The organism is Pseudomonas sp. BIGb0164 (assembly GCF_024810135.1).
Lineage (GTDB): Bacteria > Pseudomonadota > Gammaproteobacteria > Pseudomonadales > Pseudomonadaceae > Aquipseudomonas.
Genome location: NZ_JANUEA010000006.1, coordinates 278,803 through 393,611, shown reverse-complemented (window position 1 = coordinate 393,611; position 114,809 = coordinate 278,803). Strand labels below are relative to the sequence as shown.

The window sequence follows — 114,809 nt, the reverse complement described above, 5'->3', positions numbered from 1 at the left end:
TTCCCAACGTGAAAGGCGCGATGTTCGCGCTGTTGCCGGGTGGCAGCCACCTCAACCCGCACCGTGACCCGTTCGCCGGTTCCCTGCGGTATCACCTGGGGCTGTCCACGCCAAACTCCGACGACTGCCGCATCTTCGTTGATGGCCAGGTCTACGCCTGGCGCGACGGTGAAGACGTGATGTTCGACGAAACCTACGTGCACTGGGTGAAAAACGAAACCGAACAGACCCGTGTGATCCTGTTCTGCGACATCGAACGCCCCCTGAGCAACCGCCTGATGACCCGCGTCAACCGTTGGGTCAGCCAGCAACTGGGCCGCGCCACCGCGCCGCAGAACCTGGACGACGAACGTGTCGGCGGGATCAACCAGGCCTATGCCTGGAGCAAGACCTTCAGCGACAAGTTCAGTGGTGGGGTCAAGCAGTGGAAGCGCAAACACCCCAAGGCCTACCGCATTGCGCGGCCGGTGCTGGCGGTGGTGGTGCTGGTGCTGCTGTGGAAGTGGCTGTTCGGCTAATTTGAAACACAATCAAAAAATGTGGGAGCGGGCTTGCTCGCGAAAGCGGAGTGTCAGTTGATACATACTTGACTGATCCACCGCATTCGCGAGCAAGCCCGCTCCCACATTTGGTTTTGCAGTGTTGCTTAGGAGGCGATTAGCTGGCGCAGCACATAGTGCAAGATCCCGCCCGACTTGAAGTACTCCACTTCATTGAGCGTATCGATCCGGCACAAGACCTCGACCTTCTCGCGGCTGCCATCCTCCCGCGTAATCACCAGCGTCAGGTTCATCCGCGGCGCGATCTCCACGTCGGTCAGCCCAAGGATGTCGATCTTCTCCTTGCCCGTCAGCTTGAGCGTTTTGCGGTTCTGATCCAGCTTGAACTGCAACGGCAACACGCCCATGCCCACCAGGTTGGAGCGGTGGATACGCTCGAAGCTCTCGGCGATCACCGCCTTGACCCCGAGCAGGTTGGTGCCCTTGGCCGCCCAGTCACGGCTGGAACCGGTGCCGTACTCTTGCCCTGCAACCACCACCAGCGGCGTGCCCGAGGCCTGGTATTTCATTGAGGCATCGTAGATCGCCATCTTCTCGCCGGTCGGGATGTACAGCGTATTGCCGCCTTCCTCACCGCCGAGCATTTCGTTGCGGATACGGATGTTGGCAAAGGTGCCGCGCATCATCACTTCATGGTTGCCCCGGCGTGAGCCGTAGGAGTTGAAGTCACGCGGTTCCACGCCTTGCTCGCGCAGGTAGCGCCCGGCCGGGCTGTCGGTCTTGATGTTGCCGGCGGGGGAGATGTGATCGGTGGTCACCGAGTCCCCCAGCAGGGCCAGTACATGGGCACCTTTGACGTCTTTGATTTCCGGCAGCGGCCCGGCAATGTCATCAAAGAACGGCGGATGCTGGATATAGGTGGAATCCTTCTGCCACACGTAAGTCGCCGCCTGCGGCACTTCAATGGCCTGCCATTGCTCGTCACCAGCAAACACCTCGGCGTATTCCTTGTGGAACATGCCGGTGCTGACCTGGGCCACGGCGTCGGCAATTTCCTTACTGCTTGGCCAGATGTCCTTGAGGTACACCGGCTTGCCGTCCTTGCCTTCGCCCAGCGGTTCGCTGCTGATGTCGATGCGCACCGTGCCGGCCAGCGCGTAGGCGACCACCAGCGGTGGCGAAGCCAGCCAGTTGGTTTTCACCAGCGGGTGCACGCGGCCTTCGAAGTTGCGGTTGCCGGAGAGTACCGAGGCCACCGCGAGGTCGGCCTTCTGGATGGCTTTTTCAATCGGTTCGGGCAACGGCCCGGAGTTGCCGATGCAGGTGGTGCAGCCATAGCCCACCAGGTCGAAACCGAGTTGATCGAGGTAGGGGGTCAGGCCTGCGGCCTTGTAGTAGTCGGTGACCACTTTGGAGCCGGGCGCCAACGAGGTTTTCACCCACGGCTTGCGGGTCAGGCCTTTTTCCACGGCCTTCTTCGCCACCAGCCCGGCCGCCATCATCACGCTGGGGTTCGACGTGTTGGTGCACGAGGTAATCGCCGCGATCACCACCGCGCCGTTTTTCAGGCGATAGGTGTGGCCGTCGTATTCATAGTCGGTTTCGCCCACCAGGTCGGCATTGCCGACGGCAACACCGCCACCGCCTTCACTTTCCAGGCGGCCTTCTTCCTTGCTGGCGGGTTTGAATTGCAGGTCGAGAAAGTCACTGAACGCCTGGCCCACATTCGGCAGCGCCACGCGGTCTTGCGGGCGCTTCGGCCCGGCCAGGCTGGCTTCGACGCTGCCCATGTCCAGGGCCAGGGTGTCGGTGAACACCGGTTCCTGGCCCGCGTTGCGCCACAGGCCCTGGGCCTTGGTGTAGGCCTCTACCAGTTGGACGGTTTCGGCAGGGCGGCCGGACAAGCGCAAGTAGTCCAGCGTCACTTCATCCACCGGGAAAAAGCCGCAGGTGGCGCCATATTCCGGGGCCATGTTGGCGATGGTGGCGCGGTCGGCCAACGGCAAATCGGCTAGGCCGTCGCCATAGAACTCGACGAATTTACCCACCACGCCTTTCTTGCGCAGCATCTGGGTGACGGTCAGCACCAGGTCGGTGGCGGTGATGCCTTCTTTCAGTTTGCCGGTGAGCTTGAAGCCGATCACTTCCGGGATCAGCATCGACACCGGCTGGCCGAGCATGGCCGCTTCCGCTTCGATACCGCCCACGCCCCAGCCCAGCACTCCCAGGCCGTTGATCATGGTGGTGTGGGAGTCGGTGCCTACCAAGGTGTCGGGGAAGGCGTAGGTGCGACCGTCTTCGTCCTTGGTCCACACGGTGCGGCCCAGGTATTCGAGGTTGACCTGGTGGCAGATGCCGGTGCCCGGTGGCACTACGCTGAAGTTGTCGAAGGCGCTCTGGCCCCAGCGCAGGAAGGCGTAGCGTTCACCGTTGCGCTGCATCTCGATGTCGACGTTCTGCTCGAAGGCGCTGGTACTGCCGAACTTGTCGACCATCACCGAGTGGTCGATCACCAGGTCCACGGGTGACAGCGGGTTGATGCGCTGCGGGTCGCCCCCGGCCTTGGCCACGGCGGCGCGCATGGCGGCCAGGTCGACCACGGCGGGCACGCCAGTAAAGTCTTGCATCAGCACGCGGGCAGGGCGGTATTGGATCTCGCGGTCGGACTGGCGCTCTTTGAGCCAGGCGGCGATGGCCTTGAGGTCGGCGCCGGTGACGGTTTTGTTGTCTTCCCAGCGCAGCAGGTTTTCCAGCAGAACCTTGAGGGACATCGGCAGCTTGTCCAGGTCACCCAGGCTCTTTGCGGCTTCGGGCAGGCTGAAGTAGTGGTAGGTTTTACTGTCTATTTGCAGGGTCTTAAGGGTTCTCAGGCTATCAAGCGATGACATGACACGACTCCTTATGGTCCGCACGGCTACGGACCTGACGGGACGAACAGAGCTATCAACTTAGCCCTGTTTTCATTAGCAGGCTAATAACTGGACTCTATCGTTGAGTCCAAGGTTCCGAAGTCCGTTATCATGCGCGGGTTTTCATGACAGGCATTGCGACAGCGCAAGGTCGGTTGATTCACTTGGAGAGTTGATGAACACCCTTTTTATGCACTGCCGCCCGGGTTTTGAAGGCGAAGTCTGTTCCGAAATCGCGGAGCACGCCGCGCGCCTGAACGTTTCCGGCTACGCCAAGGCCAAGACCGGCAGCGCCTGCGCCGAATTCGTCTGCACCGAAGAAGACGGCGCCCAGCGCCTGATGCACGGCCAGCGTTTTGCCGAGCTGATCTTTCCACGGCAATGGGCGCGCGGGGTGTTCATCGACCTGCCGGAAACCGACCGCATCAGCGTGATTCTTGCCCACCTGCGCGAATTCCCGGTGTGCGGCAGCCTGTGGCTGGAAATGGTCGACACCAACGACGGCAAAGAGCTGTCGAACTTCTGCAAGAAGTTCGAAGTGCACCTGCGCAAAGCCCTGCTCAACGCCGGCAAGCTGGTGGACGACCCGAGCAAGCCACGCCTGCTGCTGACCTTCAAGAGCGGCCGCGAAGTGTTCATGGGCCTGGCCGAGTCGAACAACTCGGCGATGTGGCCGATGGGCATCCCGCGCCTCAAATTCCCCCGTGAAGCGCCGAGCCGCTCGACCCTCAAGCTGGAAGAGGCCTGGCACCACTTCATCCCTCGCGACCAATGGGATGAGCGCTTGCACGGCGACATGACCGGCGTCGACCTAGGCGCCGCGCCGGGCGGTTGGACCTGGCAGCTGGTCAATCGCGGCATGCTGGTGACCGCCATCGACAACGGCCCCATGGCCGAAAGCCTGATGGACACCGGCCTGGTGCAGCACCTGATGGCCGACGGCTTCACCTTCGTGCCCAAGCAGCCAGTGGACTGGATGGTCTGCGATATCGTAGAGAAGCCGGCCCGTAACGCCGCGCTGCTGGAAACCTGGATCGGGGAAGGGCATTGCCGCGAAGCCGTGGTGAACCTGAAATTGCCGATGAAGCAGCGTTATGCCGAAGTGAAGCGCTTGTTGGAACGCATCGAAGAAGGCTTCAAGGCCCGCGGCATTCGTGTGGAGATTGGCTGCAAGCAGCTGTACCACGACCGTGAGGAAGTGACCTGCCATCTGCGTCGGCTTGAAAGTGCGAAGAAACCCAAAAAGCACTGATATCAAATGTGGGAGCGGGCTTGCCCGCGATAGCGGTATATAACAGTCGAAATTTATGTTGAATGTGCCCCTATCGCGGGCAAGCCCGCTCCCACAGAAGAGCGGGACTGTTTCAGGAGTGACTATGAGTATTGACCTACCCGTCGACGCCACCCTCGACGCCACCGGCCTCAACTGTCCGGAACCGGTGATGATGCTGCACCAGCACATCCGTGACCTGCCGCCAGGCGGCTTGCTCAAGGTGATCGCCACCGACCCGTCGACCCGCCGCGATATTCCCAAGTTTTGCGTGTTCCTGGACCACGAGCTGGTGGATCAGCAGGAGCAGGCGGGTACGTACCTGTACTGGATTCGCAAGAAGCTCGCCTGAACCTTGTAGGAGCCCGGCTTGCCGACGATGGCGATTTCAAAGACGCCATCGCCGGCAAGCCGGGCTCCTACAGGGAGCGGTAAGCGCTGATGAGGCGTCAGGCGTGCGCTGGCTCCAGGCGAATCCGCCGACGCGCGCTGCGTGCCAGGCGAATCACCAGCATCGCCGCTGCGCAGCTCAGGCCCACGATCAACCCCTGCCACAGGCCGCTCGGCCCGCTGGCGGCGCCCAGCCAATCGGTTAGGCCCAGGGCGTAACCCACCGGCAATCCCACGCCCCAGTACGCGAACAGCGTCAGCACCATGGTCACCCGTGTGTCCTGGTAGCCCCGCAGGGCGCCGGCAGCGGTCACCTGGATCGCGTCAGAGAACTGGAACAGCGCCGCAAACACAATCAGCATCGACGCCACGTGGATCACCAGCGGGTCCGGGGTGTAGATCGCCGCGATCTGCTCGCGAAACAGCAGCATCAGGCTGCATGACAGGCAGGCGTAGGTGAGCGCCGTGCCCATGCCGACCCCGGCTGCGAAGCGCGCTTGGCGCGGTTCGCCACGCCCGAGTGCCTGCCCGACGCGCACCGTGACGGCCATGCTCAGGGAGTAAGGGATCATGAACACCAGCGAGCTGAAGTTCAGTGCGATCTGGTGCCCGGCCACCACGTTGGCGCCCAGGCTGCCGATCAACAGTGCGATGACCGCAAAGATGCTCGACTCGGCAAAGACCGCAATGCCGATGGGCAGGCCAATGCTCAGCACACGCTTGATCACTGCCCATTGCGGCCAGTCGAAACGCTTGAACAGTTCACTGCTCTGGTAGGCCGGGGCCCAGCGGGTCCAGGCGGCCAGGCCGAGCATCATCACCCACATCACAATCGCCGTGGCCCAGCCACAGCCCACGCCACCCATGGCTGGCACGCCGAAGTGGCCGTAGATGAACACGTAGTTGAGCGGGATGTTCAGCGCCAACCCGCACAGGCCCATGACCATGCTTGGTCGCGTGCGGCCCAGGCCATCGCTGAAGCAGCGCAACACGTAATACAGGGCGATGGCCGGCATGCCGGACGCGATGCCATGCAGGTAAGCCATGCACGGCTTTATCAGCTCGGGGTCGACGTTCATGGCGTGCAGGATCGGTTCGGCGCTGATCAGCATCAACAACGCGGTCACCCCCACGACCAACGCCAGCCACAAGGATTGGCGCACCAACGGCCCGATCTCGTTGAACGTGCCCGCGCCGAAGCGCTGGGCGACCTTGGGCGTGGTGGCCAGCAAGGTGCCGGTCATCAGCAGGTAGACCGGAATCCAGATCGAGTTGCCCAGGGCCACCGCCGCCAGGTCACGCGGGCTCACGCGCCCGGCCATCACCGCATCCACAAAACCCATGGCCGTGGTCGCCAATTGGCCGATCATGATCGGCAGGGCCAGGGTCAGCAGGCTGCGCACCTCGCGGCTGACGCGGGCGGGGCGGGAGAGGGCGGTGGTGGCGATGTTCACGTACAGATGTCCAGTCAGAAGGAGCGCAAGGACCGCGAAGTCTACGCTTTGACGCACCGGTCAGGAAAAAACCTGTGTTAGGGATTTGTAAGCAAGCCCGCTTCCACACAAAGCTTCATGCGCCTGGCATCTGCGGTGTTACGCAGGTCGCATCCCTGTACACTGCGAGTCCGCGAAAGGAGCCTGCCATGTTGATTGTTGCCGACGAAAATATCCCGCTGCTCGATGCATTCTTCGAAGGGTTTGGCGAGATTCGCCGAGTGCCCGGCCGGTCCATCGACCGCGCCACGGTCGAGCAGGCCGACGTGCTGCTGGTGCGCTCGGTGACCAACGTCAACCGCGCCTTGCTGGACGGGACCCGCGTGCGTTTTGTCGGCACCTGCACCATCGGCACCGATCACCTGGACCTCGACTACTTCCAACAGGCTGGCATCCAGTGGTCCAGCGCCCCCGGCTGCAACGCGCGGGGTGTGGTGGACTATGTGCTGGGCAGCTTGCAGACCCTGGCAGAAATCGAGGGGGCCGACCTCAACACACGGACTTACGGGGTGGTCGGTGCCGGTGAAGTCGGCGGGCGTCTGGTCAAGGTGCTCAAGGGCCTGGGCTGGAACGTGCTCGTGTGTGACCCGCCGCGCCAGATCGCCGAAGACGGCGATTATGTGAGCCTGCAGCAGATCATCGAACAGTGCGACGTGATCAGCCTGCACACGCCTCTGACCAAGTCCGGCAACGGCTCCACCTGGCACCTGTTCGACCGCCAGCGCCTCAACGCACTCAAGCCCGGCACCTGGCTGATCAATGCCAGCCGGGGCCCGGTGGTGGATAACGCCGCCCTGCGAGAGGTGTTGCTGGAGCGCGAGGACCTGCAAGCGGTGCTGGACGTGTGGGAAGGCGAGCCTGAAGTGGACGTCGACCTGGCTGACCTGTGTGTGCTGGCCACGCCGCACATCGCCGGTTACAGCCTGGACGGCAAACAGCGCGGCACTGCACAGATTTATCAGGCGTTCTGTGCGCACCTGGGCCAGGAACCCAGCCTCCAACTGAGCGACTTGCTGCCGCCACCTTGGCTGGCCGAAGTGCACTTGAATGCCGCCACCGACCCAGCCTGGGCATTGGCCACCTTGTGCCGCAGCGTGTATGACCCGCGCCGGGATGATGCGGATTTCCGCCGCAGCCTTGTGGGTACCGTGGAAGAACAGCGCAAGGCGTTTGACCTGCTGCGCAAGCACTATCCGGAGCGCCGCGAGATCGACGGCTTGAAGGTGCGCATCAATGGGGAGTCCGCTGTGCTGTCGTCGATCGTCTCTGCCCTTGGCGCTGAATTGCTCTGACCAGCGCGCAATGCGCTCACTGTAGGAGCCGGCTTGCCGGCGATGGCGCGCTTACGGTTGCCATCGCCGACAAGCCGGCTCCTACAGGGGGCATAAAAAAACCGGCCACCAGGGCCGGTCTTGAAAGAGCTTGGGCACGTTAGCCTTGCTGGGCAGGCTTGACCAGTCGCTGTTCCAGCTCGCGGCATGCTTGCTGGATCATCTCTTCGGTAATCTGCACTTCCCGGCCTTGGGCGTCGATCACGGAGCAAGGCAACTGCTGCGGCTGGCGGATCACTTCAATCTTGGCATCGCTGCTATTTTGCAAGGTCATGGCCTGTCTCCTCATCAGGTTGTGTACCTACCTTAAAACCCCCGCGTGACCGAGCTGTTACAACTCCATACACAATCAGCGGTTCGAACACCCAGTCCACCAGAAACCGATACAAATTTCCAGACGGGCATTAGACCGATAGCCTCTAGGGGTCAGCATCGGCGGGCATAATTAACCTGACTCATTGTTATTTACTCAAGTTCCCCCAATGTAGGCTTACAGGTTCCTCATTGGTGATGCCCTCCATGTTCTCAGTCCGTCAACGTCGTGCGATTCGCCTGGCCAGCCGCTTCATTGCACCCTACCGCTGGCACGCCCTCGGTGCCCTGTTGGCGCTCATCGTGACGGCGGGTATTACCTTGTCCATGGGGCAGGGTATCCGTTTGTTGGTGGACCAGGGGTTCATGACCCAGTCGCCGCACTTGCTCAACCAGTCCATCGGGCTGTTCATGATCCTGGTGTTCGGCCTGGCCGTGGGCACGTTTGCGCGGTTCTATCTGGTGTCGTGGATCGGCGAGCGGGTGGTGGCGGATATCCGGCGGCAGGTGTTCAACCACCTCATCTACCTGCACCCGGGTTTCTATGAGAACAACCGCAGCTCGGAGATCCAGTCGCGATTGACCACCGACACCACCTTGCTGCAGTCGGTGATCGGGTCGTCGCTGTCGTTGTTCCTGCGCAATGGCTTGATGGTGCTGGGGGGCATCGTGCTGCTGTTCGTCACCAACCCCAAGCTCACCAGCATTGTGGTGGTGGCGCTACCGCTGGTGCTGGCGCCGATCCTGATCTTCGGCCGCCGTGTGCGCAGCCTGTCACGCCTGAGCCAGGACCGTATCGCCGATGTAGGCAGCTATGTGTCCGAGACCCTTGGCCAGATCAAGACCGTGCAGGCCTACAACCATCAGGTGCAGGACGAGCAACGTTTCGCCGTGACGGTGGAAGATGCGTTCAGCACCGCGCGCCAGCGCATCTTCCAGCGCGCCTGGTTGATCACCCTGGTGATCATGCTGGTGCTGGGGGCTGTGGGCGTGATGCTGTGGGTGGGCGGCATGGATGTCATCGGTGGGCGCATTTCTGCTGGCGAACTGGCCGCGTTCGTGTTCTACAGCTTGATCGTGGGGGCCTCCGTGGGCACTTTGAGTGAAGTACTCGGCGAGTTGCAGCGCGCAGCAGGCGCGGCGGAGCGAATCGGCGAGCTGTTGCAATCGAGCAACGAGATCACAGCCCCCGCCACCGGTACCGTGCCGCTGCCGGAGCGCGTCAGCGGCCGTATGGAACTGCAGGACCTGCGCTTTTCCTACCCGTCACGGCCGGACAGCTACGCGATCGACGGCTTGAACCTGACCATCAACCCAGGCGAAACCCTGGCGCTGGTAGGGCCGTCCGGGGCGGGTAAATCGACGATCTTCGACCTGCTGCTGCGTTTCTACGACCCCCAGCAGGGCCGTATCTTGCTGGAAGGCCAGCCGTTGACCGAGCTTGATCCGATGGACCTGCGCCGCCACTTTGCCCTGGTGTCCCAGAGCCCGGCGCTGTTTTATGGCAGCGTCGAGGAGAACATCCGCTACGGCAACCCGACGGCCACCCTGGAACAGGTGCAGGCAGCGGCGCGCATCGCCCACGCCCATGATTTCATCCTGCAAATGCCTGACGGCTACCAGACCCATCTGGGCGATGGCGGCATGGGCCTGTCCGGTGGTCAGCGCCAACGCCTGGCCATCGCCCGTGCGTTGCTGGTGGATGCGCCGATCCTGCTGCTGGATGAGGCGACCAGCGCCTTGGACGCTCAGAGTGAACACCTGATCCAGCAAGCGTTGCCGCAACTGATGCAAGGGCGCACCACGTTGGTGATTGCCCATCGCCTGGCGACGGTGAAGCACGCCGACCGGATTGCAGTGATGGACCAGGGCAAGCTGGTAGCGGTGGGCACGCATCAACAGTTGATTGCGAGCAACCCGTTGTATGCGCGGTTGGCGGCGTTGCAGTTCAGTGATGGAGTGGAAGAACACATCTCTCACTGATTGATCACCCATAAAAAATGCCCGCATCGTTCAATGCGGGCATTTTTGTGTCGGGGCTACGCCTTACTGATCGTCAAAATACCGCTCATGCCAATCCACCAACGGCTGCGGCGAATTGAGCTTCTGCCCGTAGATCACCGAATAAGACAGCACGTTCTGCACGTATTGGCGGGTTTCGTCGAACGGAATGCTCTCCACCCATACGTCGAAACTCAGGTGGTCGGCACCGCGCAGCCATTGGCGCACGCGGCCGGGGCCGGCGTTGTAGGCGGCGGAGGCGAGCACGCGGTTGCCGTTGAACTGGCTGTGCACCTGGCTGAGGTAGGCGGCGCCGAGCTGGATGTTCTTGTCCGGGTCGAGTACCTGAGCCGGGGAGGCCAGGGGGATGCTGAACTTGCGTGCGGTTTCCTTGGCGGTGCCGGGCATCAGTTGCATCAGGCCGCTGGCGCCTACGCCGGAGCGGGCGTCGTCCATGAAGGCGCTTTCCTGGCGGGTGATGGCAAATACCCAGCTGGAATGCAGGCCACGCACCTTGGCTTCACGCACCAGTGTGTCGCGGTGGGCCATCGGGAAACGAATGTCCAGGTCATCCCAGTACTGCGCCTGGCTGATGGTGCGGATCGCCGGGAAGTACCACTTCATGTCGTAGGCCAGCTTGGCCTGGGCGACCATCTCATCGCGGTTGAAGTGACGGCTGACGTGGTACCACTCACGGCGGCCATCCACTACTTGGCCACGGGCGTAGAACTCCAGGGCGCGACGTACGCCAGGGGTGTTGCGCACCTTGTTCATCAAGGCCTGGCTCATGACCAGCGGCTTGTTGGTCAGCTGGTACGGCGATTTGGAACGGTCGGCGGCGAGGAAGCCATAGAAGTCCCGTTCCTTGGCCACGTTTTTGTACAGCACCAGGGCCTGTGGGTTTTTCGGTTCGGCCAGTTCCAGGCTGCGGGCCTGCCAGTATCGCCAGCGGTTGGTGGTGGCCAGGTCCTGTGGGAGCTTGCGGGTCAACTGGTAGGCATCTTCCCAACGGGCCAGGCGCAAGAGCAGGCGCAGGCGCCATTCGGACACGGTGTTGTCACGCAGTTCCGGGTCGTACTGGGTCATCACGTCCAAGGCGCGGGGGTCATAGCGACGGGCCAGGGTCAGGCCGATTTCCCGGGCGATCGACACTTTTTCGTCACGGGAGAAGTGCATGCTGCTGGCGTAGCCGTCGAGCAGGGCCATGGCCTTGTCCGGGTCCTGGCGCGCCAGGCGGCGCAGGCCCAGGCCCACGGCGTCGGACATGGCCTCGTTGGCCGGCAGGAAACGCGACGGGTCGCCGAGCAGGTTGGGATTCTGCGCCACGTCCACCATCAGGCGGCCTTGGGCGCCGAGGGTCGGCAGGGTTTTCACCAGGCTGTTGGCCAGTGCGTAGTTGCGCGCTTCGGCAGCGAGCTTGGCGCGGTCCCAGATTTTCTGTTCGGTGAGCTGGCCATCAGCGGCCCATTGACCGAAGGTGGCGTCGCAGGCGGCCGGTTGGGATTTGCCGGTGAGCCAGAGTTTTTCGGTGTTTTTGTAGCCTTCGGCTTTCAAGTTGTGGGTGAGCTGGTACTGAGCGTGAAGGCAGTCCAGCTCGACGAAATTGAGCTTGGCGTCGTAGTACTTTTCAAAGGTCTGCCAATCGCCACGGTCGGATAACCAACGCAGCCAGCGCAGCTTCATCCAGTTGGCCTGGGGCAGGTCGCCGTTCTTGGCAAGGAATTGTTCGATTTCCTCGTTGCTCGCGGTTTTCAGGCGGGCAGTCAGCTCGTCGTAGGCCAGGTACGGCGTGAGCGGGTAGTCGGCCAAGGCGGCGCTGTATTGCATGTAGGGGCCGCTGTCGCCTTTGGCCAAAGCGCGTTTGGCTTCATCGTAATATTGACGTTGGGTGGTGAGGTCCACGGCCTGGGCGGATTGAACGGCGGTGGCGGAAAGAATCAGACAAGACAAAAAATTGAAAAGGCGACTGCGCATGAGACGTCCGTGCAGAGAAATCACGACTAGCACCGGCACCGCCGACACTGATTGCCCCTAGCTTAGCCTTTTGCCCGACGCGTGCGAAAGCTTTGCCGGCCGGTTCGTTCAGCTTGATGGGAAATGTCCTACAGAACATGTCGCCCATGAAAATGCTGGCCGCATCCCACCCTCAACTCAGGTAGAATGCGCGCCCAGTTTTTGGAGAAGCGTATGACCCTGCTCAAATTCAGCGATGTGTCCCTTGCTTTCGGCGCTATGCCGTTGTTGGACAAGGTGTCCTGGCAGATCGCCCGTGGTGAGCGGGTGTGCATCATCGGCCGCAACGGCACCGGCAAGTCCAGCATGATGAAGCTGGTCAAAGGCGACCAGAAGCCCGATGACGGCTCTGTGTGGCGCGCGCCGGGCCTCAAGATCGGCGAGTTGCCGCAAGAATTGCCGGTGGCCGACGGACGGACCGTGTTCGACGTGGTTGCCGAAGGCCTCGACGGTGTCGGCGCCTTGCTCGCCGAATACCATCACCTGGCGCAGCACTGCGTCACCGAGGAAGACCTGGACAAGCTGATGCACGTCCAGCAGGACCTCGAAGCCCGCGACGGCTGGCGCCTGCAGCAACTGGTGGACAGCACCCTGAGCCGCCTGCAACTGCCGGCCGACAAGACCCTCGCCGAGTTGTCCGGTGGCTGGCGCCGCCGTGTGCTGCTGGCCCAGGCCCTGGTGTCCGAGCCGGACCTGCTGCTGCTCGACGAACCGACCAACCACCTGGACATCGGCGCGATCGCCTGGTTGGAAGAAGCCCTCAAGGACTTCCAGGGCGCCGTGCTGTTCATCACGCATGACCGTTCCTTCCTGCAGAACCTGGCCACGCGCATCCTCGAACTGGATCGCGGCGGCTTGATCGACTGGAACGGCGACTACGCCAGCTTCCTGGTGCACAAAGAGGCCGCGCTGGCCGCTGAAGAAACCGCCAACGCGCTGTTCGACAAGAAACTGGCCCAGGAAGAAGTCTGGATCCGCCAGGGCATCAAGGCCCGTCGCACCCGTAACGAGGGCCGTGTACGTGCCTTGAAAGCCCTGCGGGTTGAGCGCAGCGAGCGCCGCGAGCGTACCGGCAAGGCGAATATCCAGCTGGATACCGCCGAGAAGTCGGGCAAGCAAGTGATGGTGCTGGAAAACGTCAGCTTCCATCACCCGGATGGCCCGTTCCTGATCAAGGACTTCTCCATGGTCCTGCAGCGCGGCGACCGCATCGGCTTGCTGGGCGCCAACGGCACCGGCAAGACCACCCTGCTCAAGCTGATGCTCAGTGGCCTGCAACCGACCAGCGGCAAGGTTGAGGAGGGCACCAAGATCGATGTGGCCTACTTCGACCAGTTGCGCCATCAACTGGACCTGGAAAAGACCGTGATCGACAACGTCGCCGAAGGCCGCGACTTCATCGACATCGACGGCCAGAGCCGCCACGTGCTCAGCTACCTAGGCGACTTCCTGTTCAGCCCGCAGCGTGCGCGCACGCCAGTGAAAGCCTTGTCCGGTGGCGAGCGTGCGCGCCTGTTGCTGGCCAAGTTGTTCAGCAAGCCGGCCAACCTGCTGGTCCTCGACGAACCGACCAACGACCTCGACGTGGAAACCCTTGAATTGCTGGAGGAGGTGCTGCTGACCTTCAACGGTACCGTGTTGATGGTGAGCCACGACCGGGCATTCCTCGACAACGTGGTGACCAGCACCCTGGTCTTCGAAGGTGAAGGCAAGGTGCGTGAATACGTGGGCGGTTATCAGGACTGGCTGCGCCAGGGTGGTTCGCCGCGCCTGTTGGGCGTCACCGAAAGCAAATCCGGCAAGGCCGATTTGAACTCGGCAGTGGTGGCTCCGGTGGCTGCTGCGCCGGCTCCGGTTGCAGAAGCCGCGCCGGCGGGCAAGAAAAAGCTCAGCTACAAGCTGCAGCGCGAGCTGGAAGCCTTGCCGGGTGATATCGACGCCAAGGAGCAGCAGATTGCTGCGGTAGAAGCCGAAATGGCTGACGCGGGTTTCTACCTGCGTCCTGCGGCGGAAACTGCCAAGGTGATTGCTTCCCTGGAGACGCTGAACCAGGAGTTGGAAGCGCTGGTGGAGCGTTGGGCTGAGCTGGATGCCTGATTGATTCCAGTGCATTAAAAAAGCCCGGCGTTCATTCGTATGAACGCCGGGCTTTTTATATGAAACGCGATCAAAAAATGTGGGAGCTTGGTAGGGCTTAAGGGGCCTTGACCAGCTTGACGGCCAGCACATCACACGGTGCGCCGTGCAGTACGTCATTGGCGGTAGAGCCCAGCAGCAGCGCCAGACCATGGCGGCCGTGGCTGCCGACCACGATCAGGTCGCAAGCTTTTTCCTTGGCCAGGTGGTGGATTTCCTGACGCGGTTGGCCGTAAGTCAGGTGGCAATCATCCTTTTTCAGGTGCGGGTATTTGAGAATCAAACGGTCAAGGCGCTCTTTGGCCTGGTCGAATTGTTGTTGCTGCAACTGGGAAAGGTCCATCGGCACGTCACCCCCAAAGGCCATGGCCATGGGCTCGACGATATGCACCAGCGACAGTATGGCGCCATTGGCGATTGCGGATTCCTGCGCGCGCTTGATCACTGGGTCGCACTCTTCGGTCAGGTCGACAGCGACCAGAATATGTTGGTAGGGCATGAGGCGTTCCTCCAGAGGGACTGCAATAAGTTCAGTATGGCTGCTTTCAAGCGGATGGGGTTGCGTCAGATCAAATCCGCTCATCTAGAAATTCGGGAGTACACATATGACGGTCTGGATAGTGGTGTCAATCCTTGTGGTGGTTCTGAGCCCCTTGGCATGGCTGCGCCCGTCGCGCCATCAGAGCGGGCGCATGGCCTTGCGCATGGAAGCCCGCCGCATCGGCCTGGCCATGCAATTGGCGCCCCAGGAGTGGCCGCACTGGCTCAAACAGGAGCCGCCCAGCCCGTGTGCGCAGTACTGCCGGCCACGACGGGGCAGCACGCCGGCGACCTGGAGTTACTGGCAGCTGGAGCCAGGGGTGTGGGTCAACCAATGGCGCGAAGTCTGCGTGGATGAGAAGTTGTTGCCGCATTTTGCAACGCTGCCCGCCAACGTCTACAAGATCGAGGCCGATAAGCAGATGATCGCCCTGTATTGGGGCGAGAAGGGCGAAGCGAGCGTGTTGAAGGACATCGATACCTTGCTCAGGGCCCTGGCCTGATACGGACACTGGCGGCCTGGAATAACTCCCTGTAGGAGCCCGCCAATCCTGGGGAAACCGCGGGCAATAAAAAGCCCGACATCATCATCGGGCTGGAGTTGGCCAGGCAGGCCGGTAAATCTGTGTTTCACGCGTCGGATGTTCATCACGGCGCGCTACGGTTGCGGCTAGCCTAGCCGGATATCCCGTTCTGTACAGCCTTTTCCCACATCTTTTCCATTATTGATTTCGTGAATATTTGAATATTGACGAGGCGCGGGCCTATGGTTGGGGTTCTGAAATGACTGGAAAGTCGCGTTTTTCCTAGCCTTTGGAGCGATTGACAATTGCCCGGAATTGGATGAAGGTGGCGTACCCAAATCAAACGGGCGTATGAATTGAGCGTTTGTCTGTCAGACTGCTCATACAGAACCCCGACTATCGCATTGGCGGGTGTGCCTGGCGGATTGGCGTGAACATTGACCAAATCATCAATGTCCAACCAGAGGCCAGCGTCCAGTGTGTACTGTTCAGCTTCCATATCGTGGAGATCAGTTGATGATTTACGAAGGTAAAGCCATCACGGTTAAGGCTCTTGAAAGTGGCATCGTCGAATTGAAATTCGACCTCAAGGGTGAGTCCGTCAACAAGTTCAACCGTCTAACCCTGAACGAACTGCGTCAGGCCGTAGACACCATCAAAGCAGATGCTTCGGTCAAGGGCGTGATCGTCTCCAGCGGCAAGGACGTGTTCATCGTCGGCGCTGACATCACCGAATTCGTCGACAACTTCAAGCTGCCCGATGCCGAGCTGGTGGCTGGCAACCTCGAAGCCAACAAGATTTTCAGCGATTTCGAAGACCTCAACGTACCCACCGTCGCCGCGATCAACGGCATCGCGTTGGGTGGCGGCCTGGAAATGTGCCTGGCAGCCGACTTCCGCGTGATGTCGGCCACGGCCAAGATCGGCCTGCCTGAAGTCAAGCTGGGCATCTACCCAGGTTTCGGCGGCACCGTGCGCCTGCCGCGCCTGATCGGTGCCGACAACGCCATCGAGTGGATTGCCGCCGGCAAGGAAAACAAGGCTGAAGACGCACTGAAAGTCGGTGCTGTCGACGCTGTGGTTGCTCCGGACAAGCTGGCCGAAGCCGCACTGAACCTGATCAAGGGCGCCATCAGCGGCGAATTTGACTACAAGGCCAAGCGCCAGCCGAAGCTGGAAAAGCTCAAGCTCAACGCCATCGAACAAATGATGTCGTTCGAAACCGCCAAAGGTTTCGTGGCAGGTCAGGCCGGCCCGAACTACCCGGCGCCGGTTGAAGCGATCAAGACCATCCAGAAAGCCGCGAACTTCGGTCGCGACAAAGCCCTGGAAGTGGAAGCCGCTGGTTTCGTCAAACTGGCGAAAACCTCCGCTGCCCAGAGCCTGATTGGCCTGTTCCTGAACGATCAGGAACTGAAGAAAAAGGCCAAGGCCTACGACGAAATCGCCCGCGACGTGAAACAGGCTGCCGTACTCGGCGCCGGTATCATGGGCGGCGGTATCGCCTACCAGTCGGCGTCCAAAGGCACGCCGATCCTGATGAAAGACATCAACGAGCACGGCATCGAGCAAGGCCTGGCGGAAGCCGCCAAGCTGCTGGTCGGCCGCGTGGACAAAGGTCGCATGACCGCCGCGAAGATGGCTGAAGTGCTTAACGGTATTCGTCCTACGCTGTCCTACGGCGATTTCGGCCACGTCGACCTGGTGGTCGAAGCGGTTGTCGAGAATCCGAAGGTCAAACAGGCCGTACTGGCTGAAGTGGAAGCCCAGGTCAAAGATGACACCATCCTGGCCTCCAACACCTCGACCATTTCCATCTCGCTGCTGGCCAAGGCCCTCAAGCGTCCGGAAAACTTCGTCGGCATGCACTTCTTCAACCCGGTGCACATGATGCCGCTGGTGGAAGTGATCCGTGGCGAGAAGTCCAGCGAGCTGGCTGTTGCCACCACCGTTGCCTACGCCAAGAAAATGGGCAAGAACCCGATCGTGGTCAATGACTGCCCGGGCTTCCTGGTCAACCGCGTGCTGTTCCCGTACTTCGGCGGTTTCGCCAAGCTGGTCAGCGCCGGTGTGGACTTCGTGCGCATCGACAAGGTCATGGAAAAATTCGGCTGGCCAATGGGCCCGGCGTACCTGATGGACGTGGTCGGTATCGACACCGGTCACCATGGGCGCGACGTGATGGCTGAAGGCTTCCCGGACCGCATGAAAGACGACCGCCGCTCGGCGATCGACGCGCTGTACGAAGCCAAGCGCCTGGGCCAGAAGAACGGCAAGGGCTTCTACGCCTATGAGGCCGACAAGAAGGGCAAGCAGAAGAAAGTGGCCGACCCATCGGTTCACGAAGTACTCGCGCCTGTCATCTACGAGCAGCGTGAGGTGTCGGACGAAGACATCATCAACTGGATGATGATCGCCCTGTGCCTGGAAACCGTGCGCTGCCTGGAAGATGGCATCGTAGAAACCGCCGCCGAAGCCGACATGGGCCTGGTGTACGGTATTGGTTTCCCTCCATTCCGTGGTGGTGCGCTGCGTTACATCGATTCGATCGGTGTGGCCGAGTTCGTTGCCCTGGCTGATCAATACGCTGATTTGGGCCCGCTGTACCACCCGACTGCGAAGCTGCGTGAAATGGCCAAGAACGGCCAGAGCTTCTTCGGTTAAGCGCCCAAACGACTAGAGCGAGACTATTTATGAGCTTGAATCCAAGAGACGTCGTGATTGTGGACTTCGGTCGCACTCCGATGGGCCGCTCCAAGGGCGGCATGCACCGCAACACCCGCGCCGAAGACATGTCGGCGCACCTGATCAGCAAAGTGCTGGAACGCAACACCAAGGTCGACCCTAACGAAGTCGAGGACGTGATCTGGGGCTGCGTCAACCAGACCCTGGAGCAGGGCTGGAACATCGCGCGCATGGCGTCGCTGATGACCCAGATCCCGCACACGGCTGCTGGCCAGACCGTCAGCCGCCTGTGCGGCTCGTCGATGAGCGCCCTGCACACCGCCGCCCAGGCGATCATGACCGGCAACGGTGATGTGTTCGTGGTCGGTGGCGTGGAGCACATGGGCCACGTGAGCATGATGCACGGCGTCGATCCGAACCCGCACATGTCGCTGTACGCGGCAAAAGCCTCGGGCATGATGGGCCTGACCGCGGAAATGCTCGGCAAGATGCACGGCATCACCCGCGAAGCCCAGGACGCGTTCGGCCTGCGTTCCCACCGGCTCGCCCACAAGGCGACCGTGGAAGGCAAGTTCAAGGATGAAATCATCCCGATGAACGGCTATGACGAGAACGGCTTCCTGAAATTGTTCGACTATGACGAAACCATTCGTCCGGACACCACCCTGGAAAGCCTGGCGGCCTTGAAGCCAGCCTTCAATCCAAAGGGCGGCACCGTGACAGCCGGTACTTCGTCGCAAATCACCGACGGTGCCTCGTGCATGATCGTGATGTCGGCGCAGCGTGCCCAGGACCTGGGTATCCAGCCGCTGGCCGTGATCCGTTCGATGGCCGTGGCGGGTGTGGACCCGGCGATCATGGGCTATGGTCCAGTACCGGCCACACAAAAAGCCTTGAAGCGCGCAGGCCTGACCATCAACGACATCGACTTCTTCGAGCTCAACGAAGCGTTCGCCGCACAGGCCCTGCCAGTGCTGAAAGATTTGAAAGTGCTCGACAAGATGAATGAGAAGGTTAACCTGCACGGCGGTGCGATTGCCCTGGGCCACCCGTTCGGTTGCTCCGGTGCGCGGATTTCTGGCACTTTGCTTAACGTGATGAAGCAAAATGGCGGCAACCTCGGGGTTGCAACCATGTGCATTGGTCTCGGCCAAGGCATTTCCACCGTCTTCGAACGCGTCTAAGCGTTGGGTTGACGGAAGCCGGGGCCCAGTGCCCCGGTTTTTGTTTTTTGGCAGTTTTGTATTTTTTTTTTAACAAATTTTGTAAGAGGGCCAGAGCATGAAAGTCGAACCAGGGCTCTACCAGCATTATAAAGGTCCGCAGTACCGTGTTTTCAGTGTGGCGCGGCATTCCGAGACCGAAGAAGAAGTGGTGTTCTACCAAGCACTGTATGGCGATTACGGCTTTTGGGTGCGCCCATTGAGCATGTTTGTGGAGACCGTCGAAGTTGACGGCGAGCAAGTCCCGCGCTTTGCTTTGGTCCAGGCCGAACCCAGTCTTTTTTCAGGGCAATAACGGCAGGCCGCGCAGAATGCTGCGCTTGACCTCACCTTGTTGCCACTATATATAGCGTTGCCGCGACAGGCGCCAACTGCCTTTCACTTCTCGAATTCAGGAATTTTCCGATCCATGGGCAAATCGCTGGTCATTGTGGAATCCCCGGCTAAGGCCAAGACCATCAACAAGTACTTGGGCAACGAGTACGTGGTGAAGTCGAGTATCGGCCATATCCGAGACCTGCCCACCAGCGGTTCGGCTAGCGCCAGCAAGGAGCCAGCCGCCAAGCGCGGCAAGGCCGCTGCGGGCGAAGGTCCGGTGCTCACCCCTAAAGAGAAAGCGCGCAAGCAGCTGGTCTCGCGCATGGGTGTGGACCCGGATCATGGCTGGAAAGCCAAGTACGAGATCCTTCCGGGCAAGGAAAAGGTTATCGAAGAGCTGCGCCGGCTCGCCAAGGATGCCGACACCATCTATCTCGCAACGGACTTGGACCGCGAAGGGGAAGCCATTGCCTGGCACCTGCGGGAAGCCATCGGCGGTGATGACAGCCGCTACAAGCGTGTGGTGTTTAACGAAATCACCAAGAAAGCCATCCAGGAAGCTTTCTCCAAGCCGGGCGAGCTGGACATTGACCGCGTCAACGCCCAGCAGGCCCGTCGTTTCCTCGACCGCGTCGTGGGTTACATGGTCTCGCCATTGCTGTGGGCCAAGATCGCCCGTGGTTTGTCGGCCGGCCGCGTGCAATCGGTTGCCGTGAAGCTGGTGGTGGAGCGTGAGCGCGAAATCCGTGCGTTCATCCCTGAAGAATACTGGGAAGTCCACGCTGACCTCGGCACCGCCAAGGGCGCCAACGTGCGCTTTGAAGTGGCCCGCGAAAAAGGCGAGGCCTTCAAGCCGCTGAACGAAGCCCAGGCCATGGCCGCGCTGGAGAAGCTCAAGGCGTCCAGCTACAGCATCGTCAAGCGCGAAGACAAACCGACCAGCAGCAAGCCGTCGGCGCCGTTCATCACCTCCACCCTGCAGCAGGCCGCGAGTAACCGCCTGGGCTTTGGCGTGAAGAAAACCATGATGATGGCCCAGCGTTTGTACGAAGCCGGCTACATCACGTATATGCGTACTGACTCCACCAACCTGTCGGTGGACGCGGTCGCGATGGCGCGTACTTATATTGAAGGCGAGTTCGGCAAGAAGTACCTGCCGGAGAAACCGAACGTCTACAGCAGCAAGGAAGGCGCACAAGAGGCTCACGAAGCGATTCGTCCTTCCGACGCCAACACCACGCCTGCCAAGCTGAGCGGCATGGAGCGCGACGCCGAGCGCCTCTACGAGCTGATCTGGCGCCAGTTCCTGGCCTGCCAGATGCTGCCGGCGCAATACCTGTCCACCACGGTTACCGTGGCGGCCTCCGACTTCGAGCTGCGTGCCAAGGGCCGTATCCTCAAGTTCGACGGCTACACCCGTGTGATGCCGCAGATCGCCAAGCCTGGCGATGACGACGTGCTGCCGGACATGGCCCAGGGCGATGTGTTGAAGCTGATCAAGCTCGACCCGTCCCAGCACTTCACCAAGCCACCGGCACGTTACTCGGAAGCCAGCCTGGTCAAAGAGATGGAAAAACGCGGTATCGGTCGTCCTTCGACCTATGCGGCCATCATCTCCACCATCCAGGACCGTGGCTACGTGGCGCTGCACAACCGTCGTTTCTACTCGGAAAAGATGGGCGACATCGTCACCGAGCGCCTGTCCGAGAGCTTCTCCAACCTGATGGACTACGGCTTCACGGCCGGCATGGAAGAGAACCTCGATGACGTGGCCCAGGGCGAACGCGACTGGAAAAACGTACTGGACGAGTTCTACGGTGACTTCAAGAAAAAACTCGAAGTAGCCGAAAGCCCGGACAGTGGCATGCGCGCCAACCAGCCGGTGATGACTGACATCCCGTGCCAGACCTGCGGTCGTCCGATGCAGATCCGTACCGCTTCCACCGGCGTGTTCCTCGGCTGCTCGGGCTACAGCCTGCCGCCGAAAGAGCGTTGCAAGGCCACCGTGAACCTGGTGCCGGGCGATGAGATCGCCGCCGACGACGAGGGTGAATCCGAGTCGCTGGTACTACGTGGGAAGCACCGTTGCCCGATCTGCAGCACGGCGATGGACGCCTACCTGCTGGATGAGAAGCACAAGCTGCACATCTGCGGTAACAACCCGGACTGCAACGGCTACGAGATCGAAGAGGGCACCTACCGCATCAAGGGCTATGAAGGCCCGAGCCTGGAGTGCGACAAGTGCGGCAGCGAGATGCAGCTCAAGACCGGCCGTTTCGGCAAGTTCTTCGGTTGCACCAACCCGACGTGCAAGAACACCCGCAAGCTGCTCAAAAGCGGTGATGCGGCGCCGCCGAAGATGGACCCGGTGAAGATGCCTGAGCTCAAGTGCGAGAAGGTCAACGACACCTACATCCTGCGCGACGGTGCTTCGGGGCTGTTCCTGGCTGCCAGCCAGTTCCCGAAAAACCGCGAGACCCGTGCGCCGCTGGTGCTGGAGATCGTGCCGCACAAGGATGAGATCGATCCGAAGTACCACTTCCTGTGCGAAGCGCCGAAGAAGGATCCCGACGGTCGTCCGGCGGTGATCCGCTACAGCCGCAAGACCAAGGAGCAATACGTGCAGACCGAAGTGGACGGCAAGCCTACCGGCTGGAAAGCGTTCTACGACGGCGGCAAGTGGAAGGTCGAGGACAAGCGCCAGGGCGCTTGATCGACTAGTCTGCGAAATACAAAGGCCGCCTGCATAGGCGGCCTTTTCTTGTTGCAGGAGTGAGCTTATTGTGGCGAGCAAGCTTGCTTGCGCTGGGGGCGAGGCTCTCCCAAGAAAGCACGCGACTGCTGCGCAGTCGAACGGGAGCAAGCTCCCTCGCCACAGCAAGCTTGCCCCTAAGCCAGCATCACGCCTATTCGTTGTGGAGATTGCCGTCATGGCCAACGAACTCTATACCCGTACCAATCAGAAAATTTACTTCGCGGGTTTGTCCCTGGAAGCCCTTGGCCGTGCCGAGGAAGGGAAGGAGATGAACGCCATCGCGCTGGTCCAGGCGGGACGTGAAGCGGCCTTGTTCCATCTGTACGGCGCCTTGCTGGGCCTGTGCCATGAAATCGCCGGGTTCTATCGATTGCCCCAGGCCGGTTCGCCCCGTGCAGAAATGATCATGAATCGCGAAGTGCTGGACGCGATGGCGATTCCTGAACTGGCCGAATTGGTGGAAATGGCTCAAAGCCCTGACAGTTGGGTCGCGCGTTTGCTCAAGGCTCACGCGGATATGTTCCAGCCGCCGCGTATTCCTCATGTGCCGAAGGGCGACGTGACGCAACCGTTGATCGTCGCGGTTGCGGTGGAAGAGGAAGAGCCCAAGCCATTGAGCCGGGAAGAGCTGGAGAGCTGGCGTCAGGAGCTGAAAAAGATGGCGTTGCGCTTTCGCGAAGGCTTGAACGAATGCTGATGGCTTTGTAGGAGCCGGCTTGCCGGCGATGACGGTCTTGGCATCGCCATCGCCGGCAAACCGGCTCCTGCAGGGGGTTGTGGTAGGTGTCGGTCGGCGGGTAGGACCGTTCATCAAGCTGTAAAGAAACCTCTTCAGATCCTCAGCGGGGCCGGGTGGATGACTGATATAATCCCGGCCTTTCGTGGAGAACAGACTTTTATGCCGACGTCCTTTCTGGAAATTGTTGAGTTGCCTGACGGCCGAATCGAGCTGCGCCGGGCAGAGGACGAGGGTTCTCTGGTTATTCTGGATTTTTCCGAGGACGCCAAAGCGTTCCTGCAAGGCCAGCACGTGGAAGTGGCGAAAGCCATGTTGAGCGTGGGTGTGCAGATGGCCGGTCGTTTGGCTGAAGGCGAGCCGGAGAAAGAAGAGGGGTCGCGGGTTCTGCACTAAGTACGCGGGTTGTGGTGGGCGGGCTCGGCCCGCGCTGGGCTGCGCAGCGGCCCCAAATTGATTAACGCGATCTATCAGAAATTATGCGGTGCCTGGTTTGGGGCCGCTGCGCAGCCCAGCGCGGGGCAAGCCCGCTCACTACAGCACCCGGCTAGACATATAGCGTCCGGTGAGGCATACAGCACCCGGTGAGGTATAAAGCAGTCCGGGGTGAGGCATACAGCATCCTGGGCGAGGCAGGCCCGATAAATAGCCCGCCAGTAGCGCCCCCGTTTACCCCAATCGAATATTCAAGCTCTGCGCATCACCCATGCGTGCAGCGCTGATCAGCTGTTGCTTGGCTGTCGCATTCAATGGGTTCAACCAACTCACCACCGTGTGGCTGCGGCCAAGGCGCAAGGCTTCGCACGTCAATTGTTGAGCGCTCTGTGTGCCGCGGGGTTGCAGCAGCAGGATACGCTCACGATTGAGGCCCGCGTCCCGCAACCAGGCCTGGGTCAGGCTGGCCGGTGGGGCGATCAGTGTCAGCCAGCGCGCATTCTGCTCTTCGCTCAATTCACGCAGGACCGGCGCCAGCAGGCTCAGGCAGCTCCCGGCCGTACCGCGCAACGACAGTTCACTGAACGCCTCAGGCTCGGCGCTCCAGGGCGCTTCGACCGTTTCCTTGAGGATGGGCGCAAGGGGTTGGGCCATGAAGGCCTCGAACAGCGACAGTTGTGTGTGTTGTGGGGTATGGACGAGCTGCATGGTGCCTCCTTTAGCGGCGAATAACGCCGACGCTCAAGCCTTCGATCACCAGGTCCTGATCTTTCAGGTTCACTTCAATCGGGGCGAACTCAGGGTTCTCGGCCAACAGCCAGACCTTGCTGCCTTCACGCTTGAAGCGTTTGACGGTGACTTCATCGCCGATACGGGCGACAACGATCTGGCCATTGCGGGCTTCGCGGGTGGTATGGACGGCCAGGAGGTCGCCATCGAAAATGCCCACGTCCTTCATGCTCATGCCATGGACCCGCAACAGGTAGTCGGCGCGAGGATGGAAGAAGGTCGGATTGATGTTGCATGACTCTTCGACGTGCTGTTGCGCCAGGATCGGCGCACCGGCTGCGACGCGACCGATGATCGGCAGTGTCGATTCGTCGGCCTTGGCTTCGAAGCCAGGGATGCGGATACCGCGTGAAGCCCCCGGAGTCATTTCGATCGCGCCTTTGCGGGCGAGGGCCTTGAGGTGTTCCTCGGCGGCGTTGGGGGACTTGAACCCCAGTTCCAGCGCAATTTCCGCTCGTGTCGGCGGGTAGCCGTTGTCATCGAGGCAGCGCTTGATAAAAGCCAGAATCTCAGCTTGGCGTGGCGTCAGTTTTAGCATGTTGATCGCTCTGTCTTTTTATACAGTGACTGGGATTATATACAGTGAACTGCACTTGGCAATCATCCTTTTCGGCCACTCCGCTGGACGGTCATTCGTCACCCTTCCTGCAAGGCAGGGATAGCGCTGCCTACAGACCTCGGCGGATGTGATTAAATAGTGATGAAATAGATGACTGCCCGGCCGGAAAACGGACCCTCAGGGTTGACAAGACACAACCTGAAACGTATGTTTCAAACAAGTGTTTGTCAGGCGGAGTAGCCATGGCCCAGTCGGAAACCGTTGAACGCATTCTCGATGCTGCCGAGCAATTGTTCGCGGAAAAAGGATTTGCTGAAACTTCATTGCGGCTGATCACCAGCAAGGCCGGGGTCAACCTCGCCGCAGTGAACTACCATTTCGGCTCGAAAAAGGCCCTGATCCAGGCGGTGTTCTCGCGCTTCCTGGGGCCGTTCTGCGCCAGCCTCGACCGTGAGCTGGAGCGTCGCCAGACCAAGCCCGACAACAAGCCAAGCCTGGAAGACCTGCTGGAAATGCTGGTCGAACAAGCCTTGGTAGTCCAGCCGCGCAGCGGTAACGACCTGTCGATCTTCATGCGCCTATTGGGCCTGGCGTTCAGCCAAAGCCAGGGGCACTTGCGGCGTTACCTGGAAGATATGTACGGCAAGGTTTTCCGCCGTTATATGCTGCTGGTCAACGAAGCCGCGCCGCGTATTCCTCCGATTGAGCTGTTCTGGCGTGTGCACTTCATGCTCGGCGCCGCAGCTTTCAGCATGTCCGGGATCAAGGCGCTGCGTGCAATTGCCGAGACCGATTTCGGCGTCAACACCTCCATTGAGCAGGTCATGCGCCTGATGGTGCCGTTTCTCGCCGCCGGGATGCGTGCCGAAACCGGCGTCACCGATCCGGCCATGGCCGCCGCCCAGTTGCGCCCGCGCAGCAAATCGACACCGGCTGTCGCCAAGGCGTGATCGACCCGGGTGTGCGCGGCCGCTTGCATCCGCTAAGCTAGCCGCCCATGCCGAATTCAGCTATTTACTCGCAACCCGTTGTTCTCACCGAGCCCCCATTGATAATGGCGCCAGGTGAGGGCAACGGGTTGTGTGCGTTATTTAAGGAAGGTTTATGACTGCTGCCCTGCAAGGTTCATTGATGGTCGACGTTGCCGGCACCTGGCTGACGTCCGAGGATCGCCACCTGTTGCGCCAGCCGGAAGTGGGCGGGCTGATCATTTTTGCACGCAATATCGAGCATCCACGCCAGGTGCGGGAACTGAGCGCGGCCATTCGTGCGGTGCGCCCGGACCTGCTGTTGGCCGTCGACCAGGAAGGCGGCCGCGTGCAGCGTCTGCGCCAGGGCTTCGTGCGCTTGCCGGCGATGCGTGCGCTGGCGGATAACCCCAACGCTGAATACCTGGCTGAGCAGTGTGGCTGGATCATGGCGACCGAAGTGCTGGCCGTGGGCCTGGACCTGAGCTTCGCCCCCGTGCTTGACCTGGATTACCAGCGTAGCGCGGTGGTGGGCACCCGTTCCTTCGAAGGCGACCCGGAACGCGCAGCGCTGTTGGCTGGCGCGTTCATTCGTGGCATGAACAGCGCCGGCATGGCCGCCACCGGCAAGCATTTCCCAGGACATGGCTGGGCCGAGGCCGATTCCCACGTGGCCATTCCCAATGACGAGCGCAGCCTGGAAGAGATTCGTGCGAATGACCTGGTGCCTTTCGCACGCCTGAGCCAGCAGTTGGCGGCAGTGATGCCGGCGCATGTGATCTATCCGCAGGTTGATGCGCAGCCGGCAGGCTTCTCGCGCCGCTGGCTGCAGGACATCCTGCGTGGTGAATTGCAGTTCGACGGGGTGATTTTCAGTGATGACCTGTCGATGGCGGGGGCGCATGTGGTCGGTGATGCGGCCAGCCGGATTGAGGCAGCGTTGACGGCGGGTTGTGATATGGGGTTGGTGTGCAATGATCGCGCGGCTGCAGAACTGGCGTTGACCGCCGCCCAGCGTATGAAGGTCAAGCCATCGGCTCGAATCGCGCGGATGCGCGGCCAGGCGATGGCGTCGACGGACTACAAGCAGGATCCGCGTTGGTTGGCGGCAGTTACCGCGCTGCGTGAAGCGCAGTTGATCGGCTGAAAACCGCGGTGCGCCCATCGCAGGCAAGCCAGCTCCCACATTCGACCGCAGTTATCTTGAAGAAACGCGGTCACCTGTGGGAGCTGGCTTGCCTGCGATAGCGATCTGACAGTCAGCGCTTTTCCTGTTTGTGGGGCAACGGCGCAAACAACGCTTCAATATCCTCGTTGCCCAGCTGCCAGTCTCCGGTAGTACGCCCATCCAGCACGCCCGCTGCCAAGTCGGACTTTTCCTTCTGCAGGTGCTGGATTTTCTCCTCCACGGTCCCGCGCGCAATCATCTTGTACACGAACACCGGCTTCTCCTGGCCAATGCGGTACGCCCGGTCAGTCGCCTGGTTTTCCGTGGCCGGGTTCCACCAGGGGTCGTAGTGGATCACCGTGTCGGCTTCGGTCAGGTTCAAGCCCACACCACCGGCCTTCAGGCTGATCAGAAAAATCTGCAGCTTGCCGCTCTGGAAATCCTTCACTGGCGTGCGCCGATCCCGGGTCTGGCCCGTCAGGAGTGCGTAGGCCACGCCACGTTTTTTCAACTCGGCTTCGATCAGGCTCAGCATTGAGGTGAACTGGGAAAACAGCAGGATCCGCCGGCCTTCCGCAAACAACTCTTCAAGCATTTCCATCAAGCTGTCGAGCTTGCCCGAGCTGCTGCCACGGGCGGGCAGGGTGGCATCGTTGACCAGCCGCAAGTCGCAGCACACCTGGCGCAGCTTCAGCAGCGCCTCAAGAATGATGATCTGGCTGCGTGCCACGCCCTTGCGGGTGATCTCGTCGCGCACCTTCTTATCCATGGCCAGGCGCATGGTTTCATACACATCGCGCTGGGCTTCGTTGAGGTCGACCCAGTGGATGATTTCGGTCTTGGGCGGCAGCTCGGTGGCCACTTGTTCCTTGGTGCGGCGCAACAGGAACGGCTTGATCCGACCGTTCAGGTGCTGCAATCGCACATCACTGGCGCGTTTTTCGATCGGCACGCGGTAATCGCGGTTGAAGCTTTTCACGTCGCCCAGCCAGCCCGGCAGAAGGAAGTGAAACAGCGACCACAACTCACCCAAGTGGTTTTCCAGCGGCGTACCACTCAGGCACAAACGCTGCCGCGCATTCAGTTCACGCGCGGCCTGGGCCGCCTTGCTCGACGGGTTCTTGATGTACTGGGCCTCATCAAGGATCAGCACGTGCAAGGGCAGGGCGGCGAGTTGTTCGATGTCCTTGGGCAGCAGCGCGTAGGTGGTCAACAGCAGGTCGTAATCCTGCAGGTTAGCGAAATGTTTCTTACGCCCGGCGCCATACAACGCCTGCACCTTGAGTTGCGGGGTGAAGTGCGCTGCTTCGTCGAGCCAGTTGGGGATCAGGCTGGTAGGCATCACCACCATGCAAGGACGGTCGAGGCGCCCAGCGGCTTTCTCCGTGAGAATATGCGCCAGGGTTTGCAGGGTCTTACCCAGGCCCATGTCATCCGCAAGAATCCCACCGACATCCAACTGGCGCAGTGACTGCATCCAGCTCAAACCTTCCAGTTGGTAAGGGCGCAAGGTGGCGTTCAAGCCTTCGGGCGCCACGCAGGTGAAGTCCCTGATATCCCGCAGGCGCTGGGCAAAGTTGCGGATCTTCTCGCCACCTTCCCATTGCAGAGGCAGGTCTTCCAGTGGGTTCAGCCGGATCGCATCGGCCTTGGCCAGCCGCAAAGCCGTGGTACCCGACTCCTGCAGGTAAAACTCGCCGAGGGTGGCCAGCACCGGTTTCAGGCGGCCGTAGGGCAACGCGACCTGTATCGGACCGTGACCATTGGGCAGGCCCGGGATGTTCACCAGGATCAGCTCGTCATCGCGGCGTCGCGCCAGTTTCTCGGGGTTGAGGATCTCGGTGTGGGAGCGCATCAGGTTCAGCAGGATCGGCAACAGGCTCAGCCGCTCGCCGTTGACGATGATCCCCAGTTCCAGGTCGAACCAGTCGCGCTCTGGCCCGTCATCGACCGTGGCGTACCAGTCATCGACGGCGCTCAGGTCGAAACCGAAGTCCTCATCGATCTGCAGCTCCCAACCCTCGGCGCGTAAACCCGGCGAGGCGTTGAGCGTGAAGTTCAGCCAGGCACTGTCATTGACCATCTCGAACAGCTCGCCGGCACTTTCCGGCAGGGCTTTGCTCTGGCGCGTGGCGATCTTGAACCCCAGCTGGCGCAGCTGTTCGCGATAGGGTTGTTCCAGTTCGGGATGGCGCTTGATCCGCAGGCTCTGGGTTTCCTGGCGCACGATGATGTCGGCATTTTTCTGCCCGCTGACATAGTTGCCCAGGTAGTTGAACGACAGCGCCGCGCGGTGCTGGATGTAGCGCTGCATCTTGCCGTTGCGCGGTTCAAACGCGCTGAACTCCACGCTGGCCATCCACAGGCGCGGCACCGGCAACACGTCCTCCATCACCACTTGCGGCAACACCACGCGGTTATCCAGCACCGCCTGGAGTTTCTCCAGCAGCTCGGCATCCTGGGCGGCGGCTGGGTAGGCCAGGGTTTCCTGGATCTTGAGCAGCACCGCGGCGATATGTTTGCAGTTGGTGTGCACCGGGCAGGTACAGCGGCTGTCCACCAGAATCAACGTGCCCTTGGCCGACTCGCGCAGCGAAATGGTCTGCCGATACACATTGCCGCCCGAGCCTTCGCAACTGGCGACGATGGTGCTGTCACCGGACTCGACAATGCGCACCCGGTTTTCCAGGGCATAGCGCCGGCCACGCTCAAGGCTTTGCTCTTTAAAGCGATTGGCCCACGAAGGGGCCAGGGGTTTGGTCAAGGACGACGTCAGGGGCATGGTGCTGGATCAGTCCTGGATGTCGGGCGGGGGTGCGCTGGGCGGTTTGGCGGTGAGCGAAGTGATCTTGATCAGCAGCGCCAGGTGGCCGCCGTCCAGGTAATTGAGCTGGTTGTTCTTGGTGCGTACGTCTTTCTGACTCAGGTGTTCGCTGGCGACCACGCTGCCGTTGCTGTCGAACTGATTGATCCAGAAGTCGGCATCGATATCGGTAAAGCGGCCCAGTTGCAGGCTCAACACCCCTTCGATCGGGAACTGGCCGAACTGCTCCGCACCGTCGGTGATCGCGACTTTCACCGGCTGGTCGCCCAGAGTCTGTTCCCAGGCCTTGTGCGCCAGCACGGTATAGCTGTTGTCGGCACTGAGTTTGTCGACAATGTTGTTCAGGCGCGGCGGGCTCATTTTATCGGTGCCCAGGCGCGCGGCGCCGGCATCCCAGTTTTCCGGCGCGGCACGGCTGTTGATCACCGGCTCTGCGTTCTGGCGCACCAGGATCATTTCCACCTGGTACGGGCTGTCGGCAAAGGCCGCCGGCGCCACGACCACCAACAACAGGCTCAACATGCGGAACAGGCGCATTGGGGCGTCCTTCAAGCAGATTTCGGGATGAGGCGCTCGAACAGCGCCTCCAATGTATTAAAGCGTTCTTCGGCGCGTTCCATCGGCACCATGAATTTGAACAGCGTAGCCCCTTCGAACTTGTAGCGGTTGGGCTGGCCCTGGATCAGCTTGATCAGCACCAGTGGGTCCACCGGCGTCTGTGCTTCGAACTCGATACGCCCGCCTTGCGGCCCGGCGTCGACTTTCTTGATGCCAAGCTGCTCGGCCTGCAATTTGAGCAGGGTCAGGCGCACCAGGTTCTTGGTCGGTTCCGGCAACAGGCCGAAACGGTCGATCATTTCCACCTGCAGGTCCTTGAGGCCTTCTTCGTCAGTGGCCGAGGCGATGCGCTTGTACAGGATCAGCCGCGCATGCACGTCCGGCAGGTAGTCTTCAGGGATCAACGCCGGCAAGCGCAGGTTGATTTCCGGACCGCCACCCAGCGGTTGGTCGAGGTTCGGTTGCTCGCCCTTGCGGATGGCCTTCACCGCGCGTTCAAGCATTTCCATATAAAGGGTGAACCCCACCGCCTGGATCTGCCCGCTTTGGCCGTCGCCCAGCAGTTCGCCGGCGCCTCGGATTTCCAGGTCGTTGGTGGCCAGCACAAAGCCGGCGCCCAGGTCCTGGGTGTTGGCGATGGCTTCCAGGCGTTTCTCGGCGTCGCCGGTGATCTGTTGGCGCGGCGGCGTCAGCAGGTAGGCATAGGCCTGGTGGTGACTGCGCCCGACCCGGCCGCGCAACTGGTGCAGCTGGGCCAAGCCGAACTTGTCGGCGCGCTCGATGATGATGGTGTTGGCGCTTGGCACGTCGATGCCGGTCTCGATGATGGTCGAGGCGATCAGCACGTTGAAGCGCTTGTGGTAGAAGTCGCTCATCACCTGTTCGAGTTCGCGCTCGCGCATCTGCCCGTGGCCGATGGCGATACGTGCCTCCGGCACCAGCTCGGCAAGGTCGGCGGCGCATTTCTCGATGGTCTTCACGTCGTTGTGCAGGTAGTACACCTGCCCGCCGCGCAGCAGTTCACGCAGCAGCGCTTCCTTGACCGTGCTCTTGTTCTGCTCCATCACAAAGGTGCGCACCGACAGGCGACGCGCGGGTGGCGTGGCGATGATCGACAGATCACGCATGCCCGACACTGCCATGTTCAGCGTGCGCGGAATTGGCGTTGCGGTGAGGGTCAGGATGTCGACTTCGCTGCGCAGGGCCTTGAGCTGTTCCTTCTGGCGCACCCCAAAACGGTGTTCTTCGTCGATGATCACCAGGCCCAGGTTCTTGATCTTCACATCATCGGACAGCAGTTTGTGGGTGCCGATCACGATGTCGATCTTGCCTTCGGCCAAATCAGCGACCGCAGCATTCACTTCCTTGGCCGACTTGAAGCGGCTCATCACTTCAACGGTCACCGGCCAGTCGGCAAAGCGGTCGCGGAAGCTGTTGTAGTGCTGCTGGGCGAGCAGGGTGGTGGGCACCAGGATCGCCACTTGCTTGCCACCGTGCACCGCAATGAAGGCCGCGCGCATGGCCACTTCGGTCTTGCCGAAGCCCACGTCGCCGCAGACCAGGCGGTCCATCGGCTTGGGTGCGAGCATGTCGGCGCGCACCGCTTCGATGGTGGTTTGCTGGTCCGGAGTTTCTTCGAAGGCAAAGCCTGCGCTGAAGGTGGCGTAGTCGGCCTTCGGGTCGGCGAACGCATAACCTTCGCGAGCGGCGCGGCGTGCGTAGATGTCGAGCAGTTCGGCGGCCACATCGCGCACCTGTTCGGCGGCCTTGCGCTTGGCTTTTTGCCAGGTCTCGGAGCCAAGGCGGTGCAACGGCGCCAGGGCGTCGTCGCTGCCGGTGTAGCGCGCAATCAAATGCAGGTTGGCCACCGGCACGTAGAGCTTGGCGCCCTCGGCGTATTCCATGGTGAGGAATTCGGCGGCCTGGTTGTCGATCTCCAGGGTCTGCAAGCCCAGGTACCGGCCCACGCCGTGGTCGATGTGCACCACCGGTGCGCCTTCGCGCAGCTCGGTGAGGTTCTTGATCACCGCATCGTTGTTGGCGTCGGCGCGTTTTTCACGGCGACGGCGCTGCATCACGCGCTGGCCGAACAACGGGCTCTCGGCGATCAAGGCTAGCGCCGGGTCGTCCAGCTGCAAGCCTTCATCCAGCGGCGCGATGGTGATCGCCAGGCGGTCTTTGCTTTTTACAAAGTCGGGCCAACTGTCGACGGTTTTCGGTCGCAGCTTCAGGCGTTCGAGCAGTTCCAGCAGCACTTCGCGGCGGCCTGCTGATTCGGCGGTGAACAACACGCGGCCAGGGAAGTCACCGAGGAAGTTGGACAACGCTTCCAGGGGCTGGTTGGCCTTGGCCTGGATGGCCAGGTCTGGCAGCGTTTGCGCGGGAAAACGCTCGCGGCCGGCGCCACTTTCCACGTCCTGCTGGCTGGCGACCACGCGTGGCCAGCTTTTCAGGCGGGCGAAGCAGTCTTCCACCGGCAGGAACAGCTCGGCTGGCGGCAATAAAGGACGGGATGGATCGACGCGGCGCTCTTCATAGCGGTTGCGCACGTCGTTCCAGAAGTTTTCCGCCGCCTGTTCGATGCCCGGCAGCGAGAACACTTGGGTGTCCTGGGGCAGGTAATCGAACAGGGTGGAGGTTTCGTCGAAGAACAGCGGCAGGTAGTACTCGATACCGGCCGGTGTAATCCCGCTGCTTAAATCCTGAAAGATCGGGCAGCGACGGAAGTCCACGTCGAAACGTTCACGGAAGCGCGCCTTGAAGCGAGTGACCGCGTCTTTTTGCAGCGGGAACTCCCGCGCCGGCAGCAGCTTGACCGAGTCCACCTTGTCAATGGAACGTTGGTTTTCGGGGTCGAAGGTGCGCAGGGTCTCGATTTCGTCATCGAACAGGTCGATGCGGTAGGGCAGTTTGCTGCCCATCGGGAACAGGTCGATCAGCGCGCCACGCACGGCGAACTCACCGTGCTCGTACACCGTGTCGACGCAGCGGTAGCCACTGGCTTCCAGGCGCGTGCGCATCTGCTCGACGTCCAGCTTCTGGCCGACATCCAGTACCAGGCTGCTGCCCAGCAGGAACTTGGTCGGCGCCAAGCGGTGCAGCGCGGTGGTGATCGGCACCACCAGCACGCCGTGGGCCAGTTCCGGCAGGCGGTACAGGCTGGCGATGCGCTGGGAAATGATGTCCTGATGCGGCGAGAACAGATCGTAGGGCAGGGTTTCCCAGTCGGGGAAATGCAGCACCGGCAAATCGGGGGCGAAGAAGCTCAGCTCCTGCTCCAGCCGTTCGGCACTCTGGCTGTCGGCGGTGAGCAGCAGGGTAAAGCGCTTGGCTGCGCTGGCAGCCTCGGCAATGGCCAGGCTCAGGGCGGCACCGGGCAGGTTGCCCCAGTGCTGTTTGCCTGCCGCAGCAGGGAGAAGCGGTAGACGCAGGACGGGCACGGAAGGTTGAGCTCCAAGCGTTGCGACAAAGTCGGTAATTGTAACGGTCCGAGGCGCCGTCTGTCAGTTGCTGACTGAGCCTATTACGGTTTGTAGGAAATGTAGTGGCTAAGACAAACAATGCTGGGTTTTGACTCAATATGTAGTGTCAAAAAGCACGAGGTTTTCGGAGGGTTACGGACAAGTCACGCTGGCAGCCAACCAGGTGGCCTTCTGGAACCCGCGTATTTACTGGGCTGCAGAGGGGTGTCAATTTTTCGCAAGCACTTTTTGTTGCCTGGGGCGCATTGCTCCGGGGGCGACCGGGCGGCATAATGTAGCCCCTTTTTTCTGCCCCTACATGTGGAAGGTTCCCGTGACTCAGAAGCCCGACCAGTGTCTTGGTGAATGGATCGACCGTGAAGCACTCGCTGAAGCGATGATTCCGCTTATCGGTCAGCTGTACCGCAATAACAATGTGGTGAGCTCGATCTATGGCCGCAGCCTGATCAACCAATCAGTCATCGCGATTCTCAAGGCGCACCGCTTTGCTCGCCATCGCTCCGCCGACGACAGCGAACTCTCCGTCCACGAAACATTCCCCCTGCTCAAGGCCATGAGCGAGCTCAAGCTCGGCGCGGCTTCGGTAGACCTGGGCAAGCTGGCCTACAAATTCCGCAAAGAAGGCGCCGGCCGTACCGCCGAGCAGTTCGTGCGTGAAGAAATGGCTGAGGTGGTCGGCCAGCAAAACGCCGCCGCCCGCAAAGGCACTGACGTGGTGCTGTACGGCTTCGGTCGTATCGGCCGTCTGCTGGCACGCATCCTGATCGAAAAAACCGGTGGCGGCGACGGCCTGCGCCTGCGTGCCATCGTTGTGCGCAAAGGCGCCGAGAACGACCTGACCAAACGCGCGAGCCTCTTGCGTCGCGACTCGGTACACGGCCCGTTCAACGGCACCATCGTCATCGACGAAGAAAACAACACCATCACCGCCAACGGTAACCTGATCCAGGTGATCTACGCGAAGAACCCGACTGAGGTGGACTACACCCAGTACGGCATCAAGGACGCCCTGCTGGTGGACAACACCGGCGTATGGCGCGATGCCGACGGCCTGGGCCAGCACCTGGCCTGCCCGGGTATCGACCGCGTTGTCCTGACCGCACCGGGCAAGGGCAAGCTGAAGAACATCGTTCATGGCATCAACCACGGCGAAATCACCGCTGACGACAAGATCGTGTCCGCCGCTTCCTGCACCACCAACGCCATTGTGCCGGTGCTGAAGGCTGTGAATGACAAGTTCGGCATCGTCAACGGCCACGTCGAGACCGTTCACTCGTACACCAACGACCAGAACCTGATCGACAACTTCCACAAAGGCGATCGCCGTGGTCGTAGCGCCGCGCTGAACATGGTTATCACCGAGACCGGTGCTGCCACCGCTGCTGCCAAGGCTCTGCCTGAGCTGGCTGGCAAGCTGACCGGTAACGCGATCCGTGTGCCGACGCCAAACGTGTCGATGGCCATTCTCAACCTGAACCTTGAGAAAGCCGCCACCCGTGAAGAGATGAACGAGTACCTGCGCTACATGGCGCTGCACTCCGATCTGCATAAGCAAATCGACTTCGTCAACTCGCAGGAAGTGGTGTCCACCGACTTCGTAGGCTCGCGCCACGCCGGTGTGGTGGACGCCGAGGCGACCATTACCCAGGACAACCGCGTTGTCCTGTACGTGTGGTACGACAACGAGTTCGGTTACAGCTGCCAGGTGGTTCGCGTGATGGAAGACATGGCCGGGGTCAACCCGCCGTCGTTCCCGCGCTAAGCATCAGCGCTGAATGAAAAAGCCCCGACTGGTTCGGGGCTTTTTTATGCCTGTTGGTTTTGTGTTGATTGGTAGGGCCTCATCGCAGGCAAGCCAGCTCCCACATTTGGATCTGTGAATACCTTCAAATGTGGGCGCTGGCTTGCCTGCGATGACGGCTCATCAGGCGCCACCGACTACAGAAGCCTGCGCGGTCCTCAACTCATGCCGATTGCCTTTAAACAGCACCAACGTCGCAATCAACCCCAACACCGCCGCACCACTCAACCAAATCCCCGGCGCCGCCTTGTTATCCAGCACATGGATCAGGTAGGTACACGCCGCTGGCGTAAACCCACCAAAGGTCGCCGTCGCCAGGCTGTAGGCCAAGGAAAACCCGGTGGTACGCACTTCCACCGGCATGATCTCGGTGAGCGCCACCACCATTGCGCCGTTGTACGAACCGTACAGGAACGACAGCCACAACAGCACGATCAGCAAATGGCTGAAACTCGGGTTGACCACCAGCCACGACAGCGCTGGGTAGGCCGTAAGAATCGCCAGAATCGTCGCACCCAGCAGCAGGGGCTTACGCCCGATCTTGTCGGACACTGCCCCCATCACCGGCAACCAGATGAAGTTGGAGATGCCTACGCACACCGTCACCAGCAATGCATCGAAGTCCGACAGGTGCAGCTCGGCTTTGCCGAAGGTCGGGGTGTAGGCGGTGATCAGGTAGAACGACACGGTGGTCATCACCACCAGCGCCATGCCGGCGATGACGACGCCGAAATTCTGACCGATAGAGCGGACGATTTCCTGCAGGGTAGGGCGGTGCTTGCGTGCCTGGAATTCAGGGGTTTCTTCCAGGGAGCGGCGAATCACGAAGATCACCGGCACGATCAGGCAGCCGATCAGGAACGGTACGCGCCAGCCCCAGTCGCCCATTTGTTCGGGGCTGAGCCAGTGGTTCAGGCCCACGCCCAGCAAGCCGGCGAACACCACGGCGGCCTGTTGGCTGGCCGACTGCCAACTGACGAAGAAGCCCTTGCGGCCGGCCGTGGCGATTTCCGCCAGGTACACCGACACACCGCCCAGCTCGACGCCGGCCGAGAAGCCCTGCAGCAAGCGGCCGAACAGCACCAGCAGCGGCGCGGCGACCCCCAGTGTGGCGTAGCCGGGCACGCAGGCGATGAGGATGGTACCTGCGGCCATCAGCGCCAGCGTGATCACCAGGCCTTTCTTGCGGCCGTGACGGTCGATGTAGGCGCCGAGGAAGATGGCGCCGAGGGGGCGCATGAGGAAGCCGGCGCCGAAGGTCGCCAGGGACAGCATCAGGGAGGCAAAGGCGCTGTCGGTGGGGAAGAAGGTCTTGGCAATGGCCGTGGCGTAGAAGCCGTAGACCATGAAGTCGAACATCTCGAGGAAGTTACCGCTGACAACGCGAAAAATCGCTTTGCCTTTGCCCGTTGAAGTGGACATGTCATTCACTCATCTTGGCTATCTTATTAGTGATTCCCTGGTCGCTGTTCGTCCTTGCGGTGTTTTGTAACCATATGTGTATTGGCCACTACCCGCAACAGAAACCGATAGCAAGCTGACTAAATGCGCGAATGCCATTGTCGATAGAGAACGCTGTGGGAGCGGGCTTGCCTGCGATCGCAGTGTGTCAGTCAGCCAATGAATGGCTGACCCACCGCTATCGCAGGCAAGCCAGCTCCCACATGGGTTCTTTGGTGTTTTTACGAGCGGTGATTAATTCAGGAGAGTGTTTCTCAGGCTATCGGACAGGCCTTTGGGCGCGAGCCAGATGCCGAGGTAAGCCTTTGCCAGTTCGTCGTTGCGACTGCTGAACACCACCTGGTCATTGATCTCCAGGTTCAGGCCGCGTCCGGGACGAACATCCAGGGCGTAGCGGTCGCCGCTTTGGATGTCGCGGAAACGGGCATGCAGTTGATCCAGTTCCGGCTTCAGGCGGGCAAGGGTTGCGCTTGTTTGCTGGCGTTCGAGGGCCGTGGTGGCGGCCTTGATCACGTCGCTGCGGTCGATGTTGCGAAAGTAGTACAGCGCCAGGCGCAGATCCTTCTGCCCGTCCCACGCCTGCTTCGCGCTGAGATTGGCCGGGGTGTATAGCGCAGCGGCGTACACATCGGCCCAGAGATAGACCAGCACGGCCTGGTTTTTCAGCGCCAACGCGTGGGATTGGGTGGGGAAGTTGGCCTGCTTGAGGCGGTCTGCTTCACTGGCCTGCACCGTGATCGACAACATCAGCAATAAACAGAAAACGACATGCCGCATAATGGCTCGTCCTGCAAAGGTGCGTGCCGACAGTGTAATTGCAATTTCCTAAGCGTGTAGTTAAGGCAATACTGGCCTACGACGCGACCAAGGGTTAATGTGCGCGGCGTTGAGCCTTATATAGACTGTGCCCCGGTTCACACACTTGAGCCAAATTGTCCTTCATGACCGCTGGCCGCGGCATGATTTAGCCCGGCGTCCAACCGTACGCCTGGCCTGTTCTGAGGAGTACGCATGGCTGTCTACAACTACGACGTGGTGGTACTGGGTTCCGGCCCGGCTGGAGAAGGTGCGGCGATGAACGCCGCGAAGGCAGGGCGCAAGGTGGCGATGGTCGATAGCCGTCGCCAGGTCGGCGGTAACTGCACCCACCTGGGTACCATCCCGTCCAAGGCCTTGCGTCACTCAGTGCGCCAGATCATGCAGTTCAACACCAACCCGATGTTCCGTGCCATTGGTGAGCCGCGCTGGTTCTCGTTCCCGGACGTGTTGAAAAGCGCCGAGAAAGTCATCTCCAAGCAAGTGGCCTCGCGCACCGGTTACTACGCGCGTAACCGTGTCGACCTGTTCTTCGGCACCGGCAGCTTCGCCGACGAGCAAACCGTTGAAGTCGTGTGCTCCAACGGCGTGGTCGAAAAGCTGGTGGCCAAGCACATCATCATCGCCACCGGTTCGCGCCCGTATCGCCCGGCCGATATCGATTTCCACCACCCGCGTATCTACGATAGCGACACCATCCTGAGCCTGGGCCATACCCCGCGCAAACTCATCATCTACGGCGCCGGCGTGATCGGTTGCGAATACGCCTCGATCTTCAGCGGCCTGGGTGTACTGGTGGAGCTGGTGGACAACCGCGACCAGTTGCTGAGCTTCCTCGACTCGGAAATTTCCCAGGCGTTGAGCTACCACTTCAGCAACAACAACATCACCGTGCGCCACAACGAAGAGTACGAGCGGGTCGAAGGCCTGGACAACGGGGTGATCCTGCACCTCAAGTCCGGCAAGAAGATCAAGGCCGACGCCTTGCTGTGGTGCAACGGCCGTACCGGCAACACCGACAAGCTGGGCATGGAAAACATCGGGGTCAAGGTCAACAGCCGTGGCCAGATCGAGGTGGACGAGAACTACCGCACCTGCGTGCCAAACATCTACGGCGCCGGTGACGTGATCGGTTGGCCGAGCCTGGCCAGCGCCGCCCATGACCAAGGCCGTTCGGCCGCTGGCAGCATCGTCGACAATGGCAGCTGGCGTTATGTGAACGACGTGCCGACCGGGATCTACACGATTCCCGAGATCAGCTCCATCGGCAAGAACGAGCACGAACTGACCAAGGCCAAGGTGCCTTATGAAGTGGGCAAGGCGTTCTTCAAGAGCATGGCGCGTGCGCAGATCGCCGGTGAGCCGCAAGGCATGCTGAAGATCCTGTTCCACCGCGAGACCCTGGAAGTTCTCGGCGTGCATTGCTTCGGCTACCAGGCCTCGGAGATCGTGCACATCGGCCAGGCCATCATGAACCAGCCGGGTGAGCAAAATACCCTCAAGTATTTCGTGAACACCACGTTCAACTACCCGACCATGGCTGAAGCCTATCGGGTAGCGGCCTACGACGGCCTCAACCGGCTTTTTTGAGCGGCTCCGGCCGGTGGCCTGAGCCGGCCGGGGAGACCGATTTCAGTAATTCTCGAGGGTGGCAGTGGCCAAACCGGGAAAGTCTGTAATCAGGCTATCTACGCCGAAGTCGGCGAGCCTGCGCATCAGCGCAGGTTCGTTGACCGTCCACACGGACACGTGCAAGCCCTGGCGCTGGGCTTTTTCCAGACGCTCAGGGGTGCACAACGTCCAGTTCAGCGCCAGAATTTCACAGCCGTAGTTTTGCGCGACCTTCAGCGGGTCGAGCCAGGCGTATTCGGCGACCAGGCCGCGTGACAGGTCCGGGGTGAGTTCAACCGCCGCTTTCAGCACTTCCCGCGAACTTGAGGTCACGGTGACTTTGTCCATCAAGCCATGACGCACGGCCATCTCGCGGATAGCCAGCACAGTGGTTGCCGCGCGGGTGCGCGAAGCGCTTTTGACTTCCAGTTGCCAGTGATCGAAGTCGCACTGTTCGAACAACTCTTCCAGACGCGGAATCGGGCACGGCTTGACCCATCCAGGGCCGCCTTTGCGTGCGTCCATCTTCACCAGGTCCGCCGCCGAGTACTCGACGACTTTGCCGCGCCGGTCGGCGGTGCGTTTGAGGGTTGGGTCGTGGATGACCATCAGCTCGCCGTCCATGGACAGGTGCAGGTCCAGTTCGCAACGGCGCACGCCGTGCTTGAGGCACTCCTGAAAGCTGGTCAGGGTATTTTCCGGTGCTTCGCCTTTGGCACCGCGGTGGCCGTAAATCAGGGTCACAGTTGCTCCTATGCGCCAGGGTGTCTGGCGGGGTGAATACGTATTCAGGTGTCTTTGGCGTCGCTTTGTTCCCGCGCCAGGCGTCGTTCCTGGGCTTGTTTCTGCAGGATGTAGCGGGCGAGCAGTTGGCGTTGGGCGTCGGTCATGGACTCGAACTCCGTGCCTACGTCAAAACCATTGCCCTTGGGGTCGCAGTGGGTGACCCGTGCGCGCAGCAGCAGGCCAAGCGCCTGGGGCATGAGCACCAGCTTGACCGCCAGGTGCGCGCCGGTGGCGAGCGGGGTAGGGTGCTGGAAGTCGATGCCGCCTTCGGAAATGATCACCGGCTGCGGTGCGCCGACCTCGTCCAGCAGGCCGCGGGCCATGATCTGGCTGAGTAAATCGAGGCGTTTGTTCTGCACTTTGAGGAAGGCGGCGAGGCTGCGGTCCTTCTCGCTGATCTGGCGCAACAGGTGCTGGGCTTCGAATTCGCTGAGGTGCAGTTCGCTGAGCAGATTGAACAGCGGCGAATCATCCAGCAACACTTCCTTGCTCGCCGCTTCGGGGGTGGAGAGGCTTTTGATTTGAAGTGCGATCATGTCGTCGATACGGTAGTATTCGCGGCGTTCTTCTTCATCTAATGTCGACATGGCGAACCCCAGGTAACGGTGATGGTCAGAGTGTAAAGCTGCTTACCAGACCCCGCCACCGGGACGTCTTCTTTTCCTCCGAACAAGCCCCGACATGTTCAGACCTCTCTTCGTATTTATCGGCACGCGTTATACCCGTGCAAAGCGCCGCAATCATTTTGTGTCGTTCATTTCCTTGACCTCGATGATCGGGCTCGCCTTGGGCGTGGTCGTGATGATCGTGGTGCTGTCGGTGATGAACGGCTTCGATCATGAGATGCGCACCCGCGTGCTGGGCATGGTGCCCCACGCGACCATCGAAGGCGATGCGCCCATCAGCGACTGGCAAAGCCTGGCCGAGAAGGTCAAGCAGAACCCCAAGGTGCTGGCCGTCGCGCCGTTCACCCAGATGCAGGGGCTGCTGACCAACGACGGCAAGGTGCAGAAGATCCTGCTCAATGCCATCGACCCGGCCCAGGAGCGCAAGGTCTCGATCATCGACAAGTTCATGCTCTCGGGCAAACTCGATGACCTGGCGCCCGGCGAGTTCGGCATCGTGATCGGCGACAAGGCCGCAGCCAAACTGGGTGTGGGCCTGGGCGACAAGCTCACCTTCGTTGCCCCGGAAGTCACCGTGACCCCGGCCGGCATGTTCCCGCGCATGAAGCGCTTCACCGTGGTCGGCACCTTCCACGTGGGCGCCGGCGAGATCGACGGGTACCTGGGCCTCACCAACCTCACCGACCTGGCCCGCCTGCACCGCTGGCAGCCGGACCAGGTGCAGGGCCTGCGCCTGAAGTTCAACGACCTGTTCGATGCGCCGCGTGCCTCGTGGGAAATCGCCCAGCATTTGGGTGAGTCCCAGTACTACGCCCGCGACTGGACCCGTACCCACGGCAACCTGTACCAGGCCATCCGCATGGAAAAAGCCATGATCGGCCTGCTGCTGTTGCTGATCGTTGCGGTGGCGGCCTTCAACATCATCTCCACGCTGGTGATGGTGGTGAACGACAAAAAGGGCGATATCGCGATTCTGCGCACCCTTGGCGCTACGCCAGGGCAGATCATGGCGATCTTCATGGTGCAGGGCACCGTGATTGGCGTGGTCGGCACCTTGATCGGCACCGCCGTCGGCATTTTGGCCGCGCTGAACGTCAGCGCCGCCATCGCCGCCCTCGAAACCCTGATCGGCCACAAGTTTCTCAACGCCGACGTCTACTTCATCGACTACTTGCCGTCCCAGGTTCAGGCCCAGGACGTGTTGATGGTGGGCGGCGCCGCGTTGGTCCTGAGTTTCCTTGCCACCCTGTATCCAGCCTGGCGCGCGGCACGCACCCAGCCAGCACAGGCCTTACGTTATGAGTGAATCGGGCATGAGTGAAAAAGCAATCCTGAGCTGCCGCAACCTGGGCAAATCCTACGAGGAAGGCCCTGAATCGGTGGTGGTGTTGTCAGATCTGCAACTGGAGTTGCACCCGGGCGAGCGCGTGGCGATCGTCGGCAGTTCCGGTTCCGGCAAAAGTACCTTGCTGAACCTGTTGGGCGGCCTTGATACGCCGTCCAAGGGCAGCGTATGGCTGGCGGGTGAAGAACTGTCGGCCCTGGGCGAGAAGGCCCGTGGCCAGTTGCGCAACCGTTCCCTCGGTTTTGTGTACCAGTTCCACCACCTGCTGCCGGAGTTCACCGCCCTGGAAAACGTGTGCATGCCGCTGCTGATCGGCAAGACCGCGATCCCGGAAGCCCGCCAGCGCGCCAAGGCGCTACTGGAGCGCGTCGGTTTGGGCCACCGCCTGGAGCACAAACCGGCTGAACTGTCGGGTGGCGAGCGCCAACGTGTGGCGATTGCCCGCGCCCTGGTGAACAACCCGGGCCTGGTGATGCTCGACGAGCCTACCGGCAACCTCGACTCCCACACTGCCCAGGGCATCAAGGATTTGATGCTGGAGCTGAGCACCCAGATGCGCACTGCGTTCCTGGTGGTGACCCATGACATGAGCATGGCCCGCCAGATGGACCGTGTATTGCACCTGCAGGAAGGTCATCTGGTCGCCATCTGACCTGTTTCAAGCCCGGTGCCAGGCACCGGGTTTTCTATTTTTCCAACGGTGCCCGCGAATGTTCAGACCGTTATCGATTTTCATCGGCACGCGCTATACCCGCGCCAAGCGCCGCAACCGTTTTGTCTCGTTTATCTCGATGACCTCGATGATCGGCCTCGCCCTGGGTGTGCTGGCAATGATCGTGGTGCTGTCGGTGATGAACGGCTTCCAGCGTGAAATGAGCTCACGCATCCTCGGCATGGTGCCCCACGCCACCATCGTTGGCGTGAACCCCATCGACGACTGGCAGCCGGTGGCTGCTGCCGCCATGAAGAACCCGGAAGTGACCGCTGCCGTGCCGTTCACGCAGATGGATGGCATGTTCTCCTACAAAGGCGCGATGCAGCCGATCGAGATCAGCGGCGTCGACCCGGACCAGGAAGGCAAGGTGTCTATCGTGGCCCAACATATCGTGCGAGGCAGCCTGCAAGACCTCAAGGCCGGTGAGTTCGGCGTGGTCATTGGCGACATCACCGCGCGCCGTTTCCGCTTGAACGTGGGCGACAAGCTCACCCTGATCGTGCCGGAAATCAGCACTGCCCCGGGCGGCATCACCCCGCGCATGCAGCGTTTGAACGTGGTCGGTATCTTCAAGGTGGGCGCTGAGCTTGACGGTTCCATGGCGCTGATCAACATGGCCGATGCCGCCGAGATCCAGCATTGGCAGCCCAACCAGGTGCAAAGCGTGCGGCTGGCGGTAAAAGATCTGTACGCAGCCCCCAAGGTTTCGGCGGACATCGCCGCCAGCCTGGGCGCAGCCTATAAGCCGGATGACTGGACCCACACCCAGGGCAGCCTGTTCAGCGCAATGAAAATGGAAAAGACCATGATCGGCCTGCTGTTGCTGATGATCGTGGCCGTGGCCGCGTTCAACATCATCGCCACCCTGATCATGGTAGTGAACGACAAGGGCGCAGACATCGCGATCCTACGCACCATTGGCGCCACGCCCCGGCAGATCATGGCGATCTTCATGGTGCAGGGTACGGTGATCGGTATCGTCGGCACCCTCATCGGCGGCGTGCTGGGCGTGATTGCAGCGTTGAACGTGAGTGAATTGGTGGGCTGGATGGAGCGGGTGACCGGCCAGCATATCTTCAGTTCGGACGTGTACTTTGTCAGCAACCTGCCTTCGGAGCTGCAGGGTGGGGATGTGGTGCTGATCTGCACGGCCGGGTTTGTGTTGAGCTTTCTGGCGACGTTGTACCCGGCGTATCGGGCGGCGAAGATTGAGCCGGCGCATGCGCTGAGATATTCGTAGTATTTAAGACCGCTTTCGCGAGCAAGCCCGCTCCCACATTCGACCGAGTCCATTTTTTGGAATGCAGTCAAAATGTGGGAGCGGGCTTGCTCGCGAAGAGGCCGGCACGGATTGCATCAATCTATCTTGGGCAACTCAATCACAAACCGTGTCCACCCCACCCCAGACTCACAAAAAATCCTCCCCCCATGGGCCCGCACGATCGATTGGGTAATCGCCAACCCCAATCCTGCATGCTCACTGCTGCCTTCACGGCGCGCCGGGTCCGCCCGGTAGAACCGATCAAACAACCTCGGCAGCATTTCCGCTGGAATGCCTTCCCCGGTGTTCTCCACCGATAGCCTCACCCCATCCTCCAAGCGCACGCGTACTTCGCCGCCCGGCGGGGTAAACCGCAACGCGTTATCCAGCAGATTCGACAATGCCCGGCGCAACATCCCGCGATCGCCCGTGGTATGGGCAGTGCCCTCGCGTACCAGGCTGACGTGCCCGTCTTCCGCCAGCAGTGCGAAGAACTCCAGCAGCGCATCGACCTCATCCTCCAGCGCTAAGGTTTCGCGCTTGGGCACCAGCAAGCCGTGATCCGCCTTGGCCAGGTACAACATGTCATTGACCAACTGCGCCATCCATTGCAGCTCTTCGAGGTTGCTGTGCAGCGCTTCGCGGTAATCCTCCAGTGGGCGTGGCTGGGTGAGGATGACCTGGGTCTGGGTCAGCAGGTTCGACAACGGCGTGCGCAGTTCGTGGGCGATGTCGGCTGAGAACGCCGAGAGGCGCTGGAATGCATCGTCCAGGCGGCCGAGCATGGCGTTGAAGGTTTGGGCCAATTCGGCCAGTTCCGCGGGCATTTGCTGCTGCGGCAGGCGCTGAGTCAGCGAATGGGCCGACACGCTGGCGGCCACTTCGCCCATGCGCCGCAAGGGCCGCAGCCCACTGCGCGCCGCCCAGGCGCCGAGCAGTGCAGTGGCCAGGGCCGAGAGGCCGACGGTGAGCCAGATCAGGTGCTGCATGCGTTGCAGGAAATGCTGGTGGTGGGTGATGTCGAGCATCAGGGTGAGTTGCGGCGAGTTGGCTTGGCCGGCGATCAATGGCGCGTTGTAGACGCGATAGTCGGTGCCGGCATTTTGCAGGCTATGCAGGCCGGGCGCCGTCGGCAGGGCGACATCCGGCGCGCCGTCGAACCAGCGTTTCCCGGCCGCAGTGATGCGCAGGGCAAGGTCTGGTTGGCGGTTGAGTTCGGTGCGCAACTGCGCTTCTCGCTCGGCGAAAGACGCGGCGGAGTCGACCCCTTGCAACGTGCTGCGCAACGCTACCAGCTTGCTGTCGAGCAATTGTTGGTCCAGCTCGATAAAGTGCGCCTCGCTGGCGTGGTTGAACAACACGCCTGCCAACAGCGACACCACGGCGGTGCAGCCGGCAAACAGCAGCGCCAGACGGCTTGCCAGGGACAGGCGCTTGATCAATTGAGGCGCTCCTCCAGCACATAGCCCATGCCGCGCACCGTATGGATCAGTTTGTTGGGATAGTGGTCATCGACTTTCAGGCGCAGGCGGCGGATCGCAACCTCGATGATGTTGGTGTCGCTGTCGAAGTTCATGTCCCACACCTGGGAGGCAATCAGCGATTTGGGCAGCACCTCGCCCTGGCGTCGCAACAGCAGTTCCAGCAGGGAAAATTCCTTGGCGGTGAGGTCGATGCGTTGGCCGTCGCGCTCCACGCGGCGACGGATCAGGTCCAGGCGCAGGTCAGCCAGTTGCAGTGCGGTTTCCTGGGGCGTGCTGCTGCCACGGCGCAACAGGCTGCGCACCCGGGCGAGCAGTTCGGAAAAGGCAAAGGGTTTGACCAGGTAGTCGTCGGCGCCCAGTTCCAGGCCATGGACGCGGTCTTCCACGGCGTCGCGGGCGGTGAGAAACAGCACCGGGATATCCAGGCCGGCACTGCGCACGGCCTGGAGAATTTGCCAGCCGTCGCGGCCGGGCAGCATCACGTCGAGGATCAGCAGGTCAAAGTCGCCGGTCAGCGCCAGGTGCTGGCCCGTGATGCCGTCGGCCACCAGTTCGGTGGTAAAGCCAGCCTCGGCCAGGCCCTGGCGCAGGTAATGGCCGGTCTTGGGTTGGTCTTCGACGATCAGCAGTTTCATGGGCAACTCTTGGCAACGGGTGACGACGGGCTTTATACCGTGGGTGGCGGGGCAGGGGCGCAACCTTACAAAGTTGTAATCTAGCAGTCAGCTGGCTGGCAGCGGCGCAATCTTAGAGTGCTCCCCTGGCCAGTCATACATTTTTGGAGAAGAGCGATGGCGTTGCGTACACCCCTGTTGTTGGCGGGTTGCCTGTTGGCGTTGAGTGTTGATGCGATTGCCGACGCTGCCCACACGTATTCGTTTGGCCAGCCGGCAACGGCCGATAAAGCCACGCGCACTGTGGAAGTGACGCTGCAGGATATTTCCTTTTCGCCCAAGTCCCTGGACGTAAAAGCCGGCGAAACAGTGCGCTTTGTGCTGGTCAACAAAGGCCAGTTGCTTCACGAATTCAACCTGGGCGACGCGGCGATGCATGCCGAGCACCAGAAGGAAATGCTGCAGATGCAGGCCAGCGGCATGCTCACCGCCACCGGCATGGGCAAAATGGACCACAGCGCCATGGGCCACGGTGAGATGGGCGGCATGAAGCATGATGACCCCAACAGCGTGCTGGTGGAGCCCGGTAAAACCGCCGAGCTGACCTGGACGTTCACCAAGGCCACGGGCCTGGAGTTTGCCTGCAACCTCCCGGGGCACTACCAGGCGGGCATGGTGGGCAAGCTCAACGTCGATTGATCCGGCGGCGCTTAGGCGCGGGGGCAAAGGCTGGTAGACTGGCGCGGTTTATTTAGCCAGGTTTCCGCCATGCATCCCGCAGCCGAACATTCGCCGCTGGGCAAGTCCAGTGAATACATCTCCACCTACACCCCGTCGTTGCTGTTTCCGATCCCTCGCGCCGCCAAATGGGCCGAGCTGGGCCTGAGCGCCGAGACCCTGCCTTACAAGGGTGTGGATTTCTGGAACTGCTTCGAACTGTCCTGGCTGCTGCCGTCGGGCAAGCCGGTGGTGGCCATCGGCGAGTTCAGCATACCGGCCGACTCGCCGAACATCATCGAGTCCAAGTCCTTCAAGCTGTACCTCAACTCGCTGAACCAGACCGCATTCGCCGACACGGCGAGCCTGGAAGCCACCCTGCGCACTGACCTCAGCGCAGCCGCCGGCAAGCCCGTGACCGTGCGTATTCGCACACTGGCCGAGATCGAGGCTGAAGGCGTGATGGCCTTGCCGGGCGTGTGCATCGACGACCTGGATATCAACGTCAGCAGCTATGAACATCCGCGCCCGGAACTGCTGCGCTGCGATGATTCGCGTGTTGTAGAGGAGAGCGTGCACAGCCACCTGCTCAAATCCAACTGCCCGGTCACCAGCCAGCCGGATTGGGGGAGTGTGGTGGTGGAGTACCGTGGTTCGGCACTGGATCACGCCAGCCTGCTCGAGTACATCGTGAGCTTTCGCCAGCACTCGGACTTCCATGAGCAGTGTGTGGAGCGGATCTTCCTCGACCTGCAGCGCCTGCTGAAGCCGGAGACGTTGACGGTGTATGCGCGGTATGTGCGCCGGGGTGGGTTGGATATCAACCCGTACCGCAGCACTGAGGATGTGGCGTTCCAGAACGTGCGCCTGGCTCGTCAATAAACATCACCCCAAACTGACTGTGGGGGCTGGCTTGTGTGGGAGCTGGCTTGCCTGCGATGCAGACACCTCGTTTTTTCAGTTGCGCTGAGGTGATGCTATCGCAGGCAAGCCAGCTCCCACAAAGGCCAGCCCTCGCATTGAGGTCTGCGGTTGAGTTTGATCGGGATCAGATGCCGATATTGCCCAAGGTGATCATGATATTGCGCAACGTCCCGGAAATGACCGGGTGCTCAGCGTCGAATTCTATGGCGGCTTGGTTCACATCGTCGGAGATGCTGGGCGTTTGAGTGGCCGGCTCCAGTTCAAGCTGCAATTCAAACTTGGCAATCAAGGCTTCCAGCGCTTCACGTTTTTCTTCCGACAGCGGCGGTTCCTGTTCCAACTGCCCGCGCAGGATTTCGACCTGTTCTTCCAGTTTTTTGCGATCAGGCATGACGTGTTTCCTTTTATCGATAGGCACTGGCATAGACCACGGCACGCCGAGAAAGGTCTACGGGCTGACCTGTAGATTAATCCACTGGCGCCGAGCGTGCATGATCCGTGTCAGGGCTTCTCGCCTTTGAGCTGGCGCAGGCTGATATCGGCCAGGCAGGTGCCCAGTTCACCCAGGTGATCGATCACCGAATGAACCCCCAGTCCGTACAGCGCCACGGTGGCCTTGCCGCGCTTGTGCTCGCGTTGTTGCTCGGTGAGTGCCTGCCATTGCTCGGGCGCCAGGCCACACAAGGAGCCGCAGGACGCCAGGCCGATGGTCCACAAGCCGGCATTCAGGCCGGCTTGCAGCAAGCGTGGCTCGCCGCTGACCAGGACACAGCCTTCCAGGCGCTCGATATTCAGTTCCATCAAGGCTTGCCAGCAGGCGTTTGGCGCAGGCCAGCGGATAGCGGAGGGGGAAGTGGCTTTAATCCACTTGGGCAGTGTGGCAGCCAGTGGGGTGGTGACTGTGGCGGGTAGCTCGTCCAGCCAGGCACAGGGGATGCCTTGCTCCTTGAGGCTACGCAGGATGGCCAGGGCACCGGGCGTGGCTTGGGAATCGGGGGCGGGGGCGTCGGTGCGCGCCTGGGAACCGAAATCCACCAGGCAGCCACTCAGGCCAAATAGCACGGCAGTCAATGAGGGAGCGCTGGCGACGGCAATTTCGGCGTGAGGCATTTCGAGATCCCTGAAATAGCTGTGACGCTATCGGGATCGGATGACAAGGGGATGACACTTATGAGTAATTGTAGGGATTTTGTGCATTTATCATTAAGACAATTCCTACCGACTGCCTAATTTGACACTTCCGTCATATACTGACGGTCTTATTCAGGGCATAGCGCCCATGACAGACTATTCAAGGAGCCAAAGCTATGCGCTGGAGCCACTACATCGCTCAGCTATCTGTGTGTGCCACTGTTCTATTGGCCCCATTTGCCGCCCAGGCCGCGTCGGAAGACGACCCATGGGAAAGCGTCAACCGCCCGATCTTCACCTTCAACGACACCGTTGATACCTACGCGCTCAAGCCATTGGCCCAGGGTTACCAGTTCGTCACCCCGCAATTCGTGCAGACTGGCATCCATAACTTCTTCCGCAACATCGGCGATGTCGGCAACTTTGCCAACGACGTATTGCAGCTCAAGCCTCACGCGGCGGGCGTCGACACGGCTCGTTTGCTGGTGAACACCACCTTTGGCGTGCTGGGTTTCATTGATGTGGGCACCAAAATGGGCCTACACCGCAACGACGAAGACTTCGGCCAAACCCTCGGCTACTGGGGCGTCGGTAGCGGTCCTTACGTGATGCTGCCACTGCTGGGCCCAAGCACCCTGCGTGACGCACCGTCCAAATACGTCGACAGCTACACCCAACCGTACCGCTACATGAACGACATCGGCTGGCGTAACAGCACCTTCGGCCTGAACATTGTCGATACCCGTGCCAGCCTGCTCGACAGCGAGAAGCTGATCACCGGCGACAAGTACACCTTCATCCGTAACGCTTACCTGCAGAACCGTGAGTTCAAGGTCAAGGACGGTAAGGTGGTCGACGACTTTTAAGTCGTGATGTTTTGAAATGAAAAAGGCGACCCAGTGGTCGCCTTTTTTGTGTGCGGCTTTTTAGTGCATCTTCAGGATCTTCAGGCCCAGGTGCTGGTCTTCACCGCTGGCCTTGGTCCAGACCACTTCGGTATCGGCCTCCAGGCCCCTGAGAGCGGCGTGCACCGAGTCGATACGCACGGTGAGCCTGTCACCCACCTGGAACTGGCGAGGAGCCTGCACCTGCATGCCGGAGCTGGAAAGGTCCACGCAAACCCCGGCAATCTCCTGCCCGGCGTGGATCAGTGACACATCAGCATCCACTCGCATGCGGATGAAATCGCGTTTTTCGGCGTAGTCGCGCTCGTGTTCGCTCACAGGTTCCATCCTTACTTTGTGTTGTGGTTGTTGCTGTTCTTATAACTCCCGGTGATTTGCGGTGTAAAGACGCTCGGCGACCATCGGCATGAGCTTGAAACCCCTGGCGGATGGGAGTACCGTCTGCGCCTTAGAAGGGCACCTCTGCTTTACTGTTGTGCGTGGGCCAAAAGCCCGTGCTTTGTAGGACAGAGTGGCTAGAAAGCGAATCCAGTACGTGAGCCCGGCCATTGTCGAGCCACCTACGCCAACCTAATTCTGGCGCCGTTTGCCCACATGCAAAAAACCAGTGCCACGCTGCTGATAATCGATGACGACGAAGTAGTGCGCGCGAGCCTCGCGGCCTATTTGGAAGACAGTGGCTTCAGCGTCCTGCAGGCCGGTAACGGCCAACAGGGTCTCCAGGTGTTCGAGCGCGACAAGCCCGACCTTGTGATCTGCGACCTGCGCATGCCCCAGATGGGCGGCCTCGAGCTGATTCGCCAGGTGACCGACCTTGCCCCACAGACGCCCGTGATCGTTGTGTCCGGTGCCGGGGTGATGAACGATGCCGTCGAGGCCTTGCGTCTGGGCGCGGCCGATTACCTGATCAAGCCTCTCGAAGACCTGGCTGTGCTGGAGCACTCGGTGCGTCGTGCGCTGGACCGTGCACGCCTGCTGCTGGAAAACCAGCGTTACCGCGAAAAGCTCGAAACCGCCAACCGCGAACTCGAAGCCAGCCTGAACCTGCTCCAGGAAGACCAGAACGCCGGTCGCCAGGTGCAGATGAACATGCTGCCGGTCAGCCCCTGGACCATCGACGACTTCCAGTTTGCTCACCAGATCATCCCGTCGTTGTACCTGTCGGGTGATTTTGTCGACTACTTCCGCGTCGATGAGCGGCGTGTCGCGTTCTACCTGGCCGACGTGTCCGGCCACGGAGCTTCCTCTGCTTTTGTGACCGTGTTGTTGAAGTTCATGACCACACGGCTGCTGTTCGAATCCAAGCGCAATGGCACCTTGCCGGAGTTCACCCCCTCCGAGGTGCTGGGCCACATCAACCGAGGCCTGATCAGCTGCAAGCTGGGCAAGCACGTGACGATGGTCGGCGGCGTGATCGATGAAGAAACCGGTCTTTTGACCTACAGTATTGGCGGTCACCTGCCGATGCCTGTTTTATACACTCCTGACAGTGTGCGTTACCTGGAAGGGCGTGGCCTGCCGGTGGGCTTGTTCAATGAAGCCACCTACGAAGACCACATCCTGGAGCTGCCGCCGACCTTCAGCCTCACGCTGATGTCCGACGGTATCCTGGACCTGCTTCCAGAGCCTACACTCAAGGAGAAAGAAGCCGCCTTGCCTCAAAAGGTCAAGTCGGCGGGCGGCAGCCTGGATGGCCTGCGGCAAGTGTTTGGATTGGCCACGCTAGGGGAGATGCCGGATGATATCGCCCTATTGGTGTTGAGCAGGAATCTTTGATGAGTACCGGAAGAATCCAATTCGCCGAGCAAGACGGGACCTTCGTCCTGAAGTTTGTCGGTGAAGTGCGCCTGACCTTGTGTTCGGCGCTGGATGCGACGATTGAGCGGATCTTCACAGCGCTGAATTTCTCGGCGATCGTGATCGATCTGACCGAAACCCGCAGCATCGATAGCACCACCCTTGGGCTGTTGGCCAAGTTGTCCATTCTGTCTCGGCAGAAGGTCGGCCTGTTGCCTACGGTCGTCACCACCCACGAAGACATCACCCGTCTGCTGCAGTCCATGGGCTTCGACCAGGTGTTCAACATCGTTGACCGCCCGATCCCTTGCCCGGAATGCCTGACCGACCTGCCATCCCAGGACCAGTCCGAGGAAGTGGTGCGGGTCAAGGTGCTGGAAGCGCACAAGATCCTGATGGGCCTCAACGAGTCCAACCGCGAAGCCTTCCACGACCTCGTCAACGCCCTCGAGCGCCACTGATTTTACTGTTGGAATACATTCCAAATGTACTGAGTTCGACTTCAGGTCGGTGAAAGACAAAAAAGGGCGGCACCCGCAAAGGTGCCGCCCTTTTTGCAACCGCCGCCTTTTACAACTTGGCAGTCAGCAATGCCTCCAGCTTCTCCTGGTCCCGAGCAAACTGACGAATCCCCTCCGCCAGCTTCTCGGTCGCCATCGCATCCTCGTTGGATTCCCAACGGAACTGCGCTTCAGTCAAATGCACCCGCGCTTCACCGGCATGGCCTGGCGACAGCTTGCGCTCCAGCTTGCCTTCGTCGGCAGCCAACTTCTCCAGCAGGTCCGGGCTGATGGTCAGGCGATCACACCCGGCCAGCTCTTCGATCTGGCTCAGGTTGCGGAAGCTTGCCCCCATCACCACGGTCTTGTAGCCATTGGCCTTGTAGTAGTTGTAGATGCGCGTCACCGACTGCACGCCCGGATCATCCGCGCCGGTATAGTTGTTGCCGTTGGCTTTCTTGTACCAGTCGTAGATACGGCCCACGAACGGCGAAATCAGGAACACGCCTGCTTCAGCACACGCCACGGCCTGGGCGAAGGAGAACAGCAGGGTCAGGTTGGTCTGGATGCCTTCTTTTTCCAGCTTCTCTGCAGCGCGGATGCCTTCCCAGGTGGACGCGATCTTGATCAGCACGCGGTCACGGCCAACGCCGGCCTTTTCGTACAAGTCGATCAGACGGTGCGCACGCTTGAGAATGGCCGCTTCGTCGAACGACAGGCGGGCGTCCACCTCGGTGGAGATGCGGCCCGGCACTACCTTGAGGATCTCTTGGCCTACCGCCACCGCAAAACGGTCGCTGGCCAGGCCCACGTCACCGTTGCAGTCCTTGACGGCTTCATCCAGCAACGGCGCATACGCCGAAATCGATGCGGCCTTGAGCAGCAGGGAAGGGTTGGTGGTGGCGTCTTGCGGCTTGAGTTTGGCGAGGGTGGAAAAGTCGCCGGTATCGGCTACGACAGTCGTGAATTGCTTGAGTTGTTCCAGCTTGGAAGTCATGGGCGTGCTCTGTCCTATGGGTCTGATGACATTACCCGAGCGCCGACAGGCGCTCAAGGGCGCAAATGCGTTCGATCGTTTGCGAGGGCAACATCCTGAAAACAGCCGTTTGAAACACCGGCCTACCTGCTCAATAGGAGGCCAAATCGGCCAGCAGGTTCAACCCAACTGCCCTCCAGACAACCCGCCCCCCTGTAGGCGCTGGCTTGCCAGCGATAGCGCCTTCACTGTCACCGCAAACCTGATGTCACGCGGACTGACTTACGCCAACTTCAATTTCCGCTTGGCAACCAGCAAGGCACTGATGCTAAGTGCCGCCGCCAGGATCAGATAAAAACTCGGCGCCAACTGCGACCCGGTCAGCGCGATCAGCCCCGTGGCAATCACTGGCGCAAAGCCCCCAAAGATCGTCACTGAGAGGTTGTAGCTCAACGACATGCCCGTCACCCGGGTACGGATCGGGAACACATCGGCCATGAGTGAGGCCAGCGGTGCAAAGTACACGGCCTTGATCAGCGCCATCATCGAGACGACGAGCAATAACGACGTTGCACTCGGCACTTTGTTCAGCCAGACGAAGGCCGGGAAAATACTCAGGATGTAGATGATCGAAGCCCAGAGCATGATCTTGATACGGCTGACGAACCCGGCGATGAAACCGACAACGGGTGTCACCAGGGTCAGGATCAGGCCGCCGGTCAGCGTCGCCAGAAAGCCTGACGACTGCGGAATGTTCAACGTGGTTGACGCATAGGAAGGCATGTACTTCATCATGAAATTGGACGCCGTCGACACGATCAGCACGCCCATCGCGACCAGCAGCAATGTCTTCTGCGAAACAAACACCTCCCTTAGCGGCTGTGAACCCGGCTCGCTTTCCTTGAAATCAGGCGACTCATCCACCGTACGGCGGATATAAAGACCCACCGGGCCCAGAATCAAACCGAAGAAAAACGGTACCCGCCAACCCCATTCGAGCATCTGATGATCATCCAGATTGGTCGTCAGGAAGTAGCCGAACAACGAGGCGATCACCACGCCAAAGCCTTGACTGGCAAATTGCAGGCTCGCGACAAAGTTACGCGTCTTTTGCGGCGCGTGTTCCATCATGAACGCGGTTGAGCTACCGAACTCGCCGCCGGCGGAGAACCCTTGCAGCAGGCGCGCAAACAGGATTCCGAGGGGGGCGATGACCCCGATAGCGGCATAGCTGGGCATCACCGCGATCATCGCCGTGCCGATCAGCATCAGCAATATGGACAGGCTCAAGGCTTTCTTACGACCTTGCCGGTCGGCATAGGAGCCCAGTACCGCAGCACCCAGCGGGCGAATCAGAAACGAAATGCCGAACGTTGCGAACGCCAGAAACAGCGACACTGCCGGGTCCGTTGCGGGGAAGAATACCTTGCTGATGGTTAACGCAAAGTAGGCGTAGACCGACAAGTCAAACCATTCAAGGGTGTTGCCGATCAAGGCGGCACCGACCGGTTTCCATAGGGGCTGTGCTTGTTCGATGGCGGGTGTGGACGACAGCGCTGTCATGTTCGACGCTCCTGGTTTTTGTAAGTGTGTGAGCGGCAGGGATAAAAGGTGGATCAGGGCCCTGTTTTTGATGCGCGGGCTTGCGCCCTATCGCCCAGTTCCCAGAACAGTGCGGTCATGATTTGCAGGCCTTCCAGCACCACCGAACCCAGCAGGTGTTCATCCGGCGCATGTTGCGAACAGCCGGGGTAGGAATGTGGAATCCACAAGGTCGGCAACCCCAATACATCAGCGAAAATGTCGTTGGGCAGCGTACCGGCAAGGTTCGGCAGTACGGCGATCGGCCTCGGTGTGGTGTCGCTGATGACCTTTTTTGCGAAGCGCACCCAGGGATTGTCAGGGTCTAACCGAGTGCTGGGCGTGCAGCGATCAACGACGATGTTGACGCCGTGAAAGCCCTCAGCATCCAAGTGCTGGCGCAGCAGGTGCTCCAGGTTCTTCCAGTCTGTACCGACCACAAAGCGCAATTGGCAATGCGCAATCGCCGACGGTGGAATGGCATTCACCGGCTTGGCCGGATTGCCCGCCGTGAACGCGAGGACTTCCAGGGTATTCCAGCCAAAGAGCCGTTCACCCAAGGTGAGGCCAGGCTCACCCCAGTCAACATCCAGAGGTCTGCCGAGGGAATGTTGATCAATGCCCAAGTCGTGGATGGCTTCGCGCACTGCGTCGGGTATGGAGCAGGGCACCAGCCCCCGGCACAGAATACGGCCGTCCTGATTCACCAGGCTGGCCAGTGCGTTGGCCAGCACCACGGCCGGGTTGGACATCACGCCGCCCCAGTTGCCAGAGTGCAAGCCCTTGTCGCGTGCCTGCACCTCAAGGGAAAACAGCGCCGAGCCGCGAGAGCCGAGAAAAATCGTCGGGCGGTTGTCACTCAGGCGCGGGCCGTCCGAGGCGATGAATACATCGGCTTGCAGCAGTTGGCGATGCTCCGTGCAGGCCTCGCGCAACCCGGGCGAGCCACATTCTTCGCCGGTCTCGAACAGCACCTTGACGTTAAACCCCAGCCGTCCGTCGCGGGCCTTGATCACCGCCTCCAATGCCGTCAGGTTAATGCTGTGCTGGCCTTTGTTGTCGGCGGTGCCGCGGCCATACCATCGGTCGCCTTCCACGGTCAGCGCCCACGGGTTAAGGCCTTCACGCCATTGCTCGGCATAACCGAGCACCACATCGCCATGCCCATAGGTCAGCACCGTTGGCAGGCCCGCGCCTTCATGACGCGAAGCAAACAGCAGTGGGCCCGCGCCCTTCGGGTTCTCAAGGGCCTGGCATTCAAAGCCCATCCGCTCCAGCGCCGGTTGTATTTCCTCTTGCAGGTACCGTGTCAATTCCGGCGCTTGGCCGGGGGCCTGGCTTTCACTGCGAATAGCGACCCGGCGACGCAAGTCGGCTTCGAAATGACCGTCAGTGAAGGCGTGGCGAACACTGTCGAGGGCGTGCTGCTTGGACATGAGCGTTCCGATAAGGGCTGAGTGATTCAGGCCAATATAGAAGTCGCCCATCGCACTGTATATTGCTGTTTTTTGAAGACTGGCTTCTAATTAATAGATGCCTTTGTGCGCGGGAAACCCATGGATTATCGTTATTTTCTGGCCGTGTTTGATTCAGGTTCGCTGGCGGCGGCGGGTGAGCGCCTGCATATCGCCCCCAGCGCGGTCAGCCGCCAGATCGCCCTGTTGGAGGAAAGTATCGGCGTGCCCTTGTTCGAGCGTCGGCCACGGGGCATGGAACCGACGGCGGCGGGCAGCGCGCTGGCCCACCACGCCAGGCGCGCCTCGTTGGAGGAACAAGCGCTGCTGTCGGAGTTGCGCGGTGGAGATTACCCCGGCGCGCGCGTGATTCGCCTGGTCTCGACAGAAGGGCTATCGCGCTATTTTCTGCCGAACGTGCTGATCCAGCATTACCGGCAACACCCGGATTTCCAGTACGTGTTGGAGGTGATGTCGCCGTTCGAATGCGCAGAGAAAGTGAAGCGTGGTGATGCCGACGTCGGGTTGACGTTCAGCACAGAGCCGACCGATGGTGTCGAGATCCTCTATTCAGGCCGCTCGGCGATACGCGCGATCATGCGCGCCGGCCATCCGCTGGCGACGCACAAGCAATTGCCCCTGCGCGCGCTCGCGCCGTTCCCCTTGGCGCTCACCCCCAAAGGCACGACCCAACGGCAGCTATTCGACCTGGTCTGCGAAATGGAGGGACTGGCCTTCAACCACGTGATGACCTGCAACTACTCCGGAGCCATCCACGAGTTTGTGCGCCACACCGACACCATCGCGTTGGGCGGCGCAATCAGCCAGCGGGTGAATGGCAGCGATGAGCTGGTGTCGATCCCGCTGACAAACCCTCGATTTGCCGACCGCTCCGTTCAAGTCCTGACCATGCCCAAACGCACACTGCCACCCTCGTTGCAGCGGTTTATCGAGACCTTGATTGACTGCCTTGAGACCGTCGGCTGAGAGCGGTTACCGTCCTTCCAGCAACGCCCCGGCCTGATCCAGCAGCGCCAGCGGATCACTCGCCTTATGAATATCCACCGATAACAATTGCCTGAACTTACGCGCTCCCGGAAACCCAGTCCCCAATCCCAAAATATGCCGAGTGACATGGTGCATCGAGCCACCGCTCGCCAAATGCTCGGCAATATAAGGCCGCAACTGCACCAACGCCTCAGCTCGGCTGATCACCGGCGCCGCACTGCCAAACAACTGCTGATCCACTTCCGCCAGCAAATACGGATTGTGATAAGCCTCCCGGCCCAGCATCACCCCATCAAACGTCTGCAAATGCTCATGGCACTGCTCCAACGTCTTGATCCCACCGTTGAGAATGAACTCCAGCGCCGGGAAATCCCGCTTCAACTGCGCCGCCACGTCATAGCGCAACGGCGGAATGTCACGGTTCTCCTTCGGCGACAACCCCTCCAGGATCGCAATCCGCGCATGCACCGTAAAACTGGTGCACCCCGCATCCCTCACCGTCCCGACAAAATCACACAGCTCGGCATAACTGTCCCGCCCATTGATCCCGATACGGTGCTTCACCGTCACCGGAATCGACACTGCGTCGCGCATCGCCTTCACACAATCGGCCACCAGGGCAGGGTGCGCCATCAGGATTGCGCCGATCATGTTGTTCTGCACCCGATCACTCGGGCAGCCGACGTTCAGGTTCACTTCGTCGTAACCGGCGGCTTCAGCCATGCGAGCGCAGGCGGCCAGGTCGGCGGGGACGCTGCCGCCCAACTGAAGTGCAAGCGGGTGCTCGGCTTCGTTGTGGCGCAGGAAGCGGTCGTGGTCGCCGTGGAGGATAGCGCCGGTGGTGACCATCTCGGTGTAGAGCAGGGCGTGTTTGGAGAGCAGGCGCAGGAAGAACCGGCAATGGCGGTCCGTCCAATCCATCATAGGTGCAACGCTAAAGCGGCGAGAGAGTGGCGCAATTTGTAGAGACATGGGCAATCTGAGTCAACGAGGCGAATGGCGCGCAGTTTATCAGGGATGCCTCTTGGGTGTGGCAGAGGCATTAGCTGCGTTTTTCACCGTGTTGAGAGTTGCGTGAACATTGGAGGCAGCCCCCGATAGCCATTCACCTCGAATAAGCAGTCCGCCGCGGCAAGCTGTGTTCAGCGCGAATGCTATTTTCACTGAATTTCTTGCTCGCCGAATCACCAATACCCGTCGCGCGGGTTTCTTCCTTGATGTTGCTGCCCCCCAGGTAAGTGCCGCGCAGAATGCGATAGGCGTGTACCAGTTCGTGGGCCAGGCCAATGAAGCTCGTCGAGCTGTCTTCATAGCTCATCCCGGTGGGAACGCCTTGGGCGTCCAGTGCGAGGCTGGAGTAGGGGTTCCATGTCACTTCGACACTGGTGCCGGGCCCTTTGAAAATCCACTTTTTCAAGGCGTCGGTTGCATTGCCGACGGAGGCGCAAGTGTTCGGCGTCGTCGAGTAATCGCTGGCGATAGCGACGATCTTGATGGTTTTACCGGTACTGGGGCCGCAAAGCTCATTGATTTCCTTGAGCAGGTCGCGCCCGGTGTTTCTCGACTCGATCCTTTGCAGCGCGGTGATCAGGTTGTTCATGAATTCAAGGCTGGCTGACTCCAGGGTGATGTTGGGGAAGGCGCTGTAGTTTTGGATCATCACCTGTGTTCCTTATGATCTTGAAATGACTAGGAACACAACACGCAGCCGCCGACTTTTATTCCATGGCGTTTGGGCTGGGTAAGTCCCGACGCGCCACGAAGGGATAACCTGAACCCACCCTGTCCCCTCGCAAAGTTTCATCATCTCCCACGCCTTTGAGGTCTACGATCCTCTTCAAGAGAGGACCTCCGTGCCTCCGGTCCATAGGGAACTGAAAACATGATCTCGAACCTCGTCAAAGTCGTGATGGTCGCTGGTGCGTTGCTGTTGAGTGCTTGTTCGTCGGGGTCGTCGGGCGGTAGCAGTGACCCTTGTTTTTCGGGGGGATGCCAGGCGTTTGGTGACCACAGTCCTGGCAAAGCCGCCAAGATGAATTTTGGTGGCGGCAGTGGGTTGGGGAGCAGTTTTGGGGAGTATGGGGCGGGGTTGATGCATGACGATTGATAGGGCTTAGGGCTGCTGCGCAGCCCAGCGCGGGGCGAGCCCGCTCACTACAGGGATGGGTGTTCAGTTTAGGCTTGGGCGTGAGCTGAGCCCAGGATCAGGCGCAGGCCCAGCGCGCCCATGACCAGGCCGGCGGTGCGGTCAAACCAGTGTTTTGAGCGCAGGTACGCGGCGCGAGGCCGTTCCGACGAGAACGCCAGCGCGACGACGGTGTACCAACCGGCCTCAATCGCAAAGATTGCCGGTAGCAGCACGGCAAAGGTCCAGGCCGGGGCGTGCGCCGGTAAGAACGCTGCAAAGATACTGCCGTACACAATCGCCGCTTTCGGATTGCTCAGTTGCGTTACTGCCGCCAGCGTGAAGGATTTGCGTGCGCTTTGTGGGCGGCCATCGGCGGTGGTGGGTACGACGATCGGGCTTTTTGCCGAGCGCCACAGCTGTACGGCCAGCCAGGCCAGGTAGACGCCGCCGAGTATTTTCAAAATCACGTACAGCCATTCCACTTTGGCCAGCAGCGTTTGCAGGCCGAACAGGCCGAGCCCGCCGTACACCACGCCGCCGACGCCCATGCCCATGGCCGCCGCGAGTGCGTCGCGCCGCGAAAGGGCGATGGCGGTGCGGGTGACGAAGACGAAGCTGGGGCCGGGGCTGGCAGCGCCGATGGCAATGGCGCCGAGGATGCTTAGCAAGGGGAGAGTGATGTCCATGGGGCCCTTCGTTTTATGTTGGGGTTGTTCGAATCAACATAACAATTCAGGGCCCGCGTTTATTCCGTTCAGTGCCCGCCTTTCATGCGCCTTGCGATCAGGTAGAGGCCGAGCCCGATCAGCGCAGTCACCGCACCAATGTAACCCGTGCTCGTCCATCCATACCCCGCCGTAATCGCCATCCCGCCCAGCCACGGCCCCAGCGCGTTCGCCAGGTTGAACGCCGCATGGTTGGACGCTGCCGCCAAGCTTGGCGCTTCATGGGCGATGTCCATCAAGCGGATTTGCAACGGCGCCGCCATGGCGATCATGGTGCCGACCAGGCCGATGCCCAGCAGCACGCTCCACAGCGAGCTGGCGGCGAAGGTGAAGAAAATCAGCACGGCCATCGACCACACCATGATCCAGCCCACCGCGCGAAATTGCAGGCGATCAAACAGCTTGCCGCCGGCGATGTTGCCGATGATGCCGCCCACGCCAAACGCGGCGAGGCCGAAGGGAATCCACTGCGGCGAGACTTTAGTCACTTCAAGCATGGTCGGCGCCAGGTAGCTGAACACGCAGAACATCCCGGCAAACCCGATCGCGCCGATGGACAGCGCCATCCACACCTGGGGTTTGGTGAAGGCGCGCAGTTCCTTGCGCGGGTCGCTGCGTTGTTCGTCGTGACGGTGGGGGACGAACTGCCAGACCAGTAAGAGGGTGCACAGGGCAATCACGCTGACCAGCGCGAACGCCGAGCGCCAGCCCAGGTGTTGGCCGAGGAAGGTGGCGATGGGGTTGCCGAGCAGCATGGCCAGGGTCAGGCCCATCATCACGCGGGCCACGGCGCCAGCGCGTTTGTCGTTGGGCACCATGCTCGAGGCCACCACCGCAGCAATCCCGAAATAGGCGCCGTGGGGCAGGCCGCTGATGAAGCGGAAGGCCACCAGTGAGCCGAAGGTCGGGGTAAACGCCGTGGCCAGGTTGCCCAGGGCATACAGGCCCATCAGCAACAACAGCATATGTTTGCGCAACAACTTGGCGCCGAGGATGGCCAGCAGCGGCGCGCCGACCATCACCCCCAGCGCGTAGGCGCTGATGGCGTGGCCGACTTGCGGTTCGCTCAAGCCCAGGTTCTGCGCGATATCGGGCATCAAGCCCATGATGGCGAACTCGCCGGTGCCGATCGCAAAGGCGCCCACGGCCATGGCAGCTTCCATTTTGGCGGCGCTGCGCGCGGGCAGCACGTGCCCGGGTGTTTGCTGGATAGTCATGGGTAACTCTATTTGGATGAAACGCACGAAGGAGAGCCGCCGATGCTACGCAACAGGCGGCGAAGGTGTCTAGAACAGCCTTTTGCGTGAGAGTTCCAGGCCTGTGACCCCAGGTCGCGCCTGTCGGGCTTGACACTGGCGCGTTAAAACCCGCGATTTAGAGCTGTCAATTGGCCAAACGGCGCATAAAGGCCATCTGCCGTGATATTCTGCGCGCCGTCTTGGTCTAGTCTTTCCCTGGTGCGTACATCCGTATACGTCCCAGCGATTGGCTGTCGCCCAGGTAGCTGAAGCCAATAATGATAAGAAGTCAGCGCAGAAGGGACATAAAAGTGAGGTCGATACGTCGGCCTTGTGTGCCCACCCTGCGGTCTCCTCGTGAATGTGCAAACCCCGCGGTGCGTTGCCTGGCGCACCGTGATGGAGGGCTGCCCATGATCAGGGGCGGTGGGGCGGATGGCGTTTTATCATAGGTGCTACAGATGTTTAAAAAACTGAACACTGCCCTGCTGGGGCTGGCTTTGTCGGTGGGGATCACGTCCGTTCACGCGGAAGAGGCAAAGAAAGTCGATGTGCTGCTGATCGGCGGCGGCATCATGAGTGCAACCCTGGGTGTATGGCTCAACGAGCTGCAGCCGGACTGGTCGATGGAAATGGTCGAGCGCCTCGATGGCGTGGCCGAAGAAAGCTCCAACGGTTGGAACAACGCCGGTACCGGTCACTCGGCCCTGGCTGAGCTGAACTACACCCCGGAAGACAAGAACGGCAACGTTGAGATCCCCAAAGCGGTCGAGATCAACGAAGCGTTCCAGATCTCCCGTCAGTTCTGGTCCTGGCAGGTCCAGCAGGGCGTGCTGAAGAACCCGCGTTCGTTCATCAACTCCACTCCGCACATGAGCTTTGTGTGGGGCGATGACAACATCAAGTTCCTGAAAAAGCGCTACGAAGCCCTGCAAGCGAGCCCGCTGTTCGCTGGCATGCAGTACTCCGAAGACCCGGCTGTGATCAAGAAGTGGGTCCCGCTGATGATGGAAGGGCGTGACCCGAACCAGAAAATCGCGGCCACCTGGACCCCGATCGGCACCGACGTGAACTTCGGCGAGATCACCCGCCAGTTCGTCGCCCACCTGCAAACCACGCCGAAGTTTGACCTGAAACTGTCGAGCGAAGTGCAGGACATCACCAAGAACGCCGACGGTTCGTGGCGTGTGAGCTACAAAAACCTGAAAGACGGCACCAAGACCGAAACCGACGCCAAGTTCGTGTTCATCGGCGCGGGCGGCGGTGCACTGCACCTGCTGCAAAAATCCGGCATCCCTGAAGCTCGTGAATACGCTGGCTTCCCGGTAGGCGGCTCGTTCCTGGTCACCGATAATCCAGCCATCGCCGAGCAGCACCTGGCCAAGGCCTACGGTAAAGCTTCGGTTGGCGCGCCACCGATGTCGGTTCCGCACTTGGACACCCGCGTGCTGGATGGCAAGCGCGTGATCCTGTTTGGCCCATTCGCGACCTTCTCGACCAAGTTCCTGAAAGAAGGCTCGTACCTGGACCTGCTGACCAGCACCACCACCCACAACATCTGGCCAATGACCAAAGTCGGTATTCGTGAATACCCACTGGTCGAGTACCTTGCAGGCCAGTTGATGCTGTCGGATGACGACCGCTACAACGCCCTGAAAGAGTACTTCCCGAACGCCAAGAAAGAAGACTGGCGTCTGTGGCAAGCCGGTCAGCGCGTGCAGATCATCAAGCGTGACGAAGAGCAGGGCGGCGTCCTGAAACTCGGTACCGAAGTGGTCAGCTCCGCCGACAACACCATCGCTGGTCTGTTGGGTGCATCGCCAGGCGCGTCCACCGCGGCTCCGATCATGCTGACCGTGCTGCAAAAGGTCTTCAAGGACAAGGTCGCGACCCCTGAGTGGCAGGCCAAGCTGCACCAGATCGTACCGAGCTACGGCACCAAGCTGAACGACAGCCCTGAAGCAGTTGCCAAGGAATGGGCCTACACGGCTGGCGTCCTGCAACTGACTCCACCGCCTGCGATCCCGCAACTGGCTGCACCCAAGGCCACCGAGGCTGCCAAGCCTGCGGCAGAGCCAAGCAAGCCGGCGTCTGACCTGGCGCTGTAAGCCAAGCCCGATGCAACAAAGCCCGCTGAACCGGTAACGGTCAGCGGGCTTTTTATTTGTAGTGAGCGGGCTTGCCCCGCGCCGCGGAGTGTCAGCGAGCCACGATGCGCCTGATACACCGCGGCGCGGGGCAAGCCCGTAGCATCCGTAGGGCATGAGGCATCTGTCGTTCAGCCTATTGATAGACACCACCGGTTAAAAAACCAGAGCCAAGAAGAAGCAACTAACTTTGTAGTGAGCGGGCTTGCCCGCGCGGCGGTGTATCAGCCAACCACGATGCAACTGGAACACCGCGGCGCGGGGCAAGCCCGCTCACTACAAGCATCCGGGGGGAGGCATCTGCCGTTCAGCCCGCCGACAGACACTACCTGTTAAAAAGAATCCAGAGCCGAGCAGGAGCGAGGCTGCAGCAAAGGGGGCATTTTCAGTGTGTTTGTTGGGCGAGTACGCCCGAGGGTTTTTGTATGTTGCTACGTTATGCAGCAATGGCAGCGGTCGTCGTCGCAGCGTCCGGGTGTGTGCAGGAACGGGTCGTGCACGAGCGTGGGCCGGTTCAGCGTGAATATGTCGAAGTCGTCGCGCCGCAGCCGCCACCGGTGCAGGTGATCGAAGTTGAGCCCGCAGCCCGTTACGGCTACGTGTGGTCCCGTGGCTACTGGCGCTGGGAAGGCGGGCGTTATGTGGCGGTGCACGGCCATTGGGAGGCCGTGCGCGAGGGTTATCGCTATGTGCACCCGCACTGGGTGCAACGTAACGATGGCTACCACTGGCAGGGCGGTGGCTGGGTACGTTGAGGCCTAGATCGGCTTCTGGGTACCGAGCAATCGCACCTCACGCAACAGCGCGGCACCGAGTTGATCGGTGCCCAGCTCCTTGTAGCCCACGGCCTTGATGTCACCGTTTTCTTCCGCCTGGATGATGATCACCGGCGTCTCTTTGCCGGTGGCTTCATCCACATGCAGGGCGTACTGCGGAATATCCACCTTGATCGGCGTGCCTGCTGCCTGGCCTTTCACGTTGATCAAGAACGCCGCACAGCCGGTGTCGACATCCTGGCTGGTGGCAGAGCGCCCGCTGACGAAGCAGGTTTTCGGCAAGTCGGGCCAAGTGATGGCTTCGGCGTTGGCAAAGGCCGAAGCCATGCTCAAGGTAGCGAGAAGGAGCATGCGCACGGTGAGTATGTCTCTTGATCACGGTTGAACGCGATTTTTACCAAAGGCTGAATAGCGTAGCAATGCCGTGGCTCAGTTCAGTGGTTTCATTCCAGCAGCCTTGGCGGCATTGAGGTCGAACGTGGCCGTGTACTTGCAGCCGGCCGAATGAGCGCACCGCTCGATCAGACAATCGGCAAAATCGGCCTTGTTGGCTGAAAAGCGTCGCAGGGCCTGCCAGATGATCTCGGCATGTTCGATGGTCAGCTCGCGGGTGCGCAGCAGCGTTTCCAGCACCGCCACCACTTCACTTTTGGTCGACTGGTAGCAGCTTTGTAAAACCCACACCAACTCAACCACCGACACCAGGCTGACAAAACCTGGCGACAGTGTGGAGAGCGATTCGATCAGCTCGGAGGCCTTGGGCGATTGAACGGGGTCATCCTGGGTGACATAGCGCACCAGCACGTTGGTATCCAGGCCGATCATCCCGCTTTGGCTCCTTGCGTTGCGATAGCGCGATTCATGTCCTCGACCGAGACGGCCTTGGCGGGTTTGCGGATCAGGCCCTTGAGGTCTTGCACGGTTTTACTCGCCGAGATGATCGAGAACTTGCCGTCCTCCATTTCGACGAACTCGACGCGGTCGCCTGTTTCCAGGCCCAGGGCGGTCCTCACCTGGACCGGAATAGTGATTTGCCCTTTTGAAGTCAGTGTGGCGGTTGCCATATTAAAAATCTCCATCGCAATGCTCCTTACCTTAGGGTAAGGAATAGTGAAGGACAAGATCCGTTGGTCCATAGGTCGCTCTTCTGGTGTGGGTGAGTGGGAACAGGTAAAACGTTAGCCCGACTCATCCCATCGGCACGCCTGAAAACGACTGTAAAGAGATACAACATATGACCGATCGCCAGCTCATCATTCCCACCGCCATGCAACCCATCGTCGAACGCGCCGGCTACGTGCCCGCTGTCAAAGTCGGCAAAACGCTCTACTGCGCCGGGCAGGTCGGCCGTACCTCCCAATTGGCCGTGATTGAGGACCCCGAGGCGCAATTCGTCGCCGCCTGGGAGAATCTGCGTCAAGTTTTGGAGGAGGGGGGATGCAGTTTCGATGACGTGGTGGACATGACCACCTACCACGTGAACATGAGCCAGCACATGGCGGTTTTTCGTGAGGTGAAAAACCGCCTGTTCCCACGCGGGCATTGCGCCTGGACCACAATCGGGGTGTCGGAACTCGCACACCCCGGCCTGCTAGTGGAAATCAAATGTGTGGCGGTGCAGCGCTAGTTACTGCACCACGCGATAGCACGGCACATACGCCGCGCCGCCCGGCAACTTCATGCGGTGCTGGGCGACGAACGCCTGCAGCAGTTCGTCCAGCGGTTTCATGATGGCCGGGTCGCCGTGGATTTCATAAGGGCCGTGCTGTTCGATCAGGCGAATGCCCTTGTCCTTGACGTTGCCCGCCACAATCCCCGAGAAGGCGCGGCGCAGGTTGGCCGCCAGTTCGTGGGGTGGCAGCGCATGGCTCAGTTGCAGGCTGGCCATGTTGGCGTGGGTCGGGTCGAACGGGCGTTGGAAGCCCTCGTCGATCTTCAGCAGCCAGTTGAAGTGGAACGCGTCGTTGCGCTCGCGGCGGAACTGCTTCACGGCCTTGAGGCCGGCCGTCATCTGGCGAGCCACTTCGGCCGGGTCGTCGATGATGATCTGGTAGTGGGCCTGCGCCGCATCGCCCAGGGTGGCGCCGACGAATGCGTGCAGTTGTTGCAGGTAAGGCGCGGCGTGTTTTGGCCCGGTGAGGATGACCGGGAACGGCAGGCCCTTGTTGTCCGGGTGCATCAGGATGCCCAGCAGGTACAGGAACTCTTCCGCCGTGCCTGCGCCACCTGGGAAGATGATGATGCCGTGACCGACGCGCACGAAGGCTTCCAGGCGTTTTTCGATATCCGGCAAAATCACCAGCTCGTTGACGATCGGGTTCGGCGCTTCGGCCGCGATGATGCCAGGCTCGGTCAGGCCGAGGTAACGCCCGCCGGTAATGCGTTGCTTGGCGTGGGAAATGGTCGCGCCTTTCATCGGACCTTTCATTACACCAGGGCCACAGCCGGTGCACACGTCGAGGCTGCGCAGGCCCAGTTCATGCCCGACTTTCTTGGTGTATTTGTATTCTTCGGTATTGATCGAGTGCCCGCCCCAGCACACCACGATCTTCGGCTCGACACCCGGGCGTAGCGTGCGGGCGTTGCGCAGCAGGTGGAACACGTAGTCGGTGATGCCCTGGGAGTTGCTCAGGTCGATGCGCTGGCTGTCGAGTTCGTTCTCGGTGTAGACGATGTCGCGCAGTGCACTGAACAACATCTCACGGGTGCTGGCGATCATTTCGCCATCGACGAACGCATCGGCCGGGGCGTTCAGCAGTTCCAGGCGCACGCCGCGATCCTGCTGGTGGATGCGCACTTCAAAGTCTTTATAGGCGTCGAGAATAGTCTTGGCGTTATCGATATGTGCGCCGGTGTTGAGGATGGCCAGGGCGCACTGGCGGAAGAGGGTGTAGATACTGCCGGTGCCGGCTTCACTCAGTTGCTGCACTTCACGTTGAGACAGGGTTTCGAGGCTGCCCTTGGGGCTGACGGAGGCATTGATGACTTGACGTTGGGGCATTCTGATTCCTTGAAAGCACAGCCACCGCGCCCTGTTGAAACGCGATGGCTCGAGAATGGTGGGCGCCGAATACGGACGCACGAGACGATTTTTTACCCCAGTCGCAATGCCGGGTGCAAATACCGTCCAGCACCATCATGCCGCAGAACTTACTGAATCAGCTTCCAGTTTTTGTAGAAAACCCGACGCAGGGTAAAGACCAGCCCGGCAAAACCCGCGATCACGGCGTTGAGCACCGACGGCAGCAAGGTCGGTCGCACAATATCAATGAACAAGCAGTAACGTTTTGCGTCGTTCTTGTTGAAGGACGCGTGCATCAGCGTGTCATCGAAGATAAACAGCGGGTCGTCGTGCCAGTAATGCTTGTGCTTGCCCACCTGGATGTACACACCCTCGTGGTGAGGGGCCGGCGCCATGTTGTAGAGCACGCGGAACATCATGCGCAGCGGGCCGAAGTGAAACGACGTCGAACGGTTTTCGTTGAACACCGAGACGCCGATGGTCTTCACGAACGGCAGTTTCTTGCGCAGTTGCGGGATATCCAGGCTGGTTTCGATCGGGCGACCGTACCATTGGAAAAACAGCATGCCGCGTTTTTTCTCGGCCATGCGCTCGTCCAGGTAGCCGATGATTTCATCCTTGCGGGCCATGGCGTCGTCGATCACTTGCTGCAGGTCTTCGCGCCAGGCGGGTGGCAGGTCACGCATCGTGTAGACATGGCGATTGCGTTGGCTCACCAAGTCGAACAGGGTGTTGAACGGTGCCAGCAGCCAGGTGTTGCGGCCACTGCCGATGAAATATTTCTTGATCGTGTCAGTGTCATACAGACCATTGCGCAGGAAATCGTAAACGCCGCAGAACACTACCAGCAGCGCAAACACCAGGGTGGTCCGTGGGAAGCAGTAGATGAACAGCAGAACACCGAGCGCCCAGGCGACGGAGATCAGCTTCTTGCGAACAGCACTTTTACTCATGAAACGTGGCTCCGGACATGAAACATAACGAAACAATGTAGTCATGATAGGGGGTTATGACCCCGGCGGGCGTTTTAAATATTGCGAAATTGTGAAGGCCCGACACAGTTTTTAACCCTTGCGACGGCCGATCCTGCGTTTTTGGGATTGGATTTTGTAAACAGAAGATTTGCGACTATCGTGACGCTTCGGTTTTTCGGACGTCATAGACCCGTACGAATGAAGTTGAATGGCCACCACTGGCCGTCGACCCCTTGGAAGAGGCAGAAATTTTATGATCATCAAACCGCGGGTTCGTGGCTTTATCTGTGTGACCGCTCACCCTGTTGGCTGTGAAGCGAACGTCAAGGAACAGATCGACTACGTGACCCAACACGGCGCCATCGAAGGCGGCCCGAAGAAGGTGCTGGTCCTGGGCGCTTCCACCGGCTACGGCCTGGCCGCGCGCATCAGTGCTGCGTTTGGCTGCGGCGCCGATACCCTGGGCGTGTTTTTTGAGAAAGAAGGCGAAGAGGGCAAGCTGAGCTCCGCCGGCTGGTACAACAGCGCCGCATTCGAGAAGTTTGCCGTTGAAAAAGGCCTGTACGCCAAGAGCATCAATGGCGACGCGTTCTCCGACGAGATCAAGCGCCTGACCATCGAAACCATCAAGAAAGACCTGGGCAAGATCGACCTGGTGGTCTACAGCCTGGCCGCGCCACGCCGTACCGACCCGCAAGGCGTGGTGCACAACTCCACCCTCAAGCCGATCGGCAAGGCCGTGACCCTGCGCGGTATCAACACCGACAAGGGCGTTGTGGTCGACACCACCCTGGAGCCTGCGACCCAGGAAGAAATCGACGGCACCGTCAAAGTGATGGGCGGCGAAGACTGGCAGCTGTGGATCGACGCCCTGCGTGATGCCGACGTGTTGGCCGAAGGCGCCAAGACTACCGCGTTCACCTACCTCGGCGAGAAGCTGACCCAGGACATCTACTGGAACGGCTCCATCGGCGAGGCCAAGAAAGACCTGGACAAGAAAGTCCTGACCCTGCGCGACCACCTCGCCGCCCTCAAAGGCGACGCCCGTGTGTCGGTGCTCAAGGCGGTGGTGACCCAGGCCAGCTCGGCGATCCCGATCATGCCGCTGTATCTGTCGCTGCTGTTCAAAGTGATGAAAGAGCAGGGCACCCACGAAGGTTGCATCGAGCAGGTCTACGGCCTGTTCAAGGACAGCCTGTACGGCAAAGAGCCGAAACTTGACGCCGACGGCCGCCTGCGTGCCGACCTGGCTGAGCTTGAGCCGAAAGTCCAGGACGCCGTGGCTGCACTGTGGAACCAGGTGACCGACGACAACGTCAACGAGATCAGCGATTTTGCCGGCTACAAGGCAGAGTTCCTGCGCCTGTTCGGCTTTGAAATCGACGGCGTGGACTACGATGCTGATGTAAACCCGACCGTGAAAATTAATGGCTTGATCCAAGCTTAAACACGGTCGAAAAAATGTGGGAGCGGGCTTGCTCGCGAATACGGAGTGTCAGTCACTGAATATGGCGACTGATGCACCGCTTTCGCGAGCAAGTCGAATCGTCGCACCGCCGCTCCCACATTTGTTTTGTGTAACGCCCAAGAGCCTTCCTACGCGCCATTGCGCTCCTATCCTCCCTCACAATCTGGCAGACTCCTCTGGCTATCAAGCCACGCTAACGGAGAATCTGATGACGATTCGTGCAGTAGTTTTTGATTTCGGCGGTGTCCTGTTCGACTGGAGCCCGCAGCACCTCTACCGCAAGCTGATTGCCGACGACCATGAACGGCAATGGTTTCTCGACACCATCTGCACCCAGGCCTGGAACACCGAGCAGGATGCCGGCCGCACCTTGGCAGAAGGCACTCGCAGCCTGATCGAGCAATACCCCCAACACCGAACGCTGATCCAGTCCTACTACGACCGCTGGCACGAAATGCTGCGCGGGCCTTTGCCGGACGGTGTGGCAATTCTCGAGGCGCTCCACGAGGCCGACATGCCCTTGTTCGGGCTCACCAATTGGTCAGCCGAAACCTTTCCGTATGCCCGGGCCAACTACCCGTTCCTGCAGCGTTTTCGCGACATCGTCGTGTCCGGCGAATTGAAGCTGATCAAGCCGGATCCGGCGATCTATCACGCCAGCCTCGCCCAGGTGCGCGCCCATCTGCCGGATATCCAGGCCAGTGAGGTGGTGTTTATCGACGATGTGGCCGGCAATATCGAGGCCGCCGTCGCACTCGGTTGGCAGGGCGTTCATCACGTGTCGGCCGAGCGCACAGCGGCACGCTTGCGTGAGTTGGGCGTAGGTTTCTAGCGCGCCCACTGCTCCATCGCGAAGTCCACGAACGCCCGCAGCTTGGGTAGGCGATGACGGTCCTGGCGATACAGCAGGTGCATGGGGCGGCTGGGCAATTTGTAGGTGGTCAACAAGGCCACCAGTTTGCCGCTTTCCAGGTCCGGGTGTACCAGGGCATCGGCCAGCATGATGATGCCCATGCCGTTCACGGCCGCCTGGCGCAAGCCTTGTGAGCTGTTGATGGTCAATGAGCCGGACACCGGAACCTCCACCTCGCCCCCGTCATTGCTCATGCGCCACAGTTTGCCGGTGTCGCGCCAGTTGTCATTGGCCGGGTAGGCGAACGCCAGGCAGTCGTGCTGTTGCAGGTCATCGGGCGTCTGCGGCGTGCCGCGTCGCGCCAGGTAGTCAGGTGATGCGCAGAGGGTGAGGGTGTAGTCCTGCATGGGCCGGGCGATCAGGCTGGAGGTTTCCAGTTCGCCCAATCGGATCGCCACGTCAAAGCCGCTGTCGACCAGGTCCATTCGCTCGTTGCTCAGCACGACGTACAGGTTGATCAGCGGGTAGCGCTTGGAAAATTCGCTCAAGGCTGGCACAAGGCGTTCAGTGCCGAATACCGGGGGCGCGGTGATACGCAGGTCGCCCTTGGGGGTTTCGCTGTGGATCTGTTCGGCCAGCAGCTCAGAGTCGGCCACCAGCCCCAGTACTTCCAGGCAGCGCTGATAGTACTCCCCGCCAAATTCGGTAAGGCTTTGTTTGCGGGTGGTGCGCTTGAGCAGGCTGACCCCCAGCCGTTGTTCCAGGGCGCGCAGGTGGTTGCTGACCATGGTGGTCGACATCCCGCACTCCTGCGCCGCGGCGGTCATGCTGCCGGTCTCCACCACCTTTACGTACACCGTCATCGCTTGGAACAAATCCATTATCAAGCCCAGGTTTAAAGTCATTGCAGGTTTGCACAGTTTATCCAGCTCGGGTGGCTAACGATACTGGGTGCACTGACACACTGCCTTGGAGTTCGACGCCATGACCGCCGCCTGCCTGATGACCACCTATCAACCTTCGCCTTTGAGCTTCACCCGTGGCCTGGGCACGCGTCTGTGGGACCAACAGGGCCGCGAATACCTGGATGCCGTGGCCGGTGTGGCCGTGACCAACGTCGGGCATTCCCACCCCAAGCTGGTGGCAGCCATCAGTGAGCAGGCCGGCTTGCTCTTGCACACCTCCAACCTCTACAGCATCGACTGGCAGCAACGGCTGGCCGAGCGTCTGACCGGCTTGTCAGGCCTGGACCAGGTGTTTTTCAACAACTCCGGCGCCGAGGCGAATGAGACGGCATTGAAACTCGCTCGGCTGCACGGCTGGAAAAAGGACATCGAAGCACCGTTGGTGGTGGTGATGGAGAACGCCTTTCATGGGCGCACCCTCGGCACCATGGCCGCCAGCGATGGTCCCTCGGTGCGCCTGGGTTTTCAGCGCCTGCCGGGGGATTTCCTCAAGATCGGCTTTGGCGACCTGGCTGCGCTGGAGGCAATCACCCAGCAGTACGGTGCGCGCATTGCGGCAGTGCTGCTGGAGCCGATCCAGGGCGAAAGCGGCGTCCTGCCTGCGCCACCGGGCTATCTCAAGGCCTTGCGTGATCACTGCACGCGCCACGGCTGGTTGATGATGCTCGACGAGATCCAGACCGGTATCGGCCGTACCGGCGCCTGGTTCGCGTTCCAGCACGAGGGCATTGTCCCGGACGTCATGACCCTGGCCAAAGGCCTCGGCAACGGTGTGCCCATCGGCGCCTGTCTGGCGCGTGCTTCGGTGGCCAAACTGTTCACCCCCGGCAGCCACGGCAGCACGTTTGGCGGCAATCCACTGGCCTGCCGTGTGGGCTGCACCGTGCTGGATATCATCGAGGAACAAGGCTTGCTGCAAAACGCCGCGCAACAGGGCGAACGCCTGCTGACGCGGTTGCGGGTGGCGTTGAGCGAATACCCGAATGTGCTGGCGATCCGTGGGCAGGGTTTGATGATTGGTATTGAACTGGCCGAGCCATTGCGTGACCTGGCCCTGCGGGCGGCCCAGGAGCATGGGCTGCTGATCAACGTGACGCGGGGCAAGATCATCCGGCTGTTGCCGCCGTTGACCCTGGATGCCAAGGAAGCCGAGATGATCGTGCGGGCCATTACCCGGTTACTGGATTGAAATGCGATTAAAGTGTGGGAGCGGGCTTGCCTGCGATTGCAGTGTGCCAGCCAACACAGTTGGCACAGATAGTCCGCTATCGCCGGCAAGCCAGCTCCTACAGTCAGGCGGTGTGATTTTCAGAGATCAGGCCCATTCAACCACTCCTGATTCATCGTCTCGGTATCCCCCAGGTACTCCAGCAACCACGCCATGGCCGGCGACAATTTGTTCTGTGCCCAGGCCACACACGACGGGCTGGCCGGAAACGGCCGGCTCAGTTGCAACGCCACCAACTCACCGCGCTCGATCCACGGCAACACCTGATGCGCCGGCGCCATGCCGACGCACAGGCCGTCGCGCAGGCAATCGATGGCCGAGGCCCAGTTGGGCACCACCAGCCGCCGTTGGTTATCCAGGGTCCAGGTGTCGCGCTTGGGCAGGTTGCGCGACGTGTCGGTCATGCACAGGGAGGCGAAGGGACGCAGCTGATCGTCATTGAGCAACCCCTCGACTGCCGCCAGCGGGTGCTTGGCACTGACCACGCACAGCCAGTTCAACAGGCCCATGTCACGAAACGTGAAGTGGCTGGCCACCGGCACCGCGCTGGTGGCGCCGATCACAATGTCGGTGCGCTCATCGGCCAGCGCATCCCACACACCGTTGTACACCTCGTATTCCAGCAGCAACTCCACTTCGGGAAACTGCCGGTAAAAATCCAGCACCAGTTGCCGGCAGCGCTGGGGTTTGACGATGGAGTCCACGGCCACCTTCAATTGGCCGCTCCAGCCATTGGCCACCTGCTGGCATAGCCGGCGCGTGCCGAGCATCTTTTTCATCACGCCACGGGCTTCTTCTATAAAGAGGCGGCCGGCGGGTGTCAGCTCCACGTCCCGGTGCCTGCGCACGAACAGTGGCACGGCCAGCCACTCCTCGATCTGACGCACCGTGTAGCTGATGGCCGACGGCACACGGTGCAATTCCTGGGCGGCCGCACTGAAGCTGCCATGGCGCGCTACCGCATCGACCACGTCCAGAGAGTATTCAGACCACATGATGGTTGCCTTCAAAATATTTGATCAAAGTGTCCAATTATTATCGCTTCACACAAAAACTGTCAGCTTCATAATGGCCGCCAGTCAGCAAATAGTTTGATGGCAGGATCTTCAAGGCTTCAATGAAAAATTCTTTTGGTTTCACGGGGTATCTGGCGGGGCTGAGCATGCTCGGTTATCTGGCCATGGACATGTACTTGCCGGCCTTCGGCGCCATGGGCGAACAGTTGCAGATCGGTGCGGGTGCAGTGGGCGCCAGCTTGAGTATTTTCCTTGCGGGCTTTGCGGTGGGGCAGTTGCTGTGGGGGCCGCTGTCTGACCGCTTGGGGCGCAAGCCGATCTTGCTCACCGGCCTGAGCCTGTTTGTGCTGGGTTGCTTGGGCATGTTCTGGGTCGAGACCGCGCCGCAACTGCTGGCGTTGCGCTTTGTCCAAGCGATTGGCGTGTGTTCCGCCGCCGTGAGTTGGCAGGCGCTGGTGATCGACCGTTACCCGGCCGACAAGGCCCATCGCGTGTTCGCCAGCATCATGCCGCTGATGTCACTGTCGCCGGCCCTGGCGCCGTTGCTGGGGGCGATGGTGTTAAACCACTTCGGCTGGCAAGCGATCTTCGGCGTGTTGCTGGGCGTGTCGTTGCTGCTGCTGTTGCCCACTTTGTTCCTGCGCACTGTACCGAAACGTCAGGCGCAGACGGGCGAACCTTCGCGCCTGGGTTACGGGCAACTGCTGACATCCCGCGTGTTTACCGGCAACGTGATGATCTTTGCCGCGTGCTCCGCCAGCTTCTTCGCCTGGCTGACCGCCTCACCGTTCATTCTGGGCGATATGGGCTACAGCCCGAATGACATTGGCTTGAGCTACGTGTTGCCGACCTTGGCATTCCTGGTGGGCGGCTACAGTTGCCGCAGCGCCTTGCAGCGTTATCAGGGCAAAACCCTGCTGCCGTGGTTGCTGGTGGCGTATTGCATCAGCATGCTGGCGTTGTACCTGGTTGCCACCTTGACTGTGCCGACCCTCACCACCTTGCTGATTCCGTTCTGCCTGATGGCCCTGGTCAATGGCGCGAGCTATCCCATCGTGGTGGCGAATGCACTGATGCCATTTGCAGAAAACTCCGGCAAGGCCGCGGCCCTGCAAAACACTCTGCAATTGGGGCTGTGTTTCCTCAGCAGTCTGTTGGTGTCGTCGATGATCGATCAGCCGTTGTTGATCACCGTGATCGTGATGCTGGCGACCGCGCCGTTGGCCGTGTTGGGTTACTGGCTGGCGCGGCCAAAAAACAACCCTGCCAAACTGGCCCAGGCCTGACCCCTGTAGGAGCCGGCTTGCCGGCGATCGCGGTCTATCAGCTAGCCCATTCGTCGCTGACCCACCGCTATCCCCGGCAAGCCGGCTCCTACAGGTTGGCGGGTGTCAGAAGGTGACTTCCATGTTCAGCGTCGGGGTTGAAGTGCGAGTACCCCGGCCACCGTCGACGCCGAACTTGTTATGCCAGTACTCATAACCCACGCCCAGGTACAGGTTCGGTTTCACGCTTTTGCCCGGCCGCACCGCCACCATCAGCGCGGTACGCATCAGCGCTTCCGGCGCGGTGTCGCGGCCGTGGTAGTCCTTGCCTTTTTCCCCGACGTAATTGATGAAGCCCTGAAACTTGACCGCGTGGCTGGCAACCTCGAACGGGCGCATCCACGTCAGGTTGAGCATGTAGGTGTCATCGAACGTGTGGTTCGACTCTTGCGCGCCGGGGATGCCGGTGTGGTTCTTTTCCTTGTAGTACATCAGGCTCAGGTCGAGCACACCGACGGTGTTGAATTTCAAGGTAGGACCAATCACCAGGGCGCGCTTTTTGGCTGACGCGACGTTGTTGTTGCGGTTGGCGTCAAACCCCGCCGTCAGGGCGTAATCCTTGATCAGGCCGGTGCCCAGCGGCACATCGAATACCCGCGACGCGTACAACTGGTGCCGGTACACGCCGTACACCTCGCTGCCGCCATGGTCCGTGCCTTTGCGCGGGTCGCTGCTGTCGGACAGGAACACATCAAGGTTGAAGTAGTTGCTGCCGTATGTGTAACCGCTGGCGTGGGTAAAGCTGTAGATGCGCTTGCTGAAATCGTCGGGGTTGTTCGGATTGGTGAAGTGCTGGCCGTAGCGAAAACCTACGCTGTTGTTCATCCATTCCACCGCGACAGCCTCCCCGCCGCCGAGGAGGGACAGTAAGACGGTTGCGCCGTGCAGTGCCTTTTTCATTGTTTTTATTCCTTTGGCGTTTGGCTCATGGCGGCCTTGCAGGGACCGCCGGGCGCAGTATCAGCACAAGGCTTGCGCGCGCCAAAGAACAGAATCTCGCCTGGGGCGATGCCGAAACGGCAGCACGGTATTTGCCCTGAAAGTCAGGAAATACGCGGTGCTGCGGGCATTTCCTCGCGTTCGCGCAAGGCGATTTCTTCGCCCAACAGGTGGGTCAGGGCTTGCACTGCCACGGGCAAGTCACGGTCCTTGCGGGCATACACGCCCAGGTCGCTGAAGATGCCACCCTGGTCGCTCAGCGGAATGTGCAGCAGTTCGCCGCGCTGCAGGTCGGCCTCGATACCGATGCGAGTCTGGAAGGCGATGCCCAATTGCTGGCGCGCCAACTGTCGCGCCAGTTCCATGGAGTTGCTGTGCAGCAGGGGCTTGCTCGCTGCCGCTGTGGATGTGTGCAACGGGGCGATGAGGTGATGCACCGACAGTTCGCTTTTGGCCTGGATCACCCCGTATTCGCAGCATTGCCCATAGCTCACCCGCGTTTCACCGGCCAGCGGATGCTCCGGCGTCATCAATGCGCCCAAGCGGAAATGGCCGACGCACAACTGGGTGATTTCGTTGCTGCGCGGCAGGGCAAACGCCAGGCCGAGGTCCGCCTGGCCATTGACCACCGCGCCGGGAATCGACTGCGAACCCTGCACCGTGACGCCAATCGTCACCTTCGGGTAGCGCTCACGCATACGCCGGAGTGCGGCAGGCAGCAGTTCGACGGCGGCCCCTTCCACCGTGGCGATTTCCACATGCCCGGTCTGCACGCCGTGCAAGCCATCCAGTTCACCGCGCACCCGTTCTACATCCTGCAGCAGCAGGCTGATGTGGCGCGTAAGGATCTCACCGGCGGCCGTCACGCGCAGGCCGCCCGGCAACCGCTCGAACAGTGGTGCGCCCATCTCGTCTTCCAACTTGAGGATCTGCCGGTTCACGGCCGACGACGCCACGTTCAGGCGCCGCGCGGCTTCGCGGATCGAATGGCAGCGCCGCACCATGTCGAAGTAGTAGATGGCCGGAGCATGAATACGCAGCTTGCGGTTGAGCATTTTTTTTCAGGTCCTTTTGCGCACGGCTTCAAGCCACAGGGCAGGGCGGCTGAATGGATTTTTGTATCGCCGTCATCTGGCTTATTGTGAGATTGATTGTATACAACTCTATGGACATCCCGTCTTTCCTTTGCATACAGTGAATACACAACAAAAACAGAGACCCCCCCACCATGACTATCCCGAAGGCGTCACCGCAGCGGCCAGAAGATGAGAATCTCGGCGTCGCGGCCAATATGGCTTACGGCCTGCAGCATGTGCTTACCATGTACGGCGGCATCGTTGCCGTTCCGTTGATCGTCGGTCAGGCAGCGGGGTTGTCGCCCGCCGATATCGGCCTGCTGATCGCTGCGTCACTGTTTGCCGGTGGCCTGGCCACGCTGCTGCAAACCCTTGGCTTGCCGTTTTTTGGTTGTCAGTTGCCGCTGGTGCAAGGCGTGTCCTTTGCCGGTGTGGCCACGATGGTGGCGATTGTCGGCAGTGATGGGGCGGGCGGCGTGCCGGCGATACTCGGGGCGGTGATGGCCGCGTCGTTCATCGGCTTGCTGATCACGCCGGTGTTCTCGCGGATCACCAAGTTTTTCCCGCCGCTGGTGACTGGCATCGTGATCACCACCATCGGCTTGACCCTCATGCCCGTTGCGGCCCGCTGGGCCATGGGCGGCAACAGCCGCGCGGCGGATTTTGGCAGTATGTCCAACATCGGCCTGGCCGCGTTGACCCTGGTGTTGGTGCTGCTGCTGAGCAAGATCGGCAGCGCGACGATCTCGCGGTTGTCGATCCTGCTGGCAATGGTGATCGGTACGGTGATTGCGGTATTCCTGGGCATGGCCGACTTCTCCGGCGTGGCCCAGGGGCCGATGTTCGGTTTCCCTACGCCATTCCATTTCGGCATGCCAACCTTCCACGTGGCGGCGATCATTTCCATGTGCATCGTGGTGATGGTGACCCTGGTGGAAACCTCGGCAGACATCCTGGCCGTCGGTGAAATCATCGACACCAAGGTCGACTCCAAACGCCTGGGCAATGGCTTGCGCGCCGATATGCTGTCGAGCATGTTCGCGCCGATCTTCGGTTCCTTCACCCAAAGCGCATTTGCCCAGAACGTAGGCCTGGTGGCGGTGACCGGCGTGAAGAGCCGTTTTGTGGTGGCCACCGGCGGGGTGTTTCTGGTAGTGCTCGGCTTGCTGCCCTTCATGGGGCGGGTGATTGCGGCGGTGCCGACGTCGGTGTTGGGCGGTGCCGGGATCGTGTTGTTCGGCACCGTGGCGGCCAGCGGTATCCGCACCTTGTCCAAGGTGGATTATCGCAACAACATGAACCTGATCATCGTGGCCACTTCCATCGGTTTCGGCATGATCCCCATCGCTGCGCCGAGCTTCTATGACCACTTTCCGAGCTGGTTTGCGACGATTTTCCATTCGGGTATCAGCTCGTCGGCGATCATGGCGATCCTGCTGAACCTGGCGTTCAACCACTTCACGGCCGGCAACTCGGACCAGCAGTCAGTGTTCGTGGCGGGGACCGAGCGCAGCTTGTGCTTCCGCGATGTGTCGGAACTGCGCGATGGCGACTACTTCAGTGGCGGCAAGTTGTTTGATGCCGAGGGCAAGGAGATTCCGTTGGTGGCCGAGGTGCCCAAGAAGTCCGCCAAGCCCGAGACCAGCGAAGTCTAAAACCTCCCCGATATACCTGTAGGAGCTGGCTTGCCAGCGATGACGGCCAGCCAGTCACCACAGCGGTGACGGTTGGATCGCTATCGCTGGCAAGCCAGCTCCTACAGGGTTTCAGCCAGTCGGTGTAGCAACAGGGGTGTTTAGCCGGCCTTGAGTGCGCGGTGCGGCAACGAGCACGCCTCATCCAGAAACTTCACCACCGTGCCCATGCACGCCTGACGTTCTTCCACGTGAGGCATGTGGCTCGAGTCTTCGAACAGTGCCCAGCGCACATCCTCGATCTCATCCAGGAACGGCTTGACCACCAGCGGTGTGGCTTCGTCGTGGCGGCCGGAGATCACCAGGGTCGGCACCTTGATCGCCGACAGCCGGCCAATCACATTCCAGTCCTTCAAGCTGCCGATCACGTGGAACTCGGTGGGGCCGCTCATGGCGTGGTACACCGTCGGGTCGGCATCGACCTGGGCGAACGTGCGTGCCACTTCTTCTGGCCACGGGTTGACCCGGCACACGTGCTGGTCGTAGAAAATCCGTGAGGCAGCCTGGTACTCGGGGTCGCTGTAGGTGCCGGCCGCTTCGTGCTTGAGCAGGGTTTCATGCACGCCTTCGGGCAGCAACTGGCGCAGGCGGTTGGCTTCGCTGACCCAAGTACGCATGCAGGTCGGCGAGTTGGCCGGGATGAATGCGCGCAGGCCCTTGGGTTGCAGGATGGCGTGTTCGCTGCCGAGCATGCCGCCCCAGGATTGCCCGAGGATCGCGTAGTTGTCGCTGATTTGCAGGTGGTCCAGCAGGTTGTTCAGCTCTTCAAGGAACAGGCCGATGGTCCAGAAAGACGGGTCTTTGTCGGGCAAGTGGGTGGAACGGCCATTGCCGATTTGATCGTAGTGAATCACCGCATGGCCGCTGGCTGCGACGTCCTTGAACGCATCGACGTAGTCATGGGTGCAGCCGGGGCCGCCGTGAATGATCACCAACGGTGTACGGCCGGTGGTCAGGTCGCCGGTGACGCGATACCAGGTCTGGTAGGCGCCGAAGGCCGCAAAGCCTTCGCGGATTTTCTCGATGAATTCCATTTCGTACCCTGCTCTTAAAAAAAGGATCAGGGACACCATAGTCGGCAGGGCAGGTTTAGGTAACTAGCAAAACAGCTAGGTTTTGCCGAAGGGTCAGTCCTCCAGCAGGCGGTAATGGGTGGCGCGCACCACCGCTTGCACGCGGTTCTTGGCGCCCAGCTTGTGCATCGCCGAGGCCAGGTGCAGGGTGACCACCGCCAGTGACCGGCTCAGTTGCGTGGCGATTTCGGCGGCGGTCAGGCCGTCGGCGGCCCATTTCAGGCATTCGCGCTCGCGCTTGGTCAGGTGAATATGGGGGTAGCTGCGTAGCGCCTTGCTGAACAGTGGGTAGGCTGCTTCCTGCAATGCATGGGTAATCAGGCTGAAGTCCGCCAGGGTCTGCTGGGCGTCGCGTAATACGGTGCGCGCCTTGCCGGTGCGCAGGCCGGTCAGCGATGCGAAGCCGCCACGGGGCAGGTGGATGGGCACGCTCACGCCGCAGGTGAGTTGCCGCTCATGCAGGTAGGAAGACACCGGGGCATGGCAAGGATCGATGATCTTTTGCAGCGCGGTCTCGGCCTTGGCCTCATAGGACCAGACAAACGGCGACACCGTGCTCAGGGCCAGGTGCTGAACCGGGTCGATCTGATAGAACCCTTCACTGCACCACAAGGCGTGCCAGTCGGACGGGGTGTTGCGCAGCTCCAGCACCGAAGGGGTGATGAGCGAGCCATCCTGGTCGATGGGCACCGGGGTGTAGTCGTACACCAGCGCATCGAAGCCCAACTGCTGGGCGAGAATAAACGTATTGTCCATCTGCTCATCCAGGCTCCTGCCCGGCATCAGACGATTGTTGAAGGCAGTAAGCTTGGCCAGCATCCGTTCTGCTCCCGAATTCATTTGAATCTCGACTTGCGGCAAGTAGAATGCCACGCCCCGGCGAAGGACTGCCAGGCCAAACCTATAAGAAATACTAGGTTATGGACGCACGGCATCCTCGGTAGTGTTGGCCTGATAAACGGCCGCTACCTGCCAGGCCGATACAACACAAGGAATGTATGCATGTGGCGTGAAATTGCCCCCGACCAGCAGTACAACGTGCAAGTCGACGGCCATAACCTCGTGGTCTACAGCTTTGGCGAAGGCGATGAGGTGCTCTTGTGTCTCAACGGCGGCCCGGGCCTGCCGTGTGACTACTTGCGCGACGCCCATGGCTGGCTCAAGGACCATAACCTGCGAGTGGTTGCATTCGACCAGCTTGGCACGGGCGCTTCAGCCAGACCGACCGACGTTTCGTTGTGGGATATCCGCCGTTATGTCGAAGAAGTCGAAACCGTGCGCCAGGCCCTGGGCCTGGGCCGCGTGCACCTGCTCGGGCATTCCTGGGGCGGCTGGCTCGGTATCGAGTACGCCATTTATTACCCCGACGCGCTGAAAAGCCTGATCCTCGAAAACACGGTCGGCGACATTCCGCACCTGTCCCAGGAACTTGAACGCCTGCGCGGCGCCCTCGGCAGCGAAACCGTGGCCATGATGCAGCGCCACGAAGCCATGGGCACCCTGGATCATCCGCAGTACCAGGCCGCGATCACCTTGCTCAACTATCGCCACGTGTGCCGCCTGGACGAATGGCCGGAGCCGGTCAAACGCTCTCTGGGCGACTGGAACATGGGCCCGTACGAAACCATGCAAGGCCCCAACGAATTCCTCTACATCGGCAACCTCAAGGACTGGAACCGCATCAAGGAGATGGGCGAGTTCACGATGCCGATCCTGATCACCACCGGGCAGCACGACGAACTCACCCCGGCCTGCGCCCACCGCATGAAACTCGCGGCCAGACACGCGCAGTTGCACGTGTTCCCCAACAGCAGCCACATGCCTTTTTATGAAGAGCCCCAGGCGTACTTTCCGGTGCTGCTGGACTTTCTCGCTCGTCACCGGGGCTGACGGATGAACCTGGCGCGTTACCGTTTTGTGCTGTCCCGGCCGCTGCAATTGCTGCCGGTGCTGTTTGGCATCAGCCTGATCACCTTTGTGCTGGTGCGCTCGATCCCCGGGGACCCGGCACGCGCGTTGCTGGGCTCGCGCAGCACGCCGGACGCCTTGCTGAAGATCCGCGCCCAGTACGGCCTGGATCAGCCGTTGTGGCTGCAATATTTCTACTTCCTCAAGAACCTGCTCAAGGGCGACCTCGGCCAATCCCTGCTGTACAAGGTCGATGCCCTGAAGCTGATCGTCACACGCATCGAACCCACCCTGGTGCTGGTGCTCGGCAGTGTGGTGCTGGCGCTGTTGATCGCGGTGCCGCTGGCAACCTGGGCGGCACGTAATAAAGGTGGCTGGGCGGATAACTTGATCCGCGTGTTCACCACGGTCGGCCTGGGCATGCCGGCGTTCTGGCTGGGCTTGATGCTGATTTTGTTGCTGAGTGTGCAGTGGGGCTTGTTTCCGGTGTCTGGTTACGGTCGCACCTGGCTCGACAAGGCCCACCACATGGTGCTGCCATGCTTGACCATCGCCCTGGCGCTGTCGGCGGTGCTGGTGCGCAACTTGCGCGCAAGCATGCTGATGGAGCTGCAGGCCGACCATGTCACGGCGGCCCGGGCCCGTGGGTTGTCGGAAGTCGCGGTGTTTCGTCGGCATGTGCTGCCCAATTCCCTGGTGCCCGCGGTCAACCTGCTGGCGGTGAATATCGGCTGGCTGATCAGCGGCACCGTGGTGATCGAAAGCCTGTTCGCCATTCCCGGCATCGGCCAATTGCTGGTGCGCGGCATCTTTACCCGCGACTACATGGTGGTGCAGGGCGTGGCCATGGTGCTGGCCTGCGCCACGGTGCTGATCAACTTCATCGCTGACGTGGTCACTGTGGCCCTCGACCCACGGGTGAAAATGCAATGAGCAGCCGTCCGTTGATTGCGCCCTGGCGCCTGCGCTTGCGTTTCGGTTTTCGCAATGGCCGTCTGACGGCCGCGTGGGGTTTGCTGATTCTGCTGGCGTGGCTGGGGCTTGCGCTGTTCGCCCCGTGGATTGCGCCTTATGACCCGATAGCACAGAACACGGACATCAGTTTGTTCGGGCCGAGCCTGGCCCATCCATTTGGTACGGATAACTACGGTCGCGACATTCTGTCGAGGGTGATCTGGGGTGCGCGCATCGACCTGCAATTGGCCATCGTCGGCGTGATCTTCCCGTTCATGATCGGCACCTTCGTCGGCGCGGTGTCCGGTTATATCGGCGGGCGCTTCGACAGCTTTTGCATGCGCGTGATCGACGTGATCCTGGCCTTTCCCTTCCTGGTGCTGATGCTGGCGATCATGGCGATCCTCGGGCCGGGCTTGAAGAGCTTCTACATCGCCATGGCGCTGGTGGGCTGGGTGTCTTACGCGCGGCTGATTCGCTCGCAGATCCTGGTGCTCAAGGAAAGCGACTTCGCCCTGGCGGCCAAGAGCCTGGGCTTTGGCCATGGGCGCATTCTGTTTCGGCATTTGCTGCCCAATGCGATGTTTGGCTCGATCGTGTTTTCCATGTCGGACGCCGTGCTGGTGCTGCTCAATGGCGCGGCCGTCAGTTACCTGGGCCTGGGTGTGCAACCACCGACAGCTGAGTGGGGCACCATGGTGGCCGAAGGGCAAGCGTTCATCACCACCGCGTGGTGGATCTGCACCTTCCCCGGCGTGGCCATCGTGACCCTGGCCATGGGTTTCAGCCTGCTGGCCGACGGTGTGGCGCAAGTGTTGGGAGATCGCTCATGAGCCTGTTGCAAGTGCGCGACCTCAGCGTGATCGCCAGTAACGCCGGTCGTGATGTCACCTTGGTGGAGCGCGTGTCGTTCGACCTGGCCGAAGGTGAAATCCTCGGCCTGGTGGGCGAGAGCGGCTCGGGCAAGACCATGGCCTGCCGTGGGCTGATGCGCCTGCTGCCGTCGCCCAACCTGCGTGTGCAAGGCGGTGCGGTGCGGCTGGCCGGCCAGGACCTGCTGCAACTGGACGATGCCAGTATGCGCGCCGTACGCGGTGGGCAATTGGGCATGATTTTCCAGAACCCCAGCAGCCACCTGGACCCGTTGATGCGCATCGGCGAGCAGATCGCCGAGGGCATCCGGCTGCATCAAGGTGCCTCGAAAAAAGACGCACGCCGGCAGGCCATCGAGGTGCTGCGCCAGGTCGGTATTCCCGACCCCCAGGCCCGCGTCGACAACTACCCCCACGAGTTTTCCGGCGGCATGCGCCAGCGCGCGATGATCGCAGTGGCGTTGGGCTGCAACCCGAAAGTGCTGATCGCCGATGAACCGACCACCGCCCTGGACGTCACCGTGCAGGCGCAGATTTTGCGGCTGCTGCTGGCGCTGCGTGACGAGCGCGGCCTGTCGATCATCATGATCACCCATGACCTGGGCGTGGTGGCACAAACCTGTGACGCCATCGCGGTGATGTACGCCGGGCGCCTGTGCGAGCACGGCAGCAAATACGAGGTGCTGGCCCATCCGCAACATCCGTACACAGCGGGTTTGATCGACTGCCAGCCTGCCCATAGCAGCGGTCACGCCTTGCTGCGCACGATCCCCGGACAGCCCCCCTTGCTGGACGCATTGCCCGCCGGTTGTCGGTTCAACCCGCGTTGCCCGCAGGTCGGCGCGTTGTGTACCCGCGTGTTGCCTGAAGGTGCGCGAGTGGCGTGCCACTATCCCCTCGGAGGCCAGCCATGAGCTTGTTGCAGATCAAGGACCTTGAGGTGAAGTTTGCCGCGTCCGGCACGGGCGTGTTCGGCCTGAACAAGCAGTGGGTGAGGGCGGTCAATGGCGTGTCGCTGAACCTGGCGGCGGGTGAAACCCTGGGGCTGGTGGGCGAATCCGGTAGCGGTAAAAGCACTCTGGGCCGGGCGATCCTGCACCTCAACCCCATCAGCGCCGGCCAGGTCTTGTTTGATGGCATCGACATGGCCCATGGCAGCGCCATCGACATCACCCGCCTGCGCCATGAAACCGCAATGATCTTCCAGGACCCGTACGCCGCGCTGAACCCGCGCCACACCATCGGTGAAACCATTGCCGAGGTGCTTCGGGTGCAACGCAAGGTCGCGTCAGAGCAGATCCCCGCACGCGTGAATGAGTTGCTTGATCTGGTTGGCCTACGCCCCGAACTGGCCAGCCGCAAACCCGGCTCCCTCAGTGGTGGCCAGTGCCAGCGCGTGGGTATCGCCCGGGCGCTGGCGGTGGAGCCGCGCCTGATCATTGCCGACGAATGCGTGGCGGCGCTGGATGTGTCGATCCAGGGCCAGATCATCAACCTGTTGCTGGAACTGCAACAGCGCATGAACCTGGCGATCCTGTTCATCGCCCACGACCTGGCCATCGTGCGGCGTTTGTGCGACCGCGTGGCGGTGATGTACCTGGGCAAGATCGTCGAGGAAGGGCCGGTGGAGGCGGTGTTCACGGCGCCGCGTCATCCGTATACCGCCGCGTTGATCGAGGCGATTCCCGAGATCGATCCGCATCGGCCGTTGCCTGCCGAACCCTTGCCAGGTGAGCCACCCAGCCCGCTGAATTTGCCCACAGGCTGCGCCTTCCACCCCCGTTGCCGGCATGCCCGGGCCATGTGTTCCGTCGTGTTGCCGCCTACCCATTTCCTGCACGAGCATCGGTACAGTTGCGTGCTTGAAGAACCGTTGCTCTAACCCTCTGCCATTCATTAACAAGGAGTTGTGATATGCAATCGCGCCATTTGAAATTGCTCGCCGCCGCTACATTGACTGCATGGTCCCTCACTGCCGGGCTGGCGCAAGCCGCTGGCGTACTGACCATTGGTTGCCGTGAAGACAGCACCACGTTCGACCCGATCAAAAGCGCGCAAAACCGCGACACCTGGGTATTTGCCAACGTCTATGACACCTTGGTGCGCGTCGACAACCTGGGCACGAAGATGGAACCGGGCCTGGCCGAAAGCTGGGAGATCTCCAAGGACGGCCTGACCTACACCTTCAAGCTGCGCGATGCGAAGTTCTCGGATGGCTCGGCGATCACCGCCGATGACGCAGCGTTCAGCCTGCTGCGCATCCGCGACAACAAGGCGTCGCTGTGGGCCGATCCGTTCAACCTGATCAATACGGCCAAGGCGTCAGACCCGAAAACCCTGGTGGTTACGCTGAAGACTCCGGCTGTGGCCTTCCTCTCGCAACTGGCGTCGCCGACGGTGTCGATCCTGTCGGAAAAAGCCATGACAAAAATGGGCGAAGACGCCTACTCGGAAAACCCGGTGACCTCCGGCGCGTTTACCGTGGATGAATGGCGCAAGGGGGATCGTGTGATCCTGAAGAAGAACCCGAACTTCTGGCAAGCCAAGAACGTGAGCCTGGATGGCGTGGAGTGGGTGTCCGTCACCGACGACAACACGCGCATGCGCATGGTGCAGAACAACGAGCTGGACACGGCGATCTTCGTACCGTTCTCCCGCGTTGAAGAGCTGAAGAAAGACAAGAACGTGGTCATCCACGCCGACCCGTCCACCCGCGAGGATCACCTGCTGATCAACCATGCCCATGGTCTACTGGCCAAGCAGGAAGTGCGTGAAGCGCTGGACATGGCCATCGACAAGCAGTCGCTGGTCAAGACCGCCACCTACGGTCAGGGCACCGTGGCGTATTCCTACATTCCAAAGGGCTCGCTGTACCACTACGCCAACAACCTGCAGCGTCCGTACGACCCGACCGCCGCCAAGAAGCTGCTGGAGCAGGCCGGTGCCAAGGACTTGAAGCTCAACTACGTGGTCAACGCCGGTAACGAAGCCGATGAGCAGATTGCGGTGATCATCAAGGACCAACTGGCCAAGGTCGGCGTGACCGCCAACCTGCAAAAGGTCGACCCGACCCAGAGCTGGCAGATGCTGGTGGACGGTGAGTACGATATTTCGGTGATGTACTGGACCAACGACATCCTCGACCCGGACCAGAAGACCACCTTCGTGCTGGGCCACGACACCAACCAGAACTACATGACCCGCTACAAGAACGACAAGGTCAAGGCACTGGTGGCGCAGGCGCGGATCGAGGCGGACCCGGCCAAGCGTGAGCAGATGTATGTCGAACTGCAGAAGCTGGCTAAACAGGACGTGAACTGGATCGACTTGTACTACAGCCCGTACATCAACATCTCTCGCAAGAACGTGAGCAACTTCCTGCAAAACCCACTGGGCCGCTTCACCCTCGAAGAAGTGGTGAAAAACTAAGATCCAGAGAGCACTGCATACAACTGTGGGAGCGGGCTTGCTCGCGAAAGCGGTACATCAGTCAGTAATTTTTTGACTGATACTCCGCTTTCGCGAGCAAGCCCGCTCCCACATTTAGTTCTCTTGCATACCTGTTATTGCGCGTCGAACGCCTGCCCATTGATGCCGGTACTGTCCGGCCCCATCAGGTACAGGTACACCGGCATGATCTCTTCCGGTGTCGGGTTGTCCGTCGGGTTTTCCCCAGGGTAGGCCTGGGCCCGCATGCTGGTGCGCGTGGCGCCCGGGTTGATGCTGTTGGCCCGTACCGGTGCGACCTTGTCCAGCTCATCCGCCAGGGTTTGCATCAGGCCTTCGGTGGCAAACTTCGACACCCCGTAAGCCCCCCAATACGCCCGACCCTTACGCCCGACGCTGCTGGAAGTGAACACTACCGAAGCATCCTGGGACAGCTTGAGCAGCGGCAGCAAGGTGCTGGTCAGCATGAACATCGCGTTGACGTTCACTTGCATCACCCGCATGAAATTCTCACCGGACAACTGCTCGATCGGCGTGCGCGGGCCGATGATCGAGGCGTTATGCAGCAGGCCGTCGAGGTGGCCGAACTCCTTTTCGATCATCGCGGCCAGCTCATCGTATTGATGGGGCAGGGCGGTTTCCAGGTTGAACGGGATCACCACCGGCTGAGGCTGGCCTGCGGCTTCGATTTCGTCGTACACCTGGGCCAGGTTGGCTTCGGTCTTGCCCAGCAGCAGCACGGTGGCGCCGTGGGCGGCGTAGGTTTTCGCGGCGGCCGCGCCGATCCCGCGACCGGCACCGGTCACCAGGATCACCCGGTCTTTGAGCAATTCTGGGCGTGCGGAGTAATCAAACATAAGCATCCTCGGCAAAAGTTCAGCAGGTTGCAGACACCAAACTTGAAAGCAACGTTGATCCCCTGTGGGAGCGGGCTTGCTCGCGAATGCGGAGTATCAGGCAGAAAATTTGCTCCTGGTAGACCGCATTCGCGAGCAAGCCCGCTCCCACATTTGGAACTTCATTGGTCAGTAGATTCGGTTAACAATCAGCAACTGCACAGTGCGTTATCCAGCACCTTGCGCAGTTCCAGCGGGTGGTCCACCACCACGTCGGCACCCCAGTTGCGCGGGTTGTCGTCCGGGTGGATGTAGCCAAAGGTGACCGCAGCGGTGCGCGTGCCAGCGTCGCGGCCGGATTCGATATCGCGCAGGTCGTCGCCCACGAACAGCACGCTGGCCGGGTCCAGGTCGAGCATCTTGCACGCCAAAATCAGCGGCTCCGGGTCCGGCTTGCTGTTTTTCACATGGTCCGGGCAGATCAGCAGCGCCGAGCGCTCGGCCAGGCCCAGTTGCTGCATGATCGGTTCGGCAAAACGCAGCGGCTTGTTGGTGACCACGCCCCACACCAGCTTGGACTTCTCGATGTCTTCCAGCAGCTCGGCCATGCCGTCGAACAGCTTGCTGTGGATCGCGCAGCCCTTGAGGTAGCGCTCCAGGAACTCCTGGCGCAGGTCTTCAAAGCCTGGGGATTCGGGGTCCATCGAGAAGGTCACGGCAACCATCGCCCGCGCACCACCGGAAATTTCATCGCGGATATGCTGCGGGTTGATCGGCTCAAGGCCACGGTCGGTGCGCATGGCCTGGCAGATGGCGATAAAGTCCGGCGCGGTGTCCAGCAGGGTGCCATCCATGTCGAAGAGTACGGCTCGCAACTTCACAGGCTCACTCCTCGCGCAGGGTCTGGATCATGTAGTTGACGTCCACATCGTTGGCCAGCTTGTAGTGCTTGGTCAGCGGGTTGTAGGTCAGGCCGATGATGTCCTTGACGGTCAGGCCGGCCTGGCGGCTCCAGGCACCCAGCTCGGAAGGGCGGATGAATTTCTTGAAGTCATGGGTGCCGCGCGGCAGCAGCTTCATGATGTATTCGGCGCCGATGATCGCGAACAGGTAGGCCTTGGGGTTGCGGTTGATGGTGGAGAAGAACACCTGGCCACCTGGCTTGACCATGCGGAAGCAGGCGCGGATCACCGAGGACGGGTCCGGTACGTGTTCGAGCATCTCCAGGCAGGTGACCACGTCGAACTGCTCGGGCATTTCTTCGGCCAGGGCTTCGGCGGTGATCTGGCGGTATTCGACGCTCACGCCGGATTCCAGCTGGTGCAGCTGGGCCACGGCCAGCGGCGCTTCGCCCATGTCGATGCCCATGACGGTGGCGCCGCGCTGGGCCATGGCTTCGCTGAGGATGCCGCCGCCGCAACCGACGTCCAGTACCTTCTTGCCGGCCAGGTTGACGCGTTCGTCAATCCAGTTGACCCGCAGCGGGTTGATGTCGTGCAGCGGCTTGAACTCGCTCTCGCGGTCCCACCAGCGGTGGGCCAGGGCTTCGAATTTGGCGATTTCGGCGTGGTCGACGTTGCTCATGGTGAATCCTCTAAACCTGATAAATCGTTTGGTCAGTCCTGAACCCGTGGGTTCAAAACCTTCGTTATTCGGTGTGCCCGCTGATGCGTTGGCCCCAGGCGATGGCCGTGGCGGTCAACTGTTGTTCATCCATGCGGGTCAATTGCCGATCGTCGAGCAACTGCTTGCCGGCGACCCAAAGGTGTTTCACGCAATCGCGTCCGGTGGCATATATAAGCTGTGAGACCGGGTCGTAGATCGGTTGTTGCGCCAGCCCCGACAGGTCGAAGGCGACGATGTCGGCGGCCTTGCCCACTTCCAGCGAACCGATCTCGCTTTCCAGGCCCATGGCCCGGGCGCCGTTGAGGGTAGCCATGCGCAGGGCGCGATGGGCATCCAGGGCGGTGGCCGAACCGGCGACGGCCTTGGCCAGCATCGCGGCTGTACGGGTTTCGCCCAGCAAGTCCAGGTCATTGTTGCTGGCTGCGCCGTCAGTGCCGATGGCCACATTGACGCCAGCCTGCCACAGACGCTCCACCGGGCAAAAGCCGCTGGCCAGTTTCAGGTTCGATTCCGGGCAATGGATGATGCTGGTGTTGCTTTCTACCAGCAAAGCCAGGTCGTCCTCGCTGATTTGGGTCATGTGAACGGCCTGGAAGCGTGGGCCGAGCAGGCCGAGTCGACCCAGGCGCGCCAGTGGGCGCTCGCCGGTCTGTTCGACAGCTTGCTGCACTTCGAAGGCGGTTTCGTGAACGTGCATATGGATCGACGCGTCCAGCTCTTCGGCCATGACCCGGATTTTTTCCAGGTTCTCATCGCACACGGTGTACGGGGCATGGGGGCCGAACACGATTTTGATGCGCGGGTGATGCTTGAGGTCGCCGAACAGCTCGACACCCTGGCGAATGGCCTCATCGGCGGTGCTGGCGCCCGGGATCGGGAAATCGAGGATCGGGAATGCAATCTGTGCACGGATGCCGCTGTTGTGCACGCAGTCGCTGGCAACCTTGGGGTAGAAGTACATGTCGGAGAAGCAGGTGATGCCGCCCTTGAGCTGTTCGGCGATGGCCAGGTCGGTGCCGTCGCGCACGAAGGCTTCGTCGACCCATTTGGCCTCGGCGGGCCAGATGTGCTTTTCGAGCCAGGTCATCAGTGGCAGGTCATCGGCCAGGCCGCGAAACAGGCTCATCGCCGCGTGGCCGTGGGCGTTGACCAGGCCCGGGCTGAGCAGCATGCCCGGCAGTTCGCGCACCTCCGTGGCTTTAAGCTTCAACGCTGCGGCCCGTGGCCCGATAAAGGCAATGCGCCCGTCCCGGATGCCGAGGGCATGCTCCTTGAGCACCACGCCGGCAGGTTCGACGGGCACCAGCCAGGTCGGCAGCAATACCAAGTCAAGCGGGGCAGCAGTGGCGGTCATCGCAGGCTTCTTCCCAGGCAGCTATAAAAGAAGGGCGAAGTATACCCGAGCGTCTCCGCTGGCGGATCGCTATAATCGGCGGCTTTGTTCATGAGTGCGGGGTAAGGGATGCGCGATCGACTGTTGGCTGCGGAGAGGGTGAAGGCCATCGATTGGCGTGATGGCGCACTGCACCTGCTCGATCAGCGTGCCTTGCCGGCCGTTGAGCGCTGGGTGATCTGCATCTCGGCCGACGAGGTGGCGGCGGCCATTCGCACGATGGTGGTGCGTGGTGCACCGGCTATCGGCATCAGCGCCGCCTATGGCCTGGTGCTCGCTGCCCGCGAGCGGATCGCCGAGGGCGGCGACTGGCAGGCTGCCTGGGAAGAAGACTACGCACTTTTAGCCGATACCCGGCCGACCGCATCGAACCTGTTCTGGGCGTTGAAGCGCATGCGCGACCGCCTGGACCGGGTCAAAAAGCACGCCGACCCGCTGGCGGTGTTGGAAGCCGAGGCCATTGCGATCCATGAAAGTGATCGGGAAGCCAACCTGACCATGGCTCAATTGGGCGTCGAGTTGATCCGCAAGCACCAGGGCAATGCCCAGGCGATCCTCACCCACGGCAACGCCGGTGCGCTGGCGACCGGTGGTGTGGGGACGGCGCTCGGGGTGATTCGCGCGGCTTACCTGGAAGGCATGGTCGAACAGGTGTACGCCAACGAGACCCGTCCGTGGCTGCAAGGTTCGCGGCTGACGGCGTGGGAGCTGGCGGGCGAGGGCATCCCGGTGACGGTGAACGCTGACTCGGCCGGCGCGCATATCCTCAAGACCAAGGGCGTGACCTGGGTGATCGTCGGCGCCGATTGCATCGCGGCCAATGGTGATGTGATCAGCAAGATCGGCACCTACCAGCTGGCGGTGTGCGCCATGCACCACGGCGTGCGCTTCATGGTGGTGGCGCCGAGCTCCACGCTGGACCTGATGATGGCCACTGGCGATGACGTTGCGCTGGAAGAGCGGGATTCGGGGGAGTTGCTGGACATTGTCGGGCAGCGACTGGGGGGGGAGGCGTTCAATCCGGTGTTTGATGTGACGCCGGCTGACTTGATTGACGTGATCGTGACGGAAAAGGGCATTGTTGAGCGGCCGGATACGGCCAAACTGGCGAAGTTGATGTGCCGTAAGCGGTTGCATTGAGGGCATTGGTGCCTGTTGGATTGCATTCGCGAGCAAGCCCGCTCCCACATTTGATTTGTGAACACTTTCAAAATGTGGGAGCGGGCTTGCTCGCGAATGGCCCTTTCACTCAACAAAACCCCTGGATCCAACCCCAAAAAACACCACCCATCCAGCTCTGAGCCCCTCTCGTCCCCCTCAAGCCTGTCATCCGTCAACTAACTATGCTCCATGCGCATCAGGGGGATAGGTGCGTGGCGGCGATTGTGATAACATCCGGCGGTTTCCAGGGTTGCCCCGAGGGGCTGCCTATAACGTGCAGATCCGTGTCATAACTCGTTGATTTGTCGTAAGTCGTTGTCAGGCACTTGCCGGCAGCGGCGAGCTTCGTTCGTCCCATATGGATGTGACGAGGTTTCACCCGAAAAAGGAATCAGGCTTCTCATGGGCGAACTGGCCAAAGAAATCCTCCCGGTCAATATCGAAGACGAGCTGAAACAGTCCTACCTCGACTACGCGATGAGCGTAATTGTCGGTCGGGCACTGCCTGATGCGCGCGATGGCTTGAAGCCCGTGCACCGGCGTGTGCTGTTCGCGATGAGCGAGCTGGGTAACGACTGGAACAAGCCGTACAAGAAATCTGCCCGTGTTGTCGGTGACGTGATCGGTAAGTATCACCCTCACGGCGACACTGCGGTGTACGACACCATCGTTCGGATGGCCCAGCCGTTTTCCCTGCGCTACCTGCTGGTAGACGGCCAGGGCAACTTCGGTTCGGTCGACGGCGACAACGCCGCGGCCATGCGATACACCGAAGTGCGCATGACCAAGCTGGCGCACGAGCTGCTGGCCGACCTGCACAAAGAAACCGTGGACTGGGTGCCGAACTACGACGGCACCGAAATGATCCCGGCCGTCATGCCAACCAAGATTCCCAACCTGCTGGTCAACGGCTCCAGCGGTATTGCCGTGGGCATGGCCACCAACATCCCGCCACACAACCTCGGTGAAGTCATCGACGGTTGCCTGGCCCTCATCGACAACCCTGAGCTGACCGTCGATGAGCTGATGCAATACATCCCCGGTCCGGACTTCCCGACCGCCGCGATCATCAACGGTCGCGCCGGCATCATCGAAGCCTACCGCACCGGTCGCGGTCGCATTTACATGCGCGCCCGCTCGATCATCGAAGACATCGACAAGGTCGGTGGCCGCCAGCAGATCGTCATCACCGAACTCCCTTACCAGCTGAACAAGGCGCGCCTGATCGAGAAGATCGCCGAGCTGGTTAAAGAGAAGAAGCTCGAAGGCATCACCGAACTGCGCGACGAGTCTGACAAAGACGGTATGCGCGTGGTGATCGAGCTGCGTCGTGGCGAAGTGCCTGAGGTGATCCTCAACAACCTCTACGCCCAGACCCAGCTGCAAAGCGTGTTTGGTATCAACGTGGTTGCCCTGATCGACGGCCGCCCGCGCATCCTGAACCTTAAGGATCTGCTGGAAGCCTTCGTGCGTCACCGTCGCGAAGTGGTCACCCGCCGTACCGTGTTCGAGCTGCGCAAGGCTCGCGAGCGCGGCCATATCCTGGAAGGCCAGGCGGTTGCGCTGTCGAACATTGATCCGGTGATCGCGCTGATCAAGGCCTCGCCAACCCCGTCGGAAGCCAAGGAAGCGCTGATCAGCACCCCTTGGGAATCCAGTGCCGTGGTGGCCATGGTTGAACGTGCCGGCGCCGACTCGTGCCGTCCGGAGACCCTGGACCCGCAATACGGCCTGCGTGAAGGCAAATACTTCCTGTCGCCAGAGCAGGCCCAGGCCATCTTGGAACTGCGCCTGCACCGCCTGACCGGCCTGGAGCACGAGAAGCTGCTGGCTGAGTACCAGGAGATCCTCAACCAGATCGGCGAGTTGATCCGCATCCTCAGCAGCGCCGTGCGCCTGATGGAAGTGATCCGCGAAGAACTGGAAGTGATCCGCGCCGAATACGGCGACGTGCGCCGTACCGAAATCCTCGATGCGCGCCTCGACCTGACCCTGGGCGACATGATCCCGGAAGAAGAGCGTGTGGTGACCATCTCCCACGGTGGCTATGCCAAGACCCAGCCGCTGGCGGCGTACCAGGCCCAGCGTCGTGGTGGTAAAGGTAAATCGGCTACTGGCGTCAAGGATGAGGACTACATCGCTCACCTGCTGGTTGCCAACAGCCACACCACGCTGCTGCTGTTCTCCAGCAAGGGCAAGGTGTACTGGCTCAAAACCTACGAAATCCCGGAAGCCTCCCGTGCCGCCCGTGGTCGCCCGTTGGTCAACCTGCTGCCGCTGGACAGTGATGAGTACATCACCACCATGCTGCCGGTCGAGGAATACACCGAAGGTCACTTCATCTTCATGGCCACCGCCAAAGGCACCGTGAAGAAGACCCCGCTGGAATCCTTCAGTCGTCAACGCAGCGTGGGCCTGATCGCCCTGGAGCTGGACGAAGGCGACGTGTTGATTTCGGCTGCCATCACCGATGGCGAGCGTGAAGTCATGCTGTTCTCCGACGGTGGCAAGGTGACACGCTTCAAGGAATCCGACGTTCGCGCCATGGGCCGTACCGCCCGCGGTGTGCGCGGCATGCGCCTGCCAGAAGGGCAGAAGCTGATTTCGATGTTGATCCCGGAAGAAGGCAGCCAGATCCTCACCGCTTCGGCGCGTGGTTATGGCAAGCGTACCGCCATCAGTGAGTTCCCGGAGTACAAGCGTGGCGGCCAGGGCGTGATCGCCATGGTCAGCAACGACCGCAACGGCCGTCTGGTCGGCGCAGTGCAGGTGCTCGATGGCGAGGAGATCATGCTGATTTCCGACCAGGGCACCCTGGTGCGTACCCGTGTGGCTGAAGTGTCGAGCCTGGGCCGTAACACCCAGGGCGTGACGCTGATCAAGCTGGCCAGCGACGAGACGTTGGTAGGCCTGGAGCGTGTCCAGGAGCCATCGGAAGTCGAAGGCGAGGAGCTGGAAGGGGAAGAAGGTGCGGTATTCGATGGCGAGGTGATCGCAGCAGGCGATGACAACGTCGACGAGCCAACCCTCGATGCTGCCGCAGACGAAGAAGAACCGCAGGAATAAGCGGACACACAGGGGGCGGATGAAGATTCGCCCCCTTGTTGTTTGTCCCCTTTGAAACATGTGGGAGCTGGCTTGCCTGCGATGGCATCACCGCGGTATCACTGAAATACCGAGGTGCCTGCATCGCAGGCAAGCCAGCTCCCACAACGGTCCGCTCCAATAAGAGCGTGTTGCCGAACATGATTGCAGCCCCACCAGATCAGAGTGAGATTGGATGTGAGCAAGAGAGCCTATAACTTCTGTGCCGGTCCCGCGGCGCTTCCTGAAGCAGTCCTGCAGCGTGCGCAGGGTGAACTCCTCGACTGGCATGGAAAAGGCCTCTCCGTGATGGAAATGAGCCATCGCAGCGATGAGTTTGTATCAATCGCCACCAAGGCCGAGCAGGATCTGCGCGACTTGCTGGACATTCCATCGAACTACAAAGTGATGTTCCTGCAAGGCGGCGCCAGCCAGCAGTTCGCCCAGATCCCGCTGAACCTGCTGCCGGAAGACGGCACTGCTGACTACATCGACACCGGTATCTGGGGCCAGAAGGCCATTGAAGAGGCCTCCCGCTACGGCAACGTCAACGTGGCAGGCACCGCCAAGCCTTACGACTACTTCGCGATCCCGGGCCAGAACGAGTGGAAGCTGTCGAAAAACGCTTCCTATGTTCACTATGTGGCGAACGAAACCATCGGCGGCCTGGAGTTCGACTGGGTGCCGGAAGTCGGCGACGTGCCGCTGGTGTGCGACATGTCTTCGGACATCCTTTCGCGCCCGATCGACGTGTCGAAGTACGGCATGATCTACGCCGGAGCCCAGAAGAACATCGGCCCGAGCGGTATCCTGGTCAACATCATCCGTGAAGACCTGCTGGGTCGCGCGCGCTCGCTGTGCCCGACCATGCTCAACTACAAGGTCGCCGCCGATAACGGCTCGATGTACAACACTCCGCCGGCCTTCGCCTGGTACCTGTCCGGCCTGGTGTTCGAGTGGCTGAAAGAGCAGGGCGGTGTCGCTGCCATGGGCAAGTTGAACGAAGAGAAGAAGCGCGTCCTGTACGACTTCATCGACGCAAGCGGCCTGTACAGCAACCCGATCAACCTGACTGATCGCTCGTGGATGAACGTGCCGTTCCGCCTGGCTGACGACCGCCTGGACAAGCCATTCCTGGCCGGTGCCGACGCGCGCGGCCTGCTGAACCTGAAGGGTCACCGTTCGGTCGGTGGCATGCGCGCCTCTATCTACAACGCCGTCGACATCCACGCCATCAATGCGCTGGTTGCCTATATGGCAGAGTTCGAAAAGGAACACGGCTAATGTCTGAGCAAGAACTCAAGGCCCTGCGCGTACGCATTGACAGCCTGGACGAGAAAGTCCTGGAACTGATCAGTGAGCGCGCGCGGTGTGCCCAGGAAGTGGCGCGGGTGAAGATGGCGTCCCTGGCCGAAGGCGAGGTGCCGGTGTTCTACCGTCCCGAGCGTGAAGCGCAGGTGCTCAAGCGTGTGATGGAGCGCAACAAAGGCCCGCTGGGTAACGAAGAGATGGCGCGGTTGTTCCGCGAAATCATGTCCTCGTGCCTGGCCCTGGAGCAGCCGCTGAAAGTGGCTTACCTGGGCCCGGAAGGCACCTTCACTCAAGCGGCGGCCATGAAGCACTTCGGTCACGCGGTGATCAGCAAGCCAATGGCGGCGATTGATGAAGTGTTCCGCGAAGTGGCGGCCGGTGCGGTGAACTTTGGCGTGGTGCCGGTGGAGAACTCCACCGAAGGCGCGGTGAACCACACCCTCGACAGCTTCCTTGAGCACGACATGGTGATCTGCGGTGAGGTTGAGCTGCGTATCCACCACCACCTGCTGGTGGGCGAGAACACCAAGACCGACAGCATCAGTCGTATCTACTCCCACGCCCAGTCCCTGGCCCAGTGCCGCAAGTGGCTGGACGCGCATTACCCGAATGTCGAGCGCGTGGCGGTGTCCAGCAACGCCGAGGCAGCCAAGCGGGTCAAGGGTGAGTGGAATTCGGCGGCGATCGCCGGTGATATGGCGGCGGGCCTGTATGGCCTGACGCGCCTGGCTGAAAAGATCGAGGATCGCCCGGACAACTCCACGCGCTTCCTGATGATCGGTAGCCAGGAAGTGCCGCCGACCGGCGATGACAAAACTTCGATCATTGTTTCCATGAGCAACAAGCCCGGCGCGCTGCATGAGCTGCTGGTGCCGTTCCACGATAACGGGATTGACCTGACGCGCATCGAGACTCGTCCTTCGCGCAGCGGTAAATGGACTTACGTGTTCTTTATCGACTTCATCGGCCATCACCGCGACCCGCTGGTCAAGGGTGTGCTGGAGAAAATCAGTCAGGAAGCCGTGGCACTCAAGGTGCTGGGCTCTTACCCGAAAGCGGTTTTGTGAGGCTTTAACATGAGTGGCAACTTCCTCGCCCTGGCTCAGCCGGGCGTGCAACAACTGTCGCCTTACGTCCCGGGCAAGCCTGTGGACGAGTTGGCGCGTGAGTTGAACCTGGATCCGGCGAATATCGTCAAGCTGGCCAGTAATGAAAACCCGCTGGGTCCAAGCCCCAAAGTGCTGGCAGCGATCCGTGAAGAGCTGGCCGAGCTGACCCGTTATCCGGATGGCAATGGCTTTGCGCTCAAGACCCTGCTGGCTGAAAAGTGCCGGGTCGAGCTGAACCAGGTCACCCTGGGTAACGGTTCAAACGACATTCTTGAGCTGGTCGGCCGTGCTTACCTGGCCCCGGGCTTGAATGCGGTGTTCAGCGAGCACGCGTTCGCGGTTTATCCGATCGTGACCCAGGCCGTGGGTGCCGACGCAAAGGTAGTTCCAGCCAAGGATTGGGGGCATGACCTGCCGGCCATGCTGGCGGCGATAGACGCGAAAACCCGCGTGGTGTTCATCGCCAACCCGAACAACCCGACCGGCACCTGGTTCGACGTCCAGGCATTGGACGACTTCCTGCAGGACGTGCCTGAGCAGGTGCTGGTGGTGCTGGACGAGGCTTACATCGAGTACGCCGAAGGCAGCGACCTGCCGGACGGCCTGGACTTCCTGGCGGCCTACCCGAACCTGCTGGTGTCGCGCACGTTCTCCAAGGCTTACGGCCTGGCGTCGCTGCGGGTGGGCTACGGCCTGTCCACGGCCGTGGTTGCCGATGTGCTGAATCGTGTGCGTCAACCGTTCAACGTCAACAGCCTCGCCCTGGCGGCGGCCTGTGCGGCGGTGAAGGATGCCGAGTACTTGGAAGAGGGTCGTCGCCTCAACGAAACCGGCATGCTGCAGTTGCAGGACGGCTTCCGTGAGTTGGGCCTGGGCTGGATTCCGTCCAAAGGCAACTTCATCTGCGTCGATCTCGGCCAAGTGGCGGCTCCGGTATTCCAGGGCTTGCTGCGTGAAGGCGTGATCGTGCGCCCGACCGCCAACTATGGCATGCCGAACCACCTGCGTATCACCATCGGTCTGCCGGCAGAAAACGCCCGCTTCCTGGAGGCGCTGGCCAAGGTTCTGGCTCGTGGTTGATGTCACTGCATTGCAACCTGCTGTGCCTATGATCGGTCGCCTGGTGGTGGTCGGCCTGGGGTTGATCGGCGGCTCCTTCGCCAAGGGCCTGCGTGAAAGCGGGCTGTGCCGCGAAGTGGTCGGTGTGGACCTGGACCCGCAATCTCGCAAATTGGCGGTTGAGTTGGGCGTGGTGGATCGCTGTGAGGCAGACCTGGCGCTCGCGTGCCAGGGCGCTGATGTGATCCAACTCGCTGTGCCGATCCTGGCCATGGAGAAGTTGCTGGCGTTGTTGGCAGGCATGGACCTCGGCCAGGCGATCCTCACGGATGTCGGGAGTGCCAAGGGCAATGTGGTGCGCGCCGCGCAGCTGGCCTTTGGCGGTATGCCGACGCGTTTCGTGCCGGGGCATCCGATTGCCGGTTCCGAGCAAAGTGGGGTGGAGGCGTCCAATGCGCAGCTGTTCCGCCGTCACAAAGTGATCCTGACACCGCTGGAACAGACCGATCCGGCTGCGCTGGCGGTGGTGGATCGCCTGTGGCGTGAGTTGGGCGCGGATGTCGAGCACATGCAGGTCGAGCGTCACGACGAAGTGCTGGCGGCGACCAGTCATCTGCCGCACCTGCTGGCGTTTGGCTTGGTGGACTCGTTGGCCAAGCGCAACGAAAACCTGGAGATTTTCCGTTACGCCGCCGGTGGCTTTCGCGATTTCACGCGGATTGCCGGCAGCGATCCGGTGATGTGGCATGACATCTTCCTTGCCAATCGTGAGGCGGTGTTGCGCACCCTGGACACCTTCCGCAGTGACCTCGACGCCTTGCGCGACGCGGTGGATGCCGGGGATGGTCATCAGTTGTTGGGCGTGTTCACCCGTGCGCGGGTGGCGCGTGAGCATTTCAGCAAGATCCTGGCACGCCGGGCCTACATGGAAACCGCAGTGAACGCCGATGAGTTGACCTTTTTCGCTGAGCCGGGTGGCCGCTTGAGCGGGCGCATCCGGGTGCCAGGCGACAAGTCGATCTCCCATCGGTCGATCATGCTGGGGTCGTTGGCTGAGGGTGTGACCGAGGTCGAAGGTTTCCTGGAGGGCGAAGATGCCCTGGCGACCCTGCAGGCGTTTCGCGACATGGGCGTGGTGATTGAGGGGCCGCACCATGGGCGCGTGACTATTCATGGGGTGGGCCTGCATGGGTTGAAGGCGGCACCGGGGCCGATCTATCTCGGTAACTCCGGTACGTCCATGCGTTTGCTGTCCGGTTTGTTGGCGGCGCAGAGCTTCGACAGCGTGTTGACCGGCGACGCGTCGTTGTCCAAGCGTCCGATGAGTCGCGTGGCCAAGCCACTGCGGGAAATGGGTGCAGTGATCGAAACCGGGCCGGAAGGGCGCCCGCCGCTGACCATTCGAGGTGGGCAGGCGCTGAAGGGGCTGAATTACGCGTTGCCGATGGCCAGTGCGCAGGTCAAATCCTGCGTGTTGCTGGCAGGGCTGTACGCTGAGGGCAAGACCTCGGTGACAGAGCCAGCGCCGACCCGTGATCACACCGAGCGTATGTTGCGTGGCTTTGGTTATCCGGTGGCGGTGGATGGCGCTACTGCGTCCGTAGAGTCCGGCCACGCGCTGACTGCTACCCATATCGAAGTGCCGGGGGATATTTCCTCCTCGGCGTTTTTCCTGGTGGCGGCTTCGATTGCCGAGGGCTCCGAGCTGTTGCTGGAGCATGTCGGCATCAACCCGACGCGTACCGGGGTGATCGACATCCTGCGCCTGATGGGCGCCGATATCACTCTGGAGAACCCGCGTGAAGTGGGTGGCGAACCTGTAGCTGACCTGCGCGTGCGCGCCGCTGCGTTGAAGGGGATCGAGATTCCCGAAGCGCTGGTGCCGCTGGCGATCGATGAATTCCCGGTGCTGTTTGTGGCGGCGGCCTGTGCCGAAGGGCGCACCGTGCTGCGCGGTGCCGAGGAGTTGCGCGTCAAGGAGTCTGATCGTATCCAGGTGATGGCCGACGGTCTGTTGGCGCTGGGGGTCAAGTGTGAACCGACCCCTGATGGGATTATCATTGACGGTGGCCTGATGGGCGGTGGTGAAGTCCATGCCCATGGCGATCATCGGATTGCCATGGCATTCAGTGTGGCTTCCCTGCGGGCAGCGGCGCCGATTCGTATCCGTGACTGCGCCAATGTTGCTACGTCTTTTCCGAACTTTCTTACACTGTGTGCCCAAGTCGGCATCCGTGTTGCCCAAGAGGCTCAATTGTGAATATCAAAGCACCGGTGATTACCATCGACGGGCCAAGCGGCTCGGGCAAAGGCACGATCGCCGGCATCCTGGCCAAGCGCCTGGGCTGGTGTCTGCTGGATTCCGGCGCGCTGTATCGCCTGCTGGCGTTTGCTGCGCGCAACCATGGCGTCGACCTGACCAACGAAGAATCCCTGAAGCTGCTGGCGGCGCACCTTGATGTGCAGTTCGTCGGCGCGACGGAAGGTCATCCGCAGCGCATCATCCTGGAAGGGGATGACGTGACCGATGATCTGCGCAATGAACAAGTCGGCTCCTGGGCCTCCCAGGTTGCCGCACTGCCGGCGGTGCGCGATGCGCTGCTGCAGCGTCAGCGGGCGTTCCAGGAGCCGCCAGGGCTGGTGGCCGACGGGCGTGATATGGGAACCGTGGTGTTTCCGGAGGCCCCGCTGAAGATTTTCCTGACTGCCAGCGCCGAGGAGCGGGCTCGCCGCCGCTACTTGCAGTTGAAGGGCAAAGTCGATGGTGTTAGTCTGTCGAGTCTGCTAGATGAGATCCGTGCACGCGATGAGCGTGATACCCAGCGCGCAGTAGCCCCGCTCAAGCCGGCGGCTGATGCCATACAACTGGATTCCACGGAGCTGTCCATCGAGCAGGTGCTGGAACGCATCTTGAGCGAAATCGCCATTCGCGATATCGCCGGGTGATCAAGAAGGCCGCAGGGGACCAGTCATAGTCCTGCGGTGGCTTCTTTTAACTGAAACTGACCCACACCGTCTGGGGTGTGGAGATGGGCGTATTCTTCGCCCTTATCAACAGGAATTAAAATGAGCGAAAGCTTTGCGGAACTCTTTGAAGAAAGCCTAAAAACCCTGAACCTTCAGGCAGGCTCCATCATCACCGGTGTTATCGTTGATATCGATTACCAAGCTCGCTGGGTAACCGTTCACGCTGGTCTGAAGTCTGAAGCTCTGATCCCGCTGGAACAGTTCTACAACGATGCTGGCGATCTGACAATCAATGTCGGTGACGAAGTTCACGTTGCTCTGGACTCGGTTGAAGACGGTTTCGGTGAAACCAAGCTGTCCCGTGAAAAAGCCAAGCGCGCTGAATGCTGGATTGTTCTCGAAGCAGCCTTCGCAGCTGAAGAAGTGGTCAAGGGCGTTATCAACGGTAAGGTTAAAGGCGGCTTCACTGTCGACGTTAACGGCATCCGTGCGTTCCTGCCAGGTTCTTTGGTCGACGTTCGTCCTGTGCGCGACACCACGCACCTGGAAGGCAAAGAACTCGAATTCAAGGTCATCAAACTCGACCAGAAACGCAACAACGTTGTCGTTTCCCGTCGCAGCGTCCTGGAAGCAGAGAACTCCGCCGAGCGTGAAGCTCTGCTGGAATCCCTGCAGGAAGGTCAGCAAGTCAAAGGTATCGTCAAAAACCTCACCGACTACGGCGCATTCGTCGACCTGGGTGGCGTGGATGGCTTGCTGCACATTACCGACATGGCTTGGAAGCGCATCAAGCATCCTTCCGAAATCGTCAATGTTGGCGACGAGATCGATGTCAAGGTTCTGAAATACGATCGCGAGCGCAACCGTGTTTCCCTGGGCCTGAAGCAACTGGGTGAAGATCCATGGGTTGCTATCAAAGCCCGTTACCCAGAAAGCACTCGCGTAACCGCGCGTGTTACCAACCTGACCGACTACGGCTGCTTCGCTGAGCTGGAAGAAGGCGTTGAAGGCCTGGTACACGTTTCCGAAATGGACTGGACCAACAAGAACATCCACCCTTCGAAAGTCGTACAAGTCGGCGACGAAGTGGAAGTTATGGTTCTGGACATCGACGAAGAGCGTCGTCGTATCTCCCTGGGCATCAAGCAGTGCAAATCTAACCCATGGGAAGATTTCTCTGGCCAGTTCAACAAGGGCGATAAAATCTCCGGCACCATCAAGTCGATCACCGATTTCGGTATCTTCATTGGTCTGGACGGCGGCATCGACGGCCTGGTTCACCTGTCCGACATCTCCTGGAACGAAGTGGGCGAAGAAGCTGTTCGTCGTTTCAAGAAGGGCGACGAGCTGGACACCGTTATCCTGTCGGTTGACCCAGAGCGCGAGCGCATCTCCCTGGGTATCAAGCAACTGGAAAGCGATCCGTTCTCCGAGTACGTTCAAGAGAACGACAAAGGCGCAATCGTTAAAGGCACTGTGAAAGAAGTTGACGCCAAAGGCGCCATCATCGTTCTGGCCGACGATATCGAAGCGACTCTGAAAGCCTCCGAAATCAGCCGTGACCGCGTTGAAGACGCGCGCAACGTTCTGAAAGAAGGCCAGGAAGTAGAAGCCAAGATCATCAGCGTTGATCGTAAGAGCCGCGTAATCCAACTCTCCATCAAGTCGAAAGACGAAGTTGAAGAGAAAGAAGCTATCCAGAGCCTGAAATCGGCTCCGGAAGCTGCACAAGGCGAGACCACCATGGCCTCCCTGCTGCGCGAAGCAATGGCTAAGCAGAACTAAGTTCTGTAAAGCTGTAAAAAAGGGCGACTTCGGTCGCCCTTTTTTATGCCTGAAATTTGTTGAATCATCGCCCGAGAACCTTGGGCTATCGAGCGGGGTCAGATCTAACTATAGTCTTTGAAGAAACCGCTCTTGTGTCGCTGATTCAATAAGGATTTGAATGAATAGGCTTATAGTTGTATTCGCCGTGGTAATGCTGGCAGGGTGTTCGGCCACCAGTGCCAAGACTCACGCCAGGCACGGCGTCAGCGGTATCGAGATCGACTGTTCGGGGCTGGGTTCCGGCTGGGACAAGTGCGAAAAGCGTGCGGCCCGTGAGTGCAAGCAGCAGGGCTACAAGGTCATTACCAGGTCCAGTGATGCCAAGGATGAAGAGGGTGACTACCTGTTTGGCTGGAATCCTGCAGGTGCGGTGACTCGGACGATGCTGGTGATGTGTAATTGAGCATGGAAGGCGCGTTTTATTGGTATGAATTGATCATGCAGATAAGTTGGCGTATGGGCTGTTCAAATTCATCAAGTCATGCTAAAACCTTCGAAGCGCTTTTCCTAGCTGCTTGAAAAAGAAGGGAAAAATATGACGAAGTCGGAGTTGATCGAACGAATTGTCACCCATCAAGGGCTGCTCTCATCCAAAGATGTGGAGCTGGCTATCAAGACCATGCTTGAGCAAATGTCCCAGTGCCTGGCGACTGGTGATCGGATCGAGATCCGCGGGTTTGGGAGTTTCTCGCTGCATTACCGTGCGCCACGGGTTGGGCGCAATCCCAAGACTGGGCAGTCGGTGAGTCTGGATGGGAAATTTGTGCCTCATTTCAAGCCGGGGAAGGAGTTGCGGGACCGGGTGAACGAAGACGAGGAAGAAAGCGTCTGAGTCGGTTTCGATCGGGAGGTGGTTATGCGTGGGGTTAAACGCTTTTTTCTGGTTGCGGCTGTTTTTTTTGCCGCTCTTTTCGTATTGGTTTTTGTGCTGGAAAACCAGCAGAGTGCTTCGCTAACTTTTCTGGGGTGGTCGACCGCCCAGTTGCCAATATCTGTATTTGTCGCATTAGCATTAATTCTTGGAATGCTTGCCGGGCCTGTGCTTACGTTGCTGATAGGGCGCCGCAGGCCTCGCGCGAAAGTTTAGCCTGATAGGCATGTCCTGTAACCAGTGCAGCCGTTGGAATCCTGGCTCTTCCCTCCGCGCTTTCTAGCCAAGGTCGGTTCCATTCTGATATGTCAGTTAAAGCGTCCGGCTGCAGGCTATTTATCTGCGTTCGCTTTTGACATTGAGAGCGCAGAGCTTAAAATGGTCACCATTTTAAAATCCATCATCTTTAACTGCGCCCCACACAGCTGATTTCACGCCATAGGCGGTCAAACTCCGACGTTTTCCTTGAGAATCCTTTACCGCGGTGCATTTTTTGCGGCTAGCAGATTGATTGGATTGTAGGTTTTGAGGTGGTTGACCTGCTACAAGCTTGTTGTGCAGTTTGCGTTGCTTTAGGACTCATTATGTTTAGCGGAAAAACACTTCTTATCACCGGTGGCACTGGCTCATTCGGCAACGCAGTACTCAAACGCTTTCTCGACAGCGACATTGCTGAAATCCGCATCTTCAGCCGCGACGAGAAGAAGCAGGATGACATGCGCAAGCGTTACGCTAACGCCAAACTGAAATTCTATATCGGCGATGTGCGTGATTATCAGAGCGTGCTCAACGCCACCCGCGGCGTAGATTACATTTTTCATGCGGCAGCGCTCAAGCAAGTTCCTTCTTGCGAATTTCACCCGATGGAAGCGGTTAAAACGAATGTTATCGGCACCGAAAACGTTCTTGAGGCCGCTATTCAGAACGCAGTCAAGCGTGTGGTGTGCTTGAGCACTGACAAAGCCGTCTACCCTATCAATGCCATGGGGATCTCCAAGGCGATGATGGAGAAGGTGATGGTGGCGAAGTCCCGCAACGTGGATGATAAAAAAACCGTCATCTGCGGCACGCGCTATGGCAACGTCATGGCTTCGCGTGGTTCGGTAATCCCACTGTTCATCGAGCAAATTCGTGCAGGGCAGGCGCTGACTCTGACGGATCCGAACATGAGTCGGTTCATGATGACGCTCGCAGATGCCGTCGATCTGGTGCTGTATGCATTCGAAAACGGTCGCAACGGTGACCTGTTCGTGCAGAAGGCTCCGGCGGCAACAGTAGAGACGTTGGCCAGAGCCTTGACCGCCATGGTTGGCAAGCCGCAACACCCTATTCAAGTGATCGGCACGCGTCACGGCGAGAAGCTTTTTGAAGCGCTGTTGAGCCGTGAAGAGATGGCTTGTGCCGAAGACAAAGGGGATTATTACCGCGTCCCACCTGATCTGCGCGACCTGAACTACTCCAAGTTTGTCGAGCAGGGCGAAGAGAAAATTTCCCGTACGGAAGATTACAACTCCCACAACACTGAGCGATTGGACGTCGCCGGTATGCAACGCCTCTTGCTCAAGCTCGAATTCATGCAGGCGATTCAGCGTGGCGAGCACGCTACGCCCGAGGAGTGAGTGATGAAGGTATTGATCACCGGCGCCAATGGTTTTGTCGGTAAGAACCTGATAGCGCACCTGACGGAGCGTAGGGATGTGGAGGTTGTCTCCTTCACTCGAGAGAACAGCATCGCCGAGTTGGCTCCACGAGTGGCCGACTGTGATTTTGTGTTTCACTTGGCAGGGGTCAACCGGCCTCTATCACCAGAGGAATTCAAAATCGGAAATACCGATTTGACGCTAGCGCTTTGCCAAGCGATCAAGGCAAGCGGTAAGGCCATTCCTGTTCTTTATACTTCATCGATCCAGGCCGACCGGGACAATCCTTATGGTGTCAGCAAGTTGGCGGCAGAGCAGGCATTAAATGACCTGCGTGATAGTCATGGTTCCAGGGTAGAAGTTTTGCGCTTGCCTAATGTGTTTGGCAAGTGGGCACGACCTGACTACAACTCCGCCGTCGCCACGTTTTGCTACAACATTACCCGTGGGTTGCCCATACAAGTTAATGATCGTGAGGCTGTGATTAGCCTGGTCTATATCGACGACGTCATTGATTTTTTCATCAGGGCCATGGACGTCGGAACGTCCGCTGAGTTGGCTACGCAAGTGCAACCCGTGTATAGCATCACGGTGGGCGAACTGGCGGATCAGTTGCATGCATTTCGCGACAGTCGTGACACGTTAATCACTGAGTCAGTTGGCACAGGATTGGTGCGTGCGCTTTATTCGACTTATGTAAGTTACCTGCCTGTCGAACAATTTACCTATGACGTGCAAAAGCACGGCGACCCACGTGGCGTTTTTGTCGAGATGTTGAAGACCAAGGACAGTGGCCAGTTCTCTTACTTCACCGCTCATCCTGGCATTACCCGTGGCGGGCATTACCATCACAGCAAAACCGAGAAATTCCTCGTAATCAAAGGCAAGGCTTGCTTCCGCTTTCGTCATATCGTTTCTGGCGAGTTCTACGAGTTACACACCGAGGGAGAGCGACCACAGGTCGTGGAGACTGTGCCAGGCTGGACTCACGATATTACCAATGTTGGTGATGACGAGATGGTCGTCATGTTGTGGGCCAATGAAATCTTTGATCGCGAACGGCCGGACACTTTTGCGATGCCGGTTGGAACTCAGGCCTGATCTGCGAGGCGTGCGACGCCGTGATCTCGCTCGTTGATTCCGATGTTAATGATTCTGGAAGAGTATTTAGATGAAAAAGCTGAAAGTTGTCACGGTTGTGGGCACTCGTCCGGAAATCATCCGCCTGTCGCGGGTAATGGCCAGTCTGGACGAGCATTGTGAACACATTTTGGTGCACACCGGGCAGAACTATGATTACGAATTGAACGAGATTTTTTTCCAGGACCTCGGTATTCGTAAGCCAGACCACTTTCTCAACGCCGCAGGTGCCAGTGGTGCGCAGACCATCGGCAATGTGATCATTGCCGTAGACCGCGTGTTGGAAGAAACAAAGCCGGAGGCGTTGTTGGTGCTCGGCGATACCAACAGCTGCATGGCAGTCATTCCCGCGAAGCGTCGCAAGATTCCTACTTTCCATATGGAAGCTGGCAATCGCTGTTTCGATATGCGTGTTCCAGAAGAGATCAATCGGCGCATCGTTGACCACACGGCGGATATCAATCTTACCTATAGCACTATTGCACGCGATTATTTGCTGCGCGAAGGCCTGTCGCCTGACATGGTTATCAAAACCGGTAGCCCAATGTTCGAGGTGCTCAACTACTACCGTGAAGGTATAGAGGCTTCTGATGTATTGGAGCGACTGGGGTTGGAGGCCGGCAAGTTTTTTGTCGTCAGTGCGCACCGTGAAGAAAATATCGATTCCGATAAGAACTTTCTGAAATTGGTTGAAGTGCTTAATACAGTTGCAGCCCACTACGACTACCCCGTCATTGTGAGTACGCATCCGCGCACCCAAAAACGTGTAGATGCCATGGGCGTGGTCTTCCACAAAAATGTGCAACTGCTCAAACCGCTCGGTTTCAAGGATTACAACAAGCTGCAAGTGACGTCAAAAGCCGCCCTTTCGGACAGCGGCACTATCAATGAAGAGTCTTCAATCCTGAACTTCCCGGCACTTAACATGCGCGAAGCCCATGAGCGTCCAGAAGGGATGGAAGAAGCTGCTGTGATGATGGTTGGTCTGGAAGCCGAGCGCGTCATGCAGGGGCTGCAACTGCTGGAGAGCCAAGCCAGTGGCCAGGAGCGCACCTTGCGCCTTGTTGCGGACTACAGCATGCCGAATGTGTCCGAGAAGGTCGTGAGGATAATCCACAGTTATCGCGATTACGTCATGCGCACTGTATGGAAGCAATACTGATTGGATAGGCTCACCCAGGAACGCCCGCTTAAGGTTTTAGTGGTCACCCAGTATTTTTGGCCCGAAAACATGCGTATCAATAACATGGTTGAAGGTTTTGTTGCCAAAGGCCATGAAGTCGTGGTGCTCACGGGGCAGCCCAACTATCCGGAAGGTGAGGTCTATAGCGATTATTTGCGTGATCCAGCGCAGTTTTCTCGCTACCAGGGCGCGCATATTTTTCGGGTGCCGATGCTGGCACGTGGTAAGCGCAGCATTACTCTTGCCTTGAATTACTTCACGTTCTTTACCAGCGCGTCGACCTTCGGGTGCTACAAGTTGAGGGGGCAGTCATTCGACGCAATTTTCGTATATGGCGTGTCGCCTATTATGGCGGCGATTCCTGCATTGGTACTCGGGCGCCTGAAACGCGCGCCCGTCTTTGTCTGGATCCTGGATTTGTGGCCGGAAACCTTGAATGCCGTAGGGGTAGTCAAAAACCCAAAGTTACTTGGCCTGGTCGGGAAAATGGTCTCTTGGATCTATAACCGCACCGACTATTTGCTGTTGCAGTCGCGGTCTTTTGACGAGGATGTCAGGAAGTACTGCACGCGTTCGATTTCGCCGGGCCGGTTGGTCTACTTCCCTAGTTGGGCCGAGGATGACTTTTCTGGCGATGCACAAGCTACTTCGGATTTGCTGACCCGAGACGACTCAGTCTTCACGGTCCTCTTCGCTGGGAACATCGGTGAAGCCCAGGACTTTCCAGCCATTATGGCTGCGGTCAAGATGATCAAGGCAGAATTGCCTGTACGCTGGGTGATCGTGGGGAATGGTCGGGCCAGTGAGTGGTTGGGCAAGCATGTTGTAGAGCATTCTTTGGATAACGTTCTATTGTTGGGACGGCATCCGTTGGAAAAAATGCCTGCCCTTTTCGCCACGGCGGATGCGCTCCTGGTGTCGCTGAAGACAAATGAAGTCTTTGAAAAAACCATTCCGGGCAAGGTTCAGGCATATCTGGCGTCAGGGAAGCCCATTATCGCCATGATTGATGGTGAGGCTGCCCGGGTTGTCGAGGAGTCACGCGCAGGAATGGCGTGTGCTTCCGGCGATGCTGTGGGGCTGGCTGAAATCGTACGCACATTGAGTGCATTGCCTGTGGCTGAGCGCGAGGAAATGGGGGTGGCGGGTAGGCGCTATTACCTTGAACACTTTTCAAAGACAACGTTGTTTGACCGTCTTGAGTCGCTCTTCAGAAAAGCGACCTTGAGACGTCATGACAAATGACGAACAAACGGGCGTCGATTCATCGGGGCGGCATACCGGATTCGTTGCTTGCAGTGAGCGTTGTGTCGACATGGTGCGGGCTGACGTCTGACTGATTGTCTGCGAGAGGCATCCTTTCTAGGTGTAACCACAGGTCCAGCTGTCGTAAAGGGTGGTTAGGCAGCCTTCGAAAATCTTCCCGGCATGAAGGCGTTTCGTTGTTTGTGACGGTCTTCTTGCCAGTATATTGTTTCAGGAATTTATTCTTACATGACCCTCTGGTTGGTATTCGTGGCGGTGCTGATAGCGTCGCTTCTGTTGACTTGGGTACTACGCCGCTATGCTTTGGCGCGTAGTCTGATGGACATACCCAATGGACGCAGCTCCCACACCGTACCGACGCCGCGAGGCGGCGGTATTGCGATTGTCCTGACATATCTGGCTACCGTGGGTTTGATGGCTTGCGCTGGATCGATCAGTTTGGAGACTACCTGGCCACTAATAGGGAGCGGTGCACTGATTGCAGTGGTCGGCTTTCTTGATGATCATGGTCACATTGCTGCACGTTGGCGTTTATTGGCCCATTTTACCGCAGCAGGTTGGGCGTTGTTCTGGATGGGAGGTTTACCAGCTGTCCACGTGCTGGGGATTGATCTGGAGCTTGGCTGGCTCGGGCATTTGATTGCCGCGATGTACTTGGTCTGGATGCTCAATCTCTATAATTTCATGGATGGAATCGATGGAATTGCGAGTATCGAAGCCGTCTGCGCGTGCCTGGGGGCTTGCCTCGTGTATTGGATGACCGGACATGAGGCGCTCATGCTGGGCCCTATGCTGCTCGCGGTGTCCGTACTCGGATTCCTTTACTGGAACTTCCCTCCTGCGCGCATTTTCATGGGGGACGCCGGGAGTGGCTTTCTCGGCATTGTGATTGGTGTGCTTTCGTTGCAGGCCGCTTGGGTCGCGAGTGAGTTGCTTTGGGTGTGGCTCATTTTGCTGGGCGTATTTATCGTTGATGCGACCTTTACCCTTGGGCGGCGTCTGGTGCGCGGGGATAAGGTATACGAGGCGCACCGCAGTCATGCCTACCAGTATGCATCGCGCAAGGCAGGTCGTCATTTACCCGTAACGCTGGCAGTGGCAGCCATAAATGTGTTCTGGTTGCTGCCCATCGGCATCTGCGTAGGGTTAGGCTTTGATGGCGTATTGGGGCTTGTGCTGGCTTACGTTCCGCTGGTACTGCTGGCTATCAAGTTTCATGCTGGTGAGCTGGAAAAAACGGGATAATTTGTTGGCTGCATCGTTGGGTGATTGCACGAAGCACAACATGGAACTGCCGTTTTTTCTGGCGATATTAAGGACTGAGGTATAAAAAGGGTCTATGGATAATCTACGTACCCGCCTGTTGGGCTTGCCACGCAGGCAAAAACGCATATTGCAGGTGGCCACCGATATCGTACTCGTCTGGGTGGCGCTATGGCTTGCGTTTGTTGTTCGTTTGGGATTTGACGATCTGAACAACCCGTTCGTCGTCCATTTGTGGCTGTTTCTCTGCGCACCGGTCATTGCTATTCCGCTTTTTATCAACTTTGGCATGTACCGCGCGGTCATGCGTTATTTTGGAAATGACGCATTAATCGCCATTATCAAGGCGGTTAGCCTATCCGCCTTGTTGCTAGCACTAGTCGTCTACCTATATAGCAATCACCAGACAGTGGTCCCGCGTTCGATCGTATTCAACTATTGGTGGCTGAGCATGGTCATCATTGGCGGCCTGCGGCTTGGTATGCGTCAATACTTCCTCGGCGATTGGTTTGCTGCGGCTCAGCATGTTCCTTTTACAAACCGTGAAGACGGTCTGCCCAAGGTAGTCATCTATGGCGCTGGCGCGGCGGGCAATCAGTTGGTGGCAGCGTTGCGCATGGGCAAGTTGATGCGTCCAGTGGCTTTTATCGATGACGATAACAGTATTGCTGACCGTGTGATTTCCGGGCTGCAGGTATACAAGCCAAAACATATCCAGCGAATGATCAATGAGACCGGTGCGCAAGAACTGCTGCTGGCGATTCCATCCTCCACAAGAGCACGGCGCCGGGAAATACTGGGACACCTTGAAGGCTACCCACTGCATGTGCGCAGCGTTCCAGGGTTCATGGACCTGGCGAGTGGCCGAGTTAAGGTCGATGATATTCAAGAGGTGGATATCGCCGACCTGTTGGGGCGGGATCCGGTGCCGGCGCAAGACGAGCTGCTGGAACGATGCATCAAGCAACGCGTGGTCATGGTAACAGGGGCGGGCGGTTCTATCGGTTCGGAGCTCTGTCGCCAGATATTGACGCTTGAGCCTACGACATTACTGCTGTTTGATCATGGCGAATACAACTTGTACTGTATCCTGTCCGAGCTTGAACAGCGTGTCCAGTCCGAGTCCCTGGATGTAAAGCTGTTACCCATTCTCGGTTCTGTACGGTATCAGGACAGGCTTCTTGAAGTCATGAAGGCCTGGTCCGTTGATACGGTCTACCATGCGGCCGCCTATAAGCATGTGCCCATGGTGGAACACAACATCGCCGAGGGTGTGCTCAATAACGTGATGGGTACACTCAATACGGCTCAAGCTGCTTTGCAGGCTGGCGTCGAAAATTTCGTATTGATCTCAACTGACAAGGCGGTACGGCCGACCAATGTCATGGGTAGCACGAAGCGCTTTGCGGAGCTGGTTCTGCAGGCATTGAGCAAGGAGTTGGCTCCGGTTCTGTTTGGTGATACGTCTAAAGTTTCACGTGTTAATAAAACACGCTTCACCATGGTACGGTTCGGCAATGTTCTTGGCTCTTCTGGCTCTGTAATTCCACTGTTTCACAAGCAGATCCAGGCGGGGGGCCCCCTGACGGTTACCCATCCCAAGATAACGCGCTACTTCATGACCATACCCGAGGCTGCACAGTTGGTGATTCAAGCGGGTTCTCTGGGGTTGGGTGGCGATGTCTTCGTGCTCGACATGGGGGAGCCGGTGAAGATCGTCGAACTCGCTGAAAAGATGGTTCATCTGTCGGGTTTGAGTGTGCGTTCAGACAAGAACCCCCATGGAGATATCCAGATCAACTTCAGCGGGTTGCGGCCGGGTGAGAAGCTCTATGAAGAGTTGCTGATCGGTGACAATGTTGCGGCTACGAGCCACCCGATGATCATGCGAGCAAGTGAAGAGTTTCTCTCCTGGGATATCCTCAAAGTAAGGTTACAAGCATTGTTGGCGGGTGTTGAAGAGAATGATTACATCCTCGTCAGGCAGATTCTGAAAAGCACCGTCAGTGGCTACAGCCCGGAAGGTGAGATTGTTGACTGGATGCATGCCCAACGGCACTGTGATGCTGAATTGTCTGCCCGCTCTCCATCAGGTTGTTAGTAGCCAGCGTCAGTTAGGTTCAGCCTCAAGCCCCTTTGCTGTGTTGTAATCGCAGCGAGGGCGGGGGCTGAACAGTTCACGCCCTGTCAGGCTGTTCATAGCATCCTCCTGTTTGTCGCGCGAGCCCTAGGCGCGATTTCCTTGCCCCTTGACGCCTCTTGTCGCTTCCTTCCTTGGAGGTGTTCAACCCGAGTGTCGATCATTCAACGTCAGTCTCCGGCTCATCGCGCTCGATCAACCGAAGTTGGGTGCAAGCAGGGGGCTGTCTGCACCAACGCCATCAAACTGTGATGCTAGGCAAGGGGTGAGGGCCGAGAAGTTTCCTAAGTATTTTTAACTTCAGCATACACACTGGCGCGAACACGCTTCGACAGAATAAATAGCAGCGTTAAAATCCAAAAAGAAACCATTGTTTCCAGGAAGCCGAATATCTGGTTGTTAGCGGGGATATATAGGAAAAGAATCCCAAACAGGGGTAAAAGCATTTTTGCATAAAAATTATCATGCAAAATCGCTGAAAGATAAACATTTGAGAAGTAAGCGCCCAGTATGAGCATGACAATAGTTACTCCCCAGAATCCAACGTCGTTGGCGATGTAAGTATAGAAGGAGTGCCAATAGACAAACTCGTCCCACTTTTCAGTTATTTTATGCGGGAAGGTTCTATCTCTGACGTCAATGCCCAGGTATTGGGCGAAAGACTTCTGCAGAAAGACGGAATGTCCTATGCCAAACGACGATTGAAAGTTTTCGTCGAGCGAAATTGACATTCCATAATAGCCTTGGACCATGTAGCTGGTGAGTTTTTCATAGAAATCTACTGCATTGGATCTTTCTGCGCCTGGGTCTTCGCTTTTGAAAGTGATGCCTTTTTGTTTTAGATAGTCAAAGGACTGGGGCTTGCTTTTTTCGACAATAACTTGATAGGGCGAGTGTGCTGATTTGACACTGTAGAACTGCCAAAAGGAGAACAAAAACATGAATGCCAGGAAGGCTATAAAAAATTTCCGTTGCTTGAGTGTATCAATCACTCCCTTGGAACTTTTTGAGGCAATCATCACACCCAAGCACGTGGAAATGATAAAAACATAAGAGAAATTGATTACACTTAGGCTGGCGATGATCCCTGTCAGCAATGGGATGGTAAGGACAAGCATTCCCGCAACCCTGCGAGGCGTGCTCAGTGCGTGCCAATAGAATACAAGCCCCGGCAGCAGGATGTACTTAAAAAGGCCAGCGAATAACGTTATTGCCGTGATATAGGGGTTTTTCACAAAACCAATCATGGACGCTTCTGACGCGTAGAAGGCCCTCGCCTCCCAAGGGATTACCAGACCTCTATAAAGACCGGAAAAAAAATTATCAGGGATGTATGAATTGGAAAGCGTCGTGTTCCTATGCACCACTACGTTGGCTGCGAAGGCCAAGAATAGAATGACCCAGAAATACCTGACGAATACATTATCATCTTTAGATGCTTCTGTTGCCGCGAGCTTTACGCCTTGCTGCTTAAGAAAAAATGAGCTTTGTAGAATATACCCGGCAATAAAAAATACGTGGTACAAGAAAATGAAGCCGAGGAATTCGCTTTTGTTTTCCAGTGGCCAATAAATAGGCCCAAAAAAGAAAATCCATAGACCAAATAATAAATAGGCCTCGACCAATAGCAGCGGCGCGTAGCTCTTCACGGTATTCACTCTTCAACTCCTTAA

Annotated in this window: 100 protein-coding genes (1 of these 100 running past the window's edge); 58 read left to right on the top strand and 42 right to left on the bottom strand. The window is 60.0% G+C overall.

All coding sequences use genetic code 11. The annotated features are described in order from the left end of the window. A protein-coding gene (locus M2394_RS18520; RefSeq protein WP_259173455.1) for an aspartyl/asparaginyl beta-hydroxylase domain-containing protein crosses the window boundary here: on the top strand, nt 1–518 show its 3' portion. The gene continues 421 nt to the left of window position 1, outside the view; 518 of the gene's 939 nt are visible here — the last part of the coding sequence; the start codon falls outside the window, past its left edge; it ends in the stop codon at nt 516–518. A 128-nt stretch (nt 519–646) separates the two neighbouring features. On the opposite strand, the gene acnA is transcribed toward M2394_RS18520, so the two are convergent. After that, nucleotides 647–3,388, bottom strand: a complete 2,742-nt coding sequence (acnA, locus tag M2394_RS18515) for an aconitate hydratase AcnA (protein WP_259173454.1) — start codon at nt 3,386–3,388, stop codon at nt 647–649. A 196-nt stretch (nt 3,389–3,584) separates the two neighbouring features. On the opposite strand from acnA, the gene rlmM reads away from it, so the two are divergent. Both rlmM and tusA read left to right on the top strand, forming a co-directional pair. Continuing rightward, on the top strand, nt 3,585–4,661 hold the full coding sequence (rlmM, locus tag M2394_RS18510; RefSeq protein WP_178921525.1) for a 23S rRNA (cytidine(2498)-2'-O)-methyltransferase RlmM: 1,077 nt from the start codon (nt 3,585–3,587) through the stop codon (nt 4,659–4,661). Nucleotides 4,662–4,785: 124 nt separating this feature from the next. After that, a complete protein-coding gene (tusA, locus tag M2394_RS18505; RefSeq protein ID WP_218647059.1) occupies nt 4,786–5,031 on the top strand; it encodes a sulfurtransferase TusA in 246 nt (81 codons plus the stop codon). A 97-nt stretch (nt 5,032–5,128) separates the two neighbouring features. Here the strand turns inward: tusA and M2394_RS18500 are convergent, their stop codons facing one another. After that, nucleotides 5,129–6,523 (bottom strand): MATE family efflux transporter, encoded by a 1,395-nt coding sequence (locus M2394_RS18500; protein ID WP_259173453.1) that lies wholly within the window; start codon nt 6,521–6,523, stop codon nt 5,129–5,131. A gap of 188 nt (nt 6,524–6,711) precedes the next feature. On the opposite strand from M2394_RS18500, the gene pdxB reads away from it, so the two are divergent. Then, on the top strand, nt 6,712–7,854 hold the full coding sequence (pdxB, locus tag M2394_RS18495; protein ID WP_259173451.1) for a 4-phosphoerythronate dehydrogenase PdxB: 1,143 nt from the start codon (nt 6,712–6,714) through the stop codon (nt 7,852–7,854). Between the two features lie 139 nt (nt 7,855–7,993). Here pdxB and M2394_RS18490 read toward each other — a convergent pair whose 3' ends face one another. After that, nucleotides 7,994–8,167: a PA1571 family protein gene (locus M2394_RS18490; protein ID WP_053136589.1), complete on the bottom strand. Its 174-nt coding sequence runs from the start codon at nt 8,165–8,167 to the stop codon at nt 7,994–7,996. A gap of 236 nt (nt 8,168–8,403) precedes the next feature. On the opposite strand from M2394_RS18490, the gene M2394_RS18485 reads away from it, so the two are divergent. Beyond that, nucleotides 8,404–10,188: an ABC transporter transmembrane domain-containing protein gene (locus M2394_RS18485; RefSeq protein WP_259173449.1), complete on the top strand. Its 1,785-nt coding sequence runs from the start codon at nt 8,404–8,406 to the stop codon at nt 10,186–10,188. 63 nt (nt 10,189–10,251) lie between these two features. Here the strand turns inward: M2394_RS18485 and M2394_RS18480 are convergent, their stop codons facing one another. Further along, entirely contained in the window at nt 10,252–12,180 is a 1,929-nt protein-coding gene (locus M2394_RS18480; RefSeq protein WP_259173448.1) for a transglycosylase SLT domain-containing protein, read from the bottom strand. Nucleotides 12,181–12,393: 213 nt separating this feature from the next. Between M2394_RS18480 and M2394_RS18475 the strand changes: the two genes are divergently transcribed. Further along, complete coding sequence (locus M2394_RS18475; RefSeq protein ID WP_178921514.1) at nt 12,394–14,316, top strand: ATP-binding cassette domain-containing protein; 1,923 nt, start codon at nt 12,394–12,396, stop codon at nt 14,314–14,316. A 97-nt stretch (nt 14,317–14,413) separates the two neighbouring features. On the opposite strand, the gene M2394_RS18470 is transcribed toward M2394_RS18475, so the two are convergent. Beyond that, entirely contained in the window at nt 14,414–14,854 is a 441-nt protein-coding gene (locus tag M2394_RS18470) for a universal stress protein (RefSeq protein WP_178921512.1), read from the bottom strand. 106 nt (nt 14,855–14,960) lie between these two features. Here M2394_RS18470 and M2394_RS18465 point away from each other — a divergent pair, with 106 nt between their 5' ends. The 7 genes from M2394_RS18465 (at nt 14,961) to M2394_RS18435 (ending at nt 23,532) form a co-directional block, all read left to right on the top strand. Beyond that, a complete protein-coding gene (locus M2394_RS18465; protein ID WP_259173446.1) occupies nt 14,961–15,398 on the top strand; it encodes a hypothetical protein in 438 nt (145 codons plus the stop codon). 537 nt (nt 15,399–15,935) lie between these two features. Continuing rightward, a complete protein-coding gene (fadB, locus tag M2394_RS18460) occupies nt 15,936–18,083 on the top strand; it encodes a fatty acid oxidation complex subunit alpha FadB (protein ID WP_178921506.1) in 2,148 nt (715 codons plus the stop codon). 29 nt (nt 18,084–18,112) lie between these two features. After that, complete coding sequence (gene fadA, locus M2394_RS18455; RefSeq protein ID WP_259173442.1) at nt 18,113–19,288, top strand: acetyl-CoA C-acyltransferase FadA; 1,176 nt, start codon at nt 18,113–18,115, stop codon at nt 19,286–19,288. Nucleotides 19,289–19,385: 97 nt separating this feature from the next. Then, nucleotides 19,386–19,622 carry a DUF1653 domain-containing protein gene (locus M2394_RS18450; protein WP_028619417.1) on the top strand — a complete coding sequence of 79 codons (237 nt, stop codon included), beginning with the start codon at nt 19,386–19,388 and terminating at the stop codon, nt 19,620–19,622. A gap of 114 nt (nt 19,623–19,736) precedes the next feature. Then, nucleotides 19,737–22,358 carry a type I DNA topoisomerase gene (topA, locus tag M2394_RS18445; RefSeq protein ID WP_178921504.1) on the top strand — a complete coding sequence of 874 codons (2,622 nt, stop codon included), beginning with the start codon at nt 19,737–19,739 and terminating at the stop codon, nt 22,356–22,358. Nucleotides 22,359–22,575: 217 nt separating this feature from the next. Beyond that, entirely contained in the window at nt 22,576–23,097 is a 522-nt protein-coding gene (locus M2394_RS18440) for a DUF6586 family protein (RefSeq protein WP_259173440.1), read from the top strand. Between the two features lie 201 nt (nt 23,098–23,298). Further along, a complete protein-coding gene (locus tag M2394_RS18435; RefSeq protein ID WP_259173439.1) occupies nt 23,299–23,532 on the top strand; it encodes a hypothetical protein in 234 nt (77 codons plus the stop codon). 273 nt (nt 23,533–23,805) lie between these two features. Here the strand turns inward: M2394_RS18435 and sulA are convergent, their stop codons facing one another. Then, entirely contained in the window at nt 23,806–24,279 is a 474-nt protein-coding gene (gene sulA / locus M2394_RS18430; RefSeq protein ID WP_259173438.1) for an SOS-induced cell division inhibitor SulA, read from the bottom strand. Nucleotides 24,280–24,289: 10 nt separating this feature from the next. Beyond that, complete coding sequence (gene lexA, locus M2394_RS18425) at nt 24,290–24,898, bottom strand: transcriptional repressor LexA (protein WP_003172575.1); 609 nt, start codon at nt 24,896–24,898, stop codon at nt 24,290–24,292. 263 nt (nt 24,899–25,161) lie between these two features. On the opposite strand from lexA, the gene M2394_RS18420 reads away from it, so the two are divergent. Together M2394_RS18420 and nagZ are read left to right on the top strand one after the other, a co-directional pair. Then, nucleotides 25,162–25,869: a TetR/AcrR family transcriptional regulator gene (locus M2394_RS18420; protein WP_176995342.1), complete on the top strand. Its 708-nt coding sequence runs from the start codon at nt 25,162–25,164 to the stop codon at nt 25,867–25,869. A gap of 154 nt (nt 25,870–26,023) precedes the next feature. Then, nucleotides 26,024–27,034, top strand: a complete 1,011-nt coding sequence (nagZ, locus tag M2394_RS18415; RefSeq protein WP_178921501.1) for a beta-N-acetylhexosaminidase — start codon at nt 26,024–26,026, stop codon at nt 27,032–27,034. A gap of 112 nt (nt 27,035–27,146) precedes the next feature. On the opposite strand, the gene M2394_RS18410 is transcribed toward nagZ, so the two are convergent. The 3 genes from M2394_RS18410 to mfd are packed head-to-tail and all read right to left on the bottom strand — an operon-like array spanning nt 27,147 to nt 33,877. Continuing rightward, entirely contained in the window at nt 27,147–29,837 is a 2,691-nt protein-coding gene (locus tag M2394_RS18410) for a DEAD/DEAH box helicase (protein ID WP_259173436.1), read from the bottom strand. Between the two features lie 9 nt (nt 29,838–29,846). After that, nucleotides 29,847–30,416: a CsiV family protein gene (locus M2394_RS18405; protein ID WP_178921497.1), complete on the bottom strand. Its 570-nt coding sequence runs from the start codon at nt 30,414–30,416 to the stop codon at nt 29,847–29,849. Nucleotides 30,417–30,427: 11 nt separating this feature from the next. Beyond that, nucleotides 30,428–33,877 (bottom strand): transcription-repair coupling factor, encoded by a 3,450-nt coding sequence (gene mfd / locus M2394_RS18400; RefSeq protein ID WP_259173433.1) that lies wholly within the window; start codon nt 33,875–33,877, stop codon nt 30,428–30,430. A gap of 340 nt (nt 33,878–34,217) precedes the next feature. Between mfd and M2394_RS18395 the strand changes: the two genes are divergently transcribed. Beyond that, nucleotides 34,218–35,681: a glyceraldehyde-3-phosphate dehydrogenase gene (locus M2394_RS18395; protein ID WP_259173432.1), complete on the top strand. Its 1,464-nt coding sequence runs from the start codon at nt 34,218–34,220 to the stop codon at nt 35,679–35,681. Nucleotides 35,682–35,843: 162 nt separating this feature from the next. Here M2394_RS18395 and M2394_RS18390 read toward each other — a convergent pair whose 3' ends face one another. Together M2394_RS18390 and M2394_RS18385 are read right to left on the bottom strand one after the other, a co-directional pair. Beyond that, a complete protein-coding gene (locus M2394_RS18390) occupies nt 35,844–37,142 on the bottom strand; it encodes an MFS transporter (RefSeq protein ID WP_176995348.1) in 1,299 nt (432 codons plus the stop codon). Nucleotides 37,143–37,415: 273 nt separating this feature from the next. Further along, nucleotides 37,416–37,958 carry a chalcone isomerase family protein gene (locus M2394_RS18385; protein WP_259173431.1) on the bottom strand — a complete coding sequence of 181 codons (543 nt, stop codon included), beginning with the start codon at nt 37,956–37,958 and terminating at the stop codon, nt 37,416–37,418. Nucleotides 37,959–38,192: 234 nt separating this feature from the next. Here M2394_RS18385 and sthA point away from each other — a divergent pair, with 234 nt between their 5' ends. Next, nucleotides 38,193–39,587 (top strand): Si-specific NAD(P)(+) transhydrogenase, encoded by a 1,395-nt coding sequence (gene sthA / locus M2394_RS18380; protein ID WP_016971429.1) that lies wholly within the window; start codon nt 38,193–38,195, stop codon nt 39,585–39,587. A 42-nt stretch (nt 39,588–39,629) separates the two neighbouring features. Here sthA and M2394_RS18375 read toward each other — a convergent pair whose 3' ends face one another. Both M2394_RS18375 and M2394_RS18370 read right to left on the bottom strand, forming a co-directional pair. Beyond that, entirely contained in the window at nt 39,630–40,352 is a 723-nt protein-coding gene (locus tag M2394_RS18375; RefSeq protein WP_176995351.1) for a glycerophosphodiester phosphodiesterase, read from the bottom strand. Nucleotides 40,353–40,396: 44 nt separating this feature from the next. Continuing rightward, nucleotides 40,397–40,981 (bottom strand): PilZ domain-containing protein, encoded by a 585-nt coding sequence (locus tag M2394_RS18370; protein WP_176995352.1) that lies wholly within the window; start codon nt 40,979–40,981, stop codon nt 40,397–40,399. Nucleotides 40,982–41,075: 94 nt separating this feature from the next. Between M2394_RS18370 and M2394_RS18365 the strand changes: the two genes are divergently transcribed. The 3 genes from M2394_RS18365 to M2394_RS18355 are packed head-to-tail and all read left to right on the top strand — an operon-like array spanning nt 41,076 to nt 44,320. Next, on the top strand, nt 41,076–42,326 hold the full coding sequence (locus M2394_RS18365; RefSeq protein WP_178921486.1) for a lipoprotein-releasing ABC transporter permease subunit: 1,251 nt from the start codon (nt 41,076–41,078) through the stop codon (nt 42,324–42,326). Nucleotides 42,327–42,333: 7 nt separating this feature from the next. Beyond that, nucleotides 42,334–43,017, top strand: coding sequence for a lipoprotein-releasing ABC transporter ATP-binding protein LolD (gene lolD, locus M2394_RS18360; RefSeq protein ID WP_163000979.1), 684 nt, complete (start codon nt 42,334–42,336; stop codon nt 43,015–43,017). A gap of 58 nt (nt 43,018–43,075) precedes the next feature. Next, the gene (locus M2394_RS18355; RefSeq protein ID WP_176995355.1) at nt 43,076–44,320 is read left to right on the top strand and encodes a lipoprotein-releasing ABC transporter permease subunit; all 1,245 of its coding nucleotides are present in this window, start codon (nt 43,076–43,078) and stop codon (nt 44,318–44,320) included. A gap of 116 nt (nt 44,321–44,436) precedes the next feature. Here M2394_RS18355 and M2394_RS18350 read toward each other — a convergent pair whose 3' ends face one another. Further along, nucleotides 44,437–45,783, bottom strand: a complete 1,347-nt coding sequence (locus tag M2394_RS18350) for a heavy metal sensor histidine kinase (protein WP_259173429.1) — start codon at nt 45,781–45,783, stop codon at nt 44,437–44,439. Further along, nucleotides 45,780–46,460, bottom strand: coding sequence for a heavy metal response regulator transcription factor (locus M2394_RS18345; RefSeq protein WP_176995357.1), 681 nt, complete (start codon nt 46,458–46,460; stop codon nt 45,780–45,782). Before M2394_RS18345 ends, M2394_RS18350 begins: the two co-directional genes overlap by 4 nt. A 156-nt stretch (nt 46,461–46,616) precedes the next feature. On the opposite strand from M2394_RS18345, the gene M2394_RS18340 reads away from it, so the two are divergent. Further along, nucleotides 46,617–47,138 (top strand): cupredoxin family protein, encoded by a 522-nt coding sequence (locus M2394_RS18340; protein WP_259173428.1) that lies wholly within the window; start codon nt 46,617–46,619, stop codon nt 47,136–47,138. Between the two features lie 69 nt (nt 47,139–47,207). Continuing rightward, on the top strand, nt 47,208–48,038 hold the full coding sequence (gene queF, locus M2394_RS18335; RefSeq protein WP_259173427.1) for an NADPH-dependent 7-cyano-7-deazaguanine reductase QueF: 831 nt from the start codon (nt 47,208–47,210) through the stop codon (nt 48,036–48,038). A gap of 166 nt (nt 48,039–48,204) precedes the next feature. On the opposite strand, the gene M2394_RS18330 is transcribed toward queF, so the two are convergent. Both M2394_RS18330 and M2394_RS18325 read right to left on the bottom strand, forming a co-directional pair. Next, the gene (locus M2394_RS18330) at nt 48,205–48,471 is read right to left on the bottom strand and encodes a DUF4404 family protein (protein WP_005786202.1); all 267 of its coding nucleotides are present in this window, start codon (nt 48,469–48,471) and stop codon (nt 48,205–48,207) included. Between the two features lie 110 nt (nt 48,472–48,581). Then, nucleotides 48,582–49,190 (bottom strand): HAD family phosphatase, encoded by a 609-nt coding sequence (locus M2394_RS18325; protein WP_259173425.1) that lies wholly within the window; start codon nt 49,188–49,190, stop codon nt 48,582–48,584. A gap of 197 nt (nt 49,191–49,387) precedes the next feature. Here M2394_RS18325 and M2394_RS18320 point away from each other — a divergent pair, with 197 nt between their 5' ends. Then, nucleotides 49,388–50,077 carry a VacJ family lipoprotein gene (locus M2394_RS18320; RefSeq protein ID WP_178921157.1) on the top strand — a complete coding sequence of 230 codons (690 nt, stop codon included), beginning with the start codon at nt 49,388–49,390 and terminating at the stop codon, nt 50,075–50,077. A 60-nt stretch (nt 50,078–50,137) separates the two neighbouring features. Here M2394_RS18320 and M2394_RS18315 read toward each other — a convergent pair whose 3' ends face one another. Next, nucleotides 50,138–50,434 carry a PilZ domain-containing protein gene (locus M2394_RS18315; RefSeq protein ID WP_178921156.1) on the bottom strand — a complete coding sequence of 99 codons (297 nt, stop codon included), beginning with the start codon at nt 50,432–50,434 and terminating at the stop codon, nt 50,138–50,140. 276 nt (nt 50,435–50,710) lie between these two features. Here M2394_RS18315 and rssB point away from each other — a divergent pair, with 276 nt between their 5' ends. Both rssB and rssC read left to right on the top strand, forming a co-directional pair. Then, entirely contained in the window at nt 50,711–51,892 is a 1,182-nt protein-coding gene (gene rssB, locus M2394_RS18310; RefSeq protein WP_178921154.1) for a two-component system response regulator RssB, read from the top strand. Continuing rightward, nucleotides 51,892–52,374, top strand: a complete 483-nt coding sequence (rssC, locus tag M2394_RS18305) for an anti-sigma factor antagonist RssC (RefSeq protein WP_003172602.1) — start codon at nt 51,892–51,894, stop codon at nt 52,372–52,374. Before rssB ends, rssC begins: the two co-directional genes overlap by 1 nt. Before the next feature lie 109 nt (nt 52,375–52,483). Here rssC and tal read toward each other — a convergent pair whose 3' ends face one another. From tal to M2394_RS18290, 3 genes are all read right to left on the bottom strand, one after another. Next, entirely contained in the window at nt 52,484–53,410 is a 927-nt protein-coding gene (gene tal / locus M2394_RS18300) for a transaldolase (RefSeq protein ID WP_259173423.1), read from the bottom strand. Between the two features lie 261 nt (nt 53,411–53,671). Continuing rightward, nucleotides 53,672–54,952 (bottom strand): MFS transporter, encoded by a 1,281-nt coding sequence (locus M2394_RS18295; RefSeq protein ID WP_259173421.1) that lies wholly within the window; start codon nt 54,950–54,952, stop codon nt 53,672–53,674. Nucleotides 54,953–55,005: 53 nt separating this feature from the next. Then, nucleotides 55,006–56,406 carry a M20 family metallopeptidase gene (locus M2394_RS18290; RefSeq protein ID WP_259173420.1) on the bottom strand — a complete coding sequence of 467 codons (1,401 nt, stop codon included), beginning with the start codon at nt 56,404–56,406 and terminating at the stop codon, nt 55,006–55,008. Nucleotides 56,407–56,526: 120 nt separating this feature from the next. Between M2394_RS18290 and M2394_RS18285 the strand changes: the two genes are divergently transcribed. Further along, nucleotides 56,527–57,411, top strand: coding sequence for a LysR family transcriptional regulator (locus tag M2394_RS18285; protein ID WP_259173419.1), 885 nt, complete (start codon nt 56,527–56,529; stop codon nt 57,409–57,411). A gap of 6 nt (nt 57,412–57,417) precedes the next feature. On the opposite strand, the gene dusA is transcribed toward M2394_RS18285, so the two are convergent. Both dusA and M2394_RS18275 read right to left on the bottom strand, forming a co-directional pair. Further along, the gene (dusA, locus tag M2394_RS18280; RefSeq protein WP_259173418.1) at nt 57,418–58,404 is read right to left on the bottom strand and encodes a tRNA dihydrouridine(20/20a) synthase DusA; all 987 of its coding nucleotides are present in this window, start codon (nt 58,402–58,404) and stop codon (nt 57,418–57,420) included. 133 nt (nt 58,405–58,537) lie between these two features. Then, nucleotides 58,538–59,092, bottom strand: coding sequence for a M91 family zinc metallopeptidase (locus M2394_RS18275; RefSeq protein WP_178921064.1), 555 nt, complete (start codon nt 59,090–59,092; stop codon nt 58,538–58,540). A 222-nt stretch (nt 59,093–59,314) separates the two neighbouring features. On the opposite strand from M2394_RS18275, the gene M2394_RS18270 reads away from it, so the two are divergent. Then, nucleotides 59,315–59,539, top strand: a complete 225-nt coding sequence (locus tag M2394_RS18270; RefSeq protein WP_259173416.1) for a hypothetical protein — start codon at nt 59,315–59,317, stop codon at nt 59,537–59,539. A 68-nt stretch (nt 59,540–59,607) separates the two neighbouring features. Here the strand turns inward: M2394_RS18270 and M2394_RS18265 are convergent, their stop codons facing one another. After that, entirely contained in the window at nt 59,608–60,246 is a 639-nt protein-coding gene (locus M2394_RS18265; protein ID WP_259173415.1) for a LysE family translocator, read from the bottom strand. Between the two features lie 68 nt (nt 60,247–60,314). Further along, nucleotides 60,315–61,502, bottom strand: a complete 1,188-nt coding sequence (locus tag M2394_RS18260; RefSeq protein ID WP_178919858.1) for an MFS transporter — start codon at nt 61,500–61,502, stop codon at nt 60,315–60,317. 482 nt (nt 61,503–61,984) lie between these two features. Here M2394_RS18260 and mqo point away from each other — a divergent pair, with 482 nt between their 5' ends. Together mqo and M2394_RS18250 are read left to right on the top strand one after the other, a co-directional pair. Beyond that, nucleotides 61,985–63,631, top strand: coding sequence for a malate dehydrogenase (quinone) (gene mqo, locus M2394_RS18255; RefSeq protein ID WP_176995379.1), 1,647 nt, complete (start codon nt 61,985–61,987; stop codon nt 63,629–63,631). Nucleotides 63,632–64,095: 464 nt separating this feature from the next. Then, nucleotides 64,096–64,425, top strand: a complete 330-nt coding sequence (locus tag M2394_RS18250; RefSeq protein WP_031319816.1) for a YXWGXW repeat-containing protein — start codon at nt 64,096–64,098, stop codon at nt 64,423–64,425. 3 nt (nt 64,426–64,428) lie between these two features. Here M2394_RS18250 and M2394_RS18245 read toward each other — a convergent pair whose 3' ends face one another. From M2394_RS18245 to M2394_RS18235, 3 genes are all read right to left on the bottom strand, one after another. Then, complete coding sequence (locus M2394_RS18245) at nt 64,429–64,797, bottom strand: hypothetical protein (protein ID WP_405046579.1); 369 nt, start codon at nt 64,795–64,797, stop codon at nt 64,429–64,431. Between the two features lie 78 nt (nt 64,798–64,875). Further along, nucleotides 64,876–65,271, bottom strand: a complete 396-nt coding sequence (locus M2394_RS18240) for a PIN domain-containing protein (protein WP_259173413.1) — start codon at nt 65,269–65,271, stop codon at nt 64,876–64,878. After that, complete coding sequence (locus tag M2394_RS18235; RefSeq protein ID WP_178919860.1) at nt 65,268–65,525, bottom strand: AbrB/MazE/SpoVT family DNA-binding domain-containing protein; 258 nt, start codon at nt 65,523–65,525, stop codon at nt 65,268–65,270. Before M2394_RS18235 ends, M2394_RS18240 begins: the two co-directional genes overlap by 4 nt. Nucleotides 65,526–65,680: 155 nt before the next feature. Here M2394_RS18235 and M2394_RS18230 point away from each other — a divergent pair, with 155 nt between their 5' ends. Continuing rightward, a complete protein-coding gene (locus tag M2394_RS18230) occupies nt 65,681–66,073 on the top strand; it encodes a RidA family protein (protein ID WP_178919861.1) in 393 nt (130 codons plus the stop codon). On the opposite strand, the gene ppnN is transcribed toward M2394_RS18230, so the two are convergent. Together ppnN and M2394_RS18220 are read right to left on the bottom strand one after the other, a co-directional pair. Then, entirely contained in the window at nt 66,074–67,447 is a 1,374-nt protein-coding gene (gene ppnN / locus M2394_RS18225; protein ID WP_178919862.1) for a nucleotide 5'-monophosphate nucleosidase PpnN, read from the bottom strand. It abuts the gene before it with no gap. A 149-nt stretch (nt 67,448–67,596) separates the two neighbouring features. After that, nucleotides 67,597–68,421, bottom strand: a complete 825-nt coding sequence (locus M2394_RS18220; RefSeq protein WP_259173410.1) for an aspartyl/asparaginyl beta-hydroxylase domain-containing protein — start codon at nt 68,419–68,421, stop codon at nt 67,597–67,599. 274 nt (nt 68,422–68,695) lie between these two features. Between M2394_RS18220 and fabV the strand changes: the two genes are divergently transcribed. Both fabV and M2394_RS18210 read left to right on the top strand, forming a co-directional pair. Continuing rightward, on the top strand, nt 68,696–69,889 hold the full coding sequence (gene fabV, locus M2394_RS18215; protein WP_259173409.1) for an enoyl-ACP reductase FabV: 1,194 nt from the start codon (nt 68,696–68,698) through the stop codon (nt 69,887–69,889). 229 nt (nt 69,890–70,118) lie between these two features. Continuing rightward, nucleotides 70,119–70,742: an HAD family phosphatase gene (locus M2394_RS18210; RefSeq protein WP_178919865.1), complete on the top strand. Its 624-nt coding sequence runs from the start codon at nt 70,119–70,121 to the stop codon at nt 70,740–70,742. Here the strand turns inward: M2394_RS18210 and M2394_RS18205 are convergent. After that, nucleotides 70,739–71,644 carry a LysR family transcriptional regulator gene (locus M2394_RS18205; RefSeq protein ID WP_259173407.1) on the bottom strand — a complete coding sequence of 302 codons (906 nt, stop codon included), beginning with the start codon at nt 71,642–71,644 and terminating at the stop codon, nt 70,739–70,741. The two genes, M2394_RS18210 and M2394_RS18205, sit on opposite strands and share 4 nt — an antisense overlap. 103 nt (nt 71,645–71,747) lie before the next feature. On the opposite strand from M2394_RS18205, the gene M2394_RS18200 reads away from it, so the two are divergent. Next, a complete protein-coding gene (locus tag M2394_RS18200) occupies nt 71,748–72,917 on the top strand; it encodes an aspartate aminotransferase family protein (RefSeq protein WP_259173405.1) in 1,170 nt (389 codons plus the stop codon). Nucleotides 72,918–73,036: 119 nt separating this feature from the next. On the opposite strand, the gene punR is transcribed toward M2394_RS18200, so the two are convergent. Then, a complete protein-coding gene (gene punR, locus M2394_RS18195; RefSeq protein ID WP_259173404.1) occupies nt 73,037–73,951 on the bottom strand; it encodes a DNA-binding transcriptional activator PunR in 915 nt (304 codons plus the stop codon). A gap of 122 nt (nt 73,952–74,073) precedes the next feature. Between punR and punC the strand changes: the two genes are divergently transcribed. After that, entirely contained in the window at nt 74,074–75,258 is a 1,185-nt protein-coding gene (gene punC / locus M2394_RS18190) for a purine nucleoside transporter PunC (protein ID WP_259173403.1), read from the top strand. 105 nt (nt 75,259–75,363) lie between these two features. On the opposite strand, the gene M2394_RS18185 is transcribed toward punC, so the two are convergent. Beyond that, the gene (locus M2394_RS18185) at nt 75,364–76,197 is read right to left on the bottom strand and encodes a nucleoside-binding protein (protein WP_259173402.1); all 834 of its coding nucleotides are present in this window, start codon (nt 76,195–76,197) and stop codon (nt 75,364–75,366) included. Nucleotides 76,198–76,340: 143 nt separating this feature from the next. After that, a complete protein-coding gene (locus M2394_RS18180) occupies nt 76,341–77,291 on the bottom strand; it encodes a LysR family transcriptional regulator (RefSeq protein ID WP_178919870.1) in 951 nt (316 codons plus the stop codon). 173 nt (nt 77,292–77,464) lie between these two features. Between M2394_RS18180 and M2394_RS18175 the strand changes: the two genes are divergently transcribed. After that, nucleotides 77,465–78,967 (top strand): nucleobase:cation symporter-2 family protein, encoded by a 1,503-nt coding sequence (locus M2394_RS18175; RefSeq protein ID WP_178919871.1) that lies wholly within the window; start codon nt 77,465–77,467, stop codon nt 78,965–78,967. Between the two features lie 140 nt (nt 78,968–79,107). On the opposite strand, the gene M2394_RS18170 is transcribed toward M2394_RS18175, so the two are convergent. After that, entirely contained in the window at nt 79,108–80,040 is a 933-nt protein-coding gene (locus tag M2394_RS18170) for a proline iminopeptidase-family hydrolase (protein ID WP_178919872.1), read from the bottom strand. 93 nt (nt 80,041–80,133) lie between these two features. After that, on the bottom strand, nt 80,134–80,898 hold the full coding sequence (locus tag M2394_RS18165) for a LuxR family transcriptional regulator (RefSeq protein WP_178919873.1): 765 nt from the start codon (nt 80,896–80,898) through the stop codon (nt 80,134–80,136). A gap of 183 nt (nt 80,899–81,081) precedes the next feature. Here M2394_RS18165 and M2394_RS18160 point away from each other — a divergent pair, with 183 nt between their 5' ends. Genes M2394_RS18160 through M2394_RS18135 form a run of 6 tightly spaced genes read left to right on the top strand, consistent with a single transcriptional unit; the run spans nt 81,082 to nt 87,242 of the window. Beyond that, the gene (locus tag M2394_RS18160) at nt 81,082–81,969 is read left to right on the top strand and encodes a proline iminopeptidase-family hydrolase (RefSeq protein WP_259173401.1); all 888 of its coding nucleotides are present in this window, start codon (nt 81,082–81,084) and stop codon (nt 81,967–81,969) included. Between the two features lie 3 nt (nt 81,970–81,972). Continuing rightward, nucleotides 81,973–82,920 carry an ABC transporter permease gene (locus M2394_RS18155; RefSeq protein WP_259173400.1) on the top strand — a complete coding sequence of 316 codons (948 nt, stop codon included), beginning with the start codon at nt 81,973–81,975 and terminating at the stop codon, nt 82,918–82,920. After that, a complete protein-coding gene (locus M2394_RS18150) occupies nt 82,917–83,774 on the top strand; it encodes an ABC transporter permease (protein ID WP_259173398.1) in 858 nt (285 codons plus the stop codon). The genes M2394_RS18155 and M2394_RS18150 overlap by 4 nt, the downstream gene beginning before the upstream one ends. Then, nucleotides 83,771–84,727 (top strand): ABC transporter ATP-binding protein, encoded by a 957-nt coding sequence (locus tag M2394_RS18145; RefSeq protein ID WP_178919877.1) that lies wholly within the window; start codon nt 83,771–83,773, stop codon nt 84,725–84,727. Before M2394_RS18150 ends, M2394_RS18145 begins: the two co-directional genes overlap by 4 nt. Beyond that, complete coding sequence (locus M2394_RS18140; RefSeq protein ID WP_178919878.1) at nt 84,724–85,695, top strand: ABC transporter ATP-binding protein; 972 nt, start codon at nt 84,724–84,726, stop codon at nt 85,693–85,695. The genes M2394_RS18145 and M2394_RS18140 overlap by 4 nt, the downstream gene beginning before the upstream one ends. 32 nt (nt 85,696–85,727) lie before the next feature. Next, nucleotides 85,728–87,242 (top strand): ABC transporter substrate-binding protein, encoded by a 1,515-nt coding sequence (locus tag M2394_RS18135; RefSeq protein ID WP_178919879.1) that lies wholly within the window; start codon nt 85,728–85,730, stop codon nt 87,240–87,242. A gap of 134 nt (nt 87,243–87,376) precedes the next feature. Here the strand turns inward: M2394_RS18135 and M2394_RS18130 are convergent, their stop codons facing one another. From M2394_RS18130 to M2394_RS18115, 4 genes are all read right to left on the bottom strand, one after another. Continuing rightward, a complete protein-coding gene (locus M2394_RS18130) occupies nt 87,377–88,117 on the bottom strand; it encodes a YciK family oxidoreductase (RefSeq protein WP_259173397.1) in 741 nt (246 codons plus the stop codon). Nucleotides 88,118–88,305: 188 nt separating this feature from the next. After that, a complete protein-coding gene (gene mupP / locus M2394_RS18125) occupies nt 88,306–88,977 on the bottom strand; it encodes an N-acetylmuramic acid 6-phosphate phosphatase MupP (protein ID WP_178919881.1) in 672 nt (223 codons plus the stop codon). 4 nt (nt 88,978–88,981) lie between these two features. After that, the gene (gene ubiG / locus M2394_RS18120; RefSeq protein WP_003189760.1) at nt 88,982–89,680 is read right to left on the bottom strand and encodes a bifunctional 2-polyprenyl-6-hydroxyphenol methylase/3-demethylubiquinol 3-O-methyltransferase UbiG; all 699 of its coding nucleotides are present in this window, start codon (nt 89,678–89,680) and stop codon (nt 88,982–88,984) included. 64 nt (nt 89,681–89,744) lie between these two features. Then, the gene (locus tag M2394_RS18115) at nt 89,745–91,076 is read right to left on the bottom strand and encodes a TRZ/ATZ family hydrolase (RefSeq protein ID WP_259173392.1); all 1,332 of its coding nucleotides are present in this window, start codon (nt 91,074–91,076) and stop codon (nt 89,745–89,747) included. 108 nt (nt 91,077–91,184) lie between these two features. On the opposite strand from M2394_RS18115, the gene mtnA reads away from it, so the two are divergent. The 17 genes from mtnA to M2394_RS18030 all read left to right on the top strand — a co-directional run bounded on the left by mtnA (nt 91,185) and on the right by M2394_RS18030 (nt 113,097). Continuing rightward, nucleotides 91,185–92,255 (top strand): S-methyl-5-thioribose-1-phosphate isomerase, encoded by a 1,071-nt coding sequence (gene mtnA / locus M2394_RS18110; RefSeq protein WP_259173391.1) that lies wholly within the window; start codon nt 91,185–91,187, stop codon nt 92,253–92,255. A 423-nt stretch (nt 92,256–92,678) separates the two neighbouring features. Next, nucleotides 92,679–95,342, top strand: coding sequence for a DNA gyrase subunit A (gyrA, locus tag M2394_RS18105; RefSeq protein ID WP_178919884.1), 2,664 nt, complete (start codon nt 92,679–92,681; stop codon nt 95,340–95,342). 216 nt (nt 95,343–95,558) lie between these two features. After that, the gene (serC, locus tag M2394_RS18100; RefSeq protein WP_259173390.1) at nt 95,559–96,644 is read left to right on the top strand and encodes a 3-phosphoserine/phosphohydroxythreonine transaminase; all 1,086 of its coding nucleotides are present in this window, start codon (nt 95,559–95,561) and stop codon (nt 96,642–96,644) included. Continuing rightward, nucleotides 96,644–97,738 (top strand): prephenate dehydratase, encoded by a 1,095-nt coding sequence (gene pheA / locus M2394_RS18095; RefSeq protein ID WP_003172650.1) that lies wholly within the window; start codon nt 96,644–96,646, stop codon nt 97,736–97,738. The genes serC and pheA overlap by 1 nt, the downstream gene beginning before the upstream one ends. Before the next feature lie 9 nt (nt 97,739–97,747). Beyond that, complete coding sequence (gene hisC / locus M2394_RS18090) at nt 97,748–98,860, top strand: histidinol-phosphate transaminase (RefSeq protein ID WP_259173389.1); 1,113 nt, start codon at nt 97,748–97,750, stop codon at nt 98,858–98,860. A gap of 28 nt (nt 98,861–98,888) precedes the next feature. After that, a complete protein-coding gene (locus tag M2394_RS18085) occupies nt 98,889–101,099 on the top strand; it encodes a bifunctional prephenate dehydrogenase/3-phosphoshikimate 1-carboxyvinyltransferase (RefSeq protein WP_259173491.1) in 2,211 nt (736 codons plus the stop codon). Continuing rightward, a complete protein-coding gene (gene cmk, locus M2394_RS18080; protein WP_003172653.1) occupies nt 101,096–101,785 on the top strand; it encodes a (d)CMP kinase in 690 nt (229 codons plus the stop codon). Before M2394_RS18085 ends, cmk begins: the two co-directional genes overlap by 4 nt. A gap of 120 nt (nt 101,786–101,905) precedes the next feature. Next, the gene (gene rpsA / locus M2394_RS18075) at nt 101,906–103,591 is read left to right on the top strand and encodes a 30S ribosomal protein S1 (protein WP_016975322.1); all 1,686 of its coding nucleotides are present in this window, start codon (nt 101,906–101,908) and stop codon (nt 103,589–103,591) included. A 160-nt stretch (nt 103,592–103,751) separates the two neighbouring features. Beyond that, nucleotides 103,752–104,036: a hypothetical protein gene (locus tag M2394_RS18070; protein WP_178919888.1), complete on the top strand. Its 285-nt coding sequence runs from the start codon at nt 103,752–103,754 to the stop codon at nt 104,034–104,036. A 132-nt stretch (nt 104,037–104,168) separates the two neighbouring features. After that, nucleotides 104,169–104,465 carry an integration host factor subunit beta gene (gene ihfB / locus M2394_RS18065; protein ID WP_008437689.1) on the top strand — a complete coding sequence of 99 codons (297 nt, stop codon included), beginning with the start codon at nt 104,169–104,171 and terminating at the stop codon, nt 104,463–104,465. 24 nt (nt 104,466–104,489) lie between these two features. Then, nucleotides 104,490–104,720, top strand: coding sequence for a hypothetical protein (locus tag M2394_RS18060; RefSeq protein WP_259173385.1), 231 nt, complete (start codon nt 104,490–104,492; stop codon nt 104,718–104,720). 368 nt (nt 104,721–105,088) lie between these two features. After that, nucleotides 105,089–106,123: a polysaccharide biosynthesis protein gene (locus tag M2394_RS18055; RefSeq protein WP_259173383.1), complete on the top strand. Its 1,035-nt coding sequence runs from the start codon at nt 105,089–105,091 to the stop codon at nt 106,121–106,123. A 3-nt stretch (nt 106,124–106,126) separates the two neighbouring features. Continuing rightward, the gene (locus M2394_RS18050; RefSeq protein ID WP_259173381.1) at nt 106,127–107,245 is read left to right on the top strand and encodes a UDP-2-acetamido-2,6-beta-L-arabino-hexul-4-ose reductase; all 1,119 of its coding nucleotides are present in this window, start codon (nt 106,127–106,129) and stop codon (nt 107,243–107,245) included. A 70-nt stretch (nt 107,246–107,315) separates the two neighbouring features. Beyond that, complete coding sequence (wecB, locus tag M2394_RS18045; protein WP_259173378.1) at nt 107,316–108,446, top strand: non-hydrolyzing UDP-N-acetylglucosamine 2-epimerase; 1,131 nt, start codon at nt 107,316–107,318, stop codon at nt 108,444–108,446. 69 nt (nt 108,447–108,515) lie between these two features. Then, complete coding sequence (locus M2394_RS18040) at nt 108,516–109,712, top strand: glycosyltransferase family 4 protein (protein WP_259173377.1); 1,197 nt, start codon at nt 108,516–108,518, stop codon at nt 109,710–109,712. 249 nt (nt 109,713–109,961) lie between these two features. Next, a complete protein-coding gene (locus M2394_RS18035) occupies nt 109,962–110,978 on the top strand; it encodes a glycosyltransferase family 4 protein (protein WP_259173375.1) in 1,017 nt (338 codons plus the stop codon). 94 nt (nt 110,979–111,072) lie between these two features. Continuing rightward, the gene (locus tag M2394_RS18030) at nt 111,073–113,097 is read left to right on the top strand and encodes a nucleoside-diphosphate sugar epimerase/dehydratase (RefSeq protein ID WP_259173373.1); all 2,025 of its coding nucleotides are present in this window, start codon (nt 111,073–111,075) and stop codon (nt 113,095–113,097) included. Between the two features lie 323 nt (nt 113,098–113,420). Here the strand turns inward: M2394_RS18030 and M2394_RS18025 are convergent, their stop codons facing one another. Then, nucleotides 113,421–114,794: a hypothetical protein gene (locus tag M2394_RS18025; protein ID WP_259173372.1), complete on the bottom strand. Its 1,374-nt coding sequence runs from the start codon at nt 114,792–114,794 to the stop codon at nt 113,421–113,423. Between the last annotated feature and the right edge of the window lie 15 nt (nt 114,795–114,809).

Bases quoted from the DNA above. Each gene is read 5' to 3' on its own strand.
- M2394_RS18405 (WP_178921497.1), bottom strand. From the start codon at position 30,416: ATGCGCCTGTTCCGCATGTTGAGCCTGTTGTTGGTGGTCGTGGCGCCG.
- gyrA (WP_178919884.1), top strand. From the start codon at position 92,679: ATGGGCGAACTGGCCAAAGAAATCCTCCCGGTCAATATCGAAGACGAG.
- sthA (WP_016971429.1), top strand. From the start codon at position 38,193: ATGGCTGTCTACAACTACGACGTGGTGGTACTGGGTTCCGGCCCGGCT.
- mtnA (WP_259173391.1), top strand. From the start codon at position 91,185: ATGCGCGATCGACTGTTGGCTGCGGAGAGGGTGAAGGCCATCGATTGG.
- M2394_RS18240 (WP_259173413.1), bottom strand. From the start codon at position 65,271: ATGATCGGCCTGGATACCAACGTGCTGGTGCGCTATGTCACCCAGGAT.
- rpsA (WP_016975322.1), top strand. From the start codon at position 101,906: ATGAGCGAAAGCTTTGCGGAACTCTTTGAAGAAAGCCTAAAAACCCTG.
- pheA (WP_003172650.1), top strand. From the start codon at position 96,644: ATGTCTGAGCAAGAACTCAAGGCCCTGCGCGTACGCATTGACAGCCTG.
- pdxB (WP_259173451.1), top strand. From the start codon at position 6,712: ATGTTGATTGTTGCCGACGAAAATATCCCGCTGCTCGATGCATTCTTC.
- M2394_RS18060 (WP_259173385.1), top strand. From the start codon at position 104,490: ATGCGTGGGGTTAAACGCTTTTTTCTGGTTGCGGCTGTTTTTTTTGCC.
- M2394_RS18185 (WP_259173402.1), bottom strand. From the start codon at position 76,197: ATGAAAAAGGCACTGCACGGCGCAACCGTCTTACTGTCCCTCCTCGGC.
- M2394_RS18365 (WP_178921486.1), top strand. From the start codon at position 41,076: ATGTTCAGACCTCTCTTCGTATTTATCGGCACGCGTTATACCCGTGCA.
- fabV (WP_259173409.1), top strand. From the start codon at position 68,696: ATGATCATCAAACCGCGGGTTCGTGGCTTTATCTGTGTGACCGCTCAC.
- M2394_RS18135 (WP_178919879.1), top strand. From the start codon at position 85,728: ATGCAATCGCGCCATTTGAAATTGCTCGCCGCCGCTACATTGACTGCA.
- M2394_RS18145 (WP_178919877.1), top strand. From the start codon at position 83,771: ATGAGCCTGTTGCAAGTGCGCGACCTCAGCGTGATCGCCAGTAACGCC.
- M2394_RS18140 (WP_178919878.1), top strand. From the start codon at position 84,724: ATGAGCTTGTTGCAGATCAAGGACCTTGAGGTGAAGTTTGCCGCGTCC.
- M2394_RS18220 (WP_259173410.1), bottom strand. From the start codon at position 68,421: ATGAGTAAAAGTGCTGTTCGCAAGAAGCTGATCTCCGTCGCCTGGGCG.
- queF (WP_259173427.1), top strand. From the start codon at position 47,208: ATGCATCCCGCAGCCGAACATTCGCCGCTGGGCAAGTCCAGTGAATAC.
- M2394_RS18270 (WP_259173416.1), top strand. From the start codon at position 59,315: ATGATCTCGAACCTCGTCAAAGTCGTGATGGTCGCTGGTGCGTTGCTG.
- tal (WP_259173423.1), bottom strand. From the start codon at position 53,410: ATGACTTCCAAGCTGGAACAACTCAAGCAATTCACGACTGTCGTAGCC.
- M2394_RS18345 (WP_176995357.1), bottom strand. From the start codon at position 46,460: ATGAAACTGCTGATCGTCGAAGACCAACCCAAGACCGGCCATTACCTG.
- M2394_RS18450 (WP_028619417.1), top strand. From the start codon at position 19,386: ATGAAAGTCGAACCAGGGCTCTACCAGCATTATAAAGGTCCGCAGTAC.
- acnA (WP_259173454.1), bottom strand. From the start codon at position 3,388: ATGTCATCGCTTGATAGCCTGAGAACCCTTAAGACCCTGCAAATAGAC.
- M2394_RS18480 (WP_259173448.1), bottom strand. From the start codon at position 12,180: ATGCGCAGTCGCCTTTTCAATTTTTTGTCTTGTCTGATTCTTTCCGCC.
- M2394_RS18085 (WP_259173491.1), top strand. From the start codon at position 98,889: ATGATCGGTCGCCTGGTGGTGGTCGGCCTGGGGTTGATCGGCGGCTCC.
- M2394_RS18155 (WP_259173400.1), top strand. From the start codon at position 81,973: ATGAACCTGGCGCGTTACCGTTTTGTGCTGTCCCGGCCGCTGCAATTG.
- M2394_RS18440 (WP_259173440.1), top strand. From the start codon at position 22,576: ATGGCCAACGAACTCTATACCCGTACCAATCAGAAAATTTACTTCGCG.
- nagZ (WP_178921501.1), top strand. From the start codon at position 26,024: ATGACTGCTGCCCTGCAAGGTTCATTGATGGTCGACGTTGCCGGCACC.
- topA (WP_178921504.1), top strand. From the start codon at position 19,737: ATGGGCAAATCGCTGGTCATTGTGGAATCCCCGGCTAAGGCCAAGACC.
- ubiG (WP_003189760.1), bottom strand. From the start codon at position 89,680: ATGAGCAACGTCGACCACGCCGAAATCGCCAAATTCGAAGCCCTGGCC.
- M2394_RS18395 (WP_259173432.1), top strand. From the start codon at position 34,218: ATGTGGAAGGTTCCCGTGACTCAGAAGCCCGACCAGTGTCTTGGTGAA.
- M2394_RS18235 (WP_178919860.1), bottom strand. From the start codon at position 65,525: ATGGAGATTTTTAATATGGCAACCGCCACACTGACTTCAAAAGGGCAA.
- fadA (WP_259173442.1), top strand. From the start codon at position 18,113: ATGAGCTTGAATCCAAGAGACGTCGTGATTGTGGACTTCGGTCGCACT.
- M2394_RS18165 (WP_178919873.1), bottom strand. From the start codon at position 80,898: ATGCTGGCCAAGCTTACTGCCTTCAACAATCGTCTGATGCCGGGCAGG.
- M2394_RS18320 (WP_178921157.1), top strand. From the start codon at position 49,388: ATGCGCTGGAGCCACTACATCGCTCAGCTATCTGTGTGTGCCACTGTT.
- ppnN (WP_178919862.1), bottom strand. From the start codon at position 67,447: ATGCCCCAACGTCAAGTCATCAATGCCTCCGTCAGCCCCAAGGGCAGC.
- M2394_RS18070 (WP_178919888.1), top strand. From the start codon at position 103,752: ATGAATAGGCTTATAGTTGTATTCGCCGTGGTAATGCTGGCAGGGTGT.
- M2394_RS18130 (WP_259173397.1), bottom strand. From the start codon at position 88,117: ATGTTTGATTACTCCGCACGCCCAGAATTGCTCAAAGACCGGGTGATC.
- dusA (WP_259173418.1), bottom strand. From the start codon at position 58,404: ATGTCTCTACAAATTGCGCCACTCTCTCGCCGCTTTAGCGTTGCACCT.
- M2394_RS18200 (WP_259173405.1), top strand. From the start codon at position 71,748: ATGACCGCCGCCTGCCTGATGACCACCTATCAACCTTCGCCTTTGAGC.
- M2394_RS18205 (WP_259173407.1), bottom strand. From the start codon at position 71,644: ATGGATTTGTTCCAAGCGATGACGGTGTACGTAAAGGTGGTGGAGACC.
- M2394_RS18250 (WP_031319816.1), top strand. From the start codon at position 64,096: ATGTTGCTACGTTATGCAGCAATGGCAGCGGTCGTCGTCGCAGCGTCC.
- M2394_RS18330 (WP_005786202.1), bottom strand. From the start codon at position 48,471: ATGCCTGATCGCAAAAAACTGGAAGAACAGGTCGAAATCCTGCGCGGG.
- M2394_RS18210 (WP_178919865.1), top strand. From the start codon at position 70,119: ATGACGATTCGTGCAGTAGTTTTTGATTTCGGCGGTGTCCTGTTCGAC.
- M2394_RS18050 (WP_259173381.1), top strand. From the start codon at position 106,127: ATGAAGGTATTGATCACCGGCGCCAATGGTTTTGTCGGTAAGAACCTG.
- M2394_RS18475 (WP_178921514.1), top strand. From the start codon at position 12,394: ATGACCCTGCTCAAATTCAGCGATGTGTCCCTTGCTTTCGGCGCTATG.
- M2394_RS18355 (WP_176995355.1), top strand. From the start codon at position 43,076: ATGTTCAGACCGTTATCGATTTTCATCGGCACGCGCTATACCCGCGCC.
- rssB (WP_178921154.1), top strand. From the start codon at position 50,711: ATGCAAAAAACCAGTGCCACGCTGCTGATAATCGATGACGACGAAGTA.
- wecB (WP_259173378.1), top strand. From the start codon at position 107,316: ATGAAAAAGCTGAAAGTTGTCACGGTTGTGGGCACTCGTCCGGAAATC.
- M2394_RS18160 (WP_259173401.1), top strand. From the start codon at position 81,082: ATGTGGCGTGAAATTGCCCCCGACCAGCAGTACAACGTGCAAGTCGAC.
- M2394_RS18245 (WP_405046579.1), bottom strand. From the start codon at position 64,797: ATGCTCCTTCTCGCTACCTTGAGCATGGCTTCGGCCTTTGCCAACGCC.
- sulA (WP_259173438.1), bottom strand. From the start codon at position 24,279: ATGCAGCTCGTCCATACCCCACAACACACACAACTGTCGCTGTTCGAG.
- M2394_RS18170 (WP_178919872.1), bottom strand. From the start codon at position 80,040: ATGGAATTCATCGAGAAAATCCGCGAAGGCTTTGCGGCCTTCGGCGCC.
- M2394_RS18470 (WP_178921512.1), bottom strand. From the start codon at position 14,854: ATGCCCTACCAACATATTCTGGTCGCTGTCGACCTGACCGAAGAGTGC.
- M2394_RS18340 (WP_259173428.1), top strand. From the start codon at position 46,617: ATGGCGTTGCGTACACCCCTGTTGTTGGCGGGTTGCCTGTTGGCGTTG.
- M2394_RS18230 (WP_178919861.1), top strand. From the start codon at position 65,681: ATGACCGATCGCCAGCTCATCATTCCCACCGCCATGCAACCCATCGTC.
- M2394_RS18485 (WP_259173449.1), top strand. From the start codon at position 8,404: ATGCCCTCCATGTTCTCAGTCCGTCAACGTCGTGCGATTCGCCTGGCC.
- M2394_RS18150 (WP_259173398.1), top strand. From the start codon at position 82,917: ATGAGCAGCCGTCCGTTGATTGCGCCCTGGCGCCTGCGCTTGCGTTTC.
- M2394_RS18265 (WP_259173415.1), bottom strand. From the start codon at position 60,246: ATGGACATCACTCTCCCCTTGCTAAGCATCCTCGGCGCCATTGCCATC.
- M2394_RS18260 (WP_178919858.1), bottom strand. From the start codon at position 61,502: ATGACTATCCAGCAAACACCCGGGCACGTGCTGCCCGCGCGCAGCGCC.
- M2394_RS18275 (WP_178921064.1), bottom strand. From the start codon at position 59,092: ATGATCCAAAACTACAGCGCCTTCCCCAACATCACCCTGGAGTCAGCC.
- M2394_RS18385 (WP_259173431.1), bottom strand. From the start codon at position 37,958: ATGCGGCATGTCGTTTTCTGTTTATTGCTGATGTTGTCGATCACGGTG.
- M2394_RS18030 (WP_259173373.1), top strand. From the start codon at position 111,073: ATGGATAATCTACGTACCCGCCTGTTGGGCTTGCCACGCAGGCAAAAA.
- M2394_RS18490 (WP_053136589.1), bottom strand. From the start codon at position 8,167: ATGACCTTGCAAAATAGCAGCGATGCCAAGATTGAAGTGATCCGCCAG.
- rssC (WP_003172602.1), top strand. From the start codon at position 51,892: ATGAGTACCGGAAGAATCCAATTCGCCGAGCAAGACGGGACCTTCGTC.
- lolD (WP_163000979.1), top strand. From the start codon at position 42,334: ATGAGTGAAAAAGCAATCCTGAGCTGCCGCAACCTGGGCAAATCCTAC.
- M2394_RS18040 (WP_259173377.1), top strand. From the start codon at position 108,516: ATGCGTATCAATAACATGGTTGAAGGTTTTGTTGCCAAAGGCCATGAA.
- hisC (WP_259173389.1), top strand. From the start codon at position 97,748: ATGAGTGGCAACTTCCTCGCCCTGGCTCAGCCGGGCGTGCAACAACTG.
- punC (WP_259173403.1), top strand. From the start codon at position 74,074: ATGAAAAATTCTTTTGGTTTCACGGGGTATCTGGCGGGGCTGAGCATG.
- M2394_RS18035 (WP_259173375.1), top strand. From the start codon at position 109,962: ATGACCCTCTGGTTGGTATTCGTGGCGGTGCTGATAGCGTCGCTTCTG.
- mqo (WP_176995379.1), top strand. From the start codon at position 61,985: ATGTTTAAAAAACTGAACACTGCCCTGCTGGGGCTGGCTTTGTCGGTG.
- M2394_RS18295 (WP_259173421.1), bottom strand. From the start codon at position 54,952: ATGACAGCGCTGTCGTCCACACCCGCCATCGAACAAGCACAGCCCCTA.
- M2394_RS18180 (WP_178919870.1), bottom strand. From the start codon at position 77,291: ATGCTCAACCGCAAGCTGCGTATTCATGCTCCGGCCATCTACTACTTC.
- M2394_RS18285 (WP_259173419.1), top strand. From the start codon at position 56,527: ATGGATTATCGTTATTTTCTGGCCGTGTTTGATTCAGGTTCGCTGGCG.
- M2394_RS18420 (WP_176995342.1), top strand. From the start codon at position 25,162: ATGGCCCAGTCGGAAACCGTTGAACGCATTCTCGATGCTGCCGAGCAA.
- lexA (WP_003172575.1), bottom strand. From the start codon at position 24,898: ATGCTAAAACTGACGCCACGCCAAGCTGAGATTCTGGCTTTTATCAAG.
- rlmM (WP_178921525.1), top strand. From the start codon at position 3,585: ATGAACACCCTTTTTATGCACTGCCGCCCGGGTTTTGAAGGCGAAGTC.
- fadB (WP_178921506.1), top strand. From the start codon at position 15,936: ATGATTTACGAAGGTAAAGCCATCACGGTTAAGGCTCTTGAAAGTGGC.
- M2394_RS18410 (WP_259173436.1), bottom strand. From the start codon at position 29,837: ATGCCCCTGACGTCGTCCTTGACCAAACCCCTGGCCCCTTCGTGGGCC.
- punR (WP_259173404.1), bottom strand. From the start codon at position 73,951: ATGTGGTCTGAATACTCTCTGGACGTGGTCGATGCGGTAGCGCGCCAT.
- tusA (WP_218647059.1), top strand. From the start codon at position 4,786: ATGAGTATTGACCTACCCGTCGACGCCACCCTCGACGCCACCGGCCTC.
- M2394_RS18465 (WP_259173446.1), top strand. From the start codon at position 14,961: ATGACGGTCTGGATAGTGGTGTCAATCCTTGTGGTGGTTCTGAGCCCC.
- M2394_RS18325 (WP_259173425.1), bottom strand. From the start codon at position 49,190: ATGCCTCACGCCGAAATTGCCGTCGCCAGCGCTCCCTCATTGACTGCC.
- M2394_RS18290 (WP_259173420.1), bottom strand. From the start codon at position 56,406: ATGTCCAAGCAGCACGCCCTCGACAGTGTTCGCCACGCCTTCACTGAC.
- M2394_RS18435 (WP_259173439.1), top strand. From the start codon at position 23,299: ATGCCGACGTCCTTTCTGGAAATTGTTGAGTTGCCTGACGGCCGAATC.
- ihfB (WP_008437689.1), top strand. From the start codon at position 104,169: ATGACGAAGTCGGAGTTGATCGAACGAATTGTCACCCATCAAGGGCTG.
- M2394_RS18175 (WP_178919871.1), top strand. From the start codon at position 77,465: ATGACTATCCCGAAGGCGTCACCGCAGCGGCCAGAAGATGAGAATCTC.
- M2394_RS18390 (WP_176995348.1), bottom strand. From the start codon at position 37,142: ATGTCCACTTCAACGGGCAAAGGCAAAGCGATTTTTCGCGTTGTCAGC.
- M2394_RS18115 (WP_259173392.1), bottom strand. From the start codon at position 91,076: ATGACCGCCACTGCTGCCCCGCTTGACTTGGTATTGCTGCCGACCTGG.
- M2394_RS18055 (WP_259173383.1), top strand. From the start codon at position 105,089: ATGTTTAGCGGAAAAACACTTCTTATCACCGGTGGCACTGGCTCATTC.
- M2394_RS18370 (WP_176995352.1), bottom strand. From the start codon at position 40,981: ATGTCGACATTAGATGAAGAAGAACGCCGCGAATACTACCGTATCGAC.